Origin of the sequence: Bradyrhizobium sp. CCBAU 51745 (assembly GCF_028128715.1) — a bacterium.
Taxonomy (GTDB): Bacteria; Pseudomonadota; Alphaproteobacteria; order Rhizobiales; family Xanthobacteraceae; genus Bradyrhizobium; species Bradyrhizobium manausense.
In genome coordinates this window covers 115,343-230,685 of record NZ_LBJP01000089.1, presented here as the reverse complement: position 1 = coordinate 230,685, position 115,343 = coordinate 115,343, and the positions used below count along the sequence as shown (strand labels likewise).

Sequence of the window (115,343 nt, the reverse complement as noted above, 5' to 3'; positions counted from 1 at the left end):
CCGGAACACTGACGGTTGTGAGCGGGGGGTCCATTTGCGCCGCGAGCTCCACATCGTCAAATCCTGTGATGGAAAGCGCGACCGGGACCATCAGCCCCATCTTGCGAGCCTCAGCCATTGCACCGATGGCAAGCGTGTCGGTGGTGCAGATCACCGCCGTCGTATCAGGGTGGTCGGTCAGGAGCTGACGAAGGGCGCTGCGGCCCTGGGCAAGCGAATAATCGGCCTTGATGATCTGGGTCGGCTTGAGCGGGAGGCCGGCCTCGGAGAGCGCGCGCTGAATTCCCTCGAGCCTGGCGCGAGATCTGTCGTTGGAGGTTGCCACAACATTGGCGATCGCGCCGAATCGGACATGTCCGAGCCTCAGGAGATACTCGGTCATTTCCCGGGTGGCGCTTTCGTTATCGATCCCGATCGCGGGGATGCCGCCGCCGGCCTTGGAAACATAGGTCGTGATGACAGGTACGCCGGCCTGTTCAATCAGGCTCCTCAGTTCACGTCCATGGGAGCCGCCAACCAGGACAATTCCATCGATGCCGCGTTCGACGAGGCTCTGCAGTTCCTGGAATTCACGCCGCTGGTCATACTGGGAATTGGCAATGAACAGCGTGTAACCGCTTTCGCTGAGGCGGTTCTGCAGCGCCTCCACCCCCTCCGCAAAGATGCCGAGCGCCAGCGTCGGGACGATGACGCCAACGGTGCGCATGCGTCCCGATTTCAATGCCCTGGCCGCGCTGTCGCGCGTATAGGACAGGTCATTGATATGCCGCATGACCCTGTCGCGAAGCTCCGGCCGTACGATATCGGGGTGATTGAGGACGCGCGAGACGGTCGCCGGCGAGACATTCGCCTTCCGGGCGACGTCCTCGATCTTCACGCGCGGTTGCTGGCGGCCCTTGGTGTCGATGACGGGTTTCTTGTCCATCTGCTCTAAAAACAATCGGGAGAAGGAGAGGGTCTCCGCTCAAAGCTTTAACCACCCCGAGCGCCACCTGCTCAACCCCCGTATGTGGACGATCTCGCGCTATTAGTGGTCCTCCTCACGCAGACGGCATTGGTGAGCTGGTCGAACGGCATTCGAAAAGTCTGTCGGTCCGCTTGACTCCATCCAAATGAGGGAATATTTCTGAAATCGATTTCAGAACTGAAGTAAGAAAATACCGTCAATCTCAGGAAACCCGAAGGCACAGACGTATGGTCGATCTCTTGAAGGGCATTCGTATCCTGAGCTTCAATCACTTCCTGATGGGTCCGGTCGGGGTGCAGTTTCTGGCGGACCTCGGCGCCGACGTGATTGCCGTCGAACCTCCGGGTGGTGCCTTCCAGAGGAAGTGGGGCGGAGCGGACAAGCGGGTCGACGGCCAGTCGATGTTGCTTCTCACCGGAAACCGCAACAAGCGCAGCCTCGCGCTCGATCTGAAGAAGCCCGAAGCGGTCGCCATCGCCAGGCAACTGATCGCGCAATCGGATGTGATCACCGAGAACTTCCGCCCGGGCGTACTCGACAAGCTTGGCCTTGGCTATGAGGATGCAAAGAAGATCAATCCTCAGATCATCTATGCTGCCGCCTCCGGCTACGGTCCTGACGGGCCCTACGTCAATCGGCCCGGCCAGGATCTCTTGATCCAGGCGCTGTCAGGGCTTGCGATGATCACCGGAAGTCGCGAGCAGGGGCCGCGGGCTGTCGGGGTTTCCGCCATCGATCATCACGGCGCTGCCTTGTTTGCGGCGGGGATCCTCGCTGCCCTGGTGAGGAAAGCGCGCACGGGGCAGGGCTGCCGGGTCGATGTCAGCCTGCTGTCGGCAGCGCTCGACCTGCAGATGGAATCTTTTACCTGCTACCTGAATGGCCAAAGGCCTGACGACGTCCGTCAGCCCGGCCCCGTGGCCGGTTGGTACTACGGAGCGCCTTACGGCATCTATGCAACGCGCGATCGACACATTGCGATCTCTCTGGGATCGCTGGAGGCGCTCTCGGAAGCGCTCGGCCTTCCTGCCGATCAGCGAATTCCTGACGAGGAGGCGTATCGAAGGCGGGATGAAGCCTCGAGTCGGATTGCCGCCAACGTCGCTAAACGCTCGACCACGGAATGCATCGCCCTGTTCGAAGCGCACGGGATTTGGCACGCCGCAGTCAACGATTATGCCGAGGTCGTTGCCGATCCGCAGATCGCGCACAACAAAAACTTCCAGGTCGTCGCTGGCGCAACGGGGACTCCCATCACGCTTGTCAGCCATCCCGTGCGCTACGACGGAGAACTGCCGGACGTGCGTTTGCCGCCGCAAAAGCTTGGTGCGCAAACGGAAGAGATCCTGAAAGAGCTCGGCTATGACGCCCGGCAATTGAAGGATCTCTACGAGACGGGCGCCGTCGGCGCTGCAGAATAGCATTACCAAACAAAAATAAGCTTCACAAAAGAAGCGCGCTTTCTCAACCGGAGGGACCATGAATGGGACATGAGCCAACTGGCGCGCGCCTTTTCGGCGACGCTTCCAGCGACGTTTACTCTTCGACATCAGCGCAAGCGGCGATGCCGCTTGGTGGAGACGTGAACACCTTCGTTCACGTCAGTCCCGTGTCCGATGGGCATGAAGCTCAAATTGCGAGCAGGACAATGACCGCGGGCCTCGGCGGAGGCGTTGCGCTCGAATGGTACGATTGGAACGTCTATGGCGTGATGGCGGCGTTTCTGTCGCCTCATTTTTTCCCGTCCAATGATCCCACCACCTCGTTGCTCGCCGCACTCGCCGTCTACGGAGCGGGCTTCCTCGCGCGGCCGCTGGGCGCAGCCCTGCTCGGTCCGGTCGCCGATCGCATCAGCCACAAACGGGTGATGATGATCTCGGTCACGGCGATGGCGCTGTGCTCGCTCTTGATCGCGCTTCTGCCGACTTACAAGGATATCGGGGTCACCGCGGCGGTTGCACTGCTTCTCCTTCGTCTCGTTCAAGGACTTGCGACCGGCGCTGAAGCCGGCGTCGCTAACGCCATCGCCATCGAGCTGGCACCGCCCGGCCAGGAGGGGCGTTATCTGGGCCTGATCAGCGGTACGTTCATCCAGCTCGGCATCTTCGGATCCAGCATGGTCGCCTTCCTCGTGAGCGCGTCGGTCGCCCTCGAGGTGCTGCGCGAATGGGCCTGGCGTCTGCCATTCGCCGTCGGCGGCGTGCTTGGCTTCTTGATCATTTATCTGCGCAGCACCCTTCCAGAAACCTTGATTAATCGCGCGATGCACCGCCAGGATGAGCTGTCGCGAATTCAGGACACGACAGGCGGTGTCTGGAAGACGCTTTGGAGCGTCCGGCTCTCGCTGCTCGCTGTCATCCTGGTGATCGGGTCGGTGCAGATCGCGAACTACGCCTGGAACACCGGCCTACCCAACATGGCGAACACCGTGTTCAAGGAGGATAGCACGTCTGTCTACGGCATCATGACGCTAATGCTCCTGATCTGGATGTTTGCCGCTCCTTTGGTTGGCGCGTTCGCCGACAAAGTCCGGCCCTCACGTGCTTTCACGCTGCTGCGCCTGTTGCTCATCCCGTGCTTCTTCCTGACGCTGGTCTATTCGGAGAAGAGCATCTCCACGTTCTTCTTTGTCACGGTGTTCGGAGGCGCCATCGTGGGCTTCAACATGGCCCTCTACAACTTTATCGCCACAACGCTGATGCCGCGTGCCGTGCGGACCACGGGGGTGGCGCTCGGCTACGCGTTAGGCGTGTCGCTGTTTGGCGGCACATCACCCTATCTGCTCGTGTGGTTACAACGTGAGCAGATCGCCTGGATGTTTCCTGTCTATGGATCGTTGATCGCGCTGCTCAGTGTCGTGGTCTACCAGATCGCCAGGAGGCGTGGCCGCGTCTACATCGGCGACTGACCCCCGCGCCGCCTCACCGCGCCTTTTGGCGTAAAGAGAATTCTGTCGGACCAAGAATGATGTCGAGAAGCGAATATCTTTCCGCGCGCGAGCGCATGCTGACGCGCATTGCACAGACCCGGGACGCTGCACGCTCTGGCCTGCCACATTGGGCGAGCACCGTCGACGGAAACTGGACGTTCACGCCTGACGGCGATTGGACCGGCGGCGCGTTCGTCGGCGAGCTCTGGCTTGCGCATCTCGCCGATCCCAGGCGCTTTTCAATCGAAGATGCGCATGCCGCGCTGGCGCGGATGTTGCCACGCGCCGAGCGGCTTACGGCCTTCAAGGGTTTCGGCTTCTATCACGCCGGCGCCCTCGGCAGCATTGTCTTTGCGGATGAAACTGCGCGAGCGGCGGCTCTCACGGCAGCAAGGTCGCTTCGGGATATGTTTGATCCTCGCCTCGGACTGATCCCGTTGGGCGGGGATGCCGAGGAGGCGAGCGCAGTCGGAGCCTCCGAGAGCAGCATCGATACGCTCCAGGCGATAGGCCTGCTCTATTGGGCCGCAGACGAGCTTGGCGATGCGCGGATGGAGGAGGTTGCCAACGCGCATATGCGGCGCGTCCTGGAGATCCACGTGCGGCCGGATCATTCGGTGATCCAGTCCTCCACGCTCGACCCGCACACCGGCAAGGTCCTCAGAACGCACACGCACAAGGGATATAGCGATATCAGCACCTGGGGCCGGGCGCAGGGATGGGCGATGCTCTACACCGCTCACGCGGCCATGGTTCGCCCGAAAGAGCCGTTATGGCGCGATTACGCGGTGCGGGTTCTCGACTGGTGGATCGACCATGTCCCTGCCGACCTTATTGCCTACTGGGATTTCGACGATCCTGCGATTCCCAACACCAGCAGGGATACTGCGGCCACTGCTATCGCCGCTGCCTCGGCGCTGCGGCTCGCATCCGCACTCGGTCCTGAGGAGGGCGCCAAGTATCGAGTGTTTGCGGAGCGCACGGTAACGCAGCTGTCGACATACCTGACACCGATTGCTCCCGATGACCGGCGCCCGCCTGGAATGCTCACAGGGGGCTGCTTCACCCGGAAGGCGGTCGTGCGCGATATCGATGCGGCGGAGAACGTCGAGCTGATCTTCGGAAGCTACTTCCTGTTTGAATGTCTTGTCATCCTGACGGGGCTGCTCCCATCTGGGCGGATCTAGGAACGATGAGCGAAACGTCCGACCTCGATCAACAGCATCTTCGAGCAGTCTTGCTCGTGCGCCCCGCCGCTCAATCTGTCCAGGAAGTTCGACGGCATCGGCTCCAATCCTTGAATGTTCCGAAGTTTTAATCGGGCCCGAGAGCAACTGACTGCCTTCAGTTTGGAATCCGCTGCATGAGAAATGCGAAAACTCCCGTCTATCGCGGCCTGTTCCCGGTCGCTCCCACGCCCTTTACGGACTCTGGAGATCTCGATCTGGAAGGGCAGCGGCGCGTGCTGGATTGCATGATCGATCAAGGCGTCGACGGGATCTGCATTCTGGCCAATTATTCCGAGCAGTTCCTGCTGTCGGATCAGGAACGCGATATTCTGGTCGATCTCTGCCTCTCGCATGTCGCCGGCCGCAAGCCCGTCATGGTGACCTGCAGCCATTTCAGTACGCAGATCGCGGTGCAACGCGCTCGCTATGCGGCCGAACGTGGCGCAAGCCTTGTCATGCTGATGCCACCTTATCATGGCGCAAGCCTCAAGGCGGATGAAAGCGCCATGATCGGGCATTTCGGCCGCATCGCGGACGCCGCCGGGATTCCAATCATGGTCCAGGACGCGCCGCTCTCCGGCGTAACATTGACGGTCCCTTTTCTCGTCCGGCTCGCTTGCGAGGTGCCGCTCGCGAGATATTTCAAGATCGAGGTCCCATTTGCGGCTGCCAAGCTGCGTAGCCTGATCGACCTCGGCGGTAAGTCCATCATCGGTCCATTTGACGGGGAGGAGGCCATCACCATGATGGCCGACCTCGATGCCGGTGCGACCGGAACGATGTCGAGCGCGCTGCTGCCCGATCTGCTTCGCCCCGTGCTCGATCATCACAAAGCGGGACGCAGGCAGGAAGCAGCTCTTGCGTATGCAAGGGTCCTGCCGCTCATCAATTTCGAGAACCGCCAGTGCGGCCTGCGTGCTGCCAAGAGCGTGATGGCTGAAGGTGGTGTGATCAAATGCGAAGCCGTGCGGCATCCGCTCGATCAGCTTCATCCGGTCACGAGAGCTGGATTGATCGAGCTTGCGCATGAGCTCAACCCGCTGGCTCTTCGCTGGGGACATTGAGGCATGAACAATCGGGAGCGAGCGCTGCAGTCACAACCTGTGTACCCCCAGGCCAGGATGTTCATCGCCGGGGAATGAACGGAAGGGGGTTCGGATCGGTCCGAAGAGATCTTCAACCCCCGCGACCGGACAGCCCATTGGCAAGTCTCCTTATGCGTCCCGCGGCGATCTTGATCGTGCCCTCGCGGCCGCCGCGGAGGGCCTTGAGATCTGGCGAAAGGTATCGGCCTTCGACCTGTACAGGATGATGAAGGCAGCCGATCTCATGCGCTCGCTCGCGGCCGACATCGCAGCAATCATGATGCTCGAACAGGGTAAACCGCTCGGCGAGTCGAACGCTGAAACGCTCCTTGCCGCCGATGTCATCGACTGGCACGCCGAGGAAGGACGCCGAGCTTATGAGCGGATCGTGCCGGCGCGCTTTGGCAATGTCGCCCAGCTCGTGACCAAGGAGCCGGTCCGGCCGGTTGCCGCATTTACGCCTGGAATTTTCCGATCAATCAGGCCGTGCGGAAGATCTCCGCCAGCCTTGCAGCCGGCTGCTCCATCATCGTCAAGGGCCCTGAAGAGACCCCGGCAAGCTGCATGGAGTTGGCTCGTAGCTTCGCGGATGCGGGCTTGCCGGCGGGCGTGGTCAATCTCGTCTTCGGGGTACCGTCCGAAGTGTCAGACTATCTCATCCGCCATCCTATCATCCGCAAGATATCCTTCACCGGCTCGACCGTGGTCGGAAAGCAGCTCGCAGCCCTTGCTGGTGCCCATATGAAGCGCGCCACCATCGAGCTCGGCGGCATTCGCCTGCCATTGTTTTCGTGGATGTCGACGTCGAGAAGGCTGCCAGAATCCTCTCCGCGAACAAGTTCCGCAACATCGGCCAAGTCTGCGTCTCGCCGCCGCGGTTTCTGGTGTGAGAGTGTCTATGAAGATTTCGTCGACAGGATGTTGCCGAGGCCAGCGCGATCAAGGTTGGTAATGGCCTCGAAAGGGATAGCCGGATGGGGCCGCTCGCCAACTCGCGGCCGGTCGACGCAATGGAAAACCTTGTCGCGGACGCTCTTGGTCGTAGCGCACAGTTGCACACCGGCGGCAAGCGTATCGGCAATGCGGGGTACTTCTTCGAGCCGACAGTCGTGACTGATGTTCCGCCCCAAGCGCGTATCATGAATGGAGAGCCGTTCGGCCCCGTAGCCCCGATCGCGCGGTTTAAAACCTATGACGAGGTCGTCACGGAGGCCAATCGACTGCCTTACGGCCTCGCCGCCTTACGCCTACATGCGATCCGCCACTACCATGACCGCGATCGGGGCCGATCTTCAATGCGGCATGGTCGATCAATCATCATGGGCTTGTGCTTCCCGAAGTGCCTTTCGGAGGAACGAAGGAGTCGGGGTTCGGTTCGGAACGTGGCCTTGAGGCAATCGAGGGCTATCTCGACACCAAATTTGTGAGCCAGGCGAGCTCGGAATTGCGGACGCCAAACCGACGGAGAACGACCTCGTTCGACGGTGTCGCCGGATCTCCTCAAGAGCTCCGCCCCTTCTCCGCTTGCAGACCGGCAAGTCTGCCTTCTCCCAAGACTTGAGCCGCCGTCGAGAATTCCGGCAGCGGTCCTTTTCTTTGCTGGACTCACACCTTCTTCTCTATTCAGGCCGGAGCAGAATGAGAAACTCTGTCCGGTAAATCGGCGGGTCGCGGACAATAGCTACGTGTGCAGAAGCGCTCAAGTTTTCGCGCCAATGATAGCCGGCGAGCAACCACCAATCCCGACCCAATCTGCTACAAGCGTGACGCGTTCGAATCCGCTTTGCCTTGGCCGTGACGTGCTGAATGTGCTGTCGAAGGTCTTCAGGCGCGGGCAGCTCTAAGTCGAGCCGAACAAGGAGCCAAGGAAGCACCCGTGAGCGATGTGAGCTATTCGTTGCTTCCCCGTCCGCGTGTCGCCCCAACCGGCACTGGATTACTCGCCAAACGCATTCCGGCTTCGCGCACGCGCATCATGATCGCTAAACCACGTCCTGCAATCGCCAGCGCCCTGGCTCAGTTCGGTGTGCTGCGCCTCCTGACGCCGCCGCCGGATTGGTTTGCGCGGAGGCCTAACGTCATACTCATCGCGCACGGGGCGGCACGCGCCGAAACACGGACGCCAAAGACACGTGGAACGATGGCCCCGCGTAGACTTATACCAATCCGTTTACGATGGCCAAATGTGGCAGGGTCAGTCCACCTTTGCCTGCGACCACCGCAAGGTTGAATTCCTGCGCGGCAGCATCCAGGACCGGCACGGAAACGGCTCTCTCGCGCGCTAGGCGCACAGCACATTCGATATCCTTTGCAGCATTTGCAATCGAGATTGCGAGTGCATCTGGTTTCTCGCCCAACAAAAAGGCGGCGAACGCTTGGAATATTCCACTGTTAGTCGAGCCGCGACCGACCAAAGAGCGTAGCGTCACAAGATCTATCTCTAGACTATCCGCGAACTGACAGACCTCAGCGGCGACGGCAGCTATGCCCATCGTCATACCGTTGTAAACAAGCTTGAGCTTGTGGCCGTCTCCGACATCTCCAACATGCAGAACGGTCTCGCAAAACGCAGCTAGAATGCGTTCGGCGACGGGAAAGAGTGTTGCATCCGACCCAACCATCGCGTTGAGAAGGCCCAGCTCTGCTTGCTCGGGGCTCCGCGTTACTGGAGCATCAATAAAGTTTAGCCCCCGGCTTCGCGCCCTTCTCGCCAATGCAATGGTCGAGGCAGGATACGAGGTCGTGCAATCAATTATCAGACCTCCTCGGCGCATGTGAACAAACAGTCCATCGTGATCGAGGCACACCGTCTCAACTTCACGGCTGGACGGCAGGGATAACACCACGACATTTACGTGCTGCGCCAACTCTGCGATCGATGTGTGCTCGCGGGCTCCTCCACCTGTCAGGCGAACAGCACCGGACCGGTTCTTGTTGACTTTGATGTGGAGTTCGCTTTGGCGTCGCAACAGGCTAATACCTATACCTGTTCCCATGCGTCCCACCCCGATAAGCCCTATGCTTTGCTTGATCGTTTTGGGAGCCGCGTTGGCTGATGATCCTTTGCTCATGTTTTAGCATTCCGAAAAGAAACCATGCCTTTGTAGGATGGGCAGCAGCTCGTGATGGTTGTTGATCGTGTAATCTGGACGGGCGGCTTGCAGGCGCGACGCCGAAACAAAGCCCCCGGTAATGGATATGCTTGTCAGCCCGAGATTACGCGCAATATCAGTCTCGACGGGCATATCGCCGATGATGAAGGTTGACGACGGATTCAAGCTATACTTGTGCATATAAAGGCGAAGGCGCTCTCCTTTGCTCATCGATTTGTATTGGGTGGCGCGGCTTTCAAAGGCGAGCACATCGGTGATGTAGTCATCCACGCCAAGTCTCCTCAGCTGGGACTGTAGAGGCGCGACTATGTGGTTGCTGACGATGATGAGCAGAGCGGATTCTCGGCGCGCCAACTCGAACACTCTGCGCGCGCCCTCACGTAAATCGGCTTTATCGGCAAGAGGCTCGTACGTGTCATGAAACAGTGCGCCCTCGTCACGCTCTACTGCCTCAATCTCCTCTTGCGACATTCCAAGGCTATGAAAGAGACGAGAGAGGGGAACATCACAATGCTCTCGTAGGGTGTCTATATTGATGCGCGGACGACCAAAGCGGTTCAAAATTACATTGGTCGTATCGAGCAGCGCGTACGTGTCATCCAGCAGTGTTCCGTTCCAGTCGAATACGAGAGCGGGTTTCATGATCCTGACCTCAGACGGGGATTGATAGAAAGAGCGGCCAGCAACGCCTCCAAGCTTCTGTCCGCGCGCTGCCGTCCAGCGGGAGTTGGCATCTCGAATGTGAAGGGTGACAAATCGATGCTGTCTAGCCTGTCAGCCAATATGGATACGAGGGCGCGGAAGGGCAGATAAGTTACCGTCGCTGCTTGGATCGCTCTCGCAATGTTGGTTTCAATGGTTCTGAGGGCTGGCAAGTCCATCCTGTGGAAGCGAAGGCACTGGGCGCGCAGTTCAGGCGGAAGTCGCTTCAATGCCTGCCAGAATGCGAGCTCATCTGGCGTGTCAATACCCATGCCGTAGTAATTTGGGGCAACTATAGGCGGCGAACCAATTGCCCAATGTACGGCTTTGGCTCCAGCGGCAAGAAGCATCGTTGTGACGGCTAGGCTGGTATCGCCTCGAATGAGTGCCTCGTCAACAACAACGATGGCTCGTCCAGCGACGGCAGCTTCCGACACTCGATACTTTTGAGCAATGCGGGATTGGCGGTCCCTGGGTCTGCCGAGCAGTGTTCGCTCGAGAAATTGCGTTGCCACTACGTCGCCACGCTCGGCACGCACGCCCTGTTCGGCGAGAGAGGCAAACAGACCATCGGCATACGGTCCTCCAGTACTTGGCATGGAGGACACGATTGGCGGCATCAAGGGTGCCTCTGCTTGAACTCGCTCGGCAACAATTCTCCCCAAGGCGAGCCCGATGCTGTAACGGGTTTGGAGATGTGAATGGCCCTCGACCGAGGTGTTCGGACTTCCCAAATATAAAGTTTCGTAGGCGCAGAGTTTGGCTTTATATCGTCGGCTGTTCAGAGCATGGTCAACGCTGCCGCCTGTCTTGGCGTCCACGCGCCGTATGCTCCCCGGCAAGAGCTGCTGGGTCTTACCTTCCGAGCCGGCGAAAGCACAATTTTCGGAAGCAAAGAGCAACAATCCATTGTTCGTCCACATAGTTTCCAACGGGCGCAAACCGCTTCGATTGCGGTATGCAACAAGATCTCCGTTGTTATCTAGCAAAAGCGCGCTAATGGCACCGTCTATACGATCATCCAGTTCGCGAAAGATAGCTTCGTAGTTTGCGGGCAAGCCGTGACGCCAATATTCTCGTTTGCAAGATCGTTCAATCCACCTCAGCAAGAGCTCGGCGTCAGTGTTGGTGTCTATCAGTTGGCCGTGAGCGATTAATTCGCTTCTGAGTTCATGAGCGTTGACCAAGGCGCCATCCAGAGAAATTGCAAAATGGCGGCTAGTGCCTGCAGCGGCGGGAATTGACTGCACATCGCCGTCACCCCCACTTCCACAGGATCCGCTACGGATGTGCGCGATTGCAACATGAGGCCGAAAGCGCAACTCCTGTTCGATGCGGTCAATGCGCACTGAACTATCGGCCGATTGAAATGCCCTTCCATATCGGATCCCACGCTTTTTCATGAAAGCAGCGACTAGGACACCTGCTTGCCCACGGAGTGCAAGTGTCGGAATCATTTTCTTCAGCTGATCAATAACACCCGGCGATGGTTCGTCTGGAGAGCAGAGAAATGCACCGGCGACACCGGACATATAACACCCAACTTCTTAAGGAGCCGATCTGGCGGGTCGCCTCCCATGTGCATATGAGGGCGGGACTTCGCTTCATCCTTAAGCAAGTGTCGTACCAGCCCTTTAGACGCACTGGCTGGCATTGCTGGAGCGAGGAGAATTGGAGGAAGAGCCATTCGCGAGCCGTCAGGGAGACTTCGTTCAGGCCCTCACACGTTTGTTCAAGATGCTACGGCTGTGTACGAAAAGCGCTAAACAGGAGCGAGAAAGTACGGGCCCTCTAATCTTCACTTATGCCCTCGATCCTGCGGCCAAGCGAGTAAAGCGGCTCTTTACAGACGACCAGCACTAGAAAGGGCTCTAAGCAGATCTCGTTGCGGCGCTCGCATTTTCGGGTTTTGCGGGTAAGATTCGGCAGATGATGCAGAGAGTGTATCCCGCGATTGCGGACACACCGGCGAGCCGGGTCCTCGACAACCCAAGTGCGCCCGTCCGTCTGCGCGACAGAGTAGCGTGGAGTTATAGGCACATGGCCCAGCGATCTTTAGCCAACTCACATGTTGGTCGCCGCCGTGCGCATGCTGCTCCGAACAAGGGTTTGAACTAGGGGCGCGCCCCGGCTTACTAGGGACTCTTGGGCGTAGCGCGCTGCCTGACCGATCTCGCGGCCCATGTTTTCATTGCTTGCGTTAAGAGCCTTCAGGCGCCTCCGGAACGGCCGCGCCATCAACCACTACCCCAAGCTAGGGCTCTCTTCTTCATTGACGATGGAGCCTGCGACCGCGAGCCGCCTGCGGCGCCAGCAGAAAGGTACTTAACGCGTAGACGGCCTCCGCTTAGCTGCTAGAGCTAACTCTGGGCGGTGTAGTGATAAGCTTGCGGGCGTTAGCGTCTCGTCGGGGCCGCTCAGAAGTGTCCGCGTCTGATTGCCTGGATCTGAACAGGCTTGCATCTGCTTTGCAGGACGAAGCTCGCGTTGGAGTGACAGATGATTTTGCAGGCTGGCTCCTGAAGCATACTAATGTGGCTTGCCTTGCGTGAGACGCTTTTGGAGACATCAACGGCACTCTCATTCGGCGCCGCTAGTCTGGACGGGATCGGTTAACGATCTCACTATCCGGTAAAGAGTTCCGTTGCACTCGTTCGCTCAACGTCAGAGAAGGCACAAGGGGCCGCAGGCCGCATGAGCGCAAATTGTCGCCGTAGGCGGGAGTGCTTGGTCCGAAACCGAACGCGTCCGGTGTCACGAATCGGGCAAGTCGCTTCAAACTCCGATTTTGATCAGACAATCGCCAGCGATTCCTCCGATTGGAACTGGCCCAGAGCGTGCATCGCGACAGGGGGAGCCCATCTTGCGACACGAGCAATAGTTGCGGCGCCTTCAAATCGGGTGGATCATCGACATTAAGTTCGGAGACAGTATGCGCATCTGCGGTATTAAACTGACCCATGACGGAGCAGTCGCCCTTATCGAGGACGGACGGCTTGTCTTTTGTGTCGAGCAGGAGAAGCGGGGCAATAATCCGCGATATCAAAAAATCGACAATCTCGATGCGGTTGTTGTCGCCTTGGCAGAGCACGGTTTAGATCCGCGCGACGTTGATCGGTTCGTCATCGACGGATGGTGGGGCGAGGTTGAGTCACAATTTGAGGTTTTCAGTGGGACTGCACCCATTACCCTTAAAGGGGCACCGTATGTTGAGAGCGATGCCGAAGGCCTCCTCATAGCGCACGACGGCTCTGGGCTGCTGCTCAACGAGAGCGCCTTCCCTTACAAAAGCTATCCGCACGTCACAGCCCATGTGGCTTCCGCTTTTTGTACCAGCCCCTTCGCCAAGGCCGGGCAGCCCGCGTTCTGTCTGGTGTGGGACGGAGCTTCCTTTCCACGTCTCTACCATGTAGAGCGCCGCGCCGCCAGGTTCCTCGAGTGCCTCTTCCCGCTGATCGGGCATGCTTATGCTGCCGCGGGCTATCACTTCGGACCATACAAGCAGGCGAACCGGACCAAGTGGGACCTCGGTGTTGCGGGCAAGTTGATGGCCTACATCGCGCTCGGTTCAGTCGATGAAAGCATTGTCGAGGTGTTTCAGGAGCTCTACGAAAAGCACTTTAGCACGTTTACGGAGCCAGTCGGTCGTTGCAGCGAGCACGCCGCGCTTGAGCCTGTCCACGAGTTCTTCGATGCCAGCGCGCTACGGTTCAAAGCCAAAGCTCCCGAAGATGTGCTTGCTTCCTTTCATTGGTTCCAAGAGCGTCTGCTCGTTACCAAACTCGCAAGTGCTATACAGAGACATTCGAGGCTTGCCGTGCGCAATCTGTGCATCGCTGGCGGCTGCGGTCTCAACATAAAATGGAATAGCGCACTACGAGCTGCCGGCTTGTTCGATGCTATCTGGGTGCCACCCTTTCCGAATGACAGTGGCTCGGCAATAGGTGCCGCTTGCTCCGCATTGGCGGCGGACCAAGGCTTTGTACCATTGGAATGGTCCGTCTATAGTGGTCGAGCCGTGGAACGAAGCGGCGTGCCGCCCGGATGGGGCGGCTCACCATGTAGCATGCGTGAACTTGCAACGATTCTCGCCAGCAACAAGCCCGTCATTTTCCTTTCTGGCCGCGCGGAGCTTGGACCTCGGGCTTTGGGTAGCAGAAGCATACTGGCCGCGGCGACATCGCCGCGAATGAAGGACCGTCTCAACGACATCAAACTTCGCGAGCACTTCCGGCCTGTAGCGCCAATATGCCTAGAGGATCGTGCGCCGGATATTTTTAGTCCTGGAACGCCAGACCCTTACATGCTCTTCGAGCACCTAATAAGAGCAGAATGGCGGGACAAGATCCCCGCTGTTGTGCATCTGGACGGATCTGCCCGATTGCAGACGATTTGTAGGACCTCTCAGCACAAAATCGCCGAACTTCTCGTCGAATACGAGGTCCTCACGGGCATTCCACTACTATGCAATACAAGCGCCAATCGCAATGGACGCGGTTTTTTCCCGAATGCGGAATCTGCCTGCCAATGGGGCCGCGTTGACCACGTGTGGTGCGATGGTGTGCTGTGGACGAAACTTCCGGGCGAAGACTCAGCGCCGGCCAACGGCATCTTTCTCTCTCAGCGCGCAGAGGCGGGACCGTACGCCGAAGAGCGGATAACTCCCGCCACAGGCCGCCTTGTTTGACGAATGTGGTCGCCGCCGGCCTATGGTAATCTTGGGAGAAGCGCCAGAACGATTTCGAGGGTCGAGATAATCACCTCCCTAGAGGGGCGGCGCGGTGATCGCTGGATAAGAAGGAGCGGCTTGCCGCGCCCGGCGCCAGTTTCCGAGGCAACTCGCATCGTCGGGTTTCATGTGAACCAGCTGTTCAGGTGGCGCCGGAGCTTTGGAAGCACGTTGAAGCGAGGATAGCGCCGTTCGTGGAGGGCGAGATTGGATCGTCTGTGCCGCCGCGGGAGGTGGCCGAAGCCCCATCGACGATGACGGCGGCGCGTCGATGAAAGGGCTAGGGAGTCATCGTGATTGATCCTGGTACCGGGCAACGCATCCGGATCGATGGCGAGGTCGGCGCAGACGCAACTTCGCATTCTCCATGCTTTGATCGGTCCAGCAAGTCGCGAATTGGAGCCTCCGCTCCGGGAGGGGAGACGCCTGCTCGCGGGTTCTGTCGGGCGATATCAGAAGGCGCGCTCTCGTACAGGCGGATCGACGCGGTCCTATCTAACCGTGCTCCTCGTACTCGCGGATGGCGCACGCTACCTGAAGCACAAGGGATCGGCTATCCCGCAGCGTAAGTGTTGTGGGCCTAGCTCAACAGTCATCAGCATTGAAACCGACCCCGAATACGACGAAGCCTGCGTCTGTTCCGGCTGCCCCGATCTAACAAAAAGATCGTCACCCACCAAGACGCAATAGACGGACTCTTCGTCTCAGCGCTGGATGAATAGGCCTCGACTGCCGCCGATTGTGTCGTTCGACGCGAAGCCGACGCGCGACAATTAGCGATCGATGCCCTCGCCCTCGCGGTAGGGAGGCTACGTCCGCCGAAACCGGCACCGTCGCCGGATTCAAGGACGGCCGGGGCTCAGCGCGCCTTGTATCTCCATTGCCACTTGGACACGACGAAGCGTCAATCCACAAGGTGCGCCGATCACCGCGCTCGGGGAGCTGGGACTGGCGCGGTTTGGCGACTCACGTTACCCATCATTTTAAGCCACCTCACTGCACAATGGGAATGAAATGGTTGCAGCTACCCGTGAACCGCCGGCCTCTGGTTACGCACTCGAAGTGGATGGCCGACTCAAAGCCGAATTTACAACCAGAGACGGCGCGAGGGCAGGTGGAGAAGAACTAAAGAAGCGTTTTCCCATGCTTCAAATCAGGATCTATGACGCGCAGACGCATACGCGCGAGGAAATCTAAGATCTTCAGACTGGCGGATTTTTCCGCTTGGCGCGTGTGGCTTCGGCCGCACCGGGCTCTCGTGAATCGAGCCGCTTTGCCTCTCGGTCGCCGTGCCGCTTCGATCCCTCGCGCAAGGAGATCCGGAGCTCCTTGCCGGGGGCACTCGGGAAAGGGGCTCGCCTCTCGGCGATCGCTATCACGGCCCCGTCCCCGGGTGCCGCTATTGAACCGGTCTCGTCGCTGCACTCGGACCCGCGTGCCCTTCGGGTCGCTATGCTCACGCTCTCCGGGTGCCATTTTGCGTTGAGGCGATGCGTCCTTGGCACACGCCTGGTGGGGCCTGCGGCCCTAAAGCACCTCGAGCCCAAATCCCGAAGAATGTAACAGAAGGCGGAGCGCCTCCCAGATTTCGCATTCTGTCATTTGTGTGGGTGAGGAGCTCTCGCAAATTACGCGGCCTCTATTTCGCCTGGACAGGCTTAAAGTGGGAGTGCCGGCCGGGTTTTGCCGTGACGGGTTACAGGCTGCGAGAGAGGCTCGCGGCGCTCGTCGCGGAGATCCGTTATGTCCAGACACTATCTTCGGGCGCGCGCCGGCGAGGACCGGACCAGCCTTTATGACGAAATCACCAACAAAATTATCGGCGAGCTTGAAGCCGGCCGCGTCCCGTGGGTACAGCCTTGGGGTTCGGCGGCGGCGTCGTCGTTAGCCATGCCGAAAAGCGCCGCCACTGGCCGTCAATACAGCGGCATCAACGTCCTAATCCTTTGGGGGGCTGCCACCGAACACGCATTCACCGGTCAGAGTTGGCTCACCTTCCGCCAGGCGCTGTCGTTCGGTGGTCACGTCCGCAAGGGCGAGCGCGGCACCACCGTCGTCTATGCCGATCGTTTTGTGCCGGCCGACGAAAAGCGGCGTGCTGGCGAAACAGGCGACGAAGCGCAGGCGATCCCGTTCCTCAAGCGCTTCACGGTCTTCAACACCGATCAGTGCGACGACTTGCCTTCGGAGATCGGAACGACGGCGCCGCCTCCGCCGCCTGGCCTGATTGAGCCAAGGGTTGAATACCTGATCAAGGCGACCGGGATCGACTTCCACATTGGCGGTAACCGCGCCTTCTACGTGCCGGCAGAAGACTATGTGCAGGTACCGTCACCGCAAGCCTATTTCGAGCCGATCAACTGGCATCGAACGGCTTTGCACGAGTTAGCGCATGCCAGCGGCCATCCATCGCGTCTCAACCGCGATTTGTCGGGCGGCTACGGCACCAAGAAGTACGCCTTTGAGGAATTGATCGCGGAGATATCGTCTGCATTCAGTTGCGCTTCGCTAGGTATTGTGCCGACGGTGCGGCACGCCGACTATATCGGCTCCTGGCTTGAAGTGCTGCGAGAGGACAATCGCGCGATTGTGCGAGCTGCCTCGCAAGCCAGCAAGGTTACGGAATACCTCCTTGGGTTCTTGCCGGAGGAGGTTGTCGGCATGACGGCGGAGACAGCGGAGCAGGAAGCGGCGTGAGGTTATCCTCTGCGTCCGCGGGTAAGAGAGTGAGAGGCAGGGTCGTTTTTCGCGACCGGTTGAAGGCCGAGAGAGAGGCTCACGGCTGAGGATCGGCAGAATGCCGGCGACGACCCGCAACAACTCGATGCGGCTGAGTGACACAAAGCGGGATGGCCCCGGCCATCCCGCAGTTTTTTGGGGACCGGTGTGCAACGCCGGTCCCCATTTTTTATGGGCGAGGGCGGAGAGGGAGAGCAGGGCCGGGAAGGGTTTGAGCCGTCGGGTCAAAGGAGAGCGCCTGATGGTTCGACCCCTTCCCGCTCTCCCGAGGACTCCTGTCATGACCGAATCTCTTGCGGGCGGCGCTGCCGCCGCGCCGCTCTCGATGCGTGCCGCTGCGACTCTCACCTCTGCCGCCATCAAAGGCGCCCGACAGATCTTGACTGATCTGGAACGCGGCCGGCGCATCGATGCCGCCGTCCTGCGTGGCGCCATCGAGGCTGCCTTCGGCGCTTCGGCCGCGGCCGGCGCCTGGAACTGGAAGGCCGCCTATGACGTCTGCGAGGCGGCAACCGTTCTCTTCCTGCGCAAGTTCGGCCCGGCGATGCGCGCCAAGGCTGGCTCGACGGCCGCGATGCTGCCAATGCTCGCGAAAATCGCGTGCTGTCTGCCACCCCATACGCGGCGTTCCGAGGACAATCAGGCGCTTCAGCAATTCTCGACGCCGATCTCGCTTGGACTCGCCGCATGCACCGCAGCCGGCATTACGCCTGCCGACCGCGTTCTGGAGCCCTCCGCGGGGACCGGCTTGCTCGCCATCTTCGCCGAGCTCGCCGGCGGCTCGCTGATGTTGAACGAGTTGGCCGAGCGCCGTGCAGTGCTGCTCGATCACCTATTCACCAACGTTGAGGTCACGCGGTTCGACGCCGCGCAGATCGATGATCACCTCGACGCGAGTTTTGTACCGAGTGTTGTCCTGATAAATCCCCCCTTCCCGGCGATGGCAAACGTCGACCGACGGATGGCAGACGCCGCCCTGCGGCACATTGCGTCAGCCCTGGGACGCCTTTGCGATGGCGGCCGCCTCGTCGCCATCGCTGGCGCAGGTCTTGCGCCGGATAACCCGGCGTGGCCAAAGGCCTTTGTTCGCCTCCAGGAGCGCGGACGGGTCGTGTTTTCCGCCGCGATCGATGGCGCTGTTTACGCCAAGCAAGGCACTCAGACCGACACGAGGCTGCTCGTAGTCGACAAGTTGCCCGCTGCCGATCCGAACGCGTTTCCCACCTCGCAAGGAATGGCCGGCGATGTCGCCACCTTGCTCAATTGGGTAGCCCAGCATGTGCCTCCGAGGCTGCCCGTCGCCGTGCCGGTCGTGGCTGACGTCATTAGGCGGCCCGCAATCGCCCGATCGCCGGGCGCCGTTGCACCAAGCCGCTCGTCCATTTCGGGGTGTGCGCCAGGTGGTGGTGTGGAGCTTACGAACGAGACCGTCGAATGGTCGCCGCCTGAAGGCACCCGCCTCACCGATGCGCTCTATGAGGAGTACGGGGTGCAGTCGATCTGTATTCCCGGATCGTGCGCACATCCGACCAAGCTCGTGCAGTCCGCGGCGATGGCGTCCGTTGCGCCACCGAAGCCGTCCTACCGTCCCCATCTGCATTCAATTCTGGTGGCAAGAGGGGTTCTGTCGGACGCCCAGCTCGAGAGCATCATCTATGCTGGCGAGGCGCGTTCCGAGTTTCTCGCGGGCTCCTGGACCGTCGATGCGACCCTTGATGTTGTGGCTGTCGCACGCGACGACGCAGAGACTGCCGCCCGCTTTCGTCGGGGCTGGATCTTGGGCGATGGCACCGGCGCGGGCAAGGGGCGGCAGGTCGCCGGGATCCTGCTCGACAATTGGCTCAAGCGCCGCCGCCGTGCGGTCTGGATCAGCAAATCCGACAAGCTGATCGAAGATGCCCAGCGCGACCGGTCTGCGCTCGGCATGGAGCGGCTGCTTGTTACGCCCCTGTCTCGGTTTCGCCAGGGCACACCGATCCGGCTTTCGCACGGCATCCTTTTCACCACCTATGCCACGCTACGCACCGACGAGCGTGGCGAGAAGCTTTCGCGTGTCAGGCAGATCGTTGAATGGTTGGGATCCGACTTCGACGGAGTGATCGTCTTCGACGAGAGCCATGCCATGCAGAATGCGGTCGGGGGCGAGGGCGACCGCGGCGACCAGGCGGCCTCTCAGCAGGGGCGCGCAGGCCTGAGGCTCCAGCACGCTTTGCCGAATGCTCGTGTGGTTTATGTGTCGGCGACGGGCGCTACCACGGTCCACAACCTCGCTTATGCCAAACGCCCTGGCCTTTGGGGCGGCGCCGATTTCCCATTCGCCACACGCGCCGGGTTTATCGAGGCAATCGAGGGGGGTGGGGGCGCGGCGATGGAGGTGCTGGCGCGCGACCTCAAGGCGCTCGGTGTCTACGCGGCCCGCTCATTGTCCTATGAGGGCGTCGAGTACGAGCTCGTCGAACACCAGCTTACACCGGAGCAGGTTCGCATCTACGACGCCTATGCCGATGCGTTCAGCGTCATCCAAAAGGTGCTCGACACCTATCCGGTTGCGCGCCTCAGTGAGCGGGAGGCCGCGTGATGTCCCCCGCGCCTTGCGAACTGGCACGCCGCCTTGCGCGCGAGGCCGAGGCAGTGTGCCGATACTATCTCTCCAATGGCAAGCGGGCGGGACGGTACTGGGTGGTCGGCGACGTCCGCAACACGCCGGGCCGCTCGATGTTCGTACGGCTCCAGGAATCGCCGAAGGGCGCAGCCGGCAAGTGGACTGACGCTGCGACCGGCGAACATGGCGATCTCCTCGACATCATTCGTGAATGCCGGGGGTTACGCGACTTCAGCGAGGTCACTGAGGAAGCGCGGCGGTTTCTGAAGCTGCCTCGTCCTGAGTCGCAACTGGTCTCGACACCCCTTCGTTCGGTGGCGCCGGCTGGATCGCAGGAAGCAGCCCGCCGGCTCTTTGCGATATCCAGACCGATCGAGGGGACGGGAGCCGAAACGTATTTGCAGCGCCGCGGCATAACCCGCATCCACCATGGTGGCAGTCTGCGCTTCCACCCTCGTTGCTACTACCGGCCGGACGAGCATGTGCCGACCGAAACCTGGCCGGCGATAATTGCCCGAGTCACGGATCTCGAGGGGCGGATCACTGGCGTGCACCGAACCTGGCTTGATCCAGACGGCTTTGATCGCATTCGTCTCGGCAAGGCTCCGATCGATACGCCACGACGGGCCATGGGCGACCTGCTCGGCAACGCCGTTCGCTTCGGCGTGGTGGACGACGTACTCGCCGCCGGTGAGGGAATCGAGACCATGCTTTCATTACGTTACGTGCTGCCGACTCTTCCTATGGCCGCGGCGCTCTCGGCCAATCACCTCTCAGCCATGATGCTGCCGTCTGGCCTGCGTCGGCTCTATATCGCCCGTGACGCAGATGCCGCCGGAGATGCCGTGCAGGCTATTCTCACCCAGCGTGCAAAAGCCGTCGGCGTTGAAGCGATCGCGTTGTCGCCCCGGCTGGGCGATTTCAACGAAGACCTGCATATCTTCGGTCTCGAGAGCCTCCGAGCAGCGTTGCGGCTTCAACTCGTACCAGAGGACGCCCTCCGCTTCCTGCATTCGTCGACGGTGGCCGCAGAATAGACCCGTGCTTCGATCTACGTTGATAGGTCCGTCATAATGCGGCCATTGCCGGAAAGGGACGCGACCTCGGCCTTCTAGAGGGCGATCGGTCGGCAACCGGACCGGGCCGGCAATGGCTACGCCCGGCTATTTTCCGCCGCGCGCCGGCAATGAGCAGACACAATGGCCATCAAACCGGCGCGCTTTGCATCGCGAAGCAAAATAGCCCGCCTCCGCCATCCTCCGCTGCCGCTTCGGCCCTTGCGGGTTCTGGCCCGCTCCGCCCGCCGTCTGGGTGATCGCCACGAAGGCCGCGATGGGCGCGGCCGATCCGGCAAAGGATCCCTCCAATGACCGACCACGACGACGTTGAACCGCCGCACGCCTCTTCTCCAACTGACCACGTCCTCACCGAACTACAGCTCTTCGGCTACCGCCCCTTCGACGACCAGCCTGACCCACGACCGCTTCCTGAGGGCAAGATGATCGCTGGCGCCGTTGCCGATATCTTCAACGCCCTCGTTGCAACTCTGAACGACACGCGGCTTGAGCCGGACCTCGACGATCTGCTCTGGTCGATGGTCAACCTGTTCCATCGCGCCGTCGATCGCATCGGACACCAACTCGACGACAACGAACAGGCGCAGCAGAAGAGCCAGCGCGAGCAAAATGGCTCCGAAATACGATCGGTCGAACTCGAGCGCCTAACGGCCGAGGGCATCACTTTGATCGAGCGCCGCAACTGCCTGGAGCTCTTCCGCGATCAGGCGATCGAACGCTTTGAGGCTCACACCGGATCGTTCTGGCGTCCTCGATCAGGATCGCTGGTGAACCACCGCACGCTGACTGCCGCGATGATCGACTCGCGCGACTTCATCGCAGCCAAGCGTCGCGCTGAGACAGAGGTCTTGCTGCCTGCAGGACCGAAGATCGCACTCACTGGCGGGCTGGACTTCAATGACCACCACCTCATCTGGGACCGCCTCGACAAGGTTCACGTCAAGCATCCCGACATGGTCCTGCTCCATGGCGGCTCGCCCAAAGGTGCGGAGCTTATCGCCTCCAAATGGGCGACCAATCGCAAGGTGCCTCAGATCGCCTTCAAGCCCGACTGGACCAAGCACGCCAAGGCGGCCCCGTTCAAGCGCAACGACGCCATGCTCGAACTCCTGCCGATCGGCGTCATGCACTTCCCGGGCACGGGAATCCAGGACAACCTCGCGGACAAAGCAAAGCGCCTCGGCATTCCCGTCTGGAGGTTCGGCGGCGCGTGAGCGCTCTCTTCTCGCCTCCAGGCGTCATGGCGGAGTTGCATGCGCCGCAACTCCGCCTTCTTTCAGTCTCATATTCAGAGTTGCGCCATGGTGGTGGTGGAAGGCGCGACTGGTACATTTATGCACATGGAGCCACCACCATGCTCGCCATTGGGCTTGTTCTCAACACACTCGGCGTCGGCTTGTTCTGCTGGGCGATTTTTGCGCTCGCTGTGTATGCCTTGCCGTTTTTCGTCGCACTGAGCATCGGGATGACGGCGTTTCAGAATGGCGCCGGCGTGTTCAGTGCAATGCTTATCGGAACGGCCGGTGGCGTGTTGACGCTTGCCGTCGGTCAGGCCGCCGTCGCCATTACTCGGTCGTTGACCTTGCGCATCGCCATCGCGACCGCATTTGCTGTCCCCGCTGCCGTCGCCGGCTATCAAGTGGCGTTCGCCCTGTCCCAGATCGGCATGCCCTCGCTGGCTTGGCGAGAGATCCTCGCTTGCCTGGGCGCGGTCTGTGTTGGGGGCACAACGTGGACACGCTTGACTGCTTTTGCAGAGCCACGCCCGCTCGAACTGGCGGGGCTGGTGGAGAATCCATCACACCCAGTTCTTCCAGTCGCTACGCGAGAGGGATGACCGTTCACAGCCTTGGTCGTCGAGCAGACTCGGATAGATCGAATTGAACGAGGGGATGATTGAGACCTGAGCGGGGAGGGGCAGTCCCCCCGGGGCCTTGACCAAGGGGCCCATTTCGGCCGGTCCACTAAGCCGCGGCGGAGCGGCGATGTCTCGATCATTTCTTCGGAGACGGCATCGCCCATTGCAGCAGATTGTTTCTCTTTCTGCGCCGAATCTTTTCCGCCTCTTGTTCCGCGCAACCGAGATACGCGACGACTTCTTCCGATTGCGGTTCAGCACGCGACCCACGTGGCCTCGTTGATGGCTTGATCTGGCCGAAGACCGGCTTCGCCTCGATCGTCTGAGCCGCAACGCCGTTGATGCGACTTTCTTCCCCTGGGCTTCGCCCATTCCTCGCGAGTCAAGAAAGTCGCCACAACGGCGTCCTCCGCTGCGCTCCGGCCCGCGGGCGGGTGCGTCGCCGATCGTCTTCGGCCTACAGATCGCCATCGAGGCCGCGGTGGTCGCGGGCTCGAAACACAACAGGAGAAGTGACATGGCTAACATCGGTTCTTTCAAGAAGGTCGGTAACGATTTCCAGGGCGAGATTGTCACCTTGAGCCTGCAAGCTAAGGGCGTCCGTATCGTCGCCGAGACGAACCGCTCAAACGACAACGCCCCCAGCTACCGCATCTACGTGGGCCGGGCCGAGATCGGGGCCGCTTGGTCGAAGCGCTCCGAGGAGGGCCGGGATTACCTCTCGCTTAAGCTTGACGATCCCTCGTTCAACGCTCCGATCTATGCCAACCTCTTCGAGGACGAAAGCGGCGAAGGCTACACGCTCCTCTGGTCGCGGCCGCGTAAGAACGGGGAGTAAGCTCGCTCAATCAAGCCCCGCCCGGTTCGCCGGGCGGGGCACTTCGCGGCCGGGCTGAGGTGCGGATTACGATTTGCTAAGCCGTGCAGCCCTTTTGAGCGGGTCTCCCGGATCGCCCCTAATGCTTCAGCAATCTGCCGAGCACGGTAACGCATCGCTGATGCGTCGCCGCGCTCGATGGCGCCGACATAATGGCGATTAAACCCGCACGCTCGGCCAGCTCATCTTGCGGCATTTGTAGATCGTGGCGTTTCCGACGCAGAGTCACAGGCATGATCTCTTAAGATACATGGCGGTAGGGGAAACCGACCGGAACGATCGTTCTTGGAACGATCGTTTCTATTCGTTCCGAACATGCTATAGGATGTGACGACGCTACGTGCGCGACCGAACTCGGCCGTCGTGTCTACCGAAGGAATATCCAGGATTCCAACGGGCAACGGAGACCATGGCGTAGCTTATAGGCGTTCTAAAAGCGGGTATGATGCAGAAGCCATCCCCAAATCCAGACGTAGCTGACAGTGCGCCGAACGAGCCGACATTGACGGCCTATGACGAAGAGCATGTCGCCACGTACGTTCGCCTTCTGCACGGCCGACGGTGAGGGGGCGAGTAGGGCGAAGTGGCTCAAGTGGTCTTGCATCTGGAGCCCGACCGAGAGCCGGACCGTGCGTGGCGCGAATATCAGAGTCATCTTGCTCGTGCCAGATGGGTGGCTGAGCAAGGGCGGCTCTTACGCGGCGCCTGCTCATAGAAGAACATCGTCGGCTGACGACTTGCAGGAAGAACTATTTCCTTTTGTTAGTCGGTGGTCATTCCGGAGCACCACGTGCTGCCAAAGTGGCGACTTCCTACAACCGCCTCGTTCACTAGCTGCGTGCAATGGGGCGGAAGCAATGCCTGAATTCGACTGGCGGTCGCCGGATTCCTACAAGAGCCTACAAGACGCGGAAGGGCACGACATCGCCTGGGAATGTCTTCGTCGCAAAGCGGACTATCGACGCGACCTTGAGGCGATGATCGCCAACAGTCCCGATGGGAAGGCGACACCAGAATCCAGGCGGAGGTGGCCTCTGCTTCCGCCCATGACCCGCGGAGGTCCTTCGACGAGCAGACGATCTTTGGGCGCCGGAGGTTTAGCGGCGGTCGTTCCGGTCAAAGTCGCAACGGGAAGGACAGCAGGTCGCCGGCTCAGCCACTGCTCGACCTTACAGCTGGCCAAAGGCGCCGCGCTGTCAACGGCTGGCATGCCCTGCTTCGCATCGCCGCGGTAGATCACCGTGTCTGGTCCAAAGAGACGCCGATGCTCGGCGGGTCATATGCGGCCGAGCTGCCATTTGACGGCGATATAGAACCGCGCGCCTATGCAGCCCGGCGGCTGTGGCGCTCGATTAATGGACGCGCGCCAGCCTTTCATCAACTATCGAAACGACCGCTTGAGGGCTGCGATCTGCGCTCGAGGCGCACGGCGCGGACGCAAGCTATCGCGTTATCGCCGAAGTACTGTCCGGCAATAGTCGCGTCCCCGATCGCGCTTGGAAGACCCACGATGTGCGCAATCGGACGATCCGCCTGGTGCAAGCCGGCATCGCGTTGATGCGCGGTGGTTACCGCAAAATTCTGCGGCCCGGGCGCAGGGACGAATAGCGCAGTCCCCAAGGGGTGCCGAAAACCGCTCCCTCCATATTCAGCATCCCTCTCCGAAGACTTTCTCCTCCATGATGACCGCACCCACGCCGGCCTAGCCAAGCGTGGTGTGCTGTCCACTTGGAGTTCTCAAATGCCCGATTCGATGGCCGATCTTCCCCCGCGATTCCTGCGTACACCTGAGGCCGCGCGCTATCTTGGCCTGTCCGGTCGCACGCTCGAGAAGCACCGGACCTACGGTACTGGACCGACGTATCGGAAGATTGGCGGCCGTGTTGTCTACGCCGCCGATGACCTGAAAGCTTGGGCTGACCGTGGCGCCAAGACGTCGACGTCAGATCCCGGCAAAGGGACCGTGCTGCCCGCCAAGAAGCATCCGGCCCTGCGTCCCTACGCAGGTCAGGAACGTCGCTGATGTCAGCGTGAGATCAGTGACTATGCGGCGCAAACACCATTCCGAGCGCGACCAGCTTGAGCTCTTCCGGGCGCTGCCCGGCGATCTCGCGCCGCGCGATGCGCAGGATCTAATGGCCTATCCGTTCTTCTCGCTCGCAAAAACGAAGCGGATCGTGCCGATCGATTTCCGCGCCGGCGCGATCTCAATTCGGGTCGAAGCTGTTCCGGAACGCGGCATGGCGACCATTTGGGATGCAGACGTTTTGATTTGGGCTGCGTCCCAGATCGTCGAAGCCCGTGACGCCGGCTTGAAGACGTCGCGTCTGATGGCTGCAACGCCTTACGAGATTCTAACGTTCGTCGGCCGCGGCACCAGCGCGCGCGACTATGACAGGTTGAAGGCGGGTCTCGACAGACTGCAGTCGACGACGGTGCTGACGTCGATCCGCCAGCCAGCAGAACGGCGGCGGCATCGCTTCTCCTGGATCAACGAATGGAAGGAGACGGCCGATGCAAATGGTCGCCCATTTGGGCTCGAGCTGATCTTGCCGGATTGGTTCTACGCCGGCGTCATCGATGACGCGCTCGTGCTGACGATCGATCGCGCCTATTTCGACCTGATGGGCGGGCTCGAGCGCTGGCTTTATCGTCTTGTGCGCAAGCATGGCGGTCGGCAGGACTGTGGCTGGAGTTTTGATCTTGTACACCTTCATGCCAAGTCCGGCATCCTCTCGCCGCTCAAGCATTTTGCGTACGACGTCCGTCAGATCGTCCAGCGCCAGGCATTGCCCGGCTATCAGCTCGTGCTCACGCGCGATCCTCACGGCGCCGAGCGGCTGAACTTCGCGCCTACGCCTGTCGATCCCTCAACGGCACGCCTGCGCCGACGGGGTCTCGTTCCGAATTCGGAGGACAACCTGTGAATCAGCTCGTGCTATCGGGGACCGCAACCCTCGTGCTATCAGGGACCCGATCCTCGTGCTATCAGGGACCGGAGTCGAGCTTAAGAGCTTGTTTCTCCGCGCTTTCCGGCTGCTTTAACTTCACTAACATACTGACACTAACTTCTTGTTGTGAATCAGCACGTTGTGAACAAGTCGGCTGCGCGTGCAACGAGAACGCCTCATGCATCCACTCTCGCACGCGCAAAGCTTCGCTGCAATGCGATTCTTGTCGCCAAGGCACGCGCGCAAACGTGATCGCGCGCAAGTCTTCGCGATCACCAGCACCGGCATCACCGCATCACGTTCGTCGCTTTCCCTTGCGGCCGCTCGCTCGTCGAGGAGAACTCGCTAACATCCGTGGTTGGCACGACGGCCACCACAAGCCGGAATTTGAGGAATGGGCGGTCAGGCTAACCAGCGCCGTGCTTGTTGGCTTCAAACGTCTGCATGAAGCCGCCGGCAAGAAAAGTTGCGATCTCACCCAAATCCCTGTCTCCCCGGGAGACGCCGCTCCGCCGTGGCGGAAGGAAAAGGCGCACGTGGAAGCGGCCGGGTCGCGGAGGCCCTTACATCGCCGCAGCGACCCGGCCGCGCTTGCCGCCGGCGCCAAACCGGAACGCGGTGCCGTCGGTCCAGATCTTGTGCAGCAGCACGGCGAGCGCGCGCGCCACCGCGGTCGCCGCGCCCTTCAGACCCTTCTTCTTGGCCAGCCGCAGGCCCCACAGCCGCAGCTTAAAGTTCTTATGGATCCGCGTCAGGATCGCGATCGCCGCCTCGTACAGCATCGCCCGCGTCAGCTCGTCGCCGCATTTGGAGATGCTGCCGATGCGAGCGGTTTGTCCCGACTGGTAGCGCCGTGGCGTCAGGCCAAAATGGGCGCCGACATTGGTCGACTTCTTGAAGCGCGCCGGGTCGTCGACCGTTGCGCGGAATGTCAGCGCCACGAGCGCGCCAACACCGGGCACGGTCATCATCCGCCGCACAGCGTTGTCGCTGCGCGCCGCCGCCAGCGCCAGGCGCTGCAGCTTTGCCAGCTGCAGCCGCATTGCGCCGCGGGCGTCCAGGAGCGGCGTGACGATGGCCTCCAAATCCTTCGTCCCGGCCATGATCTCGCGCACCCGCGCGTCGAAGCGGCCCATCGAGATCTCACCGACCTTGAGGCCAAACGGGCGCAACAGGCCGCGGATCATGTTCTCCATATCCAGCACCTTACCGAGCAGCGCCTTGCGTCCGACCAGCAGCGCCCGCAGCGTCTGCGCGCCCTCCGATTTGACATGGACCGCACGGAACCAGCCGGTTCGCATCATTTGCGCGATGCCCTTGGCGTCGTTGCGATCGGTCTTGTTCAGCATCGCGTTCAGTGCCGCCTTGGCATGCCGGGTCTCGATGCAGGTCACAGGGAGGCCCTTTTCGGCGAGCGCCGTGAACAGCCAGGCAGAGTAGGAGAACGCTTCCAGCCCGACGCGCTTCAGGTGGATGCCCCACTCGGCCAGGAACAGCTCGATTGCGTCCGGATCGGTGTTGAGTTTCGCTTCCCGCGCGACCTTGCCGTCGCCGTCCACCACGCAAATATTCGTTGCCTCCAGCGACATGTCGAGCCCTGCATAGAAGTCCATCGTTCGCCTCCACCGCCGACCCCCGGGCCGCACCGCGCTCTCCGTTCGCGAATCGTTGCGAAGCATCATCGCCGCAACGCCGCCGGCGAGGGGACACCGGTCAGTACCCCGGCTAACCAGAAATCCTTCGGATTTCTTCTAACGCACCAAGCCGAAAGCTGCGTTGGAGGCGACCGGCCGCAGGTCGCCAGTCCTGTTTGGCTTTGCAAGCCGCACACGCTCCTCGCCGAATGCCAAGTTCACGGATCCCAGTTCGGGCTTCGGGGAGCGGCGGCATGAGCGACCTGACCGAAGTGGAGGTCCTGTGGCTCGAGAAGCGCATCGAAAACCGCATTCGGTTCGGTCACGTTGTCAAGGAACGGAAGCTAGATAGCCATCGGCGCGTCTTGTCATTCGCACCAGGCAGCATCTTTGCCTTCGTCCGTTGGACGTCCGACGACTTTGGCACGATCATCTCGCGGATCGACATCTTGCGCGCGGTCGCACCGGGACAGCGCTGCTCGACCGTTCCTTATGTGACACCCGGCGGTGAGATTCTGTTGCGGCTGTCAGGCTGGCCGAAGGTCGAGCGAGTGCTGCAAATGACCGATGCCGTTGAGGTACTCGGCATCGATCCGGCGGATGTTGCGCCCGATCATTGGCATCACGTTCATAACCGCCTGTCCGTCAACGAAAACCCACGTTCCTACACGAAGGCACGCCATCAGGCTTGGCTCTATCGCCAAAGGGTGATGCGATGACAGGCCGCTTGAAGATAGTGGCCGCGACGTCTGGGACTGCTGCTGCGCTCATCGCGACGATCGTCCTTGAGCCGCTTCCGCTTTACATTTGGAATGCATCGGCGAGCGTGCCAATCGGTCTCTACAGCTTACGGGCGACGAAGCGGTTCCACGTGACCGAGCTGGTCGCCATTCAGCCTCCAGAGCCGCTCGCGACCTTTCTCGACTTGAACGGTTATCTGCCGGGCGGCGTCCCCATGCTCAAGCGGGTCCTGGCGCTGCCCGGGCAGACGGTCTGCAGAACCGGCCTCACGATTTCGGTCGACGACGTCGCGGTGGGCGAGGCGAAGGATCGCGACAGACGCGGCAGGCCGCTGCCGAAATGGCAAGGCTGCCGCGTCGTCGGTGACGGCGAGTTGTTTCTGATGAACTGGCAGTCGGACGACTCTCTTGATGGCCGGTATTTTGGATTTCTTCCGGCGTCTAGCGTGATCGGGCGTGCGATGCCGGTATGGACTTGGGAGGAGTGATCGTGCGTATTCGACGTGTTCTCCTCGGCATTCCCTTGTTCGATCGGTTGCGGGATCATTCCTCCGTCGCGAGCAATTTTTGCAAGGCTGGCGCGAGCCCGACAGCGTGCTGGGGTCGATTAGGCACGCGCGTTTGTGCTGTGGCGCCCCTGATGTTTCTTCTGATCACGTCCGACACTGCTGCTTCGGCCCAGAGCGCATCAGCTGGACGTCCGGCGATCGGTCAGACCGTTAAATCGTTTGAGGGCTTCATCACTGAAGCCTCACAACGGTTTGCGATTGCGCCGAACTGGATCCGATCAGTCCAAAGCATCGAGAGTGCTGGTGACGTGCACGCCAGATCGCCAAAAGGCGCAATGGGCCTGATGCAAATCATGCCGGCGACTTGGGCGGAACTTCGCGAGCGCTACAATCTCGACAACGACCCCTACGACCCGCACGACAACATTCTGGCCGGCACGGCGTACTTGCGCGAACTGCTCGATCGGTATGGCTCGCCTGGCGTGTTTGCCGCGTACAACGCGGGACCATCTCGCTATGAAGAGCATCTCGCAGGCGGTTCCCTGCCAGACGAGACGCGAGCATACGTCGCAAAGCTTGCAAATCTGCTTGCCATCGAACTGCCGCCGAGATGGACGTCCAGCGGACGGTCAGCAGCAACTGCGACGTTGTTCGTCACGCGATCCGATCTCATGAAGACGCGCGGTCGTTTGCTGGCGCTCATGCCGTCGGGCGGCGTCACGGCCGCAATCTCGGCGCCCGATATTTCGCACATGGTTCCCCAGCCAATTGGCATGTTCGTCCCTCGATCGAACTTGGGAGTATCGCAATGACCAAGTGTGCGGGTTCGCCATCTGATGGCGTATGGGCGATCTGTTCGAGCCACATCGCGAGTTGCGCTGGTGTCTGCGTCACCGAGCCACCAGGATCCGCCACGCGCGACCAGAAAAAGTTTCGCCGGTCGATGCGCTTGGTGAACAGGCACAGCGCCGTGCCGTCCTAAAACAGTATCTTCAGGAACGACGCATTCTTGCCATGGAAGACAAAGAGATGGCCCGAGAACGGATCCTTCTTCAGATGTTCCTGGATCAGTGTCGCGAGTCCGTCGAGACCCTTGCGCATGTCGCTGTAGCCGAGCGCCAGATGCACTTTCACGCCCGCCGGGATGACGATCACGATGCTGTCTCCCTACCGGCGATCTGCCGATTCACCGCGGTCGGACTGCTGCCCGCCAGCGCGAACACACGCTGTCCATCTTCCAGTTCGATCGCCATCATGTCGTCCGGCGGTTTTACAAGATCATGCAAGGCCGCGAGCGCCGGCACCTCATTTTCCGCAGCGTCGGCGAGCGTCACCGTCGCCAGTTGCGCTGCCTTGCGAGCGGTCAGGCTGAACTCGCCCCGCCAGCGGAACACCATGCTGGTGGCCACGCCATGGCGGCGGCAAACCTGCGCCACACTGACGCCGGGCCACTCAGTCTCCTGCACGGTCGCCTGCTTCTGCTCGTCGTTGAACCGACGCCGGTTCAACCGCGCGTCCACCGCTTCCGGAGTCAAGCGATATTTGCGTCGCGCGCAATTAGCAGCGCTGCTTAATTGAGCCCGGGCACTCGGATGAAGCAACAATCGCCAGTCCATCTCGTCGCCGGTTTCTTCGAGCCGGTTGCACCAGATCCGCAGCGAATAGAGCGAAAGGCCGAGCGCTGCGGCATACTCCGCATGCCCCATGCCGCTCCAGTTCATCGCCTCAGCATGCATGCTCCAGAACGCTCGAAGGGCGATCGGACCGCAGTCCGTGCTCACGCTGTAGCGATAGCGAGAGGGCTTCTTACGGCGCTTCGGCTCCCCCTTACTGAGCTGACGTTCTGCCGTCTTTCGACACAAATTCCGCTGCTTTTTCCGCGCGTTTGCTTAGGTCTTCCGGACTCACCAGATGGTGCACCTACCGCTCGAACGTTGCCATCGAGAGCTTGCGCCGGCCGCAATATTCCTCAGCATCCTGGTTGCCGCGATACCAGCTCTCAACGTACGACGACCAATAGGGGTTGTTGGCCTTTGACCACGAACGACGAGGCGCCATCGGAAATCCTCCACAGCAGCAGAGAACCCGAAATGGAACGAGAACACACTATGGAAGAGATGTGCAGGACTTTTACGATGGCAGAACGGCGAGATAAAAGGGGCTCGCCGGTCGAACCGCAAGCCATTGGCATGGCTTGGGTTCTGGCGTGCCGGTCGGTCGGGGCGCGTGCCGCGCCTTGCGGTTTTGACAATGCAATCAAGGACCTTTTCGGCATTGTAGGCGCGTTTGCGCTCTTCGAGGCCCGGCCATGACCGTTCGCGACAGCGATCTGCGTATTCGACCCGGGCGCATCCGCACCACCTCTGCGCCAAAGCCAAAGAGCTTCATCAACCAGGTTCTTCGCGCCGCGAAGAAAGCAGGACACACCTCGGGTCAGACCGTAGCCGGCAGGCGTTCGGTAGCCTATGGACGTTCGACGTTTGGTCGCGGCCGGCTGTCTTTTAGCCGTGCCCGATTGTTCAGCCCGACGCGTCGCGTCGTGGTGAAGGCGCGTGTTGTCCGGCACAAAGGACGAGCCTTCCGTTCAGCGCCCCTGAGCGCCCACTTCTCGTATCTGAAGCGCGACGGCGTGACCCGAAGCGGGGAGCGGGCCGAGATGTTCGATGCCGGCAGCGACCGCGCCGATAGCGCGGCCTTCGCGGAGCGGTGCAAGGACGACCGGCATCATTTCAGGTTCATCGTCTCACCGGAGGATGCCGGCGACATGACCGATCTGAAGGCCTTCACCCGCGATCTCGCCAGGCAGATGGAGACCGATCTCGGCACGCGGCTTGATTGGGTGGCGGTCGATCATTGGAACACCGACAACCCTCACGTCCATCTTCTCGTTCGGGGAGTAGATGAGGAAGGGTCGGATCTCGTGATCTCCCGCGACTACATCAGCCAAGGCCTGCGCTCACGCGCCGAGGAACTGGTCGCTATCGAACTGGGCCCTAAACCGGAGCACGAAATCCGCAATTCGCTGGAGAGGGAAGTCACGGCGGAACGATGGACCCGACTCGATCGGGAGATCCGGCTGGCGGCTGATGAGGCCGGCTACATCGATCTTCGGCCGGAGAATCCCGGCAAATCCGATCCCGAGATCAGGCGCCTGATGATCGGCCGCCTTCAGCACTTGGAGAAAATGGGCCTTGCGGCATCCGCTGGGTCGGGGGAGTGGATGATCGGGCTTGAGGCTGAGCGTAGGTTGCGCGACCTCGGCATGCGCGGCGATATCCTCAAGACCATGCACCGGGCCTTTACCGAGCGTGGGGAAGCGCGCGGCGTTGCCGATTTCGTCATCGAGGGCGGACAGCCGACATCCCAGATTGTCGGACGACTGGTCGACCGTGGACTGCATGACGAACTGACCGGCGAGGCCTATGCCCTGATCGACGGGACGGACGGACGGGCGCACCATGTGCGCTTTCGAGGCGTCGAGGCCTTCGAGCGCGCACCGCCGATCGGCGGCATCGTCGAAATCCGACGCTTCGGTCAGGCCGCCGATCCGCGGCCGACCGTGGTGCTGGCGATCCGCTCCGATCTCGATCTTGCCGAGCAGGTCACCGCGAAGGGCGCGACCTGGCTCGACCACCGGCTCGTCGAACGCGACCCCATGCCGCTCGCCATGGGCGGCTTCGGCCGCGAGACTCGCGACGCCATGGAAGCCCGTACCGAGCATCTGATCCAGGAAGGCCTGGCGCGGCGGCAGGGGCAACGCATCATCTTGCAGCGTGATCTGCTGAACACGTTGCGCCGACGTGAACTCGCCGAGGTGGCCGCGAAAGTCTCGGCTGACACCGGCTTGCTTCCCATGAACGTCGTCTCCGGGGAGCATGTGGCCGGCACGTATCGCCAGCGGCTGACGCTCACCTCGGGACGCTTCGCCATGATCGACAACGGGCTCGGCTTCCAGCTCGTGCCCTGGTCGCGTGAGCTCGAGAAAAAGTTTGGCCAACACGTCACCGGCCTAGTGAAGGACGGCGGTGGCATCGAATGGGGCTTTGGTCGCAAGCGCGAGCTCGGCCTCTAGCAATCTCTCCAATTCAAATTGCGAAAGGGCGTTCAGCATGTCCGGAACCAAAATCCTCTGGGGACAGGTGATCGTCGTCGGCCTGATCGTTTTACTGGCGATCTGGGGAGCAACCGAGTGGACGGCCTGGCGGCTCGTTTATCAACCGGAGCTCGGGCGGCCCTGGTTCGAACTGTCGGGCTTCAAGGTCTACTACCCGCCCATCTTCTTCTGGTGGTGGTTCGTCTTTGATGCCTATGCGCCTCAGATCTTTGTCGAGGGGGCCTTCATCGCGGCAACCGGGACGTTCGCCTCGATCGCGGCGGCGATCGGGATGTCGGTGTGGCGGGCGCGTGAAGCCAAAAATGTCGAGACCTATGGTTCGGCGCGCTGGGCTGGTCTGGAGGAGGTTCGAGCGGCCGGACTTCTCGGTCCGGATGGCGTCGTGCTGGGCAAGCTTGATCGCGACTACCTCCGCCATGATGGGCCGGAGCACGTGTTGTGTTTTGCTCCCACCCGGTCCGGCAAGGGTGTCGGACTCGTCGTTCCCTCGTTGTTGGCATGGCCGGGCTCGGCCATCGTGCACGACATCAAAGGTGAGAACTGGCAGCTGACCGCGGGTTTCCGCTCGCGGCATGGCCGCGTCCTGTTGTTCGACCCGACCAACCCGAAATCCTCGGCTTACAATCCGCTGCTCGAGGTCCGGCGCGGGGAATGGGAGGTTCGCGACGTCCAGAACGTGGCCGACGTCCTGGTCGACCCCGAAGGCTCCCTCGACAAGCGGAACCATTGGGAGAAGACCAGTCATTCGCTCCTGGTCGGCGCCATCCTCCACGTCCTCTATGCCGAGGCAAACAAGACTTTGGCCGGGGTCGCCGCCTTCTTGTCCGATCCGAAATTGCCGATCGAGGCGACGCTGAGGGCGATGATGACAACGCCGCATCTTGGCGAGCAGGGCGCCCATCCCGTGGTCGCCTCGACGGCGCGCGAACTCCTCAACAAATCCGAGAATGAACGTTCAGGCGTTCTGTCCACGGCGATGTCGTTCCTCGGTCTTTACCGCGATCCTGTTGTCGCCCAGGTGACCCGCAGCTGCGACTGGCGAATTGCCGACCTGACCGCAGATAGCCGCCCGACGACGCTTTATCTCGTGGTGCCACCATCGGATATCTCTCGAACCAAGCCGCTGATCCGCCTGGTGCTGAACCAGATTGGCCGGCGTCTGACCGAGGACTTGCACGCCCGCGACCGCCGGCATCGAGTCCTGATGATGCTCGACGAGTTTCCCGCACTTGGGCGGCTTGATTTCTTCGAGTCCGCGCTCGCCTTCATGGCCGGGTACGGCATCAAGAGTTTTCTGATCGCGCAGTCGCTCAATCAGATCGAGAAGGCCTATGGGCCGAACAACGCAATTCTCGACAATTGTCACGTCCGCGTTAGCTTTGCGACCAACGACGAGCGGACCGCCAAGCGGGTGTCCGACGCGTTGGGCACGGCGACCGAGATGCGGGCGATGAAGAACTATGCCGGGCACCGGTTGAACCCTTGGCTGGGGCACCTGATGGTCTCGCGGCAGGAGACGGCAAGGCCGCTCTTGACCCCCGGTGAGGTCATGCAGCTTCCGCCGATGGATGAAATCGTCATGGTGGCGGGGACGGCGCCGATCCGGGCGAAGAAGGTCCGCTACTACGAGGATCGGCGATTCACAGAGCGGGTACTGTCGCCGCCTGATCCAGCGACGGCTGGCCGGTCATCGCGAACGGACGGATGGTCAACGTTCGGAGCGTCAAAGCCGGCGGGGAGTCCAACTGAAAAAGCCGCGGAGGCCGAGGGAGACACGGCGAACAGCGGACTTCGTCGTGAGCCCGAACTCCCCGATCACGTCGCGATCGCCAAGGAAACGAGCGAGCCAACGCCAGCCGAGGAATTTGCCGCCGTGCTTGACGATGACGAGGACGCGGTCCGCCAGTCCCGGCTCATACGCCAGCAGATGCGCGGTGTCGCGCGCCAAGTCGCCATGGATCCCAATGACGGGATGGAGCTCTGAGCAATATGCGCGACAGGATGAACGTCTACTTCCCGCCAGAGCTGCTAAAGCAGATCTCGGAGCTCGCCGATCGCAAGAGGCTTTCCCGGTCCGCCATCGTGGAAGCTGCGGTCGCCTCTTTTCTTTCACCCGACGGAGCGGATAGGCGGGAGGCAGCGTTCACCCGGCGCCTCGATCGGCTGTCGCGTCAGATGCAGAGGTTGGAGCGCGACGTAGGTTTGACGGCCGAAAGCTTGGCGCTCTTCATACGGTTCTGGCTCACGATCACGCCGCCACTGCCCAGTGACGCGCAGGCGGCAGCGCAGGCAAAGGGTCGGGAGCGCTTCGAAGGATTTGTCGAGGCGCTTGGGCGTCGCTTGCAAAAAGGGCAAAGCTTTCTCCGCGAAATTCCAGAAGATATCGGCCGTCAGGAACCGGCCGAAGAAACTTGATTGAACCATGTAGGCAGACTTTCGCCGGTCCTTCTTTTTCTACGCCAGCCCACGATCGCAGCAATTTAGCTAGGCCCTCAAAGAGCTGGACGCGCTATCGGCTCGAATGAGCTGAGGAGCAAGAAGGGCCAGCATGCAAGTTCCAGGAGCATGGCGTCTTACCGCGCGCGTATTTCTACCGTTCGCTGCTGGTTACTATCTTTCGTATCTGTTTCGAACGATCAATGCTTTGATCGCCAGTCATCTCAGCTCGGATACCGGGCTTGGGTCTGCCGATCTCGGGTTGCTTACGTCAGTCTATTTCCTTGTTTTCGCGGCGGCTCAGATCCCCGTCGGCATATTGTTGGACCGCTTTGGTCCGCGTCGCGTCGAGAGTGTTTTGCTCTTGCTCGCAGCAGTGGGCGCCGGACTGTTCGCAGTATCGACAGGCTTCCTGTCCCTTTTGATCGCTCGTGCAATGATCGGGCTTGGCGTGGCGGCGGCGCTGACGGCAGGACTGAAGTCCATCATCCTATGGTTCCCGAGGGGGCGAGTTGCCTTGCTCAATGGCTACATGATCATGTTGGGCTCGCTTGGAGCAGTCACCGCCACGGCTCCCGTCGAATATCTGCTGACTTGGATGGGCTGGCGGCAGCTCTTTGAGATCCTGGCGGCCGCTACCGGCGCGACGGCCGCTCTCATCTATGTTGTGGTGCCCGAACGAGGCACCGTCTCATCGATGGCGTCAACCCCCGCGACCCTTAGCTCAGTTTTCGGCGATCGGCGCTTTTGGCGAATGGCCCCGTTGTCGGCGACTTGCATTGGATCGGCCTGGTCCCTGCAGGGATTGTGGGCATCGCCGTGGCTGACCGACGTGGAGGGGCTTGATCGCGCAAGTCTCGTCAGACAGCTTTTCATGATGTCGATCGTCTTGAGCTGTGGTGCCTGGTTGTTCGGTATGACGGTCCATTGCATCCAACGAAGGGGAATCAGGGCGGAGACAGTATTGGCGCTGGTTGCAGTGTTATTTATCGCAGCTGAGTTTGCCTTGATCCTGCGAGCGCCTCTGCCATCCATCTTGCCCTGGTCTGTTGTCGCAATTGTCGGAACGGCAACGGTGGTCAGCTTCGCGGTGATAGCGGATTACTTTCCGTCGGAGCTTGCTGGTCGTGCCAACGGCGCTTTGAACGTCTTGCATTTTGGTTGGGCATTTCTGGCACAATACGCGACAGGCCTCATCCTGGAGCAATGGTCTGCATATGATGGCCATAGGACCCTCCAAGCCTATCAGGTCGCGTTCGGCGTCAACATAGCGCTGCAGATCGCGGCGTTGGTCTGGTTCGCGTTGCCTTGGGGCCGATACCTAGCTCTACGGATGAGGCCCATAGCGCTTTTCGTGCCTGCTAATGTTTTCAATGTTGTCGAGTCAGTGAGCTCGTATGAGAATTCGATGGTCCTCATACCCGCGGATGATGGTGCGGAGTGGTGAGCAGTAATTCGCATTGCGACTGGGTAGGCTTCAGAGATCAGTTCTTAGTCTTTCTTTTTCTACGCAAATCTACGATCACTGAAAGCCATTGTTGCACCAAGTCCGTTGGTGCCTTTCTTAATCATCCCCATCTGAGGGCCGTCTGTGGACGCTCTCACTCGGTGGAGGCGAACAGTGGCAATCCATTCCATTCAATCGGAGGCGAGTTCGCGCGGTGCGCGAATGCTGCGTAGCGCGCTCGGCTCCGCAATTGCCGGCTACCTCGAAGACGAGGCGATCATCGAGGTGATGCTCAATCCGGATGGGCGTCTGTGGATCGACCGGTTGTCGAGCGGCCTGATCGACACAGGCGAAACTCTGTCGGCCGTGGATGGCGAACGCATCGTTCGCCTGGTTGCACATCATGTGGGCGCCGAGGTGCACGCCGGTGCGCCACGGGTTTCGGCCGAACTGCCCGGGACCGGTGAGCGCTTCGAAGGACTCTTGCCTCCGGTCGTTGCAGCACCGGCCTTTGCTATTCGCAAGCCTGCCGTCGCCGTGTTTACGCTCGACGACTACGCCGCCAAGAAGATCATGACCTCAGAGCAGGCCAGGATCTTGAAGAAAGCGGTCGTCGCACGGAAGAACATCCTCGTTGCCGGAGGGACATCGACCGGCAAGACAACCCTGACGAATGCACTTCTGGCTGAGGTGGCGAAGACCTCCGATCGGATCGTGCTGATCGAAGACACCCGCGAGCTGCAGTGTAGGGCGCCCAATCTCGTTGCGCTTAGGACCAAGGACGGTGTGGCGACGCTGTCGGATCTTGTCCGCTCGTCCCTCCGACTGCGTCCTGATCGCATCCCGATAGGCGAAGTCCGAGGTGCCGAAGCACTCGACCTCCTCAAGGCCTGGGGCACCGGCCATCCCGGCGGCATCGGTACCATCCATGCTGGGACAGCGCTCGGCGCGCTGCGGCGGCTCGAGCAACTCATCCAGGAAGCCGTCATCACGGTTCCGCGCGCCCTGATCGCCGAGACCATCGACCTCGTCGCCGTGCTGGCGGGACGCGGCGCTGACCGCCGCCTCGCTGAACTCGCCACCGTCTCAGGGCTGGGCGCCACTGGAGACTACAGCCTTTCAACAGCAGGAGACTGACATGCGTCAGCAATTTCGCTTTCTTCGAGGTACATCGTTGGCCGCCTACGGCACCATGCTTTTGGCAGTTCAGCCCGCATGGGCGGCTGGTTCGAACATGCCGTGGGAGCAGCCGCTCAATCAGATCTTGCAGTCGGTCGAGGGGCCGGTCGCAAAGATCATCGCGGTCATCATCATCGTCGTGACCGGCCTAACGCTCGCGTTCGGGGATTCCTCCGGCGGCTTCCGCAGACTGATCCAGATCGTGTTCGGTCTTTCGATCGCGTTTGCGGCCTCAAGCTTCTTCCTGTCGTTCTTCTCCTTCGGCGGTGGCGTGGTGATCTGATGGATGAACCTGTCACAGGCTTTGTTGTGCCTGTTCATCGCGCACTCACCGAGCCCATCCTGATGGGTGGCGCGCCGCGGTCGGTTGCGATTGTCAACGGCACGCTTGCGGCAACCCTGGGTCTGGGGCTGCGGCTCTGGCTCGCGGGTCTGGTCCTCTGGTTCATCGGCCACGTAGCCGCCGTCTGGGCCGCTAAGCGCGACCCCGCTTTTGTCGATGTAGTGCGCCGACATGTGCGCATCCCCGCTCATCTCACCACCTGAGCTCTCAGTCATGATGAACCTTGCCGAATATCGCCATTCTAGCGCGCGTCTCGCCGACTTCCTGCCCTGGGCAGCCCTCGTCGACGAGGGGATCATCCTGAACAAGGATGGTTCGTTCCAGCGGACGGCGAAGTTCCGGGGGCCTGATCTCGACAGCGCAGTGCCGGCTGAACTCGTCGCCGTCGCCGGGCGTCTGAACAATGCCCTCCGCCGCCTCGGATCCGGTTGGGCCGTGTTCGTCGAAGCGCAGCGTCATTTTGCCGGCACTTACCCGCCGAACCACTTTCCGGATGTCGCGTCTGCGCTGGTCGATGCGGAACGCAGGGCTCAGTTCGAAGAGGCCGGTGCCCACTATGAGTCCAGCTACTTCCTGACATTCCTCTATCTGCCGCCAGCGGAAGGGGCCGCCAGGGCAGAGCGGCTGCTTTACGAGGGGCGCGACCGCACAGCTGGAGCGGATGCTCGCGAGATCCTCCGCGGATTTATCGACCAAACAAACCGCGTGATGCAGCTCGTTGAAGGCTTCATGCCCGAATGCGTCTGGCTCGATGATCAGGACACGCTGACCTACCTGCATTCGACGATCTCGACCAAACGTCATCGCGTTCGGGTGCCTGAGATTCCCATGTACATCGATGCGCTGTTGGCCGACCAGCCGCTGACCGGGGGGCTCGAGCCGATGTTGGGCTCGGCCAATTTGCGGGTGCTGACGATCGTGGGCTTTCCTGGGGCGACGACCCCGGGAATTCTGGATGACCTCAATCGCCTGCCGTTTTCATATCGGTGGTCGACCCGCGCGATCATGCTCGACAAGACCGACGCCACCAAGCTGTTGACCAGGATCCGCCGCCAGTGGTTCGCCAAGCGGAAATCCATCGGCGCGATCCTCAAGGAAGTCATGACAAACGAGACGTCGACGCTGCTCGATACCGACGCCCACAACAAGGCGCTTGATGCCGACGCGGCGTTGCAGGAACTGGGGTCCGATCAGATCGGACAAGCCTTTGTCACGGCGACCATCACTGTCTGGGACCTTGATCCCAATGCCGCCGATGAAAAGCTGCGCCTGGTCGAGAAGGTCATTCAAGGCCGCGATTTCACCTGCATGGTCGAGACGGTGAATGCCGTCGAAGCCTGGCTCGGTAGCCTGCCAGGTCATGTCTACGCGAATGTGAGGCAGCCACCGGTGTCGACACTCAACCTCGCCCATATGATTCCGATGTCGGCCGTGTGGGCGGGCGAAGCGAGGGATCTGCATTTCAAGGGTCCACCGCTTCTGTTCGGCAAGACCGAGGGATCTACTCCGTTCCGGTTTTCGCTCCACATCGGTGACGTCGGCCACACGCTCGTGGTAGGGCCGACAGGTGCCGGCAAGTCGGTCTTGCTGGCTCTGATGGCGCTACAGTTCCGTCGTTACCCGAACGCACAGGTCTTTGCGTTCGATTTCGGTGGTTCGATCCGCGCGGCCGCGCTCGCCATGGGCGGCGACTGGCATGATCTCGGCGGTGCGCTGTCTGACGGGGACGAGAACCCTGTCGCGCTGCAACCTTTGGCTTGGATCGACGATTCCGCCGAGCGCGGATGGGCCACGGAATGGATTGGTGCGATCCTGGCGCGGGAAAAGGTCGAGATCACGCCGGAGGTCAAGGATCATCTGTGGTCGGCGCTCACCTCTCTCGCTTCAGCGCCGAGGGAGGAGCGCACCCTCACGGGCCTCTCCGTCTTGCTACAATCCAATTCCCTGAAAAGGGCCCTCCAACCCTATTGCCTGGGTGGTCCCTCCGGACGCTTGCTCGATGCAGAATTCGAGCGCCTCGGTGAGGCGTCGGTCCAGGCATTTGAGACCGAAGGCTTGATCGGAACGAGCGCTGCCCCGGCCGTGCTGGCGTATCTCTTCCATCGAATCGGAGACCGTCTCGATGGTCGGCCGACACTCCTCATTGTCGATGAAGGCTGGCTTGCCCTCGACGACGAGGACTTTGCTGGCCAGCTCCGCGAATGGCTGAAGACGCTTCGGAAGAAGAATGCGTCCGTCATTTTCGCTACCCAGTCGTTGTCGGATATCGACGGCTCCCCGATCGCGCCGGCTATCATCGAAAGCTGCCCAACTCGTTTGTTACTGCCGAACGAACGGGCGATCGAACCGCAGATCACCGCCATCTACCGCCGTTTCGGACTCAACGATCGCCAAATCGAACTTCTAAGCCGGGCGACGCCAAAGCGCGACTACTACTGTCAGTCGCGCCGGGGCAACCGCATGTTCGAACTTGGGCTTGGTGAAGTCGCGCTCGCCTTTACGGCAGCTTCTTCCAAGACCGAGCAGGCTGTCATCGCGCAACTCTTTGCCGAACATGGACCTGACGGCTTTGTGGCGGCTTGGCTCCAGCACCGTGACGCCGCCTGGGCCCTCGACCTGATCCCCAATCTCGTCAATCTGGAGAAATCGCTATGAGGCGTCTTGGTCTATTGGCGGCTGCTGGCTCGGTCGCGCTGATCCTGGGCGTTGCGGTGCCCGCACGGGCGCTGATTGTCTTCGATCCCAACAACTACGTTCAGAACGTCCTGACAGCTGCGCGGGAGCTCCAGCAGATCAACAATCAGATCACCTCGTTGCAGAACGAGGCGCAGATGTTGATCAACCAGGCGAAGAACCTGGCAAACCTGCCGTACTCGTCGCTACAGCAACTGCAATCCTCGATCCAGCGGACTCAGCAATTGCTGGCCCAAGCCCAGCGTATTGCCTACGACGTCCAGCAGATCGATCATGCCTTCTCGACGAGCTACGCGCCAGCTACCAGCAGCCAGTCGGATCAGTTGCTAATCGCCAATGCTCAATCGCGTTGGCAGAATTCGTATGCCGCAACGCAAGACGCACTTCGTGTCCAGGCCGGCATCGTTGGCAACCTCGACACCAACCGCGTCCAGACCTCCGCGCTCGTTAGCTCAAGCCAAGGCGCTATCGGTGCCTTGCAGGCGACACAGGCCGGCAATCAGATTCTGGCATTGAACGCGCAGCAGCTCGCCGACCTCACGGCTGTCGTGACGGCGCAGGGCAGGGCGCAAAGCCTTGAAGCCGCGCAACGCGCGGCGGCCCAGGCCCAGGGCCGCGAACAGCTCCGACGGTTTCTTACGCCAGGGCAGGGCTATCAATCATCCAACGTGCTGATGTTCCACTGATGACAGACATCCGGGCATTCAGGGCGTTGTCGCTGCTGACGACAATTGGCGTGTTGGTCGTCACCGCCTGCACGATTCAGCTGCGCGGCGGAGACGGTCCTCCGCCTCCGAAAGCGGAGCAGACGACAGACGCAAGCAGCTCAGACCTCGCGCGCTGCCGCAGTGTCACTGCGGAGGACGCAGCGGGATATGAGCGTTGCAAGCAAGTTTGGGCCGAAAACCGCCGTCGCTTCTTTGGCAAGAAGGACAGTGTCGCAGTTCCAGGCCGCGACGATTCCGCCGCCGGCGTGGCGCTCGATCCAAAGGATCAAAGCCGGATCCCGCAGGGATATCCGAACTTGGCAACCCCTGGAGCGAGCAAGCCATGACTGGTACGGGGATCATTGACCAGTTCCTTGGGACATTCACGCGCTACATCGATAACGGCTTCGGGCTGCTGGGTGGCGAAGTCGGATATCTCGCAACTACGCTTGCCGCGATCGACATCATGCTTGCCGCGTTGTTCTGGAGCTGGGGGCCGGACGAGGACATCATCGCACGCCTCGTCAAGAAGACGCTCTTTGTCGGCGTCTTTGCCTACCTGATCAGCAATTGGAACAGCCTGGCGCGCATCGTCTTCGAAAGCTTTGCGGGTCTTGGACTGAAAGCATCCGGCGCAAGCCTGTCTGCATCGGATTTCCTGCGGCCGGGAAAGATCGCTCAGGTCGGCCTTGACGCCGGCCGACCGTTGCTTGATTCGATCTCAAACCTGATGGGGTACATCAGTTTCTTCGAGAATTTCGTCCAAATCGTCGTTCTCCTGTTCGCGTGGGTCGTGGCGCTACTCGCTTTCTTCATTCTGGCGATCCAGCTCTTCGTCACCCTGATCGAGTTCAAGCTCACGACGCTGGCCGGCTTCGTGCTCATTCCTTTTGGCTTGTTTGGCAAGACCGCCTTCGCGGCGGAGCGGGTTTTGGGCAACGTCATCTCTTCAGGGATCAAGGTCCTGGTACTGGCCGTGATCGTTGGCATCGGTTCAACCCTGTTCTCGCAGTTCACCTCTGGTTTCGGCGGCGCACAGCCGACCATTGAAGACGCAATGACTCTGGTGCTCGCGGCGCTGTCCTTGCTGGGCCTCGGTATCTTTGGTCCGGGTATCGCAAACGGGCTGGTGTCGGGCGGACCTCAACTGGGCGCCGGCGCCGCGATTGGAACAGGCCTTGCTGCTGGCGGCATTGTTGCCGCTGGCGCGGGACTTGCCGCTGGCGGTGCCGGTCTCGCTGGCGGTGCGATTGCAGGCGCCGCGCGCGGTGGCGGCGCTGTCATAAGCGGAGCATCAGCCGCCTATCGAAGCGGCGGCCTTGCTGGCGTCGCGGAGGCGGGCGCTTCGGCTGCGACGAGTCCATTGCGTCGAGCAGCGGCTGCCTTCGGACGTAGCTCGGCGGGCGATCAGGGCGCGAGCGCCGCGGCCGAGGGGCAGCCTGATTGGGCTCGCCGCATGAAGCGAGCCGAGACCATTCGGCATGGTGCCTCGGCCGCTGGCCACGCCGTCCGCTCGGGCGATCATGGTGGCGCCGGCTCCTCCGTCGATTTGTCCGAAGGAGAACGGTGAGACGCACCACTGCACCTCCGCCGCACAGCAGCGCCTCAAATCCACCCATCGCACAACTTGAAACCGATCACTCGATATCAGGGGCAACCATCGATGTTCAAACGACCATCAGTTCACTATGGGCGCATGCCCGAGCCGATTACGCCTTATCAAAAGGCCGCACAGGTTTGGGACGACCGCATTGGATCAGCACGGGTGCAAGCCAAGAACTGGCGCCTAGCGGCGTTCGGCTGCCTCGTGCTGTCGGCCGGTCTCGCTGGCGGCCTTGTCTGGCAGTCGAGCCAAGGCTCGATCACACCCTGGGTTGTCGAAGTCGATCATCTCGGCCAGGCCCAAAGGGTTGCGCCCGCCAACATTGACTATCAGCCTACAGACGCTCAGATCGCATACCATCTGGCGCGCTTCATCGAGGATGTCAGAGGTCTACCCGCCGACGGAATCGTTCTGCGCCAAAACTGGCTCCGGGCCTATGATTTTACAACCGATCGGGGCGCCGCTGCGCTCAACGACTACGCGCGCAACAATGATCCCTTTGCCAAGCTGGGCAAGGCTCAAATCTCCGTGGAGGTCTCGAGTGTCATTCGCGCCTCTTCGGAGAGCTTTCGAGTCGCGTGGACCCAGCGCATTTACAACAACGGCTCGCTGAGCTCGACCGAACGCTGGACAGCAATCCTTACGATCGTGATCGAAACGCCGCGCGATGCCGAACGTCTGCGCAAGAATCCCCTTGGCGTCTACGTCCGGGCCATCAACTGGTCAAAGGAGTTGAGTCAATGACCAAGACACCGTCTGACGTTCATTCGAAGCGTTCCCTCCAGCAAAGCAGGCTCAACTCGGCTTGGCACCAGTTGGTGAGCGCGAAGCGTGCACTTCTATCCGCTCTTCTGCTTGGCGCGTCTATGCTCGGTGGGTGCGCGACCTACATTCCGCCGGAGATCAGCTATGACGCTGAAGTTCCTCCGCTGCCGACGACGCCCGTTGCTCTCGACGACAGATCGCGACCGCTTCACATTCCGCCCCTCTGGAAGCCCTCTCTTGGCGGCAAGTCGGGCGGAAAAGAAGACGCTGAGCCGGTGAGCCGGATTGAGACCGCAAACAGCGCAGCCCGGGTCGAACCGCGCAAGGGGGGGTATTTCAACGCAGCCCAAATCTACGCCTACAGTCCCGGAGCGCTCTATCAGATTTACGCTGCACCGGGGCAGATCACGGATATCGCGCTCGAGGAAGGAGAGCAGCTGCCGGGATCAGGGCCAATCGCTGCCGGAGATACCGTACGCTGGGTCGTGGGTGATACCGAAAGCGGGAGCGGCGACACACGGCGTGTCCATATCCTTGTCAAGCCGACCCGAGCTTCGATTGAGACCAACTTGGTGGTCAATACGGACCGGCGCACCTACCTGATTGAGCTCCGCTCCCGCGAACGGCCATACATGCCGTCTGTTGCCTGGTACTATCCAGAAACTGTCCGGGAACGATCGCGTTCGGTCGCTCTGAAGCCCGTTATTCCGGAACCGGCGCAGCGTATCTCCCGCTATGCCATTGAAGGGGACAGTCCTCCCTGGCGGCCGCTCGCCGCATATGACGATGGCCGCAAGGTCTACATCGAATTCCCGGCGGGAATCGTGCAAGGCGAGATGCCTCCGCTCTTCGTCATTGGTCCAGACGGCAAGACCGAACTCGTCAACTATCGCGCTTACGGCAACGTATTGATCGTCGATCGGCTGTTTTCTGCCGCCGAACTGCGGCTTGGCGGCGAGCATCAGCAGAAGGTCAGGATTGTCAGGACTGACGGGAGGCCGTCGTCATGAACACCCGGAATGGAAACGATCAGGAGCAAGCGGCTCCGCCTGAGACACAAGAGGATCAGTCCTGGAGCTTCCGCTTGAGAGCGGAGCACCCGCGCGTGAAACGGCTGTCGCGGAAAGTACTGGCGGGAGGGAGCGCGGTCGCTCTGCTTGTCATCGGTGGAGCCGTGCTGTGGTCGCTGCAGAAGAATGGCCCTCGAGACCAGGCGGCCGATGAGCTTTACAATACCGACCATCACAATGTCGCCGACGGTATTACGGCGCTGCCGAAGGACTACACTGGCATTCCGCGCCAGCCAATCCCGCAACTGGGTCCGCCCCTTCCCGGCGACCTCGGTCGGCCGATCCTCGCGGCCCAGGGCCAGCCGCCGACGATCGGCTCTGATCCGGACCAGCAGCGTCGAGAACAAGAGACCGAAGCTGCGCGTATCAGCCGTTTGTTCGCTTCGACCAATGGAAGAGACGTGCGTCCGCCCGTCGCTGCGGCGGTTGGAAGTGACCGCGTCGTGCCACCGAACGCAACTGGCACTGGCGACGATGGATCTGCGCAGAACGGCCAGGACCGCAAGCTTGCCTTCGTGAACGCCTCGGTCGACCGTCGCACGGTAAGCCCTGACCGTGTCACCAGACCCGCTTCACCATACATCGTGCAGGCTGGGACGATGATTCCAGGGGCGCTCATCACTGGAATCAGATCGGATCTGCCAGGCCAAGTTACAGCGCAAGTAACCGAGAATGTTTTTGATACGCCGACCGGCCGCATTCTTCTTGTGCCTCAGGGAGCGCGCCTGATCGGGATTTACGATAGCCTGGTCACTTTCGGCCAATCCCGTGTGCTGCTTGTCTGGACCCGGCTGATCATGCCGAATGGACGTTCAATCGTTCTGGAGCGGCAGCCTGGCGCTGACACCGCAGGATACGGAGGCCTCGAAGACAGGGTTGACAATCACTGGGGCGAACTCTTTAAGGCTGCGGCACTATCGACGTTTCTGGCGGTCGGGACAGAACTGGGGGCCGGTACGGACTCCAACAGCAACGACAGCGCCATCATCCAGGCATTGCGACACGGCGCCTCCAACTCATTAAACCAAACTGGACAGCAGGTCGTTCGGCAGAGTCTCAACATTCAGCCCACTCTGATCGTGCGACCGGGGTATCCGGTTCGCGTTCTCGTCAATCATGACCTCATACTTACGCCGTATAGAAGGTGATAACATGCCGAAACTCAAAATAGGAGAGCTTCCAGATGACAAGCCCGTTAAAGTGAGCACGGAACTGCCTGCGGCCGTGCATCGTGATCTCATTGCATATGCAGAAGCGCTTACGCGTCAGGCTGGTCAAGTGGTCGATCCGATTAAACTCATCGCGCTCATGTTGGCGCGCTTTATGGCGACGGATCGAGGATTTTCTAAACTGAAACGTGAAGGCCACGTTCCTGCCGCTGACGAAGGACAGTGACGCTTAGGCGTTTCCCGAAGCTGTTGGCCGACGCTAAATAGTTCCGTAGTCAACCTAGGCCCGCCGAGTTGGTGCTAACAGCTGGATCCGTATTGGAAAGTGTGTTCCGGCGTTGCGCGGAACAACTCCAACTATCGGGTTTTCTCGGTTTTCAGACGCGAGAGTGCGGTGCCATTCGCTACCTTCAGGCGCGTTACACTACTCCGGCCATCGACGCTGACAGGCACGTCACCCTCGATCGTGGCCCGACGTACGATGCGACGCTGATCCGAGTAATCGTTGACCGCGTAATGCTGCGTTGCGCGGTTATCCCATATTGCAATATCGTCCTCTAACCAGCTCCAGCGCACAGTGTTTTCGGGTGCGGTGATGTGCGACTGGAACAGATCAAATAGCTTTTGTCCGTCGTATTTGGAGACCCCAACAAAGTGCTTCACCAAGGCGCCGAGCACTAGCGTCCGCTCGCCTGTTTCGGGATGGACGCGTACGACGGGATGCTTGGTCTCAAAGATTGTTCTGGTGAACACCTCGTCAAAGTGTTTTTTGTCGATATCGCGGACACGTGCGATCCCGGCGTAATCGAAAACATTGCTGTGAACGGCCCATAGGCCCTCGGCAAGCCGTTGTAGCGGCGGCGGCAAATCAAGATAAGCGGCAGCTGTGTTCGACCACAGGGTGTCGCCTCCGAACGTTGGCATTACAACGGCCCGTAGGACCAAAATCTTGGGATAGGCGCCGGCGAAAGTCCCATCTGCATGCCAAACGTCGGCGCGACCGCCGCCACGAGTGGAGTCCAACTCGAGGAGCGACGCCATCCCCTTGGTAGCACCGAGCATCGGATGTGGCACTAGCTTTCCGAGACGAGCGGCAAAGCGCTCCTGCTCGGCGTCATTGAGATGTCCTTGATTGCGGAAGAAGATCACCTTGTGCTCGAGCAATAAGCTGTTGATTGCGGCGATCGCGTGATCCGGTAGATCGCCTGATAGTTTGATATTTCTGACTTCGACACCGATGCGCGCTGCACGTTTCACAACATCTGTGCTCGGAATGAAGCCACCGATCAAATCCATTGCGCTCATCTTGCTCTTCCGAGTCCTGGCCGTTCTTCGTCGCCTCTTGAAGCGGGTGATCTTCAGCAAGCATCGTACCAACTCCCCGACAATGCGCACTGAACGAATGGTGGTATTTGGCGCGAGCCATCGAACTGAGCCGATGGTTGGACAGCCAGGCGACGCTGGGAAAGCTATGCCGAATGGACTTTCGAAAATCTCAATGCTTACTATTCGCGCTGTACTGGATCTGACACGAGATTGTGCGTTTGTCAGAATACGGACAACTGTTTCCTAAACAGTGCGGTAAGTAGTCCGAGCTGACTGTTTCCGTTATGCGGAACGCCTTCAGGTTTTGACATTTTGATATTCCTGATAGATGGGCGGTGGCTTCACGCGCGCTCCAATGATGCGGAAGTTGCGAATGAGATCCGTGGCTACTGTGAACAAGCCAGAAGCTCATCATTGCACTCTCCGGATAAGCCGCCTCATGCTGGGGTCCGGGGGCAAGAGTGGTAGCACAACGGCTCGTTTTCACATCAGTTCTCGTTCGCAAACCAGCTCAACCGACCAAATCTGGTAGGTGCCTTGCGGGACTTTCGACGATAAAAGGCAGAGCGCCCTGGGGCAGCCGCCCAAGGGTGCGAGGTGGCAGCGTTGCAGTACCGTGACGCTGGCGAGCGAAGTTAGTGGCGCGGGTGATAGGGACAGCGCTTTACCAAGGGCCTCTTCGACGAGCGCCGAGTCACATCGTCATTTTGACTTCGCTGGCAGCGCGGAGCCGGTAGTTACAGAGCCGCTTGAACAGCGAGGATGACCGGCTCGCGCTGCCTCCCCTCTAGTTCTGACCGTCCGAACTCGGAACACTTCGAAACAATAACAGGTGAGCAATGCCGGATCCCTGCATATCGATTTCCTCTCAGCGAGAACCTTCAGACGCTGAACAGCCGGCAAGCTTCGCTGTGGTGCGTCACTCTCGCGATCAGGTGCTTAAGTGGGCGGACACGTTCCTTGGCTAGCGTCATCATGAGCCGAGCGGCTGCCCAACGACCGCCGAGCGTGGCTGAGATCGCTTTTGTCACCAATAGACGGTGCCTCTGATCTGATTAGCGAAGTCGACTTGCTCCCCTTCGATCCGCTGGGTGATAGCTTCCTTGACGCCGACTAAGCTGCAGAGGAGGCCGAATTATGCTGGTGTCACCAAACGCCCGCCGATTGACCTTTGAGGTCCGGCAGGCGAGCGGACATCTTACTGCGAGCACAAATAGCACAGTTAAGTCGATATTTTGGCGAGAGCGAAGAGGCAAACGCGTAAATCAAATACTCTACCGGAGCATTGCACAGCTACAAGCTCCTTCCCGATCGTCGCCGCCAAATAAGTCGTGGCAGACGATAAGATGGACGACGGCGGCAGCGCACTTCTCTTCCGCGTTTATTTTCGCTGACAATCCCGCACATCTGCACTTTGTGATTTCACCAGTTATTCCGCCGAATCCGGACGAAGCAAAATGTTGGCATGCCGTTGCCGAACCGGCAGACGCGAATTTCAAAGCCATGCGGAGCCCAGACAACATCAAGATTGATCGCCGCGCAGCCTCACAAATCGAGGCCGCGCGAATTCTTGAAATCCATCGCGAAAGATCCTGCGGGAACTTGGGGCGACGCGCTGACTGTACGCACAAGGCCCGGCTGCATTGCGGCACGCATGCCGTCATCGCGTTGCTCGCTTGGCTTCATTTTGGGAAGACAAGCCGTTTGGTCGCCCCAGACGGAAGAAATTGACCGATGCTTAGTGGTAAAGAGAACATGCAGACGCTTACGTCTCGCTACAATTCAAAGGCTCTGCCGGCATCTAGCTGTTCGCCGCGAACTTCGTCGCGCAACTGCGCTCCATAACGGCACGATGCTTGCCGCAGATGCTAGCCCGAGGGACAAACGCCTCGAAGCCAACGCTCGCCGCCGCAAGCGGTGGTTGGGCGCACCTTGGTCTTTCGCAAGGCAGGGGAGGCAGGCTGGGGAACGAAAAGGCCGCCAGAGTCGCGAACAGCGCCAGGAGCTATATCGGCGTGACAACGGCTGCGGTGCAGCGAGGGCTCCAATGCTTGTACGCAAGATGTTCTGCTTAGTGGCGTTACAAAGCGCCTTGTACCGCCGAACCCGGCACACGTTACCGGCGGCGTGTTCGCTGGCGCTCGACGCTGAGACATTGTTTTATGAACGGACGGCAACTAGGAACCCTGCTGAGGTGACGACGAGATCCGATGTCGCGACGCTATGGAGACAGCGTCGCGACATTGTCACGCCTGCTCCGATTGTCAGCCGGGCAGCTCCTGAGGCGGGCGAAAATCCCGACGCGCTTGTAAAAAGTTGATTTCGTTCGTGGCTGAGCGGCCGCTGGCGAAGCCAAGACCGAGTTTTGCGTGATGACGCAATTTCCGGTTCTCTGAAATGAGTTCGCGAGTTTCTCTCATGGCTGAGGGTCGAATTATCGTCTTCCGCGAAGATCGCTACAATCGGAGCCGGCATTACGGCTATATCGTCGATGCGACGCTTCGCGAGGGTTGCGACCGCGAGCTAAACGTCTATTTTGATGAGCGCGATCTCGTCGGCTGCGACGCGAGCGAGATAGACGCGCCGCATACCCGTGTTAGCTTTTGACTATGGCATACAACGTATGGTTCGAAACCTGCGCACGCGGAGGGTTCGGCTTCTGCCAATTCCACAAACGCTCGGCCGAGTCGTCAAGATCAAGCCGAACGGTCGCGGCTACTATGGCTTCCTGCATGCCGATGGCGAGGCGCGCGATTATTATTTTGCTGACAGAACCGTGGTCAATTGTGATGTCCCGCTTCTGGGTGGGGCGCGAGTGCGGTCTGGTATGACAACGTATGCGCGAATTGGCAAGCACACCGCGTTGAACTGGTCGAAGAAGGCTAAAAGCTGTGCCCAAACATCGTCGGCCGCTAAGGTCCGGCCGAGCACGCCGAAAAGCCAGGGGCGGCGCTGCTTTGCATTCATCATACCATTTTGCCGCGCGGCTGACACAAGCGCGCTGCGAATGAAGCCGCAGTTTGCATCGCTAAAAACGAAGAACGCTGAATAATCGTGAGCTTATACTTCAAGCTAGGGGCCAATCAGTTCGGTGACTCGCGTCATTGGGACCCGCTAAGGATGCGGACAAGAATTCTTTCGCTTCACAGATCGACGATGCGCGAGCCCGTCATTGCAAGTGGGTGGCGAGTGATCCAGGGTGCGCAAGATCGTCCGCCTAGCTAAGGCTGGGCGTCAACGCAATTAATAACCTCCGCTGATCGTCGAACTGAAGTCATGCTGCCGTTCCTAACTCGGGCGGCTTCACGGCGGCAGGACATACCAGCTCGCGCCATCTGCGTTGTGACGAAATGCTGCGACTAGCTAATGCGTTAGGATGCGCCTGGTCTTTTTTTCTTACGGCAGCTGAAACAGAGATATGGGGGGTTAGCGGCGCCCTGGTGCCGTCTGATCGTTCTGGAGGATTGAGCGGTGTTAACTCGCTCGGTCCAGTTTCTCGATTGGTGTGTATGACTATCAATGCTGGTAGGTCACCCGAGCCCGCACTCTCGCTAAAGTGCCTAAGTACCCTGAGGTGAGGGACCTCACGGGAAAGCCGGGTGGGTCAGCCTTGTGATCCCCGAGGCTGACTACTGAGCCAGCGGCACGTGATAGGGACAGCACCCTCCTGGCTCCAATGAGGGTGCCGAGTCACGTCGCCCCTGGCTGTCCGGCGAAGCGGATGCGGCAGAGATAGCGCATTTGTCGATCCTCCCCGGGTGGACATAGGCGCCGAGCCGCGTCCGCGCTGCTTTCTGGTTGAACTCCACAATTCGGGTCCAGTTTTTACGCCTTACCGGCTGATGCGCCTGATGCACTCGTCTTGGATACGCGAAACTTGCGTGGAGCGCGACCCGGTAAACGGCGCGACCGTTCGAAAGCAACTGATGCACGATCCGAATGGCCAGTCCTATACGGTCCAAGAGCGGCATGAGCCGGGGAACCCGTGAGATCGATCAGTCATAAACGTCCAGTGGATTGGCTGCGCGCCAATCCGGCGCGTAGCCCCGAGCGTCTGCCGCTAATCGCAAGCGCGCCAAATGGCTGTTGTCTGAGACGTAAACGTCGATATTGCTCTTGACGGCAAGCGGCCACATGGGCCGCCTTTCGCTTTGTAAATTGCCGCGCAGGTCCGTCAGCTTTCGGTAAGCCGGCCCCGATAAAGAATCGTTTGCTTAACGGGGGCGTGGCAGGGAGCGCATGAGCTGAAGGACCACCATGTGCCGAGTTGCGCTTCCGTTAAGCTCATTGCCGTTTGGATGCGACAGGGATAGTGCCTCATGATGCCGCCGAGGCCGTCACGCGCCGAGCCGCGTTCGCACAGCTTCCGACTCACGGGTTAGTTCTCATTCCGGCGATTTCGCTCGTGTTGCGAGCAATAAGTTCCTGATCAGTTTCTTGCCACCGCTTAAAGGTGAGCTTGGGGCAGTTTAGTTGGGCGGCAGGGACAATGCGCTGCCCCCCGTATCCGTGGGGTATAAGCGCCGAGTCGAGTTTTTCTAGGTTCGGGCGGGTAGACAGCGTCTGCTCCAGCGCAACAAACGAAGTCGAGTCGCACCCCGCGCTGCTTCCGATCAACATCGCCAACACTCTGGAACAGAAAGGGGTTGGATTGCCTAGCTGAATCCCGTCCGCTGCTGCATTGTTGCAACTGGGTCCGGCATCCGTGGCGACGACCACGCCGACAGCGTGGCCGGTTCTTTCAACGAGGTACTCTCCGCGGCCGCAATGGGTGCTTCGCTCCGTCCGAATGTACCTCGCCAACATTCCTGCGTCTCTCATGTGCGTTTGGCTTGTGATTGTTTGTTTTTGCAAGGCGCGCGTGTCTGGTCATGCTGGTCTCCGATTTGTCTATGGCAAAGACTCAGCTTAGAGAGTCGCCGACGAGAATGGGACCGACCGATTTTGGTAGGTGCCATTCGGTACTTCTCGACGATACAACATTGTAGCCCTTGAGAATTTGAGCCTCATGGGAATAAAGGTGGCCAGCCCCGGTCTTCGTGATCGGGGTTGGCCACCAGCTCTTGCGACGCCATGCACACAGAGTAGCTCCAGGCCAACGAATGCATACATTCGAGCGGCATATCACGTTCCTGCAATCGCAAGCGCTTGCGGCGCTTGCAGCCAATCAGGCCCGTGCCGCCGATCCGTCTTCGGGACTATTAGATCGCAAGGCCGCCGCATCTAACATCGAGGAAGTTCAGGCAATGCTAGCCATACTCAATTGCATGAATCCAAACATGCAGCCGAAGGAAGCACGGCAGATCGCTGCGCGCATACGCGCGCTTCTAGAGGGGGCACATGGGGGGGAGCCCGTTCGGGTAGCATGTTTGTGAGACCACAGAGTGTGAGAACGAGGAAGCTGAACTTGTCGAAACTTTAGCCTACGCCTTGAGGATCGAACGGACACCCATAAAACTCGCTTAGGCCATCGCCAAGTAGTCAAGTGTTCCGCGAGGAAGGCGTGGATCGGACGAGATCGCTCCACAAGACCTCTTTCATTTAAGCCTAATCCGGCCTGCCTCTGCCGACAGCCTCGATCCAAATCCATTTAATATAGAGCTCGACTTGCATACAATCGCGAGCGTCGCTGAACAAGCCGAGCGCAGCTTAGTCAGCTGACAGAAACGTTCAACCATTGTTCGGAGAGGTGTATCGAGCTGGCGGCAGAGGGCGAGCTTCGAGAGGACTTTGTTCGGCGAGTAGCGAAGCGATAGCGCGTGCCTACGGAATATGTAAGGCTGTGAACTGTGTGCCCGGCAACCCGCAAGTCTTGCGACGGTGATCACGGCCAATTCGACAAACCTTGGTATAGTGCTTTGCAGCCCATGCTATATCACCCACTTACCTTTGTAGAGTTGAGGACCTGTCAGATCGTTTGTACTATCGATGTCGAACCTGGATGGTTCAGTCTGCGGGACAGTGCGAAGCCTGAACTAACGTCTTGCTAGAAGTCGTTGCGTTCCAATCATCCGTTTAGATGAACATCTTGATTCGAATCTTTGGCCGAGTGCACGCAAAAAGGGCAGGGACTTCGTAACTGGGCTCTAGGACACACGCCGCATTGCTGATCATTGCCATGGTAAGTTGCTGGCAATTTACATCCCACTCCTGAAATACGAGTCGACATGGCGTTTACCGCGCTTTTCATCAAACGTCCGGTATTGTCAATCGTCGTCAGTTTCCTGATCTTGCTGATCGGCTTGCGCGCCGCCACCCTACTGCCGATCCGGCAATATCCGAAGCTATCCAATACGGTCATCAATATCACGACTGTCTATCCTGGCGCCTCTGCCGACACGATCCAGGGGTTCATCACCGCTCCCCTGGAGCAGGCAGTCGCGTCCGCCGAAGGCGTCGACTACATCAATTCCTCGTCTGTGCTTGGTGTCTCGACGATCCAAGTCTACATCAAGCTGAATTTTGATCCAAACGAAGCGCTCACGGAGGTGCTCTCGAAGGTCAACTCAGTCAGATACCTGATCCCGAAGGAATCAAACGATCCGGTCGTCACGAAGTCGACCGGTCAGACCACTGCTGTCATGTATATCGCCTTCGCCAGCAAGGAGCTAGCCGCCAGCGCGATCACCGACTACCTCTCGCGGGTCGTGCAACCGGTTATCTCGACCGTCGCCGGGGTTGCAGCGGCAGACATCCTGGGCGGCCAGAGTTTTGCGATGCGGCTATGGCTCGATCCTGCGAAAATGGCTGGACATGGCGTGTCGCCGGCTGAGGTTTCGGCCGCAATCGCCGCCAACAACTTCCAGGCCGCGGCGGGCCAGGCCAAGGGCTATTTCACTATCTCCGATGTCACGGCAAATACGGATCTGCGGAGTGTCGATGATTTCAAGCGGATGATCGTCAAAGCCAATGACGGTGGCTTTGTGCGCATGGAAGACATTGCGGTAGTCGAGCTTGCCGCGCAGACGACAGACACTAGCGTTTCGATCAACGGCGAGCACGCGGTCTTCATCGGCGTGCAGGCGAGCCCGCAAGGCAATCCGCTAAACATAGTGCGAGGCGTTCGAGCGCTGCTTCCAGAAATGGAGCGTAACCTGCCGCCGTCGCTGAGGATGAAAGTGGCCTACGACTCCACCCAGTTTATTCAATCATCGATCGATGAAGTAGAGAAAACGCTCATTGAGGCTGTCGTGGTCGTGGTAATCGTGATCTTTCTGTTCCTGGCCTCGCTGCGCTCGGTCATCATTCCTGTAGTCACTATTCCGTTGTCGCTCGTGGGTGTCTGCAGCATGATGCTCGCGCTGGGGTTTTCATTCAATCTCCTGACTCTCCTTGCGATGGTTCTCGCGATCGGTCTCGTGGTCGACGACGCTATCGTGGTGGTGGAGAACATTCATCGCCATTTAGAAGAAGGTGCGACGCCCCTACTGGCTGCTACAAGGGGCGCGCGCGAGATCGTCGGTCCCGTTATCTCCATGACGATCACCTTGGCTGCGGTATATGCCCCGATCGGGTTTCTCGGCGGCCTCAGCGGTGCGCTGTTCCGCGAATTCGCGTTTACGCTGGCGGGAGCTGTGGTTGTGTCGGGCGTGATTGCTTTGACGCTATCGCCCATGATGTGCTCACTCTTCCTGAGGCGCGCCGAGGGAGGACGATTTGCAGGGCTTGTCAACCGCGGGTTCGGCGCCATAACACGATGGTACGGCCGCAAGCTCGACCGCTCGCTCGACTATCGCCCAATTAGCGGCCTATTTGCGCTGACCATGTTAGGCCTTGTCGGCTTTCTCTATATGAACATTTCCAAGGAGCTCGCGCCGGAGGAGGATCAAGGTATCGTATTCGCGCTAACGAAGGCGCCGAAATACGCCAATATCGACTACCTCGACTATTACGGCACCAAACTTGAAAACGCGTTCAAAAAATTTCCAGAGAGCGACCTGAGCTTCGTGCTCAATGGAGTCAGCGGCCAGCAGAGTGGCATGGCCGGCATGTTGCTCAAGCCGTGGGACGAGCGCAAGCGATCATCGATTGTACTAAAGTCCCTTGTTCAAGCCGAGCTGTCCAAAATCGAAGGCATTAACGCGTTTGCCTTTAGCTTGCCTCCGCTTCCGGGCGGTTCGGGTGGCCTACCAGTGCAGATGGTGATTAGTTCGACAGTTGGCTTCCAGTCCGTTTACGAGCAGATGTCGAAGCTGAAGGATGTCGCGCGCAAGAGCGGTCTGTTCATGGTGAGCGACTCCGACCTCGAGTTCAACCAACCGGTGGTACGAATCAAGGTTGATCGGTCCAAGGCCAACGAGCTTGGCATCACCATGCAGACTATCGGTAGCGCGCTCGCCACCTTACTTGGCGGAAACTACATTAATCGCTTTAATTTGCAGGGTCGCTCCTACCAGGTGATCCCGCAGGTCCCGCGTGAGGAACGCCTGGCGCCGCAAGCAATCGGGAGCTACTATGTGAAGACTGCGACGGGCTCGATGCTCCCGCTGTCTACCGTAGTCTCCATCGAGACTGCGACCGATCCGAACGCTCTCACCCACTACAATCAGCTCAACTGCGCGACCTTTCAGGCCGTGCCGATGCCCGGCGTCACGATCGGTCAGGCCGTGGACTTCCTGGAAGCCGAGGCAAAGAAACTGCCCGCAGGCTTCAGCCACGACTTTCTGGCCGACGCCCGCCAATACGTGTACGAGGGTAACCAACTGGCGATTACCTTTGCATTTGCAATCATCATCATATTCTTGGTGCTTGCGGCGCAGTTCGAAAGTCTGCGCGATCCCCTCATCATCATGATCAGCGTGCCGATGGCCATCGTGGGCGCCTTGATCCCGCCATTTTTTGGCTGGGCAACTATGAACATCTACACCCAGGTCGGACTGTTGACACTGGTTGGGTTGATTTCCAAGCACGGCATTCTGATGGTTGGGTTCGCCAATGAGCTGCAGCTCAAGGAGAGACTTGACCGTCGCTCGGCTATAGAGATGGCGGCGCGCGTCCGACTGCGTCCAATCCTGATGACTACGGCGGCAATGGTCACGGGCTTCACACCCTTGTTGACTGCAACGGGAGCTGGCGCCGCGAGCCGCTTCTCGATTGGGCTCGTGCTCGTCGCTGGCATGTCTGTCGGCACGCTGTTCACGCTTTTCGTGCTGCCGGCGGTGTATGTCGTGTTCGCGTCCGACCACCGCGCCGATGCAAGCTCCGGCCGCGCGAAGAACGCCGCCGAGCTCGGCCTCACCGGTGCTGCTGAGTCCCAGCTGGCCAAGCAATGACGATAAATTCAATCCAGGTTCGCTCAGTGGCGAGCGAGGGAGCCTGCGATCGCTTCACGCTCCGTTACGCATTGAGATCTTCAGCCAAGGTGCCGAGCTTGGCGGCCATCAGGGACTCGGAAGAACACATCGGTGATCCCCGGCTGATCCGCTAAGGTGAATTGCACCGTACATTTCAAGGCAGCGGAATGCCTAAGCTCGACCTCGCCGGGGGGAAGGGAATTGATCCTCGCCTGACAAAAGGTGCGTTGCCATTTATCCCATGGCTCTTGAAGGAGAATTGTTTGCTTCCGTCTAACCGCATTGCATTTGCTAGCTGAAAAATGATGGCGCTGGACCGCTTAGGAGTCGACACGAGTTCAATTCCGTGGGTACGGCCCCGTGTCCATGACCGACGCACTTACGGCTTTCGACACGAGGACCATTGATCGACAAGCCGAGAAACAAGCCGACACGTTTTTGGCTGAATGATCGTTGTGGGTACCGGGAAGTGCAGCACAGCTTGCGTTGCACGATCGAAGTCGTGAACAAGAGCAACTGCTGAACGCACACAACGGCTGCTGCCATTGTGAAGACGGGCGGAGCTGCTAAGCGAACGATCAGAATCTGCCGCAACCTGACGACCAATGGCCGCGCCGGCTCGCCGACGTGTGACCCGACGCCCTCCGGAGTGGGAAAGTTAAGCAAATGCCTGAGTTTGATGCTGCCATCTGGTTTCTGGCCGCAACGACGTGTTTTGCTGCATTTGTAAATGGAGCCATTGGCTACGGCTTTTCGTCGCTCACTGTGCCCCTTGCGCTAGTTTTCTACACCAATCGTATTCTCAACCCCGCCATTGTCATCATCGAGGTCTTCGTCAACGTTTACGTCCTCCTCATCAATCTGAAGGGCGTGCGGGTGGTTTGGAGACGAGTGTTTCCCATCTTGGTTGGGCTCCAGCCGGGCGCTCGGCGGCTATGCGTTGACCTCGCTTCAGCCGGGCTGGATCAAATACGCCACCTACACGATCATTCTGCCGCTGATCCTGCTGCAAGCTGCGGGTTGGCGCCGCCCTATCGGAGCAAGCTGGCTGATCGGCCTGCCATTCGGGTGGATGCTGGGCGTTCTCTATTCGCTGACGACTATCTCCGGCCCTCCGATAGCGATGCTGTTTAACAACCAGGGCTTGGTCAAACACGAATTTCGCGCCGGCCTAGCGCTGGTTCGCGCGGTGGAATCGAGCGTTACCGCCTTCGTCTACTATCAGCTCGGCTTGTTCATTTACGAAAGCGACAGCTTGCTCTATGTTTTTGTACCGAGTGTCATACTTGGCGTCCCGCTGGGGTCCTACGTCATTCGACGGCTTGATCCGGAGATATTCCGACGCATCTCTATGAGCTTTGATGCTTGGATCGTGGGCTTCGGTTTGTCACGGGTGCTGATTGAGCTCGATCTAGTGCAAAGCGCCTGGGCTTATAGCGTGATGGCGGTGGCCATACTGATCGATCTCTGCCTGCTATTCCTGTTCTTTACAAAGCCCAATCCAATCTGGTCAGAGCAACGGTCTCGGCAAACTGCGGATATAAGCGCTTGAACGATGCCGGCGGGCAACTCGGTATCGAACGCGCGCATCCTGGACCTGATCGACGCCGTCCTCTTCGGCGGCGATAAGATGGCATGCAAATCTGGTTGATTGCGCCAGACCGCCCAGCGCACCCGCGCCGGGAAGCCGGGATCACAGGACAGCCCTGAACCGTTTGAGGCTGATGTTGCCGCCATGCCTCTCAAAATGGCTGTTGCCGGCGGCGACACGCTGGCCCAGAACAAACGAACTTAGGCCCAATATCGAAAGCACCGGGCTGACATTGACCGCCTGCGCGTGGTAGCGAGGCTCGTTTTATTGATCTCGCGAGACAGCGCCGTCACTCGTGATGAGAGCTTCCGATTGTGCAAAGCTGTCGGAAAACCTACGGCCGTGTTAGCGCCAACTCCATAGAGGCGTCGGGCGCCGTCGGTTTTGTAGGCGTTGCGACAAGCCATACTGAGCGTTGCGCCTCCGGCCGTCGCAGACAAGCAAGAACAATCGCCCTCGGATGGCCAGCTCATCCGAGAGATTGGCCGAAACACCGCCATCCCCTGGGGCTCGAGGATCACCCTACTTGTCGCTCTCCGTGTGACGCAGTTCAGTATTCGTGACGGCATCGCATTTGCAGGGATGAAAAGCGTCAACTTGTGACCATAATCGTCGAGCCGCGCGCCCGTTGCAGCCAACGCACGCAGGATGAGGGGCGCCGCGCCCGCGAGTCCGTTCTCTCAGGAGCGTCCGTGATACCATGTGCCAATTTGTCCTCCGGCCTGCTTGGGACGCGCCTGACATTTTTTGTGGCCGGATTCGGGCTCGCGGCCTGGGCGCCTTTGGTGCCACTCGCCAAGGAGCGGCTCGCGGTGGATGACCGCGTGCTTGGTCTACTGCTCCTCTGTCTCGGAACGGGATCCGTCGTCGCGATGCTTTTGACCAGCGTGTTGAATTCGCGGTACGGCAGCAGGCCCATTATCCTCGCGGGCGGACTTGGACTTGCGATGATCCTGCCTTGCCTTGCAATTGCCGACACACCTGTAAGGCTCGGTGCCACGCTATTTGCTTTCGGCGTTTCACTCGGCTCGATCGATGTAGCCATGAATATTCATGCGATTGAACTGGAGCGCGCCACCGGCCGTCTATTGATGTCCGGCCTCCACGCCCGGTACAGCATTGGGGAAGTCACCGGCTCTGCCGCGGTCACTTCACTTGTCTCGCTGCGGTGTGGCTCGCTTCTCTCGACGTTAGTCTGTTCGGCGTTAGTAACGATCGCGATTGTGACAGCCTGGCCGAGGTTGCTAGCAACGCGTTCGAGACAGCAGGGGCCATTATTTGTCGTGCCCCACCGCAGTGTGTTGCTCATAGCGGTGCTCGCGGGTATCACCTTTCTTGTAGAAGGTGCAATGCTCGATTGGAGCGCTTTGCTTCTCGTTGAACGAGATCTTCTCGCGGAGGCGCACGGGGGCATTGGTTGTATGCTCTTCTCAATCGCCATGGCCGCCGGGCGTCTAAGCGGAGATGCCGTGGTGGCGCGAATCGGCGACCGTGCCACATTGATGCTCGGGACTGTACTAATGGTAACAGGCTTCTTAGCCGTGGTGGCCGCGCCCGTTCCGTTGATTGCTCTGGCAGGGTTCCTGCTTGTTGGATTGGGTATTTCAAATGTTGTACCCGTACTGTGTCGACGCGCCGGCAAACAGAACGTGATGCCAGCAGGCATGGCGATCGCGGTCATCACGACAGGCGGCTACGCGGGTATACTCGTCGGGCCAGCAGGCATCGGGCTTATCGCACACATGTTTGGCTTGCCCATGGCGTTCGGGATGTTAGGCGCGCTCATGTCCATCGTGATGCTGTCGGCGAGGATGATGATGACCGACCATCGCTAAGGCATTGGCCAAGAGGAAGGGAGCGCCGGTACGCTTCCGGCTAGTGATCGTCCGTTGGCGTTTGGGATTTAGAGTCGATGAGCTCACAAGAGCTGGCGGCACGTCTCGATCATGATCATTCTCCTTTCCAGCAAGTCGGCAGGGGTCTTTGGCAGCGAACTGAGGGCAGCTGTTGAAAATGAACGTTCGTCAACTTGCGAAGTAAGATTGATCGTTACGTAAGCAGCGACTCTGCTAGGACGGAAAATCACCGCCGGTTCCTCGTAGGATCGGCCCCTTATCCGGGAATGAGCGAATCACTCTGGTGCCGTCCGTCGGTCAGCCCGATACGCCTGGTATGCCAGCTGAATGCCATCCTTTAGCGAAGTCGTGGCGTGCCAGCCGAGCCCGGACAGCCGACGCACGTCGAGCAGCTTGCGCGGCGTGCCGTCCGGGCGCGACGTATCGAAGCTGATCTCGCCGCGAAAACCGACGGCGGCCGCGACCATGAGTGCGAAGTCGGCGATGCTGATGTCCTCGCCGGTACCGATATTGACCAGTTCCGGCGAGGAATAGGCCTTCATCAGATGGATGCAGGCATCGGCGAGATCATCGACATAGAGGAATTCGCGGCGCGGCGTGCCGGTGCCCCACACCACGACGTTGCGGCCGCCCGAAATCTTGGCCTCGTGGAAGCGGCGGATCAGCGCGGCGACGACGTGGCTGTATTCGGGGTGATAATTGTCCCCGGGGCCGTAGAGATTAGTCGGCATCACGCTGATGAAATCGGCGCCGTACTGGCTGCGATAGGCCTGGGCCATCTTGATGCCGGCGATCTTGGCGATGGCATAGGGTTCGTTGGTCGGTTCCAGCGGGCCGGTCAATATCGAATCCTCTCGCAGCGGCTGCGGCGCCAGGCGCGGATAGATGCAGGAGGAGCCGAAGAACATCAGCTTCTCGCACCCATTGGCATGCGCCGCCTGGATCACGTTGCTCGATATCGCCAGATTGTCGTGGAGAAACTCGGCGCGCAGCGCGTTGTTAGCGACGATGCCGCCGACCTTGGCTGCGGCGAGGAATACGGCTTGCGGCCGCTTCGCGGCAAACCAGGCGTTCACCGCGGCCTGATCGCGCAAATCGAGTTCGCTGCGCGGCACCGTCAAGACATCGGCCTGTTCGCGTGCTAGCCGGCGCATCAGCGCCGCGCCGACCATGCCGCGATGGCCCGCAACGAAAACCGTCTTACCCTTCAGTTCAAACGCCGCGCTTGCCATTGGTCGCATCCTGCAAGGCTTCGACGAGATCGCTGGCGACCATTTCCTTCACCAGTTGCGAGAACGGCGTCTTCGGAGCCCAGCCGAGCTTCGCGCGCGCCTTGCTGGCGTCACCGATCAGGAGATCAACCTCGGTCGGACGGAAATAGGTCGGATCGATCTGCACCAGGGTCTTGCCGGAGGCCTTGTCCACGCCGACCTCCTCGACGCCCCTGCCGCGCCATTCGATGCTGCGCCCGACCTCGGCAAACGCCACCTCGACGAACTCGCGGACCGGCCGCGTCTCGCCTGTCGCGAGCACGAAGTCGCCGGGCTCGTCAATCTGCAGGATCCTGTGCATCCCATCGACATAGTCGCGGGCATGGCCCCAGTCGCGCTTGGCGTCGAGATTGCCGAGATAGAGCGTGTTCTCCAGGCCTACCTCGATGCGGGCGACGGCGCGGGTGATCTTGCGCGACACGAAGGTCTCGCCGCGGGTCGGGCTCTCATGGTTGAAAAGGATGCCGTTGCTGGCAAAAATGCCATAGGCCTCACGGTAGTTCACCGTGATCCAGTAGCCATAAAGCTTGGCAACGCCATAGGGCGAACGCGGATAGAATGGCGTGGTTTCCTTCTGCGGCACCTCTTGCACGAGCCCGAAAAGCTCCGAGGTCGAGGCCTGGTAGAACCGCGTCTCCTTTTCCATGCCGAGTATGCGGATCGCTTCCAAAAGGCGCAGAACGCCGATTGCGTCGGCGTTGGCTGTGTATTCCGGGCTCTCGAAACTGACCTGGACGTGGCTCTGGGCGGCCAGGTTATAAATCTCGGTCGGCCGGATCTGCTGCACCAGCCGGATCAGATTGGTCGAATCCGTCATGTCGCCATAGTGCATCAGGAACGGCACGCTACCGGCATGCGGATCCTGGTAGAGATGATCGACGCGCGCGGTGTTGAACGAGGACGACCGGCGCTTGATCCCGTGCACGTCGTAGCCGAGACCGAGCAAATACTCGGCGAGATATGCTCCGTCCTGCCCGGTGACACCGGTGATCAGCGCAACGCGACGCTTTGAGTACTGAGCCGTCATGGTCTCTCTTAGTTGCGCCGGAAGGAAAGCCCTGTGAAACGCGATTGGGAGCCGTTTCTCGAGAAGTCTAGATGCGCAAGCCCGCTCCACCCGCAATTTGAGGAAAGCGATCGTTAGGTCCAGTCATACACATCAGGTAGGAAAGCACACTATATACATAGATTTAGATTGGACTGGAGTGTGTCAACGCATCGATCTTCAAAACATCAAAGTCAACTAACGCTCGCATCCTGGCTTATATCCGCGATGATCCCTAAGCAGGCGAGATGGATGCGATCGCCGTTGCGAGCACAAGGGCGGCTTGTTCGGACTAAATCTCCAACGAGATAGAAGTCGACGATCTGTGTTCCTATCTATGCTCAGACGCAAGTACGCATACCCGTGGTCTCGTCACGGCTTGGGAGAGCGACGAGCTGAGGCCGCAGTCATCGATGCATTTGCCGGATGATGGGATGCAAGCAAGCGCACAGTAAAGCCTGCACGTCAATTCGTAGTCTAGAAAGCACCCCTACTGTCAACTTCCGCACAGAACCCCCGATCTTGGCGGTCAATTCATTGCCCGTGATTAGCGCTGTTGCCAATATCAAGCTCGCGGCAGGCAGTGGAGCTGTCGACTCAAGACAAGATGAGCAAGAGTAGTAAACGTTGGTATAGATGTTCCAACGTTTCGATATCGAAAGTTTACGCTCGTACAATGGAGCTTCGCTGCCAATTGTCTAATCTCGATGAGCATAACTTGCCTCGGTACGAGTATGATGAGCCTCTTAAACCCGCGCCGGCAAAATGTGTTTCGGTAGCACAGAACAATTCAAGCCAGAGCTGCAGCGCAGTTTGTGGTCGATCGGCAATGTAGCCGGGCGAAGCGATGATGGCTGAAGGAGGTCTAACTCACGCTTGCGAATGCGGTGGCGATACAGGCGGCTGCGAAAAAGCCCGAACTGACACCTGTTACCATCGGGCAAGCGAATTTCATGATCGGATTCCTGTAGGGGAACCTCGAACTCCTTGAACTTGGGGCTGCATTGATCGATATGTGTGGAATTGTTGGCATTTTGGGGCGTGGTCCGGTCGTTGGCCAGTTGGTCGCGTCGCTCAAGCGATTGGAATATCGTGGCTATGACTCCGCAGGCCTCGCGACTCTCGAAGGTCTCCGTATCGAGCGCCGGCGCGCTGAAGGTAAGCTGAGAAACCTTGAAGAGCAGCTGCTCTATTGTCCGCCGTTGGGTCATACCGGCATCGGTCATACCCGCTGGGCGACTCATGGAAAACCGACCGAGAGCAATGCTCACCCGCATGCGACGGAAAATGTGGCGGTCGTTCATAACGGGATCATCGAGAATTTTCGCGAGCTGCGAGCCGAACTGGAGCGTAATGGAGCCCAGTTTCACTCAGAGACAGACACGGAGGTTGTGGCGCATCTCGTCGAATCTTATCTCAAGAGAGGCTATTCGCCGCAGGATGCGGTAAAAGCGTCGCTGCCACGGCTGCGCGGTGCCTTCGCGCTCGCGTTCCTTTTCAAAGCCCACGACGATCTTTTGATCGGTGCGCGTAAGGGGTCACCCCTTGCGATCGGACATGGTGACGGCGAAGTGTATTTAGGATCGGACGCGATCGCGCTCGCGCCTTTGACCGACACCATCACCTATCTTGAAGACGGCGATTGGGCCGTGCTTACGCGCACGATGTGCGTCATTTATAGCGCAGGCGGATTTGTCGTCCAGAGGGCAACATCAAAGTCTGGCGTATCGTCACTCCTTGTGGACAAAGCGAATTATCGCCACTTCATGGCCAAGGAAATCCACGAGCAGCCGACAGTAGCCGGCCAGACATTGGCGCATTATGTAGACATGGCGGCCAAGCGCGTCGCCCTGCCGGTCACATTGCCGTTCGACTTTAAATCCATTCAGCGCATCTCTATTACCGCGTGCGGCACTGCAAGCTATGCCGGGCACATCGCCAAATACTGGTTCGAGCGGCTGGCGCGCTTGCCTGTCGAGATCGATGTAGCGTCCGAGTTCCGCTACAGGGAGCCGCCTTTGCGCCGGGGTGATCTCGCGATCGTCATCTCGCAGTCGGGCGAGACCGCTGACACGCTAGCTGCGTTGCGATACGCCAAGGACCAGGGCGTGCACACGATATCTGTGGTCAACGTCGCGACGTCGACGATTGCGCGAGAGAGCGAATCCGTTCTGCCGACGCTGGCGGGGCCGGAAATCGGCGTCGCCTCCACCAAGGCATTCATCTGCCAGCTGATGGTATTGGCGGCGCTTGCCGTCGCAGCAGGAAAAGAGCGCGGTAAGCTGTCTGAGATCGATGAAACAAGGCTCGTGCGTGAGCTTATCGAAGTGCCGCGGTTGATTGCTGCGGCGCTGTTGATCGAGCCGCAGATCGAGAAACTCGCGCGCTATATCGCCGATTCAAGGGACGTGCTCTATCTCGGTCGTAGCACATCGGCTCCCCTGGCGTTGGAGGGCGCACTCAAGCTGAAGGAAATTGCCTATATCCATTCAGAAGGTTATGCCGCCGGCGAGCTCAAGCACGGAGCGATCGCACTGATCGATGAAGCCGTTCCTGTGGTGGTGATCGCGCCCTATGACGATGTGTTCGCGAAGACCGTCTCGAATATGCAAGAAGTTGCGGCTCGGGGCGGCAAGATCATCCTGATCACCGACTCGAAAGGTGCTATGGAATCGGCGGTGGACACACTCATGACCATTGTGCTGCCTGAGATGGTCGCAAGCTTTACGCCGATGCTCTATGCCGTTCCGGTTCAGCTCTTGGCTTACCATACCGCCCTCGTAAGGGGCGCGGACGTGGATCAGCCACGTAATCTAGCAAAATCGGTGACTGTGGAATAAGGCCACAATGTTATAGCGGAGCATTGAGGCCACCAATAGCGTGGGCGAGCTCAGAAAGAAAACGATCCCGGTATTTTGCGGTTCGTTTTGTATACCTGATGACGGCTCTCGCGCGTCTGCGCCAGAACGAGCAACAGCGCCAAACTTGCCTACGGCTATGGCGAAACATGGTCGAGCGCCAGATCTATATTACCGGAGCCATCGGCTCGCAAGGTACCGGCGAAGCGTTCAGCAGCGATTACGATGTGCCGAATGATGCCGCGTACGCGGAAGGTTGCGCCTCCATCGGCTTGACAATGTTCGCGCGCCGTATGCTGGAGATGCAACGGGACAGATAAGCCGACGTGATAGAGCGCGCGCTCCAATATCGTTATCGGCAGTATCGCGTTCGACGGGCGTCGCTATTCCCATGTCAGCCCGCTCGAAGTGCACCCCAATACGCCGAGGTCTATGGCATGTATAATCACGTCTCGCCGGTGCGAGGACGCTGTTTGGCTGCGCCTGCTGTCCACTGAAAATCGCACGTCGTTTCACAACCATTGGTCATTACATCTACACGCCCGGCGCCGACGCGCCTCTATGTAAATCTCTACGTTGGTAATGCTGTAGATATCTGTCGACGGACATGCGCTGCGGTTGCTCATAACCGGCAGCTATCCCTGGAGAGCAGGGGTAGAAATCGCCGTCGAATCTGCGCCGCGAATGCCAACACGCTGGCCTGGCGCCCGTCAGAATGCTGCAGCGCGCCGCGGGCGAGCCTGCCGGCAAAGTGGCCATCCAGCGTGGCCCCTTTATTTATCGTCTGGAGGACAACGGGGACCAAGTTACACAACGTTGGCTTCGCTCAGAGAGCGGTTTTCCCTTATGGAAGCAACTGGTCTCTTTAACGGCAAGAATTTGCTGCAGGCCGACAGGGCGCGGTTGCAACACACGCATTCTGAAGAAGCGGCACTTTATCCTACAAAGTGCCTGGGCAGCTAGAACCGCAGCGGCCGACATTCATTCCGTGGTTCGGCTGGGGTAACCGCGACGAAGGCGAAATACGGATTTGGAAAAATGAGCGCTGAGGCCTCGCACTTCCACAAGTCAACGTTAGACGACCTTTCTGACGCAGGCGATATTGTTGGTCAAAGTCTGGAATCGGCTAATCTATGGAAGGCGATCCGCGTGCCCCACTGGAACGTTGAAAAGAAAACCCGAATATGAAGCGGCGCCGCGTAACTCTTAAAAGAGTACGATCCGATTGGCGCCAGCACGTCAATCAGCGTCAAATTCCCAATAGAGGAGCTTCCTCGGAGGTGTTCTTGGTCTCTGATCAAACCTGATGAATGCCAATGGGACGAGCGTGCCGCCGCGTCGTTCAAAAGGAAGCCCTATGACAAGCCAACGTCAGGGGGGCCACGTCAGGTTTTGGTAAGTCAGGCTCCCTATCAGCGCCGCTGGGCCTAACAAGCCTAATTTAGATGCAGAAATGTATGTCCGACGGGAGCACCAATCGCCATGTATAATCGGATCAACGGCTCGTCCTACTTCCAATCCTCTGACTTTGCCGAAACTGATGAGCAAATGGACGCAGACATCTTTGCGGATGCGTTCGCAAATATGCGCTTAGCCGAAGCTGGTTCCAGTGGCAGTTCTTCTTCGGCAACAAGGCCGTATTCGCTCGTTTCAACCCCTCCCATAAAAGAGTTCAAGGATCGTCGGTCATTCCGAAAAGCCGCGGAGGCTTATCACGGTGACGAAATCATGAAAATCGCCGGTAACCCTCAAGAGTACTCCGACTTCGTGTCCGGCAAGGCAGGGCGAACTGCAGAAGTTGCCAAAGACTATGGGAGAACCCGAGATTCCGAGAATGCGCGATACTTCAGCTACCAATTGGGCAACAAGAGTGTCGGACTTCTCAGAACGGAAGGCGGCGACAGCATGACCGAGTTCGACGTCAAAAGGTGGAAGAAGCTATTTCCTGGACGCGACCGGACTACCTCTACTGTGGATCTTCAAGTCGTTCATCCGCTTGTCGAGAACGCTGGTGATATCCTGCTCGAGCACCAGCTTCGACTAGACGGCAAACAGCCGCTGCTCAATTTACGTCCGGCTAATTCGGAAGCAAGGGTCCGTGCGGCAAAAATGGGATTCGTCGAGGTTGACGCCGACAACATGATTCTGGACCCAGAGAAGTCAGACAAGTGGGTAAGGAATAGCGACGGCCAATGGCAGCGAAAAGGCACTGCTGCGCTGTATCTTTCCAAAGCTGATGACAGTGAAGATAGTGATACCGAGAGCCCAGCGAGCCCCTCAACGTACGACTATGAGGATGATTTTATGTGACCATGGATTCACCGGTGGTTTGGCTCCAATGAGTAGACCAATTTAGCCTGCTCCGGGTGACCTTGCTCCCAATTTTTGCCCAGTCCTGAGTTCGCTCCGGCTGTTGGATTGGCCCGGTTGAGCGGTGGTAGCGACGGGAGCTGGCGTGGAGCCATCGGCATAGCGCAGCGCCAGATCCCGTCGCGGGTTGCAGGTCAAGGCGAACTCCGATGGTGTTTTCCATCCGAGTTGCGAGTGAGGTCGCGTATCGTTGTAGTCGGCCCGCCAATGTCCGAGTGCGACTCGGGTCTGGCCCAGCGACGTGAACAGCGTCTCGTTCAGCAATTCGTCTCGGAGACGGCCATTGAAGCTTTCGATGAAGTCATTCTGCGTCGGCTTGCCGGGGGCGATGTAATGCCAGGCGACGCGGCTCTGATCGGCCCATGTCAGGATGGCGTTGCTGGTCAATTCGGTGCCGTTGTCGCTGACCACCATTTTGGGCTTGCCGCGCTCGATGATCAGCCGATCCAGCTCCCGCGCCACCCGGGAGCCAGACAGCGAGGTGTCGGCCACCAGCGCCAGGCCCTCGACGGTGAGGAAGCGGCGGCCGTCGGTGAGCTGATCCGACACGAAGTCGAACGGCCAGCGGTCATTCGGCGCCATCGCCACCGTCATCGGCGCCCGGGTCCCGATCGCCCGCTTGCGGCCGCCACGGCGACGCACCGCAAGCCTCTCTTCCCGGTAGAGCCGGAACAGCCTCTTGTGGTTGATCACGTAGCCCTCCCGCTTGAGCAGAACGTGCAGGCGCCGATAGCCGAAGCGACGGCGCTCCTGGGCGATCGCCCTCATGCGCTGGCGAAGGCCGGCTTCGTCCGCCCGGATCGTCTGGCATTTCATGGTCATGCCGCAGCAGCCGATGGCTTTACACGCCCGCCGTTCGCTCATCCCGTGGGCATCCACGAGATGCAGCCATTCTGACGTCGGTCCTGCCTCAAGGCCCACCCGTTCAACTTGACCAGCCCATGGTTCGAGGTACTGCACAATCGATGGCGCGTCCGCCAACGTCGTTCCCTCCCGGAAAAGCTTTCCGGTCTCGTCCACCGCACATACCGCAACGGAATTCAGCGAAACATCGAGGCCGACGTAGATCATGACGCTTCTCCTTCGGATAGAGTTGGTCCATGATCGTCAGTCAAAACGTGCCGCGCAGCAAATAGGTCAGGCGATCGGGACCGAATACCCCATCTCTTCCGAAAAGCGGCTGCGCTTCATGCTCTGGTCCTTGTTGTGGCCAGAACGAACTTCAAACTGGATTAAGCCCGTGGGGCAAGGTCACGGGCTCCTCTGTGTTTGTCGCCGTTTCGGCCGAGAGTTCCTATGGTTCGCTCAGAATACTGCCCCCAGAGTGGTCCTTGGCTTAGCGGTTGCTAATTGTTTGAGCCTTGAAAGTAGGGGCTCACCGCGCGAGGCATTTGCGACAATGCTCGCTGATCGAGGACCTGCATGGGGTGCCGGCAGAGTGCGCCCGGCCGCCAAGGGCCCGGCGTGTTGCGCGGAGCACATTGGATGGTTTGGAGACCAGAAGTCTTCTACAGATGGTCTACGAAGTAGTAGGAGCGTAGGCGCCTGCCGTGAGTCAGTTGGCTAGGAAATGCACAGCGAAGCGGCGCCGGATCGATAAGATGGCGGGCATGCGTCGACGGACACAACGACGCCGTGAGCAAGAGCATCGTACAGAGCTCTTTCCAAAAGCGGTAACCAAGACGAAGGGCGGCCTGGGCGAAGCTCCATTTCATCGTCACCGCCGTCGGGCTCAGCACAACCAATCTCGTTCTTGCCGAGCGCCTCGGGGCCAGCTCTGTTCCAGATGAAGTTAAGAAATGCTGAGAGGCGTCGATGGCTCTGGGGCAGCATTACTTTGAGCGCCGACCTGGAATGAATCAAGCCGGCGTACTCTCCGTCTCTCGCGGGGTTGTTGTTCTGCAGCCGCCCACAGTCAGTAAAGAGTGGGCGTGCAAGTCGCGGTTCCGACTGCGAAGACGTTGCTCAGTGCGTGATCGTCGTTCTGACGAGCATTTAGATCGGACAAGAACTCGCAGGTTGATCGAATCAGATGTCACCTCGCTCGCCATGTGCCTTCAATGCGATGTCGAGGCACTTGAGTAGCTCTTGCCCGCCAAATGGCTTGGCGAGGAAGCCAATCGCCCCGGCGTCCAGGGCTGACGCGCGCACGCGTTCATTGGGGAAAGCTGTAATGAAAATGAAAGGTGCGTCGTAACCACGCGTCCGCATCTCTGCCAGTAGCTCCAGCCCACTCATAGCCGACATCTGCACATCGGTAATGACACAAGATGTCTCACTCAAGTGCGGCGACCGCAGGAGTGCCTCGGCCGACGCAAATATCTGCACGACGTAGCCACGCGATTTCAACAGGTTTTCTGTCGACGCACGGACGGAGACGTCGTCGTCAACGACGGAAATCAAAGGCGTGGACAAGAAGAGCACTCCCGACGCAGTACAGCGGCAGCCAAAGCGCTAGCCACTTTCGGCGAAAAGTGGCTGAAGTGACGGAATTGTAAAATCATACTTGCGTTTGTTCGGAACGATTGACGCAAATTCCCAGCGTCTCGCTTATTCTGATCAGGTCGGCCAGCGACCGGGCACGCATCTTTTTCATTACGTGACCCCGGTAGATCTTCACCGTAATCTCGGCCAGCCCAAGTTCCGCGGCTACCTGCTTATTCATCAGGCCGGCCGCGACCAGTTTCATCACTGCCTGCTCGCGCGGGCTTAAGGTCTCAAATAAAGACTGCAGGTTCGCGACGATTCGCTGAGCTTCCCGTCTTTTGCGATCCCGTTCGGTCGCCGCAACCACGGCATCAAGCAGTTCCTGATCGCGGAACGGCTTGCTGAGAAAATCGACCGCACCTCCCTTCATGGCCTTGACCGTCATTGGAATGTCGCCATGGCCGGTGATGAAAATGATCGGGATGTGTATGTTCAACCTTGCCAGCTCGGCCTGGTAGTCAAGGCCGCTGAGGCCAGGCAGCCGGACATCAAGAACTAGACAGCTTGTGACGTCCGGAATTGTGCTCTGCAGCATTTCACGGGCCGATCCAAACGCAACGACCTCCAACCCTACCTGTTGAAAAAGGTTCGTAAGCGAGCGGCGCACGGAGATGTCATCCTCAACGACAAAGACGATCGCCTTCGTCGAGGCCTCGGCGTTGCTAGCCTCACCTGGCGAGTTCAATCGTCCTGTCACTGGAGGGCCTCCTTGTGCACGGGCAGGACAAACTGGAAGGTCGCGCCCGGTTCATTTTTCTGGAGAAACGATAGCCGCCCTCCATGAACTTCCACGATGGAACGGCAGATCGAAAGGCCCATTCCAAGGCCACTCGACTTGGTGGTGAAGAAGGGGTCCAAGACGTGGTCAGCGTCCTTCTCGGCGATCCCGACGCCGCAATCGGACACGGCAAGCTGCACGTGCCCCAGATCGTTCTTGGATGATTGAATCAGAAGTTTGCGCGGCCGGTCTGTAACTGCGTCCATCGCCTCTATTCCGTTCATTACCAGATTGATGATCACCTGTTGTAGCTGAATTCGGTCACCGAGGATCCTAGGCAGCGCGGCCGCCAACTCGGTTCGCAATGTCACTCGGTGGCTCACCAGCTCTCGTGTTACCAGCGCAATGACGTCCCTAACGACCTCATTGATGTCGAGTGGCACCATCTCAATCTCGCCCTTCTTCGCGAGCGCGCGAACACTGCGGATCACCTCGCTTGCCCGGATTGCGTCTTCGATGATCCATTCCACCGAAGAGCGCGCGGCGGCAAGATCAGGAGCTTCCCGAGCCATCCAGCCGAGGCACGCATCGGCGTTGTTGAGAATAGCGGCGAGTGGTTGGTTTATCTCGTGAGCGATGGAAGTCGTCAGTTCTCCTAACGTCGTTACACGCGTCACATGTGCAAGCTCCGCTTGTGCCTTTCGCAGCTCTTGTTCGGCCTGATCAGCGCGTATGAGGGCCGTTATATCAGTGCTGACGCCCCGATAGCCCAGAAAAGTTCCGTTGCCGTCGAAGAAGGGCTTGCCACTCGTGCGGACATAGATCGGAGATCCCGTCCGATTCACGGTACGGTAGATGAGATCCCGAAACGGCAGATGCGCCTGCAAGATCGCCCGATGCTGACGCCACTTCTCGGGTTCCTCTTCCGTGTCGCACGCAATGTCCCAGCGAGGCAGGCCCATCAATCCTGTCGCTAAAATTCCCGCAGCGCTGGTGTGCTCGGACAAGTGAGTGACTCGATGATCTGGCCCGGTCTCCCAGAGCCAGTCGGAAGCTGTCTCGGCGTAGTCGCGAAAGCGCTGCTCGCTTTCGCGCAGCGCGACAAGTGTATTTTCCAGGCGTTCCCTTGCTGCGTGCTGCTCGGTGACATCCATGTGTGTTCCGATCAGCTCGGTGACATTACCGTCGCTGCCGACGACAATGTGTGCAACGGAGTGTATGCGCCTTATCCCGCCATCTGGCAGAAGAATACGAAAATCATACTCGAACCGTTCTTCCACCTGTTCAATCGCCTGCCGCTGCACCTCCTGTAACCGTGGCAAGTCTTCCGGATGGATGCGCGATCGAATAGTCTCTATCGAAACCGGCTCTTGTGGTTTAAAGCCAAATAGGCGATCAACCTCAGCAGAGCGATAAATGAAATCTAGAGCATGGACGTCCCAGGACCAGCTGCCTGTATGGGTGAGATGCTGGGCCTCGGCCAGATAGGCCTCGCTGCGCCGCAGCTGCTGTTCTGCTCGCTTCGTCGCCGTAATATCGGTAGCCGCCCCAACAAACTCGATGTCACCAGAGGCTGTCCTCGTCGCTCGCGCCTGCGCATGAATGTGCTTTACCGAGCCGTCCGGTAGCAGAAGCCGGTACTCGTGCTCGAAATCGCTCGGATCTCGCATCGCGCGATCGAGAGTTTCTCTAACCGAAGGTCTATCATCTGGATGAGTGCGCTCGACGACGAGCTGCGGCCCCGGTGGCACTGTCTGAGGGGCTAATTGGAAAATCCGAAATGTTTCTTTGGACCAGAAGGCCTCGCCCGTAGTGGGGTTCCAGCTGAAGCTCCCTGTGTGACTCAACTCCTGCGCCTGGGCCAAATGTGCTTCGCTCCGCTGCAGGGCAAGTTCGGTCCGCCTTCGCTCCGTGATATCTTCGCAGGCGCAAAGGATAATGGGCTGCTCATCCGCCCAGAGCATGGCTTTGGCGTTTTCACGTACCCACAACACCGAGCCGTCCTTCCTGACTTTCTGGATGTCCCACGTGCGCGTTTGTCCGACATTCTCAAGGCACGTCCGAACGCATTCGCGAACGAACGCGCGATCCTCCTCGAGAAATACGTCCAGCACGGATCGACCGATGAGTTCAGCACGAGCATAGCCGAGTTGTGTCGCGCCGAGGGTATTGACGTTGAGGACAGTGCCGGCTTCATCGACCATAAAGTACATGGCCGGATTATGCTCGAAGATGGTGCGCCACCGTTTTTCTCGGTCCTCCAAATCGGCCGCACTTCGCTGAAGCTTGGCCGCAGCCACACGCGCAGCCTCTCTTTCCTGGCGCAGCTTTCCGATCAGGTGCGCTCCCACAATCGAGGCAACAAAGAATGCAACAATCACGGGCAGATCTTGGGGGGCATCGATCCGCAGACTGAACACCGGCGGCGCAAAGTAATAAGCGAGAGCAGCGATGGCTACGATGCAAAGCGCGGACGACGCGATGAAGCTGCCCATCAACGAAAACAGCAACACCACTAACAAATAGGCGAACGCCGTCGCGGCGAAATGCGCCTGAAGGTACAAGCAAGACACTGTTACCACCGCCAGCGTTATGCTGCCGAAGGTAAACTGAGGGGCTGAGCGTCTTAAGCTACTGATATGGCTATGCATTTTGGTACCGTCCGGCCCATTCTCCGGCGGAGAGCTATAACATTTTAGGCAAAAATGGGGCAATACTGGGGAACCAGCACCCGTTGTGAGCGGTTCCGAGATCGATTGCTTGCTGAACTGAGCACGCGCGAAGAAAAAACGCATCACAAACATACGTATAGTTGTCCTAAACCTTTCAATAGGGCGCACTGCCACGCCAAGAATCGAAGCTGAGATGTCTGCTTTCCTCCGCTGCCGATAACTTCCGGGCAGGCGCTTGAGGCTGCAGCGAGGACAACCCCCCTCACGCCAGCCGGACGAGGACAGCGGCTGAAGTTCGCTCAACACGTTGAGCCGGAACAATCAGGTGCGCCTCGCCGCAAGCTGCCGGACGATTCATCTCGTCTTTACGGTCGGCATGCGGAAGAAAGCGCAATCGTCACGTGCCGAGATACGAAGGCGAAGTTACGCGACTGCTTATTATGCCCTAGGGCCATCACGCCTAGGTGAGAAGATTTGCCTCCGGTTACCCGGTCAGCGCGCGCCAACGACGCCGAACCGACACACTAGCCGTGTGCGAGCCGCCACCGCTCCGTCGAGGTACCATCTAATCCGTGATTCGAACTACGAGAATGTAGCTGCGCTTGCATTCAATGCGTCCTCGAATGCGGCGGTTAAGATCCAGAACCTACCTCATTGTGCTGGTAGTGTCGACAGTGGTGGAAACGGTGGGCTGGTTGAGCCGATTCTTCAGCGTCGCGTGCTCGAGCTCGTCTTCCCACCAGGATATGAACACGGCGGCGATGCCGTTGCCCGTGATGTTGGTAAGGGCGCGCACCTCGCTCATGAACTTATCGATTGAAAACACGATTGCCATGCCCGGCACGAGCGCTGGGTTGACAACCGACAACGTCGCGGCGAGCGTGATGAAGCCCGCGCCAGTGACGCCGCTTGCTCCCTTCGACGTTAGCATCGCCACGAGCAGGATCGTGAGCTGCTGGCTAAAGGTGAGCTCGACCCCGAGTGCCTGGGCAATGAACAATGTCGCAAGCGTCATATAGATATTGGTGCCGTCGAGGTTGAAGGAGTAGCCAGTTGGCACCACCAGGCCGACCACGGGCTTGGAGCAGCCCAGCCGCTCGAGTTTCTCCATGAGTTGCGGCAGCGCGCTTTCAGAGGACGAAGTGCCGAGCACGATCAGAATTTCGTCCTTGATATAGATAATGAACTTGAAGATTGAAAAGCCGACGAGGCGCGCGATCAAACCGAGCACCACTACGACAAATAGCGCCGCAGTCGCGTAAAACAGCGCGATCAGGCCGATCAAATTACCGAGTGCTGCCGGCCCGAACTTGCCGACGGTGAAGGCCATGGCGGCGAAGGCGCCGATCGGGGCCGCTTTCATGATGATAGCGATTACGCCAAACACCGCGTGTGCGACGTCGTCGATAATGCCGCGCAGCCGCTCCCCACGGTTTCCCAGCGCCATCAGCGAAAAGCCGAATAGAATCGCGAACAAGAGAACCTGCAGAACATCGCCGCGAGCGAAGGCGCCGACCACGGTATCAGGAATGATGTTGAGAAAGAAATCGACGGTCTTCGAGGCTTCCGCCTGCTTCACGTAATTGGCGACCGCCGCAGCATCCGGCTTGACCGCAAGGCCATGGCCGATTTGGACCAGATTGCCCATAACAAGGCCCAACAGCAAGGCAAAGCTGGAGACGATCTCGAAATAGACCAGCGCCTTGACGCCGACGCGCCCAACTTTCTTCGCATCCTGAATATGCGCAATACCAGATGTGACAGTGCAGAAAATAATCGGCGCGATCACCATCTTGATGAGCTTGATGAACCCGTCACCAAGCGCCTTGACCCAGTCGTTGGTGGCGACAGATGGCCATAGGCAGCCAACCATGACGCCAATTAAGATCGCGATTAGCACCTGGACGTAGAGGATCTTATACCAAGCTTGCGACGCGCGTACAGGCAACGCAGTTGCCCTGGTGGTCATGACGCTTCCTTCCCGAATATACCCGAATGTGAGCCGCCGCTGTTGAGAGGCGACAGCGTCATACGAGACCAATCATTTTAGCCTTGCCCTGATTGAAGACGGTTCCGAGAGCCGTCGCGTCCTTGCAAGGCAGGCGTTTAGTTGCGTTGTTCGCTAAGCAAGATATGCACCAGATCCCAAACTGTGGCCGATCAACAAATCGCGGACAACTAGCCTGTGTTCGGCGGCAACGGCTTGAATGCTCGTACCGCGTTCGCCCAAGGAAACAAAAAGTTGCACCGTAGCGCGCATTAGCGGTGTTACGTCTCGGCTCGAGTGCTGAGATCGATGCAACAGTATGTGGCATTGGTGAAATTGATATTTTGGATTGTACGCATTTGCCGGATGGAAGGCCGTTTTAGGGACTCCATTGCGCGGACAAGATTTTTGAGGGATGAACTGCGTTGCCGGGAGCGGCGAAGCTCGTTGGTGCCGGAGCGCGCGTCTCCACGCCTTTGCTGGCGGGCCCCTCGCGCCTTTACCGCGTCACAGAATCAGTCTTACGGCGATTTCTCAGCTAGATCGTTCGCGTTTCTGCCGAGCGGCAGACTTCCTGCGAGCCGTTCAGCTACCGGCCCCGGCGAGGGCGGCGTTTAAGCCGCCGACAAACGCAACAGGCATCTGTCGAGGTTTGTAGAAATCTGCCGTTTTCGTTGCGCGGCTGTCGCTGTCTGCTCGGGAACAAAGATGCCTGAAATCTGACAGAGCGTTGGGTCCACTCCATAGTGACATCAGCGTCTGCGCAATTTTCCCCATTGAGCATAGAGCCGCCACAGCCCGCACGCGGCACAGGAATTGCTGATGACAAGGAGAAGCTGCCGCCGTCGGGTGGATCGAGGCGTACTTGTCACAGGAATTGTCGATGAGCCTTGTGATGCTGCTCTTGCTCGCAGAAGCGAGGCGCGTGAATTCGGCGGCCCCAACGAGTTGCCGCGCTACCAAATGGCTATTCGCGCCGCATCTCTGGACGAGCCGGACATGCAGGCGACCGCCGTCACGATACGGCGACCTGCGCTCACCGGCGGGCCGACGCACGTGAATATCGATTCGTCAGAAATTTCGCAATCCATTGCGCTCACGATCGAGCTCGCTAGCGTGACGACCGTGATCCTCCTCGTGATTGGTGTGCCCCTCGCTTGGTGGCTAGCCCGCTCAAAGACTTTTTTGAGCGAGGCGGTGGCCGCGATGATCGCACTTCCGCTGGTGCTACCGCCAGCGGCTCTCGGCTTCTGCGTACTCGTTTTGCTCGGCCCCGACGGACCGGGTGGCGTTCTCGCCTCTTTCTGGGGCGGGCGCACGCTCGCTTTTACCTTCGCGGGTATCGTGGTCGGATCGGTGCTCTCGGCGCTGCCATTGGTCGTGCAGCCGATACGTAGCGCCTTTGTTGCGGTCGGCGATCACCCGTTGGAAATGACAGGGCGTGTCTCGCCATTGTATGCCTTCATTGCCATCAGCGCGCCGCTAGCGCGACTGGAGCTTGTCAAAGCAGCCGTGCTCGGATTTTCGCATACCATCGGCACATTCGGCGTCGTGATGATGATCGGCGGCAATATTCCTGGCCGCACCAAGGTGTTATTACGTCGTAGACTACGTCCAAGGGTCGCGTTGGCACGAGGCAAGTGTGATTGCCGCTGGTATGGTGCTGTTCGCCCTTGCGACAATCTTCACCTTAGCGATCATCGACAGACATAGTGCTAGGCGAGGCACCGAATCATCCGAGGCTTGCTAGCCACATATATCCGACAGCGCCGGGCCGCAATATTACAAAACCGGATCCATCCGTCCTTTCGGGGCTACAATGAACAACCTTGTTATGGTCGCAGCGGCAGCCGCAATCGGCTTCAATTGAGTGCAGTCCGCGCCTCTGCCCCAAAGCGAAGGCCGATGACGTCGGCGTTTCTCGGCAGCGCCTTGCAAAGCTAGACCAGTTCTAAGCTCGGGAGATCGCGAGTAAACGCGTGCCGGCGCGGTTGCTCTCGCCAGAGACGGCAAGCTGATTAACTACAAGGCGACCGGACAACTCGATCCGGCAAAAGGAAGGTCGATGCGGCTCGACGCGAAATTCGCGCTTGCTTCTATGACCAAGCCGATGGTGGCCGTTGCGGGTCTTATCCTCATGGAGCAGGTCGCCTGCCTTTGCAGGCAAGGCATACGGATTGCTATCCGGAATTCGCAGGCATGAAGGTGGGGGTGCCACAGCATGACGGTTCATTGAAATTTCAAACGCAGAATTCTTCGATCTTGATCCACGATCTTTACCGCTACAGATCTGGGCTCACCGATGGCGCGCCCCCCAATAGCTCAGACCAGGTGGCGCGTCTCTATCCCGATTTCGCTGCTCCGCCACTAAGGGATGGTAAGCAGGCTTTCATCGAAACCATTGCCAAGCTGCCGCTAGCACATCAACCGGAGACAGAATTCGCAAGGCTTCTCTAGACCGATGTGCTGGGAGCTGTCGTGGAACAAGTCAGCAGACAGCCATTGGGCGACTATCTTGCGAGCAACTTGTGGAAGCCAATCGAAATGCAAGATGCCACTTTCCATTTGTCGGAATCGCAACGCGCGCCTGTCGCATCCATTTCCAGACGACCCGCTGACGGGAAAACCACAAAAGATTGAGCTCCTCGAAATTCCAACGAATTTTGACAGCGCGGGAGCCTGCGGATTTGCGACAGTCGGTGACTTGGTGCGCATTTGGACAAATGCTGCTCAACGGCGGCGAGCTCAATGGGCGGCGCATTTTTGGTCCGAGGACGGTGCGTCACATGACTCCCGGCCACCCCGAGCCAGGATCAAAAATAAGGTCGCCAATGTGGAGACGCACCGTGCCGGCTTCGGCTTCGGGCTCGGGGTGGCTGGAACGCTTAACGAGGGCTCTCGGCGGTTCCGGCAATCCAGGTGAGGTCACATGGACAGGCGCCTACGGGACACAATTTTTCTGCGATGCAAAAGAGCGTCTGGTCGCGGTGGTCGGAACGGCGGCGCCCGGAGAAATCCGGAAGTATTACCGCAAACAAGTCCAGTATATCGTCTATGCTCCGATAACCCGATAATTCGCTTTCCGCCGAAAGGCGCGATGAACCATTTGGTGTAGTCGGCGGACAGTATTGCTAGCACGGGTCGATGCCGACTGAAAGTAGGCGACGTGGCTTCTATCGGCGTCAGACGAATCGCAGCATGCTTCAAAAACGCAATTGCCTCCGCATTGCGAAGAAGCTCCCTCAAGCAAGGTGGGTGTCGCGATGCGCCAAGACGTCGCGCCTTGCTAACGATTGGCTTGCGCGATGAAGGCTCCGAGGTGATAGCTGTAAACGTCAAGTCTGTCGCCGCCCACGGCGCCGTAGCGAAGCCGCGCGGCGAAGCGCGTTGAAACCAAGGGGCAGATCAGATCGAAGCAGACCTAAAGCGAATCAGCGGGCGCACCACAGCTCAGCCCATTGCGGGTTCTCTTCCTCGCTCGACAGTCACTTTGGTACGGGCTCCCTGCATAGTTGCGACTATGACCGCTTCAATGCATCCTTGTCAGTAATCGGCAAGTCTGATTGAGGCGGGGGCAACGCAGTGCCGTCAACTGAACCAATTCTATTCAACGATCGGCATGACAAATGTCGCGGTTGTGCAGGAGCGTGTCCCCTGCAAGGGTGAACCATAGTGCTGATTTTTTGAAGTGCTCACATCAACTCTCAAAAACTAGACAACATGAGCTGACAGATCAATCCTCCAGCTTCGGGGGCGCTGGTGGGGTTCGACAATCCGAAGACCCCAAAGCGGCGGCTCGGTATCTTTCAAGTGTTTCGCTTCGCTGGCCTGTTTCTTGCTGAGCGTCATCAATTCGTAACGGCGGGCGACAACTCGCATGGACGGTTTCACGGGTGACGGAAGGGAAACGTTCTACAGCGTGATCAGACGCCAGGGTATCACGCGTCGTAGCTTCCACAAATTCTGCAGTTTGACGGCCGCGAGCTTGGGACTTGGTCCGCTCACCGCAAGCAAAATTGCGCACGCCCTGGAAACAAAACCGCGTGTGCCCGTCATCTGGCTGCACGGGCTCGAGTGTACCTGCTGCTCGGAAAGCTTTATCCGCTCGGCCCATCCCTTGATCAAAGACGCGCTGCTGTCGATGATTTCGCTCGACTATGACCATATGATCATGGCGGCGGCAGGACACCAGGCTGAGGCCATCCTGGAGGAAACCCGTGCCAAGTACAAAGGCGGGTATGTGCTCGCCGTTGAAGGCAATCCCCCGTTGAACGAAGATGGCATGTTTTGCATTGACGGCGGCAAGCCGTTCGTTGAAAAGCTCACGTCGATGGCGGAAGAGGCAATGGCCATCGTCGCTTGGGGCACGTGTGCGTCCTGGGGATGCGTGCAAGCGGCCCAGCCAAATCCGACTGGCGCAGTGCCGATCGATAAGGTGATCACCAATAGGCAGATCATCAAGGTGCCTGGGTGCCCTCCTGTCGCAGAGGTCATGAGTAGCCTCGTGACTTTCATCACCACGTTCGGAAAGCTTCCGGAGCTTGATCGCCAAGGGCGCCCAAGTATGTTTTATTCCGAGCGCATTCACGATAAGTGCTATCGGCGATCCCATTTCGACGCAGGCCAATTCGTCGAAGAGTGGGACGACACCAATGCACGCAAGGGCTATTGCCTGTACAAGATGGGCTGCAAGGGGCCGACCACCTACAACGCCTGTTCGGCACTTCGATGGAACGGCGGTGTTTCATTTCCCATTCAATCCGGCCACGGCTGCCTCGGCTGCTCCGAGGACAGCTTCTGGGATAAAGGGTCATTTTACGACCGACTTACAACTATCAAGCAGTTCGGCATTGAAGAGAACGCCGACGAGATCGGCATGGCCGCTGCCGGCGTGGTGGGGCTAACCGTCGCTGCCCATGCGGCGGTCACCGCCCTGAACCGGTTGACCCACCGGCCGGATCTCCGAGCCGACAAAGGCAAGCCAAGTTGAGGAGGCGACGACGGTGGCCGTTCAGACGCCGAATGGGTTCAATCTCGATCGTTCCGGCAGGCGTATCGTTATCGATCCGCTGACGCGGATCGAAGGCCATCTCCGCATCGAAGCCAATCTCAATTCCGAGAATGTGATCTGCAATGCGGTCTCAAGCGGGACGATGTGGCGTGGCATCGAAGTCATCCTGCGCGGGCGCGATCCGCGTGACGCCTGGGCGTTCACCGAGCGGATTTGCGGGGTCTGCACCGGCACCCATGCGCTCACCTCCGTGCGCGCGGTTGAAAATGCACTAGGAATTACGATTCCGGAGAATGCCAATTCAATCCGAAACATCATGCAGCTGTGCCTGCTCGTGCACGATCATCTCGTACATTTCTATCACCTCCATGCGTTGGATTGGGTCGACGTGGTCTCCGCGCTCAAGGCCGATCCCAGTTCGACCTCTACACTGGCGCAGTCTATCTCGCCCTGGCCGCTGTCATCCCCGGGCTATTTTAAGGATTTGCAGATCCGGCTGACCAAATTCTTCGGATCAGGTCAGCTCGGTCCGTTCAAGAATGGCTATTGGGGGCATCCGGCCTACAAACTGCCACCGGAAGCGAACCTAATGGCGGTCGCCCATTATCTGGAAGCGCTCGACTTTCAGAAGGAGATCGTCAAGATCCAAGCTATTTATGGTGGCAAGAACCCGCATCCAAACTGGCTGGTGGGCGGCGTGCCGTGCGCGATCAACGTCGAGGGAATCGGTGCGGTGGGCGCGATCAACATGGAGCGACTAAACATTGTGTCCTCGATCATCGACCGCTCGATCGAGTTCGTCGAGCAGGTCTACCTGCCCGACGTTACCGCGATCTGCTCGTTCTATAGGGACTGGCTCCACGGCGGTGGTCTTTCGAGCAAAAGCGTGATGTCCTATGGCGACATCCCTGAAAAGGCAAATGACTGTTCCGCCGAGAGTCTTAAGCTGCCGCGCGGGGTCATTCTTGATGGCAATCTCAAGGAGATACTGCCGATCGACCATGGTGACCCCGAACAGATCCAGGAGTTCGTCGCGCATTCGTGGTATAAATACCCCAGCGATTGCTGTGGACTGCATCCGTGGGATGGTATTACCGAGCCGAGTTTTGAACTTGGGCCAAGACTCAAAGGCAGCAAGACAGATATTAAGGAACTCGACGAAGGCGGCAAATATTCCTGGATCAAAGCGCCGCGCTGGCGCGGCCGCGCCGTGGAGGTCGGGCCGTTGGCGCGATACATCCTCGGCTATGCGCAAGGCAAAGCCGAGTTCAAGGACCCAGCCGAGAGACTGCTAAAGGGGCTCAATCTTCCTGTGACTGCGCTGTTCTCGACGCTTGGCCGTACTGCGGCGCGGGCGCTCGAATGCCAGTGGGCGGCCCATCAGATGCGCTATTTCCAGGATAAGCTCGTAATCCACATCAAGGCGGGCGATACGGCAACTGCCAATATCAGCAGGTGGAGCCCGGAAAGCTGGCGCAAGGAAGCCAAAGGCTACGGGTTCACTGAAGCGCCTCGCGGTGCGCTCGGGCACTGGATTAAGATCAAGGACGGTAAGATCGACAATTATCAATGTGTCGTGCCGACGACGTGGAACGGATCTCCTCGCGATTCGAAGGGCAATATTGGCGCTTTTGAAGCTTCCCTGATCGGTACCCCGATGGCCGATCCGCAGCGGCCTCTGGAGATCTTGCGCACCATCCATTCCTTTGATCCGTGCTTGGCTTGCTCGACGCACGTGATGAGTGCTGAGGGCCAAGAAATGGCTTCGGTCAAAGTTCGTTAGGTCCATGCAGGACAGGGCTCAGAAGCTTCTTGCCGCCGTCGATGCGGTACCGACTGCTCGAAGGAGGGGCGGTGGCGTCGCCTACATTTGTGCGCCGGTGCGACTCTGGCATTGGGTTAATGCGGCTGCGATTCTCGTACTGAGTTTAACCGGCTATTTTATTGGAACCGGGACACCAGCGATATGGGGAAAGGCAAGCGGCAGTTTCCTGTTCGGCTATCTCCGCTTTGCTCATTTCTCGGCGGGATATGTGCTCAGCGTCGGCTTTCTTCTGCGCATCTACTGGGCCTTGATGGGAAACGCGGATGCCATACAAATCTTTTACGTGCCGCTCTGGCGCCGGTGCTTTTGGCGGGAATTGTACCGGGAGATTCGCAGGTATGCCTTCCTTACGGTTGAGCCTGAGAAGGGCCTCGTGCACAACCGGCTTGCTCAGCTCGCAATGTTCTTCATGTTTACGCAGACGATCACATTCATGGTCGTCACCGGCTTTGCACTTTATGGGCAAGGTGCCGGTACGGACAGGTGGCAGTACAAGGTGTTCGGCTGGGTCTTTTCACTCTGGCCGAATAGCCAGGACGTCCACACCTGGCATCATCTCGGCCTATGGGTGATCGTGATGTTCGCGCTGGTCCACATCTACGCGGTGCTCCGGGAAGACATCATGTCGCCCCGCAGCTTCCCTTCTATGAAGTAGGTGAGCGCGGGTTAGGCGATTGACTGGGAAGTGGATGCTCATTCCGAAAGACAAAAAGCGGATTCTGGTACTCGGCATTGGCAACATCCTGTGGGCCGATGAGGGATTCGGTGTGCGTGCGGTCGAGGAGTTTCATCGCCGCTACGACGTCGATGATAACGTCACCGTTCTCGATGGCGGCACCCAGGGGCTCTACCTCGTCAGTTTTCTTGAGCGGGCCGATTGCCTGATCGTGTTCGATGCTATCGACTATGGATTGCTGCCCGGGCAGTTGAAGCTTGTACGAGATGACGAAGTGCCAAAATTCACGGGCGCCAAGAAAGTGAGCCTGCATCAGACCGGCTTCCAGGAGGTCTTGAGCGCGGCCGATTTGCTTGGACGCCGCCCGCGAGAGCTCGCTCTTATCGGCTGTCAGCCGTTGGATCTGGAGAATTGGGGCGGTCCGCTGACCGCGCCGGTGCGCTTTCAGATTGCCGCTGCGATTAAACTCGCTTGTGAACTGCTAGAGCAGTGGGACTCGCCGGCAAAACCGCGGAGCGCGCCGCTGCCTGCATCCGAACGGCTTTTGGCGAACAATATTGACCATGCGAATTATGAAATGAGAGCGCAGCCGATCTAGAAGCCTGCGACTGACCATGTGCCTTGGCTTGCCAATGACGATTGTCGAGACTGACGGTATTACCGCGCTGTGCGACTATGGCAATGAACAGCGTCGCATTTCCGTCATGCTGCTCGCTGATGTATCGGTAGGAGCCAAGGTGCTCGTACATATCGACAGCGCAGTGCGGCTCTTAGACGAAAATGAAGCAAGGCTGATATCCGAAGCACTTGACGGGCTTGAGGCCAGCCTCAACGGTCAGAACTACGATCGCTTCTTTGCGGACTTGATCGGTCACGAGCCGCAATTGCCGGAGCACCTACGCTAACGGCTCCGCTCCCTTGCGCCGATGGGGGTTCTTCACAGCCCGAATTCCGGTCGCAGGAACATTGGCCTGGATAATGTCAGGCTCTATGCCGTTGGTTCGAACGCGAGCCGCGGCTGAAGGTGATTGGCATGCGCCTTGCTAATCGCCTCTAGCAGAACCGAACATTATCAGAAAGAAGTGTGATGGAGTTGCCGGCGCAGCATGGTCTGACACGACCCACTCAGTCCGACGTGGAAGGCGTCAGTGCCGATGCGCGCCTGGCCGTGCACGCTCCCGGGAAGGTGAGCGTGATGCCGCCGTCGGCCGCCGATCTCCTACATATGCTCCGGATCATCCAGTTCGCATTCTTCCTCCCTGAAGTTGTTCGGTCAGGCATGCAAGGTGCAGTACCCTCGCGCGGCGCTAGTGGCGCACCAGTAGGCCGGCATAGAGCGTCGACGCCGAGCCTATGCCAGAGGCACGATATACTCCGCCTAATCGGCACGATACTGGCCCGTTTGCTCACGATCAACCGCATCTCCGGACCGCTCAATCGGGCACACACCTGCAGCATCGGCACCGGCAAGCGCAATGCCCGCAAATACAGACAATGGAACATCGCATCGTGAAAACAGCGGTCCCCGTTGTATCCGGCGCCGCCGACCGGGCGGCGAGCGACTTTACGACTAGGCCTGGATGTCTCGATCTACTCTATCGTCCCGCGACGAGTGCGCTCGTCACGCGCGTCTGGCGCGATTGCGACGAACGTGCAAGGAAGTATCCGAATGCCACCTTGCTGTTGTCAAATGCCGCTGCTGCCGTTGGGGGTCAGAGAAGCGGTGCTCCGACACAATTGTACGATCTGGCATATCTCAGCGATGTCGAGCGCAAGCTGATTGACGAATTGCTCGGAGAGGGGGAGGTGACCGGGGTGGTTGCGCTGCCAGATGGCTGTTTGGCGCAAATCCGGGAGTCCGTGCTTGCAGGAATCTGGCGCGTGCGCATCGGGGCCGAGCCGGCAAACGAATATGTTGAGGTCGGAGGGATTCCGCAGATTGTCCGGCGTGCCGCAACTGACCTGACGTCCGCCGATCTTGTGATTGGCACGCCGCCGCATGGCGCGATGAACGTTCAACCGGTGCTGGCCGAAATACGCGAGCGGGCGAGCGCCTGGCGATTTGGCATGGCTGCGCATATCATCAATCTCACGTTGCTACCAATGAGCATTGTCGACTTGACATTCCTGCAGCAAAGCTTGGGCAACGGACCGGTCCATCTCATGTTGCGGGGCTACGGCGCCTGCCGAGTGCAGGCGACCGGGACTAGGAATGTGTGGTCCGTGCAGTTCTTCAATTCGACGGACAACATCATCCTTGATACGGTGGAGATTGGGGGCGTGCCGATTGTTGCGTTGGCTGCCGACGAGGATTTCCAGGACTCTGCCGAACGCTTGCAGGAAATCATTAGGGCGTACTTCACATGAAGCGCTCGGGCATTTGGCGTCAGGTAGGATCCCGCAGACAGCGCGTGTGCATGGGCCATAGCTTGCGTGCGATGATGGGGCAGCGTTGCGCATGATGGTCGCTGCCCGCAACAAAATCCATGTCCGCGTATTGCTAGCTGCCGACGTAGTCGCCTCGGTCGAGATCCTGCCGCGAGTCCGGCCGCCGCTGGCGCGGATATTCGCCGGAAAGCCGGCCTCGTCACTGCTCAATGTCGTGCCGCGGCTCTTCGCGTTATGTGCGGCTGCGCAGCAAACCGCACTGTTAACCGCGATCGAAGCCGCGCGCGACGAAGTGATCACCCTCGCAACAAAACAGCATCGTATTGCGCTTATCGTTACCGAGCGCATCGTAGATTTGGTACGGGGGCTGTTTGTCGGACATCTTACGCGAGACGTCGCCAGTGCGGCGGCAATCGGCTCCCTGATGTCGGAATTGTCAGCGCTTGTCCGCTCCGAACAGCCAGCCTGGGGCCCCCCTCAACGGGAAGCAACAGCACGGATTGTCGCTGCGATGGGCGCGCTGGGCGTACCGAATGAGGGGGGCGCGCTCAGGTCCGGTAGCCCACTGGCGCGTCGTGTTGCGGCGTTTAATGGGGGCGGCCTGAAGTCTGCTCCGACGGGACACTCGTTCCTGTCCGCCGCTGACGACCTCAACATCACGAAGCGGTTGCTCGCAGATGACTCGACGTTTTGCGACTGTCCCGATCTCGAAGGACATGTGCCCGAGACGGGTCCATGGGCGCGCCAAATGATCCGGGATCCGCTCTTGCTGAGACCGTTCGGTGCGGCCGAGCGGCTGACGGCCAGAATTGTTGAAATTGTCCGGCTATGTGCCTGGCTCGAGGCCGGCGCTCAGATTGACGCCGCGGAGCATGGGATCATCGAAAGATATAAGCTAGGGCCCGGCCGTGCAGCGGCCGCGGTCGAATGTGCCAGGGGCCGTCTCTATCACGCGGTTGAACTTGATGCTCACGCCCGGATATCCCGCTTCGAATTCCTTGCGCCAACGGAGTGGAATTTCCACCGGCGCGGACCCCTTGTACGGAACCTGCACGGGGCGGTGCTGACGGCTCGACGACGCTGTGATGAAGTGCGCGCACTGATTGCATCGCTCGATCCGTGCGTCGGGTTCACCCTCAATTTTCGCGAAGTTCGCGATGCATGAAATGGCGATTTGTCTTGGGATCATTCAGATCGTCGAGGAGAGGGTACGGGAGCGATCCTCTACGCGGGTGCGGAGCGTCTGTTTAGAGATGGGAGCGCTGAGTCACGCCGCGCCGGAAGCGATCAGGTTCTGCTTTGCTGTCGCTGCAACGCGAACCGTTGCCGAGGGCGCCGCTCTTAATATCGTCGAACAACCGGGCGTTGCCTGGTGCATGAGCTGTTCGAAAAGTGTCGAAATTTCACGACGCGGTGAGTGCTGTCCTTGCTGCGGCAGCTATCAATTGCAGGTAATTGCCGGCGAACAGATGCGAGTAAAAGAGCTGGAGATCGATTGATGTGTACCGTTTGCGGCTGCATGGAAGGAACGCCGTCGACCAAGCACTTGGAGGCGAATGATGCGGAGAGCCACGCGCGATACGCTGACCATGTACAAGACGATTGCGATGGCCATTCTGTCCTTCCGCCGCCGGGCCAAAGTCCCCCGCTCTCAAGCCACGGTGGCGATAGTTATAACCGTCGTCGGTCGGCCCATCATCAGGCCCTTCCGAGCGGCGGCGCCGGCTCTGCTGGTTTAAGGGTCGTGGGCATGAGCAGAAAGAAGATCATTGAGATCGAGCGCGATATTCTGGGCAAGAATAATGGGATTGCCGCCGTCAACCGCGCGCTCTTCGTTGCCGATGACCTGCTTGTCTTTAATCTTTTGTCCAGTCCCGGAGCAGGCAAAACGACACTGCTGGTCCGCGCTGTGTCCGAGCTGAAACGTAGGCGGCTGGTCGGGGTCATTGAAGGCGACCAGCAGACCTCGAACGATGCCGAACGTATTCGGGCGGCCGGCGTGCCAGCCGTTCAAGTCAATACCGGCAAGAATTGCCATCTCGATGCTGCAATGATTGGCGAGGCTTATCGCCACTTGCCGCCGCTCACAGGCGGTATTCTCTTCATCGAGAACGTCGGTAATCTGATCTGTCCCGCTGCCTTCGATCTTGGCGAGGCTCGAAAGATCGTAGTGTTTTCGATTACGGAAGGTGAAGACAAGCCGCTCAAATATCCTGATATGTTTGCCGCTTCGTCGCTCATGCTGATCAACAAGATTGATCTGGCGCCGCTGCTTGATTTCGATTTGGGAAAGACCGTCGAATACGCCAGACGCGTCAATCCAAAGATCGACGTGCTTGTCGTTTCGGCTCGTACTGGAGAGGGCTTTGGCGCGCTCTACGACTGGATCGATAAGCAGGCGAGCGATCAGAGGCGCATCGTAGAGGACACAAGACTATGAGCGCCGCAGCCACCTGCGACCGAACACGGCTGCGCGTGCGCGTGAGCGGGGCAGTGCAAGGGGTCGGCTTTCGTCCTTACGTTTATGGACTCGCCATGCGGTACGGATTGGCCGGGTTTGTCATCAATGGCCCCGAGGGTGTTATCATCGAGGTCGAGGGCCGCCGCGCGTCGGAGTTTGTTGCCGCCTTACCGCTCGAGGCGCCCTCATTGGCACGCATCGACCACATCTGCGTTCGGGAGACTGTGGCGCTCGCGGCGAAGGACTTTTCCATCGGCACGAGCGAAGTCGGCAAATTGTCAACGCAGATCGTTGCTGACGCCGCGGTCTGCCCGCAATGCCTCAGCGAGCTATTCGATCCAGAAAATCGGCATTACCTTTACCCGTTTATCAGTTGCTGCCATTGCGGCCCACGCTACACGATCGCCGAACGGCTTCCGTACGATCGTCGCAATACCGTGATGAGCGCTTTTAGCTTGTGCGCCGCCTGCGCGGCCGACTATGCCGATCCGGCGAGCCGCAGGTTTCACGCGGAGGCGATCGCGTGTCCGGCATGCGGTCCTCGGCTCAGCCATGGGATCAGCGCCATTGTCGCGGCAATCGCGGGGGGGCAGATCGTGGCGATAAAGGGGCTGGGCGGATATCAGCTTCTTTGCGATGCGCGTAATCAGGACGCCGTGCAGCGTTTGCGCAGGAGAAAGCTCCGCCTTCAAAAGCCGCTCGCAGTTATGGTCGATTCGATAGAGTGCGTTGGCGAAATCGCGGAGGCGAACGCGGCTGAGCTTACGCTGCTCGAATCCATAGCACGTCCTATCGTCCTCCTGCCATCGCGCAACAATCTGGCGCCCGCCATAGCTCCTGGTTTATCACGGGTGGGTGTCATGCTGCCCGTAGCGCCGCTGCATCATCTCATCTTCCATGCGTTTCGCTCGCCGGAGGCGCGTGCGGGGTCTGGCCCGGTCATCGTCGTGACCAGTGCAAATCTCTGCGGCGAACCCCTCCTGATCGATAACGCGCAGGCGCTGCGGCGGCTCAAGGGGGTCGCCGACCTTGTCGTGACCCATAATCGCGATATCTTGACGCTTGCTGATGATTCGGTGCTTTCGGTGGTGGCCGGCCGGGCCCAATTCATTCGCCGTGCTCGCGGCTATGTTCCCGAACCGATACGGCTTGCAAAGTCCGTCCCGCCCGTGCTGGCCGTCGGCGGGGCACTGAAATCGACCGTCACCGTCACGCGGGACGACCAAGCGTTCGTCTCTCAGCATATTGGCGATCTAAATACGGCCGAAGGCATCCGTGCGTTTGAGAAGACGATCCGACACCTCACATCGAGCCTTGACGTGGAGCCCGTCGCCGTCGCCCATGATTTGCATCCCGATATGGCTTCGACCCGGTTTGCGGAAGCAAATGACCGCGCGCTGGTCGCGGTTCAGCATCACCACGCACACGCTGCCGCAGTGATCGCCGAGCACGGCCATGTGGGGCCTGCGCTTGCCCTCGTGCTCGATGGCCATGGCTTTGGCTCCGAGGGCGGTAACTGGGGTGGCGAACTATTGTTGTGCGAAGGGACGCGGTTCCGACGCATCGGGCACTTAGCGCCCCTGCAGATGCCTGGTGGAGATCGTGCAGCCCGCGAGCCGTGGCGCATGGCGAGCGCAGTATTACACGGGCTCGGCCGGGGTAACGAAATCGGGCAGCGCTTTGCGGCGCATCGGCAAGCCGGGGGTCTGTCGGACTTGCTCGACCAGCCGGGCGGGACCACCACGACCAGTGCGGGACGGTTGTTCGACGCGGCAGCGGCGCTGCTGGGGATTGCGAATTTGCAGAGCTATGACGGCGAAGCAGCGATGAAGCTCGAAGCGCTAGTGCGGCAGACTGCGATTCTGGAAGCCGGCTGGACCATTGATGGCGGCGTGCTGTCGCTTAGTCCACTATTCTCGCGGTTGATTGCTGATGACATTGACGTCGCCGGCGGAGCCGGGCTGTTTCATGGCACCTTCGCCGCCGCCTGCGTCGACTGGGTCACGCGCTCTGCGCGGGCAACCGGCGTTAAGACCGTGGTTCTGAGCGGCGGCTGCTTCCTGAACGCGGTGCTGGCGGACAAAATCCCGCGCGGTTGCAGCAATGCCGGTCTTACCGCGCTGGTGCCGCAGCGGCTGCCGCCCAATGACGGCGGTTTGAGCCTTGGCCAGGCCTGGATTGCCGCTCTACAGATCGCTCAACAGTCGCCCGCCAGGGGAGCAGCTGCCTGATATGTGTCTTTCGGTTCCGGCAAAGATCGTCAAAATTCTGCCCAACGAAATGGCCCTCGTCTCCATCGATGGCATCAGCCTGGAGATATCGATTGCCCTCATCGACGAGCTTGACGTCGGCGATTGCGTCCTAGTCCATGTCGGCTATGCGCTCGCTAAGATCGATCCGACAGAAGCCAAACGCACGTTAGAGCTCCTGCAGGAGCTAGGCAACGCTGCGCAGGAATGCCGATCTTGAAATATTTTGACGAATTTCGCGACAAGACCATCGCGCAGGGACTTGCGCGTGCGATTGACGCTGAGGTCAGTTCACAAAGAGCCTACAGGTTCATGGAATTTTGCGGTGGACACACTCATGCCATCTCCCGCCACGGACTGGAAGATCTGCTGCCCGCGAACGTCCGGATGATCCACGGGCCCGGTTGTCCCGTCTGCGTTCTGCCGGCGAGCCGTATCGACATGGCGATCCGGCTCGCCGAGCGACCAGAGGTCACGCTGTGCGTCTACGGCGACCTGATGCGCGCGCCCGGGTCGCAAGGACAGTCCCTGTTGCGAGCTAAAGCGCTCGGGGCCGACATTCGGATGGTCTACTCGACCCTCGACGCTATCCGGCTCGCCGAACAGACGCCGGGCCGTGAGGTGGTTTTCTTTGCCATCGGATTTGAGACCACGGCACCCCCGTCGGCGGTCATGATCCGCATTGCCGAGAACAAGCGGTTGGAGGGCCTTAGCGTGTTCTGCAATCACGTGCTTACACCCTCTGCGATGCACAGCATTCTCGAGAACCCCAAGATCCGCAACACAGGCGGGGTCCGCATTGACGGCTTCATCGGGCCTGCACATGTCAGCACCATTATCGGTACGCAGCCTTACGAGCCCCTGGCGGAACAGTTCGAGAAGCCGATCGTGGTCGCCGGATTCGAACCCCTAGACGTGCTGCAGGCTATCCTGATGCTGGTGCGGCAGGTGAACCAAAGCCGCTATGAGGTGGAAAACCAATACAGCCGTGCAGTGACACGCGATGGCAATCGGCGCGCCCAGGAGAAGGTATCGCAAGTATTCGAATTGCGTGAGCAGTTTGAATGGCGTGGGCTTGGACTCGTACCCAACAGCGGACTGAAACTTAAGCGGTCTTACGCAAAGTTCGACGCCGAGACGCGTTTTGCGATCCACGACATGCGTGTCGCAGACAATCCGGCCTGTGAGTGCTACGCGATCCTGCGTGGCGCCAAACGGCCGGTCGATTGCACGTTGTTTGGAAATGTCTGCACGCCGGAAACGCCCATAGGGGCCTGCATGGTGTCATCAGAAGGCGCTTGTGCGGCGTATTGGACCTATGGCCGAGTTCGAGATGAGCAGGTGAGGCAGACGTCATGAGCGTGAAAGCCTATCAACGCAACCTCGACCTGGAGAACGGACGCGTTGAACTTTCCCACGGATCGGGAGGCCGTGCCATGGCACAGCTGATCTCCGGCCTTTTCCACCAGGCCTTCGGTAATGAATGGCTCGCCCGTTGCAATGATCAGTCGGCGTTTGAAGTTTCGGCAGGCAGGATGGTGATGACGACGGACGGCTATGTAGTTTCGCCGCTGTTCTTTCCCGGCGGCAATATCGGGTCCTTGGCTGTGCACGGCACGATCAATGATGTCGCGATGTCCGGCGCGCGCCCACTCTATTTGTCAGCCAGCTTCATTATCGAGGAGGGTTTCCGGTTTTCCAATCTCAAGGCGATCGCGGATTCGATGGGCGCGGCGGCGCGAGGGGCCGGCGTTTACATCATTGCCGGGGACACCAAGGTCGTAGAGCGGGGCAAGGCGGATGGTCTGTTCATCTCTACGGCCGGGATCGGGCTGGTGGCCGGAGGGCTCGATCTCTCCGCCGACAAGGCAAGGGTCGGGGATCGTGTGCTGCTGTCAGGTAGCCTCGGCGATCACGGGGTGGCGATCATGTCAAAACGTCAGAACGTCGCTTTTCAAACCGAAATCGTCTCGGACTCAGCAGCGTTGCATAGTCTCGTAGCGGGCATGCTGGCCGCAGGTGGTGGCGGCATCCGGGTGATGCGGGATCCAACGCGCGGTGGGCTCGCAGCTGCTCTCAACGAGATTGCGCATCAGTCCGACCTCGGGTTTCTTCTGCAGGAATCAACCATTCCGGTGAAGCCTGAGGTTGCGGCTAGCTGCGAGCTCTTTGGACTCGATCCGATCCATGTCGCCAACGAAGGCAAGCTCGTTGCGATCGTGGCGCCTGATTTGGCCGATGCCGTTCTTGCAGCCATGAAGGCGCACCCGCTCGGATCCAATGCGGCTGATATTGGTGAGGCGGTGGCTGACGATCACAAATTTGTTCAGATGACGAACGATTTCGGCGGGCGACGAATCGTCGACTGGCTGTGGGGCGAACAATTGCCTCGGATCTGTTGAGTAGGCTGCGCAACGTTTTTTTTGGCAGAGATTAGTATCAATAGTGATTAGCCATCAGCTCGACAAGCACATCACTTGGTAGGCAATCCTGCCTAGTTGGCAACTTGCCATCTTTGCAGCGTGAGAAGTTCGGCGAGGCTGGATACCGTTGTTAACTTTTCTGCCGGGGCGAGACCGTAATTCGGAACGATTGATCGCTATGGCGCAGTTTTCGACGGTTAGGCTCAGCGAACAGGACTGCACGATCTGCCGGCCCCCCCCCCCCCCCCGTGGGTTTGAAATCCTGCGAAGCCTGTAAAATATCGCTGAATTCCTGCGCCATTTTGTCGGCTGCGTCGCGATATCTCTGCACGCTTCCGATAGAAAGAGCGGGTCAGGCAGGGAGTTTTAAATGAAGGTCGGAGTTCCGAAGGAAATCAAGGCGGACGAATATCGCGTCGGCCTTACCCCTGGAGCTGCCCGAGAATACGGGGCAGCCGGCCACCGCGTGATGATCGAGACTGATGCCGGCGCTGGCATTGGCGCAACCGATGACGATTATCGCAATGCTGGCGCAACGATTCTAACTTCCGCGGCTGAGGTATTCGCATCGAGCGAGATGATCGTAAAGGTTAAGGAGCCTCAGCCGGCCGAATGGTCCCAGCTGCGCGAGGATCACATCCTATTCACCTATTTGCATCTGGCCCCGGACCCGGATCAAGCTGCCGGCCTCTTGAAATCTGGATGCACCGCGATCGCCTATGAGACCGTAACTGATGCGCATGGTGGTCTTCCACTGCTGGCGCCGATGAGCGAGGTCGCGGGTCGGCTTGCGATTGAAGCGGCGGGTAGCGCCCTAAAGCGGAGTACAGGCGGGCGAGGGCTGCTGATCGGTGGGGTGCCCGGGGTTCAGCCTGCCCGAATCGTAGTCCTTGGAGGTGGCGTCGTCGGTACGCACGCGGCGCGCATGGCGGTCGGTCTGGGAGCAGAAGTGACCATCATCGATCGTTCGATAATCCGGCTCCGTGAGCTGGACGAGCTATTCAAAGGCCGCGTTCGCACCAGGTTTTCGACCATCGAGTCCGTGGAGGAAGAGGTATTTGCGGCGGACGTGGTGATTGGTGCGGTGCTCGTCCCAGGTGCGAGCGCCCCGAAGTTGGTCCGCCGGAGCATGCTGAGCTCGATGCGCAAGAGGGCGGTGCTCGTGGACGTCGCTATCGATCAGGGCGGCTGCTTTGAGACATCGCACCCAACCACTCACGCTGATCCAACTTACGAAGTGGATGGAGTCATTCATTATTGCGTAGCCAATATGCCCGGTGCCGTACCGCTGACCTCGAGCCAGGCACTCAATAACGCGACCCTGCCGTTCGGTTTGGCTCTGGCCAACAACGGTTTTTCCGCCGTACTCGAAAATGCACATCTGCGCGCAGGTCTCAACGTCCATCGGGGCCGGCTAACTTACAAAGCCGTGGCCGAGAGCCTCGGGCTACCCTTCTCACCGATCGAACAGGCTGCGGCCTGATCCTAGAGGCCCTCATGGGCGTTTCCTCCCTGACTTAGGCCACCCCTTCGGGTGGCCTTTTTTTTTGGCTCCATCGATCCACTGAGCGCCGCCGGCATTTATTTCTAGCGCGGGGCGAAGCGGAAGATCACCAGACGAACGCCTGGCTTCAGTCGCCCGCACGATGGGAAGACAATATACTTTCACCCATACGGCGCCTATGATTTCCGGTGTTGCCGGATAATCCAAGGCAATTGAGAATGCGTCCCGCGGGTGCCCGGGGGACGCGCATTTCCGGAGCGACTTTATCTGGAGCGCCGCGCGCTTTCCGACTGGCAGTGAGGCGCGGACCGGCGATGACTCCCGCTATGCGGACGCCACAGTATCGAGATCAAGCTGCTGTCAGGCCCCTTGTACAATCTGCGACACCGTGTCGAGGCAGCGACTTGCGTTATGGAAAATACTCAGACAAACCAAGCTCAAACTGTCTGGCACAAGACTTGATAGTAAGAAACTGTCCCGCACTTTGCTCATGGAATCGCAGTGATGGCCTACAAGATAATCGCATCCCAGTGCACCGTCTGCGGTGCGTGTGAGTTCGAGTGTCCTAACGCCGCGATCAGCCTGAAGAATGACATATATGTGATCAATGCGTCCCAGTGTACCCAATGTGAGGGCCATTTTGACGCGCCGCAATGCGCCGTCGTTTGCCCGGTGCCCGATACATGCGTGCCGTCAAAGGTGGAGTAGCCGATGAGAGGCGCTCCCGCACGAATTTATGGAGATACTCGACAGCCGCCGCGTTTTCGATCCATCTCCTGTTTTACTCAGTCGCAGGCCCGAGTTTGCGGTGGCTTGCGTAACCGCGCGGATTGCCGCCGCTTCGATGATCGGTTCGTTCGAGGATGGAGAAGCAATCGTAGATTTCCGCCAGTCCTTAAAGAAGGCAAACGCGAATTGATTGTGGTTCTCCCGCAAACCCACGCTCTGCTCGCTGTCGTCAGCTTGATATTTGTCTGTTAGACGTATGAGTTCTTACACGTCGGCCGATGCTTCCTGGCGCAGTGACAAAATGGGCCCCCAGCGGTCGGTGACGGCAATTTCTGCTCGGTGATTTTGAGCGACTCCTGAGCCCGCGCACCACGATGGTTGCAATCACACAAATGTCGCGTGCTCTTGCGCGATGTTGCCGGTGTAAGACGCGGTGGGGACGCGCATGCCCGCGGTATCCGGTGCTGGTCGACGGCTCGCTAGGATACGTGCATCCGTCCGCCGAAGACTGCGATATCGACTGCGATTTCTACGCCTGACCGGCCACAACTGTCTGGTCCGACTGGGATTGGTGTGCTTACGGCAAGTCTGCGCATCCCGCATCGATGCCGCCCTTTAATGGCCGTGGGGACATGATCCGCGAGGTCTCGCGTTGCGGTGCCATTTTATGGCGATCCGCCACGCCGGTTCGAAGCGGGTACGCAGCCGATCGCCGAAGCCATCGCTCTAGGCGCCGCTATCGATTGCACTGCAGATCCGCAGGCAATCGCTTACGCGCAGGAGAAGCTGGCGGACACCAATTTCGTGCGCGTGAGCGGGACTCTGGCCGAGGAGGGGCCGATCATTTCGTTTTGGATATGAAGGGTTGCATGCGCATAATATTTCCACCTTCATGGACTGCGCCGGTGTAGCGGAGCGGGAGTACTGTGCGATGCCGCTGCTCAAAAATTTGGCGTGCTGGCGACGTGCCGTGGGTCCATTGGACTTTTCAATGCACGCGGAGAGATCGATGTGCTCGTGCGTGCCCCGGATCAAGCGCGGCTCTCGGCGAGCCTACGACATTCACGCGGCGAGGCCGCTCGCATAGAACTCTGGAGGACGCGATCGCACACCTCACCAGCATTGCAGCAGGCGAGCACCCGTAGGTCTCAGTAAGCATAGATAGCAGTGGCAAGCCTGTGTCGGTCGCCGGCCTTGCAGCCGCCTTCAGCCTTCGATCCCAGAGTACTGCAGTGTCGAATACGCTCGAGAGCTGCGTAGGGAATTTGACGCACAGCCCACCTTGTTCCCTTTCGAACAGGCCCGAACCAAGAGTTCTCCGCGCAAGTGCGATGTCGGATTCGCAACAACACATCTTTTCCCGCACGAGGCGCGCTAAGCAACTTTGATTGTTCGGTTTTTTGTGCTGACGAGACGCTGGCATGCTGGTTGCAAAACTTGGGTCAAGAAGCCGCCCTCGCAACAGCAAACCTTTGAAGGACATCAGATGAGTCTCGCCACGACCCAGAGCATCGCAGAAATCAGGGCTCGCAACAAAGAGCTGATCGAGGAGGTGCTTAAGGTCTATCCGGAAAAAACCGCGAAACGGCGTGCCAAGCACCTCAACGTTCACCAAGCCGGCAAGTCAGACTGCGGGGTGAAGTCCAACATCAAATCCGTACCTGGCGTGATGACAATCAGAGGCTGCGCCTATGCAGGGTCAAAGGGAGTGGTCTGGGGACCAATCAAGGACATGGTTCATATCAGCCATGGCCCGGTCGGCTGCGGTCAGTATTCGTGGGGCTCGCGACGCAATTATTACGTCGGCACGACGGGCATCGATAGCTTCGTCACTTTGCAGTTCACCTCCGACTTCCAGGAAAAGGATATCGTATTCGGCGGAGACAAAAAACTGCACAAAATCCTTGATGAAATTCAAGAGCTGTTTCCACTTAACAACGGCATCACGATCCAATCGGAATGCCCGATCGGGCTGATCGGCGACGATATTGAGGCGGTGTCAAGGGCGAAATCCAAGGAATATGGCGGCAAAACCATCGTGCCGGTCCGCTGTGAGGGCTTCCGGGGCGTGTCGCAGTCACTAGGCCATCACATCGCCAACGATGCGGTGCGCGATTGGATTTTCGGCCACATCGAGGGCGACGGCAAACCAAAGTTTGAGCCGACGCCGTACGATGTTGCGATCATCGGAGACTACAACATCGGTGGCGACGCGTGGTCATCAAGAATTCTGCTGGAGGAGATGGGCCTGCGCGTGATCGCGCAGTGGTCCGGGGACGGCTCGCTGGCAGAGCTCGAAGCAACGCCGAAGGCAAAGCTCAACATCCTGCATTGCTATCGCTCAATGAACTACATCTCCCGCCACATGGAAGAAAAGTTCGGTATCCCATGGTGCGAGTATAATTTCTTTGGACCTTCAAAGATCGCAGAGTCGCTGCGCAGGATTGCGGGTTATTTCGACGACAAGATCAAGGAAGGCGCCGAACGGGTGATCGAGAAGTACGAGCCGCTCGTGAATGCGGTGATCGCCAAATATCGCCCGCGCCTGGAGGGCAAGACGGTGATGCTGTACGTCGGCGGGCTCCGTCCGCGTCATGTTATTGGCGCATATGAGGACCTAGGGATGGAAGTAATTGGCACCGGATACGAATTCGGTCACAACGACGACTATCAGCGCACAGCTCAGCACTACGTGAAGGACAGCACGCTCATCTATGATGACGTCAATGGCTACGAGTTCGAGCGCTTCGTCGAAAAGCTCCAGCCTGACCTTGTCGGCTCGGGCATCAAGGAAAAGTACGTTTTCCAAAAGATGGGTGTGCCATTCCGACAGATGCATTCGTGGGACTATTCGGGCCCCTACCACGGTTATGACGGCTTTGCGATCTTTGCGCGTGACATGGACATGGCCGTCAACTCGCCGGTTTGGAAGAAAACGAAGGCGCCCTGGAAAGAAACTTCGAGCGCCAAGCTCCAGGCTGCAGAATAGAGCAATTCATCTCGCTCTCTGGGAAAGCCGGGGCGATACAAAACGATAGTGAAGGATTTCACCAATGGCGCAGAGTGCCGAGCACGTACTCGATCATGTCGAACTGTTCCGCGATCCAGAATACCAGCAGATGCTGGCCAAGAAGAAGATATTCGAGAATCCTCGCGATCCTGCCGAGGTCGAACGTATCAAGGAATGGACGAAAACCGCCGAATATCGCGAAAAGAACTTTGCGCGGGAGGCGCTAGCGGTAAATCCGGCCAAGGCTTGCCAGCCGCTTGGCGCCGTATTCGCCTCTGTTGGGTTTGAGCGCACGTTGCCCTTCGTCCACGGCTCGCAAGGCTGTGTGGCCTATTACCGCAGTCATCTATCGCGGCACTTCAAGGAGCCTTGCTCCTGTGTCTCTTCATCAATGACGGAAGACGCTGCCGTATTCGGCGGTCTGAACAACATGACCGACGGGCTCGCGAACAGCTACAACATGTACAAGCCCAAGATGATTGCGGTTTCCACAACCTGCATGGCAGAGGTGATCGGCGACGACCTCAACGCCTTCATCAAGACGTCGAAAGAAAAAGGCTCGGTTCCGGCGGACTTCGACGTGCCGTTCGCCCACACGCCGGCGTTCGTCGGCAGCCACGTCACTGGTTATGACAATGCGCTCAAGGGCATTTTGGAGCATTTTTGGGACGGAAAGGCCGGAACAGCCCCGAAGCTGGAGCGCAAACCGAATGGGGCGATCAACATCATTGGTGGATTCGATGGATATACCGTCGGTAACCTTCGCGAGATCAAGCGCATCTTAGAATTGATGGGTATCGACCACACGATTCTCGCCGACAATTCTGAAGTGTTCGATACCCCGACAGACGGCGAATTCCGGATGTATGAAGGTGGTACGACGCTTGAGGATGCGGCGAACGCGATTCACGCCAAGGCGACTATTTCCATGCAGCAGTGGTGCACGGAGAAAACGCTGACATTCGTGGCGGAGCACGGCCAGGACGTTGTATCCTTCAACTATCCGGTGGGCTTATCCGCAACGGATGACTTTATCGTCGCGTTGTCACGCATCAGCGGCAAGGAGATTCCCGAGCAACTGGCGCGAGAACGTGGTCGCCTGGTTGATGCCATCGCCGACTCCAGCGCTCATGTTCACGGCAAGAAGTTCGCGATCTATGGTGACCCGGATCTTTGCTATGGATTGGCTGCGTTTCTGCTCGAACTGGGCGCTGAACCGATTCATGTGCTTTCCACCAACGGCAATAAAGCGTGGCAGGAAAAAATGCAGGCGCTGCTTGCAAGCTCGCCATTTGGGCAGGGCTGCCAAGTCTATCCGGGTCGAGACCTCTGGCACATGCGCTCACTCTTGTTCACCGAGCCTGTCGATTATCTGATTGGAAACACCTATGGAAAGTACCTGGAGCGTGATACCGGAACGCCACTGATCCGCATCGGCTTTCCGATCTTTGACCGGCATCACCATCACCGCTCACCCGTATGGGGCTATCAGGGCGGTCTGAATGTACTGGTGAAGATCCTGGACAAGATCTTCGACGAGATCGACAAGAAGACCAACGCGCTTGGCAAGACGGACTACAGCTTCGACATCATTCGTTGATGAGCAACTACAGGTGCCATCGCCCAAGCACAGGACGATGGCACGAGCATGTGAAGGTCGAATTTGCAATTTATTTGCCCTGAGAGGAAGCAGGATGAGGTCACTAGCGGCCACGGTCCAGAATTTGTTCGACGAGCCGGGCTGCGCCAAGAATGGCAGTAAGTCGGAGGCTGAGCGTAGGAAGGGCTGCACTAGACAGTTGCAGCCGGGTAGCGCTGCTGGCGGCTGTGCTTTCGATGGCGCGAAGGTTGCACTGCAGCCGTTCACCGATGTCGCTCACTTGGTACATGGTCCGATCGCGTGCGAGGGCAATTCCTGGGACAATCGCGGCGCGGCGTCGTCCGGCTCGGATCTGTGGCGCACCGCATTCACAACCGATCTGAGCGAAACCGATATTGTTTTTGGAGGCGAGAAGCGGCTCTGCAAAGCGATCAAGGAGATCATCGACAAGTACGATCCGCAAGCCATCTTCGTCTATCAAACCTGCATCCCGGCGATGATCGGCGATGACATCAACGCAGTCTGCAAGGCAGCATCTCAAAGATTCGCAAAGCCGGTGATCCCGATCAATTCTCCTGGCTTCGTCGGTTCGAAAAACCTCGGCAACAAGCTCGCCGGCGAGGCCTTGCTCGACTATGTGATCGGGACGCGAGAACCGGACTACACCACGCCGTACGACATCAATCTGATTGGAGAATACAACCTTTCGGGAGAGCTCTGGCAAGTGAAGCCATTGCTAGACGAGCTCGGAGTGCGAATTCTCTGTTGCATATCCGGAGATGGTAAGTATCGAGAGGTAGCTTCATCTCATCGCGCCAGGGCGGCGATGTTGGTGTGCTCAAAGTCCATGATCAACGTGGCACGCAAGATGGAGCAACGTTACGGGATCCCATTCTTCGAGGGGTCGTTCTACGGTATTCAGGATTCAAGCGAATCGCTACGCCAGCTCGCCCGCTTATTAGTTGAACGCGGCGCGCCGACAGATTTGCTCGGGCGCACCGAAGCGGTGGTCGCGCGCGAGGAAGCGCGGGCGTGGGCTGCCATCGAGCCGTACAAGTCACGATTCGGGGGCAAAAAAGTCTTGTTGATGACGGGCGGTGTCAAGTCATGGTCGGTCGTTGCGGCACTCCGGGAAGCCGGGCTGGAGTTGGTCGGAACCAGTGTGAAGAAATCGACCAGGAAAGACAAGGAGCGCATCAAGGAACTCATCGGGCATGATGTCCACATGATCGAAGACATGACCGCGCGCGAAATGTACAAGATGTTGAAGGACGCAAAAGCGGACATCATGCTATCAGGCGGCAAGTCGCAGTTTGTCGCGCTGAAGGCGGCGGTGCCGTGGCTCGATATCAACCAGGAGCGTTGCCACGCCTATATGGGCTATGCCGGAATGGTCAAGTTGGTGGAGGAGATCGATAAGTCGCTCTCCAATCCGATGTGGGAGCAGCTGCGTCGACCAGCTCCATGGGAGGCATCGGCCAAGGCGGGGGAGCAGATGCAATCGCCGATGGCCGCAAGCGCCTGCGATCCGGCGGGCGCCGAAACTGCGCGCAGTGCCAAGAAGATCTGCGCGTGTAACAGAGGTGATCTGGACGTGGCTGAGGATGCAATTTACTTGCACGGCCTGAGGAGCGTCGCAGCGGTACGAGAGCATACCAATGTGGGTGGTGGCTGCTGTCAAACGTGCATCGAAGATATGTTGGTGTCCGAGCCATCTGACATCCGACAGGCGGCAGAGTAGGAACTCGCCATGGCCTTCGTCACGGCGTCAACAAAAGCCTGCGCTGTCAATCCGCTGAAGATGAGCCAGCCGATTGGCGGCGCATACGCCTTCATGGGGCTGCGAGCGGCGATGCCGCTCCTGCATGGCTCCCAGGGGTGCACATCCTTCGGGCTCACGCTCTTTGTGCGGCATTTCAAAGAAGCAATACCGCTACAGACCACCGCGATGAGCGAGGTCGCGACCGTGCTCGGCGGCTATGAGAATCTCGAGCAGGCGATACTGAACATCTCTAACCGCGCCAAGCCGAAGATCATCGGGATCTGCTCGACCGGTGTCACCGAGACCAATGGCGACGATGTGGATGCCTACCTCAAGCTAATCCGGAGCAATCATCCGCAACTCGCAAAGTTGCCACTGGTGTATGTCTCGACGCCTGATTTCAAGGGCGCGTTTCAGGATGGCTGGGAGAAGGCCGTTGCACGCATCGTCGAGGTGCTGGTGGACCGGCCCAGCGCAGATGGCCTGCGGGATCCGTTGAGGGTGAATGTTCTGCCGGGGTGTCACCTGACGCCTGGCGACCTTGATGAACTCCGTGTCTTGCTGGAGGACTTCGGGTTGTGCCCCTCCTTCCTCCCCGACCTGGCGGGATCCCTCGACGGGCATATCCCCGACGAGTTTACGTCAACGACCATCGGCGGCATTGACGTGGACGAAATCGCGAGCATGGGGCGCGCAGGGTGGACGATTGCAATCGGTGCGCAGATGAGGCGCCCGGCTGAGGTCATGAAGGCGAAGACCGGCGTGCCTTTTCGTGTGTTCGAGCGGCTGTGTGGTCTGTACCCGAACGACGAATTCATGATGTTTTTGAGCGAGATCAGCGGCCGCCCGATACCCTTGAAATATCGACGCCAGCGCAGTCAGCTCGCCGATGCTATGCTGGACGCGCACTTCCATATTGGCGGTCGCAAGCTCGCGATCGGGGCTGAGCCAGACCTTCTGTTCGATTTGTCCTGCATGCTGCACGACATGGGCGCGCAGGTGACCGTCGCCGTGACGACCACTCAGTCGGAAGTGATCGAGCGGATCAGAACCAAGGAGGTTCTCATTGGCGACTTCGAAGATCTGGAAGGACTTGCCAAAAAAAAGCATTGTGACCTGCTGATCACGCATTCGCATGGAAGGCAAGCGGCGGGTCGGCTGAAAGTGCCGTTCTATCGCATAGGTTTTCCGATATTCGATCGACTTGGCGCGGGCCACCAAGTATCCGTGGGCTATCGTGGTACCCGCAATCTGATCTTCCAAATCGCAAATCTCGTGATCGCGCATCGCGAAGAGAACGATCGTCCTACGCCCGATAAGTGGCGGACTACAGCCGGACTGCCACAAAGCTCGGAGTATCGTCGCTCCACCGGCGCTGCTGAAAGGCCAATTGCATGAAGGTCGCTTTTGCCACTCAGGACCTGAAGCACGTCGACGCGCATTTTGGTTGGGCAAAGAACATCGCAATCTACGATGTCGCGCCTGGAGGGCATGTGTTTCTTGAAGCGATCGAGTTTGAGGGCGATCTTAAAGAAGACGGCAGCGATGACAAGTTGGCGCCAAAGATCGAGGCAATCAAGGATTGCGCCATCCTTTACGTCACTGCCATTGGTGGTGCTGCGGCAGCGCGAGTGGTGGCCAACAAAATCCATCCTATCAAGGTGAGCAAACCAGAAAACATTCCGGTGTTGCTAGAAAAGCTCGAGCGGGTGCTGAACGGCACGCCACCTCCCTGGCTACGCAAGGTCCTTGTAAAGGACCAACGGCGTACGTTTGAGTTCGGCGAATGAGGTGACATGACCGCAAAAAGAGAGCAGCAGGGGAGCGTCGTCGACGCACCATTCCTTATCGAACTGGTCAAAATTTGGCGTGCTCAGGATACCAGTGGATCTTGGGAAGGGAAGAGCGATCTTGATCTGCTCGAACCCTATATCCTGAACAAGGACAAGCGGCGTGCTTTGCCGATTATCGGTGATCCCGAGCCCAATACACTGTGGCGGCTTGAGCTGTTCTTCAATGCGGTCGCGCTTTCAGTAGAGAGGGAGACCGGTGTTATGACTCAGCCGATTCTGAAGCTGCATCATGAAGGCTTCGGGCGCATAGTGCTCATCGCAGGGCGGTTGGTCGCTGTAAACAAGCAGCTGCGCGAGGTGCATCGCTTCGGATTCGATAATTGCGTTAGGCTGGCCCAGGAGGGGGATAAATATGTCAGCGAGGGGGTCGGCCTGATTCGGAAATTTCCAGACGTGGCCAACTATTGAGATACTCACTCATGGGCGATCGTGAAGCACTGAAGGCCGAACTAAAGAAAGTGTCCGCCAGGGCGATACAGGCCAAGATGGATCTGCACGACCTTTCGGAGGAATTGCCCATCAATTGGACGTCGATCATGGTGGTGGCGCAGAAGGCGTACGATGTGTACGCGGAACTCGAGCGCAAGACTCGCGAGCTGAAAACGCTGGAAAATACTTGAAGGGGCAATGCATGTCATTTGCGACGCGAGACGGCCGCGACTGGACGCCACAATACCTGACCTCGATCGATGCCAAGAAGTGCATCGGCTGTGGCCGCTGTTTCAAGGTATGCGGCCGAGATGTCATGACGTTGAAAGGAATCAGTGAGGACGGCGAGCTTGTCGACCTCGACGACGATGAGATCGAAAAGAAGATTATGGTTTTGAATGATCAAGGCGCCTGCATTGGCTGCGCTGCATGCGCCAGGGTTTGCCCGGCCAACTGCCAGAGTCACACTCCTGCCGCATCTGAACGGCCGTGAGCGAATACACTCGTCCTGTCGCGGCAGGCGAGATATAGCTGAGGAAAGGCGCAATTGTGATCAGGTAAAGTCATGGTGAGGACGGCGCGCCAGAACGACGTCGGTTGAGCAATTCGGGCAAGCTGAAGCGCAAGTATTGCCTGGTGATGGTTGGCCGCCGGCTATGTCATGCCGATCATATCCGTTGCTCACCAACCACTCGCCTCCAAGGTCCATGTATTCGTAGAAGGCTAGCTGCGCCTCGCGCAGCACTTTATCCTCAAGCGTCGGTTTCTTCGACTGATCGGCAGCCCGCAATATGACGTGCGATTCCACCCATAAATCGCGGTTCGTCGCGGGAAGTATCTGCAACTCACGAGCAGGCTGCGTGGGGTAGTCACGCGGAAGCGCAGAGTGCGATGGACAGGTTGTGGTCAGCTAGGAATTTTATCCTTATCGGCAGAGCTTGCGCGGCACGAGCTCAATTGGTGCAACTTTGCCGATAGGAGAGCGGTCTGATGTATGGCAATATTGTTGGCTCATCCAGCCAGTTCACAAGCGGTAACCAAACTGACGATTCGTCAGAAGCGGGAGATAGTCCGCGGTTTGCGCAAGCAGTTGCAGGCATGGGGGCAGCTGGGTCGTCATCGGAACCAGCGGCCACATACTCTCTCGCCTCCGAACCCCCCATTAGAGAAATCGACCAAGACACCTTCGACCGCGGAGTTGAGAGATTTTTGCGCGACGATATCAGGCAAATCGCCGAGCACCCAGAAGAGTACTCGGAATTCGTCTCCAAGAAGGCAGAGCGCGCAGCAATGGTTGCAGCAGGTTACCTCGGCACCTACTACGATCCAAATAAGCAAGCACGGTTTTACGCCTATGAGTTGGGAGACGAAATTGTCGGGCTTATGAGAGCCGGAGGCCCGGCTCGGATTAGAGGAGACCAATTTCAGCAACAGTTTGGACGCGACCATATCACGTCCGTAGTAGATCTTAGGGTAACTCATCCGCTGGTCGAGAACGCCGGTGATATCTTGCTAGAACATCAACTGCGAGAGGACGGCGAGCATCCGCTGATCTTGTCGCGGCCCGCCTTAGAAGAGGTGGAACCTCGTCTGGCGGAAATGGGTTTTATTCACATGGGTCGTAACCACTGGGTGCTTGATCCTCACCGCACCGATGTGTGGACGAAGAACGAGAACGAACCGTGGCAGCGGGCAGACAAGCCTACGAAGTATCTTTCGAAAGCCGGAGGCAGTGATGTCGGTCCTCAGAGAAGCTACGACACAGATTCGTCGGATGATGCTGGCATCGAAACATATTTGTTGGAGCGCACTTTTAGGGGGCTGCACATGGAGTAAATTGGCTGCAATAGGAACGGACCTGAAGTGACGGGTATTTGACCGTCCTATACAGGGCTCAATAGCCTTTCTTCATAGGGGGCGCACGCTCGCTGCGTCGCCCTCGCCAGCTGAAACGACCGTCAACCTATCTCCGAAGGCACTTACGATGCTTTGGTGAGATACGCGACTCGACGGCGGTAACGGCCTGAGGACCGTGGCCATCAACGAGCAGCAACGACCAGCAACCGCATGTAGCGATCGAGCAAATGGCGCAGAAAGCCGCAGCGGCGCAGCCATCATCGAAAGAGCATGTGTGGGTAATTGCGTCGGCAGTTGTACAGCTCTTGCACGTTGATTGCGCAACGACAATGAAAAAATTATTGCGGCACACGAGCGATGAATGCAGCCCAATCTCACCTATGCGATTTGCAGCTTTAACGACATTCCGAGCCGCCAGGCCATGGGATTCAATCTTATGGTCGTCAAAGACGACGGCAATCACCGGCCGTGGCCCATCCTTGTGGTGCGCTGGGGCAAAAGAGTGCTTGGCTATGTGAATAATTGCCCGCACAACAACGTCAATTTGGACTGGGAGCGGAACCAATTCCTCGATCCATACGGCATCCGGCTGATGTGCGGCAAGCACGGTTCGACCTTCGACCTCGGCAGCGGGCGGTGCGTCGAAGGTCCATGTCAGGGCAGAGCGCTCACACCGATCCCGTTGGTCGTTCTGGATGGTGACATCTGCGTCGTCGGTGTGCACCTTGTGGAAGAAGATGGATCGGCCAACAACTGATGACCGCGCTCAGACCGGGCGGTTCTCGTTGCGGTTTTTCACAGCCTCCATCCTCCTTAGTCCGTCATCATAAGAGATCTCCTCATAGGATAGATCGAGATCCTTGATGGCCTCGAGGAGGTAATCAAGCTTGCCGCCCGGATCGAGCTTCTTGACGTCGTCCTTGTTCAGCCCGACCAGGTCCATCAGCTCCTTCCAAACGGTGGATTCATCGCACGGTAAAACGTGGAAGTTGATCTCGCCGAGCTTAACTCGGTATTTCGCCAGCAAATCGATGTTGTTGCAGAAAATGAAGTAGCTGCCGGTTGGGCTTAAGGCACCGTCGAGGACGGTCGCGACGTCAGCAAGATACGCGAAGGAATGTAAGTAGCCGGCCAGCACGGGAATAGTGCGTTCTCCGTCCTGCACGATCGTCAGAACCTGCTCGATCGAATAGTCTGGCGGACGTTTCTCGTCGGCGACCTGAGTCTGGAACTTTAGTGCGATGTCGCCCCGAAAGCCGAATCGGCCCGGCTTGGTGGTCGCGCCTTTGAGTACGGCGTTGAGAAGGCGGCCCTCCTTCTCAAGTCTGCCGAGTGCGGTGTTCTCGATTGCAGTCATTAAATTGTCCTCGACTCTACGCCGACCTTTGATCGGTGTCAGATGAGATGCAAATCGCTTGCCGCCGCATGCGTGGCGGCCTTCAGTGCAGCTTAGAAAGAAAACGAGTCGGTGGCCGGAACCGCCTCAAGTAGCCTTGTCGGGATCGCGACATCGTTCCAAAGCCAACGGCGCGATAGTGAGCATCACTCGGCGTCTGCGCGCTGGCACGTGACTTGCTCTTGGCTGGGTCTAAGCTGATGAGGGGAAAACGTGATCAACCTGACAGATAGCGCAGTGAATGCAATCAAAAGCGCGGTTTCATCGTCGGCGCACCCAGCCGGTTGTCTACGCGTCACGATTGAAGCAGGCGGCTGCAATGGATTCAAATACAAGATGGATCTCGCCGAGGAGCCAAAGCCTGACGACACCGTGATCGAACGCGATGGGCTGAGGGTGTTCGTCGATAACAAGAGCCGTGAGCATCTGGTCGGCACGACTATTGATTTCGTGCTGGCGGCGGAGGGTTCTGGCTTTACCTTTCACAACCCGAACGCGACCGCGAACTGCTCCTGCGGTAAATCGTTTCGGCTGAGGGAAAACATTGATCAGTGATGAGGAGAAGGCATTGAACCGTGACGGCCGAACCAGAACTCTTGAGGAGATCGTCGTTCACTGCGAAGCGGGAGGGGCGCATTCGCTGCGTGCACGACGAATTCCGGCCCAATCTGCAAGCCGACGCTTGCGACTGTTAGCTGCTCGGCACGATAGCAGCATGCTCATGGCAAGGCCGACCGGTGCTGGCAGATCGTACAAGCTTCCGAGAAGGTTAGGAGGTATTCAGGCGCGACTGGTAGATACGATCGGAGGATTGGATCGCCTGGTCCTCATTGCTGCTGCAGGCGAGGTGGTGGATTGAGCGAAAATCGAGCGCCGATCTACCTCGATAACAATGCAACGACGCGGACTGATCGGTCCGTCGTGCAAGCCATGTTGCCTTTCTTCACTGAGCAGTTCGGCAATGCCTCGTCAACGCATGCCTTCGGCAGCGAAGTCGCAGTCGCTTTGAGGCAGGCCCGGAGAAACCTGAGCGGCCTGTTAGGTAGTGCATACGATCGCGAAATCGTCTTCACCTCGGGAGGGACCGAAGCCAACAATGCCGCAATCCTCTCTGCGCTTGCGACGCAGGAAGGTCGCGACGAGGTGGTCACCACTTCGGTCGAGCACCCCGCCGTACTTGCGCTAACGGAGCAATTGGCGGCAAGGGGAGTCAAGACGCGCATTGTACCCGTCGATGCTTGCGGCCGGCTCGACATCGAGGCGTTTCGCTGCGCGATTGGGCCACGAACAGCGATTGCCTCGGTTATGTGGGCCAATAACGAGACCGGAACGATGTTTCCTGTGGAGTTTCTGGCCGGGTTGACCCGTGAGGCGGGTGCGCTGTTTCACACGGATGCGGTCCAGGCGATTGGTAAGGTGCGCTTAAACCTAAAGGACAGCGCGATCGACATGTTGTCGCTATCCGCGCACAAACTGCACGGCCCCAAGGGGGTCGGCGCGTTATATTTGCGCAAAGGGACAAAATTCCAGCCGCTGATCTGCGGCGGATCACAGGAACGAGGGCGACGCGCCGGGACCGAGAATATTCCCGGAATCGTCGGCCTGGGAAAAGCTGCCGAGCTTGCGGCGGAGCGGCTTGAACCCGAGCGGGTCCGCATTGGCGCGTTACGTGACCGCCTTGAGCAGGGAATTTTACGCAATGGCGATTGCGCTGTGCTCGGCGACATCAGCAATCGGTTGGCCAACACGACCAATATTGCCTTCGACAATCTCAAGGGCGAAGGCATTGCCCACCGTCTCAACCGGGCGGGCATCGCCGTGTCGCTCGGATCAGCCTGCAGTGCGGGCTCAATGCAGCCATCGCATGTTCTGCGTGCCATGCAGGTGCCTGCGTGGCGGATGCACGGCGCCATTCGCTTTTCTCTTTCGCGTGAAACCACCGTCGCTGAAGTCGATGAAGTCGTGCGCACAATGTCAGATATCGTGGCTCGCATGCGCGCCGTCTCCAGCGTCACTGTCGGGGAGTAGACCTCGTGAAAATCATGATCCGCCGCTCTCCGGACGCGGGCCTGTCGATCTACGTGCCAAAAAAGGATCTCGAAGAGCCAATCGTGGCCTCGGAGTACGAAACACTATGGGGAGGCTGGATCAAAGTAGCTAACGGCTGGGTGCTCGATTTGCCCGAGATGGCGAGCGACACACGGTTACCGATCACAATCGACGCGAAGAAGCGGGATGAGAGCGGCGACGATCCGTGAAAGACACTCACGGATATCGGCTTTCGATGCGGTGGTTGCGAAGATAACTCTCGTGGACCCTGGCGCCCGCCTGGAAACCGGAAGCATTGTCATCTATCTCGTCCCGGTGTGACGGGCTTATCCAAATGCGATGTGCTGAGCGCACCCAGAGGCGTCGGTTGGCTTCCTTTGCCGGCAGGTTGGCCCTGCCCCGGGGGAATTTGGGAAAAGAATGGCTGTCGGCGCAGCATATCAAGATTAGCAAACATGAGCCCGCCGCGACGGCATGGATGGCGCAGACAACGCTCGGCCAGTTGGGCCGAGGTGATCGCACTATCATTTTTGATCCTCATTGCTGCCCGTCATAGTAGGACGCGTGTCGGCCACTACTAGCCTTATGAGTCCGGACCCCAGTCCGGATCCGCCAAATTGGAAGCGGCAGCGCGTGAAGGCCCGTTTAGATGAAGCCGCATGCGGGCTCGTCCAGGGCGAGAGTGAATGCGCAAGCGATAGAGCTCTGAGTGAGAAAGGCGACGCGTCTGTCGCTTGGCCGACAGGCTTATCATTGCTGTTCTTGAAAGCGCCAACGCTATCGTCGTTATAACTCGTTGGACTACGGTTGCAATCGTACTTCCTCGCCATGGCATGCAAGTTGCTACGCAGCTTCTTGAAGCGCGCTCAAGAATGACCTGGGGCGATGATGCTTGCAGAGAGAATGGGAATGAACGCGGTCGTGGGACGCGGAAAGTATATCAAAGTTGCAGCGAATGGTGAAAACATCATGCAGCCCATCACCGAGCATAGCGGCTGCCGCGCTTCGGCCAACACCGGGCGGGCGAGCTGCGGTTCGCAGGACAGCCAAGGCGATCTGCCGATCGGGATTTGGGAAAAGGTCAAAACCCACCCCTGCTATAGCGAAGATGCGCACCATCATTACGCTCGCATGCATGTCGCGGTCGCGCCTGCTTGCAACATCCAGTGTAACTACTGCAATCGAAAATACGACTGCGCCAATGAATCGCGTCCCGGTGTGGTGAGCGAGAAACTCACCCCTGAGCAGGCGGCGAGAAAAGTGATCGCGGTGGCGACGGCCATTCCGCAGATGACAGTCCTTGGCATCGCTGGTCCGGGCGATGCCCTGGCCAATCCGGCAAAGACGTTTAAAACGTTCGAGCTGGTCAGCCAGGCTGCTCCCGACATCAAGCTGTGTCTCTCAACCAACGGACTCGCACTGCCGGACTATGTCGATACCATCGTCAAGGCGAAAATTGACCACGTCACCATCACGATCAACATGGTCGATCCGGAAATTGGAGCCAAGATCTATCCGTGGATCTTCTTCAACCACAAGCGATATACCGGCATCGAGGCGGCAAGGATACTCACCCATCGCCAACTGCAAGGCCTCGAGATGCTTAGCGAACGCGGCATTCTGTGCAAGATTAACTCGGTGATGATCCCCAACATCAATGATGGCCACCTGGTCGAGGTTAATAAGGAGGTCACGTCGCGCGGTGCCTTCCTTCACAATATCATGCCGCTGATCTCCGCGCCCGAGCACGGAACGGCATTTGGGCTCAACGGTCAGCGCGGTCCGACGACGCAAGAATTGAAGGCGCTGCAAGACGCATGTGAAGGGCAAATAAACATCATGCGGCATTGCCGCCAGTGCCGCGCAGATGCGGTCGGTCTACTCGGCGAGGATCGCAGCGCAGAGTTCACCAATGATCGGGTGATGAAAATGGACGTCCAATATGACTTAGCCATGCGCAAGGCTTATCAGGAAAAGGTAGAGAATGAGCGCCTTTGCAAAGTCGCCGCCGGCCAAAAGGAGCTTGCGGAACTTTCCGGAGAGATGGGCGCGATCACTCTTCTGGTGGCGGTTGCAACCAAGGGCTCCGGGTTGATCGACGAGCACTTTGGACATGCAAAGGAATTTCAAATGTACGAGCTTTCCACATCCGGCGCCAAGTTCGTCGGTCTACGCCGTGTGGAAGGTTACTGCCAGGGCGGTTACGGCGAGGAAGATAGATTATCCGCGATTTTGCACGACATCCGTGACTGCCATGCGGTCTTCGTGGCTAAGATCGGCGGCTGCCCGAAAAGCAATCTGATCAAGGCGGGGATCGAGCCAGTTGACCAATTCGCTCACGAGTTCATTGAGAAGTCGGCGATCGCTTGGTTCAGAGCCTATCTCGACAAAGTGAAGCGCGGGGAGATCCAGCACGTACAGCGCGGCGAGCCTGCGTGTCGGCTGGGAGATCGGATCTCTGCGGCGTAAGGAGAAATATGTGCCGTTCAAAATCATCGCTTCGCAGTGTACGGGCTGCTCCGCCTGCGAACCTTTATGCCCGAACGTTGCGATCTCAGAGAGGGGGGGAAGCTTTGTCATTGAAGCGGAAAAATGCACCGAATGTGTTGGCCATTTTGACGAGCCGCAATGTGCGGCCGCCTGTCCGGTCGACGGTACCTGCGTGGTTGATACGTCGTTGCCTCGCTACCAAGCGCCAGTCTAAAGCGTGAGCCCTCGTGAACGGCATGCCAAGACCTGGTGTTGAATACTTCGCAAGCGCCGCCCGTTGGATCGCAGGTGCCGACGTTCGCTCTCCCTTATGGACGGCGACTGCTCTGGATCTCCCTGCGATAGTGCTGTTGCTGGTCGGCCGCATGGCTTGGCGGCATTTCGGCGGTTCGAGGGCGTTTCGTAATGGCGAGAGCGGCGTTCCAGGCCGCGCTCACATCGTGGATGTGAGTGACGGTATCGCGCGCGGGCACCAAGTGATGCAGAATGTCGCCAGGGGGGCCATGCGGACTTCCTGCATCTCTAGAGCGAGCAATGCATGAGGAGCGGTATATGAACAGCATTCTTCGCGACAGCGACGTCGTCGAGCTAAGCGACCCGCCCGTCTTCAGCTTTGGCCAGAAGCTTCGAGCCAATCGCACCATTCGCAATGATGGCACCTATCCCGGTAAGGAGATTGGCGACGTCTTAGTCAAGAAGGGGGAGGTGGGTTACGTTGTCTCGATCGGTACGTTCTTACAGCAATTCTACATCTACGGTGTAGAGTTTTCTGAAAGCGGCCGCCGCGTTGGCATGAAACGTACGGAGCTAGAGCCAGTAGATGCCTGCGAGGAAGTCGACGATTTGCCGTTGCCGGAGGAGTCATGACTAAGCAAAGTGTTACGAAATATCAGCGGGACCAGCGGGGCAAACCCGCAGTCGAGCTCATCAAGGACCGCTCTTCTACCAATGTGGAGCCCGAGGGAGCCTTGCTCGTCCCCAAAGCGACCCTCCAGACCATCATCGATACTCTCAACAACGAAGCTCATGAGCCGATCCTTGTTGTCTGGTGAGGAGCATCTCATCTGCTGGTCTTCAACAAGAAAATCAGAGCGCTTTGAAGGGAGGGTTTCGTCATGAATGCCGCACTGATGAGGAAAGAAAAGACGGGGCTAGTGCCTCACCCCAATGAGCTTGATCGCAAGCGGATCGAGCACGGCTTGAGCGCGCGCAAGCGCTATCTCTACGTCTCGCCGAATGTGACGCCAGTGAGGGGCGGCTACCTCATCGAGAGTCCCTGTTGCTCGCGCAACATCGACAAGGACGGCGATTTGGTCGACGTCGCGCTGATTCTTTATGATTCCGTGAGCGGGATCTGGAAGCTGTTTCACAAGAATCACGCGGGAGGAGTCTGGGAATTTTACAGCCTTTATCACCGCTTGACTCCAGCAATAGACGAGTTGAATGCGGATCCCGAACGCCTGTTCTGGCAATGAGGCGCCGCCGTGTCCGAAGGATAGAGGAACGACGATTGATCGGTCCACTGCGTGCAGATTGCGGCCGAACGAAAGCGAGCGACCTGGATCGTATTGGCCAAGATGAATGTTGGACGGTGAGCTCTGAACCAGCGGAATATGGCGTAGTCCAGTTTTAAGCTTTCCGACGAAATCCCAGAGGGTGCCGAATGGTTGAGCAGTGTTACGCGGCGCATCTGCAATCATGTGAAGGTATCGGGTCGCTTTATGTTGCGCCTGATGTGACAGAGGTAAGCTGATCGCATGCTCCCGGATATGTTGAGGTGCACTTCACGCGATTGGGGCACTGCGCCATGATTGATGATCAGCGCCGCACACGGGTTGAAACGGCGCCGATAATGCCCAATGCGCGCAACGCAACCTATCGCCGGCTATGGTCATGGCCATTTTCTGCTTGCGTATGAGATAGTCAATCGCGTCATGTCGATTCCATTTCACACCGGTTTCGCAAACAAGTAGATCGATGTTATCGTCGAGACGATGAAGCGATAACGCAGGCGCCGGCGCGGCGATTGACTGAGATGATCGTCATCCAAGACAAAGAAGTACGAGGCGTTTATTGCGGTGAGTTTAGGTTTGACAGCGGAAGAGATGAGAAATCAGACCAAGGAAACCTGGTTTGTACGGCGTTGCCGAGCGACATCGTGATCCGCCCAATGCAGGAGGGTGCTGGATGCCGCCGATGACAACGCACCTAGAGGGCCGCATGAGAAATGTTCCACGCGAGTGGGGAGAAGGTATGCTCGATCATTGAAAAGTCTCGGCATGCAAGGCGCGGCTTGAGGCAGGCGCCAAGATGTCCGAAAGCAAGCACATTACAATCGAGTTGGTCGGTATCCAGCTCGTGATCGTTGGTGACCAAAATCGGGAATCAATATGAACTCTCAACAAGTCATCATCCACGTCCGCTTCGCCCCGAACGGGCGGGTGATACAAATCAGCGAGCGTCCAGCAAGGCTCACTCCGAACGAATGGTTTGACGTTCTCAACAGCCGTGCGAGCTCGGCCTATCGACCGCTCGCCCGGGGCCGAGGTGTTTTTCGGCTGAGCCGGATTGCGGTCGATGCCTTCAAGCAGGAATCCGCGGGGAGGGGATCAGCGAACTGATCGTCGGCGCCTTGATGAGCGAGCAGATCGAACCGGTCCGACCGACGCCGTCAGTCTGACGGAGGCCACGGGCTTTTGGCCCGTCTCGGATCGTTGCCAGGGGCGAAAAGCGCCGACATTGTTGCGACTGCGCCGAATTGTGAGACGCGCAAGTTGCACATCTGGTGTGCGACTTGCTTTGGAGAATTTCGATGACAAGTGAGTGGTGAATGAATAATGAGATCGGGATGACGGAAGTAGACGTTGGTATCGATCAGAAAGCGGTTTCG

At 59.0% G+C, this 115,343-nt stretch carries 94 protein-coding genes and 5 pseudogenes (1 of these 99 cut by a window edge); 82 read left to right on the top strand and 17 right to left on the bottom strand.

The genetic code is table 11. From position 1 onward, the window contains the following. On the bottom strand, window positions 1-877 hold the 5' portion of the coding sequence (locus XH98_RS31320) for a LacI family DNA-binding transcriptional regulator (protein ID WP_271597945.1). 167 nt of this gene lie to the left of the window's left edge; the window shows 877 of its 1,044 coding nt (coding positions 1-877); the start codon lies at window positions 875-877; the stop codon falls past the left edge of the window. Between the two features lie 317 nt (window positions 878-1,194). Between XH98_RS31320 and XH98_RS31315 the strand changes: the two genes are divergently transcribed. From XH98_RS31315 to XH98_RS41295, 6 genes and pseudogenes are all read left to right on the top strand, one after another. Beyond that, the gene (locus XH98_RS31315) at window positions 1,195-2,388 is read left to right on the top strand and encodes a CaiB/BaiF CoA transferase family protein (RefSeq protein ID WP_271620924.1); all 1,194 of its coding nucleotides are present in this window, start codon (window positions 1,195-1,197) and stop codon (window positions 2,386-2,388) included. A 62-nt stretch (window positions 2,389-2,450) separates the two neighbouring features. After that, window positions 2,451-3,875, top strand: coding sequence for an MFS transporter (locus tag XH98_RS31310; RefSeq protein WP_333932788.1), 1,425 nt, complete (start codon window positions 2,451-2,453; stop codon window positions 3,873-3,875). A 59-nt stretch (window positions 3,876-3,934) separates the two neighbouring features. Beyond that, window positions 3,935-5,083, top strand: coding sequence for a hypothetical protein (locus XH98_RS31305; RefSeq protein ID WP_271597948.1), 1,149 nt, complete (start codon window positions 3,935-3,937; stop codon window positions 5,081-5,083). Between the two features lie 176 nt (window positions 5,084-5,259). Further along, a complete protein-coding gene (locus XH98_RS31300; RefSeq protein ID WP_271597949.1) occupies window positions 5,260-6,189 on the top strand; it encodes a dihydrodipicolinate synthase family protein in 930 nt (309 codons plus the stop codon). 10 nt (window positions 6,190-6,199) lie between these two features. Then, window positions 6,200-7,637: pseudogene (locus XH98_RS31290) on the top strand (aldehyde dehydrogenase family protein). After that, the gene (locus tag XH98_RS41295; protein ID WP_442868657.1) at window positions 7,538-7,771 is read left to right on the top strand and encodes an aldehyde dehydrogenase family protein; all 234 of its coding nucleotides are present in this window, start codon (window positions 7,538-7,540) and stop codon (window positions 7,769-7,771) included. The pseudogene XH98_RS31290 and the gene XH98_RS41295 overlap by 100 nt, the downstream one beginning before the upstream one ends. A gap of 595 nt (window positions 7,772-8,366) precedes the next feature. On the opposite strand, the gene XH98_RS31280 is transcribed toward XH98_RS41295, so the two are convergent. The 3 genes from XH98_RS31280 to XH98_RS31270 are packed head-to-tail and all read right to left on the bottom strand — an operon-like array spanning window position 8,367 to window position 11,557. Next, a complete protein-coding gene (locus XH98_RS31280) occupies window positions 8,367-9,281 on the bottom strand; it encodes an NAD(P)-dependent oxidoreductase (protein WP_271620922.1) in 915 nt (304 codons plus the stop codon). A gap of 3 nt (window positions 9,282-9,284) precedes the next feature. After that, window positions 9,285-9,965, bottom strand: a complete 681-nt coding sequence (locus XH98_RS31275) for an HAD family hydrolase (RefSeq protein WP_271597951.1) — start codon at window positions 9,963-9,965, stop codon at window positions 9,285-9,287. Further along, the gene (locus XH98_RS31270) at window positions 9,962-11,557 is read right to left on the bottom strand and encodes a hypothetical protein (RefSeq protein ID WP_271620921.1); all 1,596 of its coding nucleotides are present in this window, start codon (window positions 11,555-11,557) and stop codon (window positions 9,962-9,964) included. The genes XH98_RS31275 and XH98_RS31270 overlap by 4 nt, the downstream gene beginning before the upstream one ends. Window positions 11,558-12,957: 1,400 nt before the next feature. On the opposite strand from XH98_RS31270, the gene nodU reads away from it, so the two are divergent. The 12 genes and pseudogenes from nodU to XH98_RS31205 all read left to right on the top strand — a co-directional run bounded on the left by nodU (window position 12,958) and on the right by XH98_RS31205 (window position 26,833). Then, entirely contained in the window at window positions 12,958-14,712 is a 1,755-nt protein-coding gene (gene nodU / locus XH98_RS31265; protein ID WP_271620920.1) for a nodulation protein NodU, read from the top strand. A 1,785-nt stretch (window positions 14,713-16,497) separates the two neighbouring features. Beyond that, the gene (locus XH98_RS31260; RefSeq protein WP_271620919.1) at window positions 16,498-17,451 is read left to right on the top strand and encodes an ArdC family protein; all 954 of its coding nucleotides are present in this window, start codon (window positions 16,498-16,500) and stop codon (window positions 17,449-17,451) included. 322 nt (window positions 17,452-17,773) lie between these two features. After that, a pseudogene (locus tag XH98_RS31255) lies at window positions 17,774-20,029 on the top strand (strawberry notch-like NTP hydrolase domain-containing protein); the annotation flags it as partial. A gap of 41 nt (window positions 20,030-20,070) precedes the next feature. Further along, window positions 20,071-21,132, top strand: coding sequence for a DUF7146 domain-containing protein (locus XH98_RS31250; protein ID WP_271620918.1), 1,062 nt, complete (start codon window positions 20,071-20,073; stop codon window positions 21,130-21,132). A gap of 329 nt (window positions 21,133-21,461) precedes the next feature. Beyond that, entirely contained in the window at window positions 21,462-22,385 is a 924-nt protein-coding gene (locus XH98_RS31245; RefSeq protein WP_271620917.1) for a DUF2493 domain-containing protein, read from the top strand. A gap of 140 nt (window positions 22,386-22,525) precedes the next feature. Continuing rightward, window positions 22,526-23,008, top strand: coding sequence for a hypothetical protein (locus tag XH98_RS31240; protein ID WP_271620916.1), 483 nt, complete (start codon window positions 22,526-22,528; stop codon window positions 23,006-23,008). Window positions 23,009-23,546: 538 nt separating this feature from the next. After that, the gene (locus XH98_RS31235; protein WP_271599985.1) at window positions 23,547-23,867 is read left to right on the top strand and encodes a DUF736 domain-containing protein; all 321 of its coding nucleotides are present in this window, start codon (window positions 23,547-23,549) and stop codon (window positions 23,865-23,867) included. A 484-nt stretch (window positions 23,868-24,351) separates the two neighbouring features. Then, a pseudogene (locus XH98_RS31225) lies at window positions 24,352-24,621 on the top strand (DUF2285 domain-containing protein). A 142-nt stretch (window positions 24,622-24,763) separates the two neighbouring features. Further along, a complete protein-coding gene (locus XH98_RS31220) occupies window positions 24,764-25,141 on the top strand; it encodes a transcriptional regulator domain-containing protein (protein ID WP_271620915.1) in 378 nt (125 codons plus the stop codon). Between the two features lie 169 nt (window positions 25,142-25,310). After that, window positions 25,311-25,514: a DUF2285 domain-containing protein gene (locus tag XH98_RS31215; RefSeq protein ID WP_333932789.1), complete on the top strand. Its 204-nt coding sequence runs from the start codon at window positions 25,311-25,313 to the stop codon at window positions 25,512-25,514. A gap of 133 nt (window positions 25,515-25,647) precedes the next feature. Beyond that, a complete protein-coding gene (locus tag XH98_RS31210) occupies window positions 25,648-25,929 on the top strand; it encodes a helix-turn-helix transcriptional regulator (protein WP_271599987.1) in 282 nt (93 codons plus the stop codon). Between the two features lie 22 nt (window positions 25,930-25,951). After that, the gene (locus XH98_RS31205; RefSeq protein WP_271620914.1) at window positions 25,952-26,833 is read left to right on the top strand and encodes a replication initiator protein A; all 882 of its coding nucleotides are present in this window, start codon (window positions 25,952-25,954) and stop codon (window positions 26,831-26,833) included. Window positions 26,834-27,420: 587 nt separating this feature from the next. Here the strand turns inward: XH98_RS31205 and XH98_RS31200 are convergent. Then, on the bottom strand, window positions 27,421-28,470 hold the full coding sequence (locus XH98_RS31200; RefSeq protein ID WP_271599989.1) for an IS110 family transposase: 1,050 nt from the start codon (window positions 28,468-28,470) through the stop codon (window positions 27,421-27,423). 275 nt (window positions 28,471-28,745) lie between these two features. Between XH98_RS31200 and XH98_RS31195 the strand changes: the two genes are divergently transcribed. The 3 genes from XH98_RS31195 to XH98_RS31185 all read left to right on the top strand — a co-directional run bounded on the left by XH98_RS31195 (window position 28,746) and on the right by XH98_RS31185 (window position 30,552). Further along, entirely contained in the window at window positions 28,746-29,210 is a 465-nt protein-coding gene (locus XH98_RS31195) for a DUF2840 domain-containing protein (RefSeq protein WP_271620913.1), read from the top strand. Next, window positions 29,207-29,719: a S26 family signal peptidase gene (locus XH98_RS31190; protein ID WP_271599991.1), complete on the top strand. Its 513-nt coding sequence runs from the start codon at window positions 29,207-29,209 to the stop codon at window positions 29,717-29,719. The genes XH98_RS31195 and XH98_RS31190 overlap by 4 nt, the downstream gene beginning before the upstream one ends. 152 nt (window positions 29,720-29,871) lie before the next feature. Beyond that, window positions 29,872-30,552 (top strand): lytic transglycosylase domain-containing protein, encoded by a 681-nt coding sequence (locus XH98_RS31185; protein ID WP_271599992.1) that lies wholly within the window; start codon window positions 29,872-29,874, stop codon window positions 30,550-30,552. Between the two features lie 166 nt (window positions 30,553-30,718). Here XH98_RS31185 and tnpB read toward each other — a convergent pair whose 3' ends face one another. From tnpB to XH98_RS31170, 3 genes are all read right to left on the bottom strand, one after another. Further along, window positions 30,719-30,895 (bottom strand): IS66 family insertion sequence element accessory protein TnpB, encoded by a 177-nt coding sequence (gene tnpB / locus XH98_RS41290; protein WP_442868656.1) that lies wholly within the window; start codon window positions 30,893-30,895, stop codon window positions 30,719-30,721. Continuing rightward, on the bottom strand, window positions 30,892-31,476 hold the full coding sequence (locus XH98_RS31175; protein WP_271599993.1) for a transposase: 585 nt from the start codon (window positions 31,474-31,476) through the stop codon (window positions 30,892-30,894). Before XH98_RS31175 ends, tnpB begins: the two co-directional genes overlap by 4 nt. 184 nt (window positions 31,477-31,660) lie before the next feature. Beyond that, window positions 31,661-31,798 (bottom strand): hypothetical protein, encoded by a 138-nt coding sequence (locus XH98_RS31170; protein WP_271599994.1) that lies wholly within the window; start codon window positions 31,796-31,798, stop codon window positions 31,661-31,663. Window positions 31,799-32,048: 250 nt separating this feature from the next. On the opposite strand from XH98_RS31170, the gene XH98_RS31165 reads away from it, so the two are divergent. The 15 genes from XH98_RS31165 to XH98_RS31095 all read left to right on the top strand — a co-directional run bounded on the left by XH98_RS31165 (window position 32,049) and on the right by XH98_RS31095 (window position 47,493). Continuing rightward, window positions 32,049-33,812 carry a relaxase/mobilization nuclease domain-containing protein gene (locus XH98_RS31165; protein WP_271620912.1) on the top strand — a complete coding sequence of 588 codons (1,764 nt, stop codon included), beginning with the start codon at window positions 32,049-32,051 and terminating at the stop codon, window positions 33,810-33,812. 37 nt (window positions 33,813-33,849) lie between these two features. Continuing rightward, on the top strand, window positions 33,850-35,838 hold the full coding sequence (locus XH98_RS31160) for a conjugal transfer protein TraG (RefSeq protein ID WP_271620911.1): 1,989 nt from the start codon (window positions 33,850-33,852) through the stop codon (window positions 35,836-35,838). A 5-nt stretch (window positions 35,839-35,843) separates the two neighbouring features. Beyond that, a complete protein-coding gene (locus tag XH98_RS31155) occupies window positions 35,844-36,269 on the top strand; it encodes a CopG family transcriptional regulator (protein ID WP_271620910.1) in 426 nt (141 codons plus the stop codon). Between the two features lie 133 nt (window positions 36,270-36,402). After that, window positions 36,403-37,737, top strand: coding sequence for an MFS transporter (locus tag XH98_RS31150; RefSeq protein WP_271620909.1), 1,335 nt, complete (start codon window positions 36,403-36,405; stop codon window positions 37,735-37,737). A 222-nt stretch (window positions 37,738-37,959) separates the two neighbouring features. Beyond that, window positions 37,960-38,874 (top strand): P-type conjugative transfer ATPase TrbB, encoded by a 915-nt coding sequence (gene trbB / locus XH98_RS31145; RefSeq protein ID WP_271620944.1) that lies wholly within the window; start codon window positions 37,960-37,962, stop codon window positions 38,872-38,874. Between the two features lies 1 nt (window position 38,875). Beyond that, complete coding sequence (locus XH98_RS31140; protein ID WP_271599999.1) at window positions 38,876-39,199, top strand: TrbC/VirB2 family protein; 324 nt, start codon at window positions 38,876-38,878, stop codon at window positions 39,197-39,199. Further along, on the top strand, window positions 39,199-39,462 hold the full coding sequence (locus XH98_RS31135; protein ID WP_271620908.1) for a VirB3 family type IV secretion system protein: 264 nt from the start codon (window positions 39,199-39,201) through the stop codon (window positions 39,460-39,462). Before XH98_RS31140 ends, XH98_RS31135 begins: the two co-directional genes overlap by 1 nt. A 10-nt stretch (window positions 39,463-39,472) precedes the next feature. Continuing rightward, window positions 39,473-41,914 (top strand): conjugal transfer protein TrbE, encoded by a 2,442-nt coding sequence (gene trbE, locus XH98_RS31130; protein ID WP_271620907.1) that lies wholly within the window; start codon window positions 39,473-39,475, stop codon window positions 41,912-41,914. Next, window positions 41,911-42,639: a P-type conjugative transfer protein TrbJ gene (gene trbJ / locus XH98_RS31125; protein ID WP_271620906.1), complete on the top strand. Its 729-nt coding sequence runs from the start codon at window positions 41,911-41,913 to the stop codon at window positions 42,637-42,639. Before trbE ends, trbJ begins: the two co-directional genes overlap by 4 nt. Then, window positions 42,639-43,007 (top strand): putative entry exclusion protein TrbK-alt, encoded by a 369-nt coding sequence (trbK-alt, locus tag XH98_RS31120; protein WP_271620905.1) that lies wholly within the window; start codon window positions 42,639-42,641, stop codon window positions 43,005-43,007. Before trbJ ends, trbK-alt begins: the two co-directional genes overlap by 1 nt. Beyond that, window positions 43,004-44,230, top strand: a complete 1,227-nt coding sequence (trbL, locus tag XH98_RS31115) for a P-type conjugative transfer protein TrbL (RefSeq protein ID WP_271620904.1) — start codon at window positions 43,004-43,006, stop codon at window positions 44,228-44,230. Before trbK-alt ends, trbL begins: the two co-directional genes overlap by 4 nt. Window positions 44,231-44,323: 93 nt before the next feature. After that, window positions 44,324-45,007, top strand: a complete 684-nt coding sequence (gene trbF, locus XH98_RS31110; RefSeq protein ID WP_271620903.1) for a conjugal transfer protein TrbF — start codon at window positions 44,324-44,326, stop codon at window positions 45,005-45,007. Further along, window positions 45,004-46,038: a P-type conjugative transfer protein TrbG gene (gene trbG, locus XH98_RS31105; protein ID WP_271620902.1), complete on the top strand. Its 1,035-nt coding sequence runs from the start codon at window positions 45,004-45,006 to the stop codon at window positions 46,036-46,038. Before trbF ends, trbG begins: the two co-directional genes overlap by 4 nt. Next, entirely contained in the window at window positions 46,035-47,246 is a 1,212-nt protein-coding gene (locus tag XH98_RS31100; protein ID WP_271600006.1) for a TrbI/VirB10 family protein, read from the top strand. Before trbG ends, XH98_RS31100 begins: the two co-directional genes overlap by 4 nt. 4 nt (window positions 47,247-47,250) lie before the next feature. Continuing rightward, the gene (locus XH98_RS31095; RefSeq protein ID WP_271620901.1) at window positions 47,251-47,493 is read left to right on the top strand and encodes a DUF2274 domain-containing protein; all 243 of its coding nucleotides are present in this window, start codon (window positions 47,251-47,253) and stop codon (window positions 47,491-47,493) included. 131 nt (window positions 47,494-47,624) lie between these two features. Here XH98_RS31095 and XH98_RS31090 read toward each other — a convergent pair whose 3' ends face one another. Further along, the gene (locus XH98_RS31090; protein ID WP_271620900.1) at window positions 47,625-48,572 is read right to left on the bottom strand and encodes a TauD/TfdA dioxygenase family protein; all 948 of its coding nucleotides are present in this window, start codon (window positions 48,570-48,572) and stop codon (window positions 47,625-47,627) included. 2,439 nt (window positions 48,573-51,011) lie between these two features. Here XH98_RS31090 and XH98_RS31085 point away from each other — a divergent pair. The 5 genes from XH98_RS31085 (at window position 51,012) to XH98_RS31065 (ending at window position 61,312) form a co-directional block, all read left to right on the top strand. Further along, the gene (locus XH98_RS31085) at window positions 51,012-51,200 is read left to right on the top strand and encodes a hypothetical protein (protein WP_271620899.1); all 189 of its coding nucleotides are present in this window, start codon (window positions 51,012-51,014) and stop codon (window positions 51,198-51,200) included. Between the two features lie 16 nt (window positions 51,201-51,216). Further along, entirely contained in the window at window positions 51,217-51,645 is a 429-nt protein-coding gene (locus XH98_RS31080; RefSeq protein ID WP_271620898.1) for a hypothetical protein, read from the top strand. Between the two features lie 3,115 nt (window positions 51,646-54,760). Next, the gene (locus XH98_RS31075; protein ID WP_271620897.1) at window positions 54,761-57,865 is read left to right on the top strand and encodes an efflux RND transporter permease subunit; all 3,105 of its coding nucleotides are present in this window, start codon (window positions 54,761-54,763) and stop codon (window positions 57,863-57,865) included. A gap of 961 nt (window positions 57,866-58,826) precedes the next feature. Next, window positions 58,827-59,438, top strand: coding sequence for a sulfite exporter TauE/SafE family protein (locus tag XH98_RS31070; protein WP_271620896.1), 612 nt, complete (start codon window positions 58,827-58,829; stop codon window positions 59,436-59,438). A gap of 731 nt (window positions 59,439-60,169) precedes the next feature. Next, entirely contained in the window at window positions 60,170-61,312 is a 1,143-nt protein-coding gene (locus XH98_RS31065; protein ID WP_271620895.1) for an MFS transporter, read from the top strand. Window positions 61,313-61,608: 296 nt separating this feature from the next. Here XH98_RS31065 and XH98_RS31060 read toward each other — a convergent pair whose 3' ends face one another. Then, the gene (locus XH98_RS31060; RefSeq protein WP_271600013.1) at window positions 61,609-62,565 is read right to left on the bottom strand and encodes a GDP-L-fucose synthase family protein; all 957 of its coding nucleotides are present in this window, start codon (window positions 62,563-62,565) and stop codon (window positions 61,609-61,611) included. Continuing rightward, on the bottom strand, window positions 62,546-63,631 hold the full coding sequence (gene gmd / locus XH98_RS31055; protein ID WP_271600014.1) for a GDP-mannose 4,6-dehydratase: 1,086 nt from the start codon (window positions 63,629-63,631) through the stop codon (window positions 62,546-62,548). Before gmd ends, XH98_RS31060 begins: the two co-directional genes overlap by 20 nt. A gap of 1,031 nt (window positions 63,632-64,662) precedes the next feature. Here gmd and glmS point away from each other — a divergent pair. From glmS to XH98_RS31040, 3 genes are all read left to right on the top strand, one after another. Continuing rightward, a complete protein-coding gene (glmS, locus tag XH98_RS31050) occupies window positions 64,663-66,489 on the top strand; it encodes a glutamine--fructose-6-phosphate transaminase (isomerizing) (protein ID WP_271620943.1) in 1,827 nt (608 codons plus the stop codon). A 98-nt stretch (window positions 66,490-66,587) separates the two neighbouring features. Further along, entirely contained in the window at window positions 66,588-66,827 is a 240-nt protein-coding gene (locus tag XH98_RS31045) for a beta-L-arabinofuranosidase domain-containing protein (protein WP_333932787.1), read from the top strand. A gap of 1,162 nt (window positions 66,828-67,989) precedes the next feature. Continuing rightward, on the top strand, window positions 67,990-68,817 hold the full coding sequence (locus XH98_RS31040; RefSeq protein WP_271620893.1) for an Effector protein NopP: 828 nt from the start codon (window positions 67,990-67,992) through the stop codon (window positions 68,815-68,817). 42 nt (window positions 68,818-68,859) lie between these two features. On the opposite strand, the pseudogene XH98_RS31035 reads toward XH98_RS31040, so the two are convergent. From XH98_RS31035 to dctA, 5 genes and pseudogenes are all read right to left on the bottom strand, one after another. Beyond that, window positions 68,860-70,068 (bottom strand): annotated as a pseudogene (locus tag XH98_RS31035) (IS3 family transposase). Between the two features lie 837 nt (window positions 70,069-70,905). Continuing rightward, entirely contained in the window at window positions 70,906-71,292 is a 387-nt protein-coding gene (locus tag XH98_RS31030) for a response regulator transcription factor (protein WP_271620892.1), read from the bottom strand. An 85-nt stretch (window positions 71,293-71,377) separates the two neighbouring features. Then, window positions 71,378-72,061 carry a response regulator transcription factor gene (locus tag XH98_RS31025; RefSeq protein WP_271600017.1) on the bottom strand — a complete coding sequence of 228 codons (684 nt, stop codon included), beginning with the start codon at window positions 72,059-72,061 and terminating at the stop codon, window positions 71,378-71,380. Beyond that, a complete protein-coding gene (locus XH98_RS31020; RefSeq protein ID WP_271620891.1) occupies window positions 72,058-74,733 on the bottom strand; it encodes a PAS domain S-box protein in 2,676 nt (891 codons plus the stop codon). Before XH98_RS31020 ends, XH98_RS31025 begins: the two co-directional genes overlap by 4 nt. 667 nt (window positions 74,734-75,400) lie before the next feature. After that, window positions 75,401-76,723 carry a C4-dicarboxylate transporter DctA gene (gene dctA / locus XH98_RS31015; protein WP_271600019.1) on the bottom strand — a complete coding sequence of 441 codons (1,323 nt, stop codon included), beginning with the start codon at window positions 76,721-76,723 and terminating at the stop codon, window positions 75,401-75,403. 1,074 nt (window positions 76,724-77,797) lie between these two features. On the opposite strand from dctA, the pseudogene XH98_RS31010 reads away from it, so the two are divergent. The 30 genes and pseudogenes from XH98_RS31010 (at window position 77,798) to XH98_RS30875 (ending at window position 107,275) form a co-directional block, all read left to right on the top strand. Continuing rightward, window positions 77,798-78,491: pseudogene (locus tag XH98_RS31010) on the top strand (molybdate ABC transporter permease subunit). A gap of 264 nt (window positions 78,492-78,755) precedes the next feature. Beyond that, complete coding sequence (locus XH98_RS41285; RefSeq protein ID WP_442868662.1) at window positions 78,756-78,944, top strand: hypothetical protein; 189 nt, start codon at window positions 78,756-78,758, stop codon at window positions 78,942-78,944. Next, on the top strand, window positions 78,941-79,198 hold the full coding sequence (locus tag XH98_RS41280; protein ID WP_442868655.1) for a hypothetical protein: 258 nt from the start codon (window positions 78,941-78,943) through the stop codon (window positions 79,196-79,198). Before XH98_RS41285 ends, XH98_RS41280 begins: the two co-directional genes overlap by 4 nt. A 6-nt stretch (window positions 79,199-79,204) precedes the next feature. Then, window positions 79,205-79,381 carry a serine hydrolase gene (locus XH98_RS41275; RefSeq protein WP_442868654.1) on the top strand — a complete coding sequence of 59 codons (177 nt, stop codon included), beginning with the start codon at window positions 79,205-79,207 and terminating at the stop codon, window positions 79,379-79,381. A gap of 1,237 nt (window positions 79,382-80,618) precedes the next feature. Then, window positions 80,619-81,731 (top strand): hydrogenase small subunit, encoded by a 1,113-nt coding sequence (locus XH98_RS31000; protein WP_271620890.1) that lies wholly within the window; start codon window positions 80,619-80,621, stop codon window positions 81,729-81,731. Between the two features lie 13 nt (window positions 81,732-81,744). Continuing rightward, on the top strand, window positions 81,745-83,535 hold the full coding sequence (locus XH98_RS30995; RefSeq protein ID WP_271600020.1) for a nickel-dependent hydrogenase large subunit: 1,791 nt from the start codon (window positions 81,745-81,747) through the stop codon (window positions 83,533-83,535). A gap of 4 nt (window positions 83,536-83,539) precedes the next feature. Next, the gene (cybH, locus tag XH98_RS30990; RefSeq protein WP_271620889.1) at window positions 83,540-84,232 is read left to right on the top strand and encodes a Ni/Fe-hydrogenase, b-type cytochrome subunit; all 693 of its coding nucleotides are present in this window, start codon (window positions 83,540-83,542) and stop codon (window positions 84,230-84,232) included. A gap of 34 nt (window positions 84,233-84,266) precedes the next feature. Beyond that, the gene (locus XH98_RS30985) at window positions 84,267-84,851 is read left to right on the top strand and encodes a HyaD/HybD family hydrogenase maturation endopeptidase (protein WP_271620888.1); all 585 of its coding nucleotides are present in this window, start codon (window positions 84,267-84,269) and stop codon (window positions 84,849-84,851) included. A 16-nt stretch (window positions 84,852-84,867) separates the two neighbouring features. Continuing rightward, the gene (locus XH98_RS30980) at window positions 84,868-85,158 is read left to right on the top strand and encodes a HypC/HybG/HupF family hydrogenase formation chaperone (RefSeq protein ID WP_271600023.1); all 291 of its coding nucleotides are present in this window, start codon (window positions 84,868-84,870) and stop codon (window positions 85,156-85,158) included. Window positions 85,159-85,762: 604 nt separating this feature from the next. Next, on the top strand, window positions 85,763-86,620 hold the full coding sequence (locus XH98_RS30975; protein WP_442868661.1) for a hydrogenase expression/formation protein: 858 nt from the start codon (window positions 85,763-85,765) through the stop codon (window positions 86,618-86,620). Between the two features lie 91 nt (window positions 86,621-86,711). Then, entirely contained in the window at window positions 86,712-87,806 is a 1,095-nt protein-coding gene (locus tag XH98_RS30970) for a hypothetical protein (protein WP_271620886.1), read from the top strand. Beyond that, window positions 87,799-88,140, top strand: a complete 342-nt coding sequence (gene hypA, locus XH98_RS30965; protein WP_271600026.1) for a hydrogenase maturation nickel metallochaperone HypA — start codon at window positions 87,799-87,801, stop codon at window positions 88,138-88,140. Before XH98_RS30970 ends, hypA begins: the two co-directional genes overlap by 8 nt. After that, a complete protein-coding gene (gene hypB / locus XH98_RS30960; RefSeq protein WP_271620885.1) occupies window positions 88,140-89,081 on the top strand; it encodes a hydrogenase nickel incorporation protein HypB in 942 nt (313 codons plus the stop codon). Before hypA ends, hypB begins: the two co-directional genes overlap by 1 nt. After that, window positions 89,078-91,333, top strand: coding sequence for a carbamoyltransferase HypF (gene hypF / locus XH98_RS30955; RefSeq protein WP_271620884.1), 2,256 nt, complete (start codon window positions 89,078-89,080; stop codon window positions 91,331-91,333). Before hypB ends, hypF begins: the two co-directional genes overlap by 4 nt. Window position 91,334: 1 nt before the next feature. After that, window positions 91,335-91,571, top strand: a complete 237-nt coding sequence (locus XH98_RS30950) for a HypC/HybG/HupF family hydrogenase formation chaperone (protein WP_271600029.1) — start codon at window positions 91,335-91,337, stop codon at window positions 91,569-91,571. Further along, a complete protein-coding gene (gene hypD, locus XH98_RS30945) occupies window positions 91,568-92,710 on the top strand; it encodes a hydrogenase formation protein HypD (protein ID WP_271600030.1) in 1,143 nt (380 codons plus the stop codon). Before XH98_RS30950 ends, hypD begins: the two co-directional genes overlap by 4 nt. After that, the gene (gene hypE, locus XH98_RS30940) at window positions 92,707-93,753 is read left to right on the top strand and encodes a hydrogenase expression/formation protein HypE (RefSeq protein WP_271620883.1); all 1,047 of its coding nucleotides are present in this window, start codon (window positions 92,707-92,709) and stop codon (window positions 93,751-93,753) included. Before hypD ends, hypE begins: the two co-directional genes overlap by 4 nt. Window positions 93,754-94,144: 391 nt before the next feature. Next, window positions 94,145-95,257, top strand: a complete 1,113-nt coding sequence (gene ald, locus XH98_RS30935) for an alanine dehydrogenase (protein WP_271620882.1) — start codon at window positions 94,145-94,147, stop codon at window positions 95,255-95,257. A 525-nt stretch (window positions 95,258-95,782) separates the two neighbouring features. Next, window positions 95,783-95,986 carry a 4Fe-4S binding protein gene (locus XH98_RS30930; RefSeq protein WP_271600033.1) on the top strand — a complete coding sequence of 68 codons (204 nt, stop codon included), beginning with the start codon at window positions 95,783-95,785 and terminating at the stop codon, window positions 95,984-95,986. Between the two features lie 678 nt (window positions 95,987-96,664). Next, window positions 96,665-96,868, top strand: a complete 204-nt coding sequence (locus tag XH98_RS30925; protein ID WP_271620881.1) for an aminotransferase class V-fold PLP-dependent enzyme — start codon at window positions 96,665-96,667, stop codon at window positions 96,866-96,868. A gap of 625 nt (window positions 96,869-97,493) precedes the next feature. Next, complete coding sequence (gene nifD, locus XH98_RS30920) at window positions 97,494-98,996, top strand: nitrogenase molybdenum-iron protein alpha chain (protein ID WP_271620880.1); 1,503 nt, start codon at window positions 97,494-97,496, stop codon at window positions 98,994-98,996. Between the two features lie 64 nt (window positions 98,997-99,060). After that, window positions 99,061-100,617 carry a nitrogenase molybdenum-iron protein subunit beta gene (nifK, locus tag XH98_RS30915; RefSeq protein WP_271620879.1) on the top strand — a complete coding sequence of 519 codons (1,557 nt, stop codon included), beginning with the start codon at window positions 99,061-99,063 and terminating at the stop codon, window positions 100,615-100,617. Window positions 100,618-100,711: 94 nt separating this feature from the next. Then, window positions 100,712-102,358 (top strand): nitrogenase iron-molybdenum cofactor biosynthesis protein NifE, encoded by a 1,647-nt coding sequence (nifE, locus tag XH98_RS30910; RefSeq protein ID WP_271620878.1) that lies wholly within the window; start codon window positions 100,712-100,714, stop codon window positions 102,356-102,358. Between the two features lie 9 nt (window positions 102,359-102,367). Next, complete coding sequence (nifN, locus tag XH98_RS30905; protein WP_271620877.1) at window positions 102,368-103,777, top strand: nitrogenase iron-molybdenum cofactor biosynthesis protein NifN; 1,410 nt, start codon at window positions 102,368-102,370, stop codon at window positions 103,775-103,777. Further along, window positions 103,774-104,169, top strand: coding sequence for a nitrogen fixation protein NifX (gene nifX, locus XH98_RS30900; RefSeq protein ID WP_271600038.1), 396 nt, complete (start codon window positions 103,774-103,776; stop codon window positions 104,167-104,169). Before nifN ends, nifX begins: the two co-directional genes overlap by 4 nt. A gap of 6 nt (window positions 104,170-104,175) precedes the next feature. Next, window positions 104,176-104,640 (top strand): NifX-associated nitrogen fixation protein, encoded by a 465-nt coding sequence (locus XH98_RS30895; RefSeq protein ID WP_271620876.1) that lies wholly within the window; start codon window positions 104,176-104,178, stop codon window positions 104,638-104,640. 11 nt (window positions 104,641-104,651) lie between these two features. Beyond that, window positions 104,652-104,852 carry a CCE_0567 family metalloprotein gene (locus tag XH98_RS30890; protein ID WP_271600040.1) on the top strand — a complete coding sequence of 67 codons (201 nt, stop codon included), beginning with the start codon at window positions 104,652-104,654 and terminating at the stop codon, window positions 104,850-104,852. Between the two features lie 11 nt (window positions 104,853-104,863). Continuing rightward, window positions 104,864-105,154, top strand: coding sequence for a ferredoxin III, nif-specific (gene fdxB / locus XH98_RS30885; protein WP_271620875.1), 291 nt, complete (start codon window positions 104,864-104,866; stop codon window positions 105,152-105,154). 497 nt (window positions 105,155-105,651) lie between these two features. Further along, entirely contained in the window at window positions 105,652-106,497 is an 846-nt protein-coding gene (locus tag XH98_RS30880) for a host specificity protein (RefSeq protein ID WP_271620874.1), read from the top strand. Window positions 106,498-106,879: 382 nt separating this feature from the next. Continuing rightward, the gene (locus tag XH98_RS30875) at window positions 106,880-107,275 is read left to right on the top strand and encodes a Rieske (2Fe-2S) protein (protein WP_271620873.1); all 396 of its coding nucleotides are present in this window, start codon (window positions 106,880-106,882) and stop codon (window positions 107,273-107,275) included. A gap of 9 nt (window positions 107,276-107,284) precedes the next feature. On the opposite strand, the gene XH98_RS30870 is transcribed toward XH98_RS30875, so the two are convergent. Further along, window positions 107,285-107,875, bottom strand: coding sequence for a hypothetical protein (locus XH98_RS30870; protein WP_271620872.1), 591 nt, complete (start codon window positions 107,873-107,875; stop codon window positions 107,285-107,287). Between the two features lie 252 nt (window positions 107,876-108,127). Here XH98_RS30870 and XH98_RS30865 point away from each other — a divergent pair, with 252 nt between their 5' ends. The 8 genes from XH98_RS30865 (at window position 108,128) to XH98_RS30830 (ending at window position 113,928) form a co-directional block, all read left to right on the top strand. Next, window positions 108,128-108,469 (top strand): iron-sulfur cluster assembly accessory protein, encoded by a 342-nt coding sequence (locus XH98_RS30865; RefSeq protein ID WP_271620871.1) that lies wholly within the window; start codon window positions 108,128-108,130, stop codon window positions 108,467-108,469. A 300-nt stretch (window positions 108,470-108,769) separates the two neighbouring features. Then, window positions 108,770-109,942, top strand: coding sequence for a cysteine desulfurase NifS (gene nifS / locus XH98_RS30860; RefSeq protein WP_271620870.1), 1,173 nt, complete (start codon window positions 108,770-108,772; stop codon window positions 109,940-109,942). Window positions 109,943-109,947: 5 nt separating this feature from the next. Next, window positions 109,948-110,172, top strand: coding sequence for a putative nitrogen fixation protein NifT (gene nifT, locus XH98_RS30855; RefSeq protein WP_271600047.1), 225 nt, complete (start codon window positions 109,948-109,950; stop codon window positions 110,170-110,172). A 700-nt stretch (window positions 110,173-110,872) separates the two neighbouring features. Next, a complete protein-coding gene (gene nifB, locus XH98_RS30850; RefSeq protein ID WP_271620869.1) occupies window positions 110,873-112,432 on the top strand; it encodes a nitrogenase cofactor biosynthesis protein NifB in 1,560 nt (519 codons plus the stop codon). A 10-nt stretch (window positions 112,433-112,442) separates the two neighbouring features. Then, a complete protein-coding gene (locus tag XH98_RS30845) occupies window positions 112,443-112,667 on the top strand; it encodes a 4Fe-4S binding protein (protein ID WP_271620868.1) in 225 nt (74 codons plus the stop codon). 338 nt (window positions 112,668-113,005) lie between these two features. After that, the gene (locus tag XH98_RS30840) at window positions 113,006-113,320 is read left to right on the top strand and encodes a nitrogen fixation protein NifZ (RefSeq protein ID WP_271600050.1); all 315 of its coding nucleotides are present in this window, start codon (window positions 113,006-113,008) and stop codon (window positions 113,318-113,320) included. After that, on the top strand, window positions 113,317-113,505 hold the full coding sequence (locus tag XH98_RS30835) for a hypothetical protein (RefSeq protein ID WP_271600051.1): 189 nt from the start codon (window positions 113,317-113,319) through the stop codon (window positions 113,503-113,505). Before XH98_RS30840 ends, XH98_RS30835 begins: the two co-directional genes overlap by 4 nt. 63 nt (window positions 113,506-113,568) lie before the next feature. Continuing rightward, window positions 113,569-113,928 carry a DUF3024 domain-containing protein gene (locus tag XH98_RS30830; protein ID WP_271600052.1) on the top strand — a complete coding sequence of 120 codons (360 nt, stop codon included), beginning with the start codon at window positions 113,569-113,571 and terminating at the stop codon, window positions 113,926-113,928. The last annotated feature ends 1,415 nt before the right edge of the window (window positions 113,929-115,343 follow it).

Excerpts from the sequence above, each read along its gene's own strand:
- XH98_RS31190 (WP_271599991.1), top strand. The coding sequence starts at position 29,207 with ATGACAGGCCGCTTGAAGATAGTGGCCGCGACGTCTGGGACTGCTGCT.
- XH98_RS31170 (WP_271599994.1), bottom strand. The coding sequence starts at position 31,798 with ATGGCGCCTCGTCGTTCGTGGTCAAAGGCCAACAACCCCTATTGGTCG.
- XH98_RS31270 (WP_271620921.1), bottom strand. The coding sequence starts at position 11,557 with ATGTCCGGTGTCGCCGGTGCATTTCTCTGCTCTCCAGACGAACCATCG.
- XH98_RS30880 (WP_271620874.1), top strand. The coding sequence starts at position 105,652 with ATGTATGGCAATATTGTTGGCTCATCCAGCCAGTTCACAAGCGGTAAC.
- XH98_RS31300 (WP_271597949.1), top strand. The coding sequence starts at position 5,260 with ATGAGAAATGCGAAAACTCCCGTCTATCGCGGCCTGTTCCCGGTCGCT.
- dctA (WP_271600019.1), bottom strand. The coding sequence starts at position 76,723 with ATGACCACCAGGGCAACTGCGTTGCCTGTACGCGCGTCGCAAGCTTGG.
- hypF (WP_271620884.1), top strand. The coding sequence starts at position 89,078 with ATGAGCGCCGCAGCCACCTGCGACCGAACACGGCTGCGCGTGCGCGTG.
- hypE (WP_271620883.1), top strand. The coding sequence starts at position 92,707 with ATGAGCGTGAAAGCCTATCAACGCAACCTCGACCTGGAGAACGGACGC.
- trbK-alt (WP_271620905.1), top strand. The coding sequence starts at position 42,639 with ATGACAGACATCCGGGCATTCAGGGCGTTGTCGCTGCTGACGACAATT.
- XH98_RS31205 (WP_271620914.1), top strand. The coding sequence starts at position 25,952 with ATGCGGCGCAAACACCATTCCGAGCGCGACCAGCTTGAGCTCTTCCGG.
- XH98_RS31090 (WP_271620900.1), bottom strand. The coding sequence starts at position 48,572 with ATGAGCGCAATGGATTTGATCGGTGGCTTCATTCCGAGCACAGATGTT.
- XH98_RS30870 (WP_271620872.1), bottom strand. The coding sequence starts at position 107,875 with ATGACTGCAATCGAGAACACCGCACTCGGCAGACTTGAGAAGGAGGGC.
- XH98_RS30840 (WP_271600050.1), top strand. The coding sequence starts at position 113,006 with ATGAACAGCATTCTTCGCGACAGCGACGTCGTCGAGCTAAGCGACCCG.
- trbF (WP_271620903.1), top strand. The coding sequence starts at position 44,324 with ATGTTCAAACGACCATCAGTTCACTATGGGCGCATGCCCGAGCCGATT.
- XH98_RS31060 (WP_271600013.1), bottom strand. The coding sequence starts at position 62,565 with ATGGCAAGCGCGGCGTTTGAACTGAAGGGTAAGACGGTTTTCGTTGCG.
- XH98_RS31275 (WP_271597951.1), bottom strand. The coding sequence starts at position 9,965 with ATGAAACCCGCTCTCGTATTCGACTGGAACGGAACACTGCTGGATGAC.
- XH98_RS30830 (WP_271600052.1), top strand. The coding sequence starts at position 113,569 with ATGAATGCCGCACTGATGAGGAAAGAAAAGACGGGGCTAGTGCCTCAC.
- glmS (WP_271620943.1), top strand. The coding sequence starts at position 64,663 with ATGTGTGGAATTGTTGGCATTTTGGGGCGTGGTCCGGTCGTTGGCCAG.
- XH98_RS31250 (WP_271620918.1), top strand. The coding sequence starts at position 20,071 with ATGTCCCCCGCGCCTTGCGAACTGGCACGCCGCCTTGCGCGCGAGGCC.
- fdxB (WP_271620875.1), top strand. The coding sequence starts at position 104,864 with ATGTCATTTGCGACGCGAGACGGCCGCGACTGGACGCCACAATACCTG.
- XH98_RS31245 (WP_271620917.1), top strand. The coding sequence starts at position 21,462 with ATGACCGACCACGACGACGTTGAACCGCCGCACGCCTCTTCTCCAACT.
- XH98_RS31260 (WP_271620919.1), top strand. The coding sequence starts at position 16,498 with ATGTCCAGACACTATCTTCGGGCGCGCGCCGGCGAGGACCGGACCAGC.
- XH98_RS30985 (WP_271620888.1), top strand. The coding sequence starts at position 84,267 with ATGCTCATTCCGAAAGACAAAAAGCGGATTCTGGTACTCGGCATTGGC.
- XH98_RS31040 (WP_271620893.1), top strand. The coding sequence starts at position 67,990 with ATGTATAATCGGATCAACGGCTCGTCCTACTTCCAATCCTCTGACTTT.
- trbJ (WP_271620906.1), top strand. The coding sequence starts at position 41,911 with ATGAGGCGTCTTGGTCTATTGGCGGCTGCTGGCTCGGTCGCGCTGATC.
- XH98_RS31175 (WP_271599993.1), bottom strand. The coding sequence starts at position 31,476 with ATGCATGCTGAGGCGATGAACTGGAGCGGCATGGGGCATGCGGAGTAT.
- XH98_RS31310 (WP_333932788.1), top strand. The coding sequence starts at position 2,451 with ATGGGACATGAGCCAACTGGCGCGCGCCTTTTCGGCGACGCTTCCAGC.
- nodU (WP_271620920.1), top strand. The coding sequence starts at position 12,958 with ATGCGCATCTGCGGTATTAAACTGACCCATGACGGAGCAGTCGCCCTT.
- XH98_RS30835 (WP_271600051.1), top strand. The coding sequence starts at position 113,317 with ATGACTAAGCAAAGTGTTACGAAATATCAGCGGGACCAGCGGGGCAAA.
- trbB (WP_271620944.1), top strand. The coding sequence starts at position 37,960 with ATGCTGCGTAGCGCGCTCGGCTCCGCAATTGCCGGCTACCTCGAAGAC.
- XH98_RS31100 (WP_271600006.1), top strand. The coding sequence starts at position 46,035 with ATGAACACCCGGAATGGAAACGATCAGGAGCAAGCGGCTCCGCCTGAG.
- nifB (WP_271620869.1), top strand. The coding sequence starts at position 110,873 with ATGAACGCGGTCGTGGGACGCGGAAAGTATATCAAAGTTGCAGCGAAT.
- XH98_RS30930 (WP_271600033.1), top strand. The coding sequence starts at position 95,783 with ATGGCCTACAAGATAATCGCATCCCAGTGCACCGTCTGCGGTGCGTGT.
- nifD (WP_271620880.1), top strand. The coding sequence starts at position 97,494 with ATGAGTCTCGCCACGACCCAGAGCATCGCAGAAATCAGGGCTCGCAAC.
- XH98_RS31160 (WP_271620911.1), top strand. The coding sequence starts at position 33,850 with ATGTCCGGAACCAAAATCCTCTGGGGACAGGTGATCGTCGTCGGCCTG.
- XH98_RS30890 (WP_271600040.1), top strand. The coding sequence starts at position 104,652 with ATGGGCGATCGTGAAGCACTGAAGGCCGAACTAAAGAAAGTGTCCGCC.
- XH98_RS31155 (WP_271620910.1), top strand. The coding sequence starts at position 35,844 with ATGCGCGACAGGATGAACGTCTACTTCCCGCCAGAGCTGCTAAAGCAG.
- XH98_RS31165 (WP_271620912.1), top strand. The coding sequence starts at position 32,049 with ATGACCGTTCGCGACAGCGATCTGCGTATTCGACCCGGGCGCATCCGC.
- ald (WP_271620882.1), top strand. The coding sequence starts at position 94,145 with ATGAAGGTCGGAGTTCCGAAGGAAATCAAGGCGGACGAATATCGCGTC.
- XH98_RS30950 (WP_271600029.1), top strand. The coding sequence starts at position 91,335 with ATGTGTCTTTCGGTTCCGGCAAAGATCGTCAAAATTCTGCCCAACGAA.
- XH98_RS31280 (WP_271620922.1), bottom strand. The coding sequence starts at position 9,281 with ATGAGCAAAGGATCATCAGCCAACGCGGCTCCCAAAACGATCAAGCAA.
- XH98_RS31080 (WP_271620898.1), top strand. The coding sequence starts at position 51,217 with ATGGTTCGAAACCTGCGCACGCGGAGGGTTCGGCTTCTGCCAATTCCA.
- XH98_RS31210 (WP_271599987.1), top strand. The coding sequence starts at position 25,648 with ATGCCCGATTCGATGGCCGATCTTCCCCCGCGATTCCTGCGTACACCT.
- XH98_RS30895 (WP_271620876.1), top strand. The coding sequence starts at position 104,176 with ATGACCGCAAAAAGAGAGCAGCAGGGGAGCGTCGTCGACGCACCATTC.
- XH98_RS41280 (WP_442868655.1), top strand. The coding sequence starts at position 78,941 with ATGAAGGTGGGGGTGCCACAGCATGACGGTTCATTGAAATTTCAAACG.
- XH98_RS30970 (WP_271620886.1), top strand. The coding sequence starts at position 86,712 with ATGATGGTCGCTGCCCGCAACAAAATCCATGTCCGCGTATTGCTAGCT.
- XH98_RS31185 (WP_271599992.1), top strand. The coding sequence starts at position 29,872 with ATGTTTCTTCTGATCACGTCCGACACTGCTGCTTCGGCCCAGAGCGCA.
- cybH (WP_271620889.1), top strand. The coding sequence starts at position 83,540 with ATGCAGGACAGGGCTCAGAAGCTTCTTGCCGCCGTCGATGCGGTACCG.
- XH98_RS31195 (WP_271620913.1), top strand. The coding sequence starts at position 28,746 with ATGAGCGACCTGACCGAAGTGGAGGTCCTGTGGCTCGAGAAGCGCATC.
- XH98_RS31240 (WP_271620916.1), top strand. The coding sequence starts at position 22,526 with ATGCTCGCCATTGGGCTTGTTCTCAACACACTCGGCGTCGGCTTGTTC.
- XH98_RS30980 (WP_271600023.1), top strand. The coding sequence starts at position 84,868 with ATGTGCCTTGGCTTGCCAATGACGATTGTCGAGACTGACGGTATTACC.
- XH98_RS31140 (WP_271599999.1), top strand. The coding sequence starts at position 38,876 with ATGCGTCAGCAATTTCGCTTTCTTCGAGGTACATCGTTGGCCGCCTAC.
- nifN (WP_271620877.1), top strand. The coding sequence starts at position 102,368 with ATGGCCTTCGTCACGGCGTCAACAAAAGCCTGCGCTGTCAATCCGCTG.
- trbG (WP_271620902.1), top strand. The coding sequence starts at position 45,004 with ATGACCAAGACACCGTCTGACGTTCATTCGAAGCGTTCCCTCCAGCAA.
- nifX (WP_271600038.1), top strand. The coding sequence starts at position 103,774 with ATGAAGGTCGCTTTTGCCACTCAGGACCTGAAGCACGTCGACGCGCAT.
- trbL (WP_271620904.1), top strand. The coding sequence starts at position 43,004 with ATGACTGGTACGGGGATCATTGACCAGTTCCTTGGGACATTCACGCGC.
- XH98_RS31020 (WP_271620891.1), bottom strand. The coding sequence starts at position 74,733 with ATGCATAGCCATATCAGTAGCTTAAGACGCTCAGCCCCTCAGTTTACC.
- XH98_RS31235 (WP_271599985.1), top strand. The coding sequence starts at position 23,547 with ATGGCTAACATCGGTTCTTTCAAGAAGGTCGGTAACGATTTCCAGGGC.
- gmd (WP_271600014.1), bottom strand. The coding sequence starts at position 63,631 with ATGACGGCTCAGTACTCAAAGCGTCGCGTTGCGCTGATCACCGGTGTC.
- XH98_RS31075 (WP_271620897.1), top strand. The coding sequence starts at position 54,761 with ATGGCGTTTACCGCGCTTTTCATCAAACGTCCGGTATTGTCAATCGTC.
- XH98_RS31045 (WP_333932787.1), top strand. The coding sequence starts at position 66,588 with ATGACGGCTCTCGCGCGTCTGCGCCAGAACGAGCAACAGCGCCAAACT.
- XH98_RS31150 (WP_271620909.1), top strand. The coding sequence starts at position 36,403 with ATGCAAGTTCCAGGAGCATGGCGTCTTACCGCGCGCGTATTTCTACCG.
- XH98_RS31305 (WP_271597948.1), top strand. The coding sequence starts at position 3,935 with ATGTCGAGAAGCGAATATCTTTCCGCGCGCGAGCGCATGCTGACGCGC.
- XH98_RS31085 (WP_271620899.1), top strand. The coding sequence starts at position 51,012 with ATGGCTGAGGGTCGAATTATCGTCTTCCGCGAAGATCGCTACAATCGG.
- XH98_RS31095 (WP_271620901.1), top strand. The coding sequence starts at position 47,251 with ATGCCGAAACTCAAAATAGGAGAGCTTCCAGATGACAAGCCCGTTAAA.
- XH98_RS31200 (WP_271599989.1), bottom strand. The coding sequence starts at position 28,470 with ATGGACTTCTATGCAGGGCTCGACATGTCGCTGGAGGCAACGAATATT.
- XH98_RS31000 (WP_271620890.1), top strand. The coding sequence starts at position 80,619 with ATGGACGGTTTCACGGGTGACGGAAGGGAAACGTTCTACAGCGTGATC.
- XH98_RS30875 (WP_271620873.1), top strand. The coding sequence starts at position 106,880 with ATGCAGCCCAATCTCACCTATGCGATTTGCAGCTTTAACGACATTCCG.
- nifK (WP_271620879.1), top strand. The coding sequence starts at position 99,061 with ATGGCGCAGAGTGCCGAGCACGTACTCGATCATGTCGAACTGTTCCGC.
- hypA (WP_271600026.1), top strand. The coding sequence starts at position 87,799 with ATGCATGAAATGGCGATTTGTCTTGGGATCATTCAGATCGTCGAGGAG.
- XH98_RS31135 (WP_271620908.1), top strand. The coding sequence starts at position 39,199 with ATGGATGAACCTGTCACAGGCTTTGTTGTGCCTGTTCATCGCGCACTC.
- XH98_RS31315 (WP_271620924.1), top strand. The coding sequence starts at position 1,195 with ATGGTCGATCTCTTGAAGGGCATTCGTATCCTGAGCTTCAATCACTTC.
- nifE (WP_271620878.1), top strand. The coding sequence starts at position 100,712 with ATGAGGTCACTAGCGGCCACGGTCCAGAATTTGTTCGACGAGCCGGGC.
- trbE (WP_271620907.1), top strand. The coding sequence starts at position 39,473 with ATGATGAACCTTGCCGAATATCGCCATTCTAGCGCGCGTCTCGCCGAC.
- hypB (WP_271620885.1), top strand. The coding sequence starts at position 88,140 with ATGTGTACCGTTTGCGGCTGCATGGAAGGAACGCCGTCGACCAAGCAC.
- XH98_RS31220 (WP_271620915.1), top strand. The coding sequence starts at position 24,764 with ATGCCTGAATTCGACTGGCGGTCGCCGGATTCCTACAAGAGCCTACAA.